Origin of the sequence: Nocardioides zeae, from assembly GCF_010686755.1 — a bacterium.
Lineage (GTDB): Bacteria > Actinomycetota > Actinomycetes > Propionibacteriales > Nocardioidaceae > Nocardioides > Nocardioides zeae.
In genome coordinates this window covers 56,629-171,971 of record NZ_JAAGXA010000011.1, presented here as the reverse complement: position 1 = coordinate 171,971, position 115,343 = coordinate 56,629, and the positions used below count along the sequence as shown (strand labels likewise).

102 protein-coding genes and 1 tRNA gene (2 of these 103 only partly in view) are annotated in these 115,343 nt (G+C 72.0%); 34 read left to right on the top strand and 69 right to left on the bottom strand.

All coding sequences use genetic code 11. The features are described from left to right. A protein-coding gene (locus G3T38_RS15955) for a DUF6318 family protein (protein ID WP_163773306.1) crosses the window boundary here: on the bottom strand, positions 1-280 show its 5' portion. It extends 254 nt beyond the left edge of the window; only the first 280 of its 534 coding nucleotides appear in the window; it begins with the start codon at positions 278-280; the stop codon falls past the left edge of the window. A 233-nt stretch (positions 281-513) separates the two neighbouring features. Between G3T38_RS15955 and G3T38_RS15950 the strand changes: the two genes are divergently transcribed. Beyond that, complete coding sequence (locus tag G3T38_RS15950; RefSeq protein WP_163773305.1) at positions 514-2,142, top strand: MXAN_6640 family putative metalloprotease; 1,629 nt, start codon at positions 514-516, stop codon at positions 2,140-2,142. 91 nt (positions 2,143-2,233) lie between these two features. On the opposite strand, the gene G3T38_RS15945 is transcribed toward G3T38_RS15950, so the two are convergent. Then, the gene (locus G3T38_RS15945; RefSeq protein ID WP_163773304.1) at positions 2,234-2,635 is read right to left on the bottom strand and encodes a DUF5709 domain-containing protein; all 402 of its coding nucleotides are present in this window, start codon (positions 2,633-2,635) and stop codon (positions 2,234-2,236) included. Between the two features lie 28 nt (positions 2,636-2,663). Beyond that, positions 2,664-3,383 (bottom strand): M50 family metallopeptidase, encoded by a 720-nt coding sequence (locus G3T38_RS15940; RefSeq protein ID WP_338037701.1) that lies wholly within the window; start codon positions 3,381-3,383, stop codon positions 2,664-2,666. Between the two features lie 119 nt (positions 3,384-3,502). Between G3T38_RS15940 and G3T38_RS15935 the strand changes: the two genes are divergently transcribed. Continuing rightward, complete coding sequence (locus G3T38_RS15935) at positions 3,503-5,635, top strand: S9 family peptidase (RefSeq protein WP_338037700.1); 2,133 nt, start codon at positions 3,503-3,505, stop codon at positions 5,633-5,635. A 15-nt stretch (positions 5,636-5,650) separates the two neighbouring features. Here G3T38_RS15935 and G3T38_RS15930 read toward each other — a convergent pair whose 3' ends face one another. Continuing rightward, positions 5,651-6,370, bottom strand: a complete 720-nt coding sequence (locus G3T38_RS15930; RefSeq protein WP_163773302.1) for a PaaX family transcriptional regulator C-terminal domain-containing protein — start codon at positions 6,368-6,370, stop codon at positions 5,651-5,653. Between the two features lie 78 nt (positions 6,371-6,448). Here G3T38_RS15930 and G3T38_RS15925 point away from each other — a divergent pair, with 78 nt between their 5' ends. The 4 genes from G3T38_RS15925 to G3T38_RS15910 are packed head-to-tail and all read left to right on the top strand — an operon-like array spanning position 6,449 to position 10,808. Further along, a complete protein-coding gene (locus tag G3T38_RS15925) occupies positions 6,449-8,077 on the top strand; it encodes an acyl-CoA dehydrogenase family protein (RefSeq protein WP_163773301.1) in 1,629 nt (542 codons plus the stop codon). Between the two features lie 49 nt (positions 8,078-8,126). Then, the gene (locus G3T38_RS15920; protein WP_163773300.1) at positions 8,127-8,975 is read left to right on the top strand and encodes a tetratricopeptide repeat protein; all 849 of its coding nucleotides are present in this window, start codon (positions 8,127-8,129) and stop codon (positions 8,973-8,975) included. A gap of 40 nt (positions 8,976-9,015) precedes the next feature. After that, positions 9,016-10,299 carry a Fic family protein gene (locus G3T38_RS15915; protein ID WP_163773299.1) on the top strand — a complete coding sequence of 428 codons (1,284 nt, stop codon included), beginning with the start codon at positions 9,016-9,018 and terminating at the stop codon, positions 10,297-10,299. A 47-nt stretch (positions 10,300-10,346) separates the two neighbouring features. Further along, the gene (locus G3T38_RS15910) at positions 10,347-10,808 is read left to right on the top strand and encodes a PPOX class F420-dependent oxidoreductase (protein ID WP_163773298.1); all 462 of its coding nucleotides are present in this window, start codon (positions 10,347-10,349) and stop codon (positions 10,806-10,808) included. A gap of 24 nt (positions 10,809-10,832) precedes the next feature. Here G3T38_RS15910 and G3T38_RS15905 read toward each other — a convergent pair whose 3' ends face one another. Then, positions 10,833-11,933 (bottom strand): alpha/beta fold hydrolase, encoded by a 1,101-nt coding sequence (locus G3T38_RS15905; RefSeq protein ID WP_163773297.1) that lies wholly within the window; start codon positions 11,931-11,933, stop codon positions 10,833-10,835. A gap of 100 nt (positions 11,934-12,033) precedes the next feature. After that, a complete protein-coding gene (locus tag G3T38_RS15900; RefSeq protein ID WP_163773296.1) occupies positions 12,034-12,873 on the bottom strand; it encodes a mycofactocin-coupled SDR family oxidoreductase in 840 nt (279 codons plus the stop codon). 290 nt (positions 12,874-13,163) lie between these two features. Between G3T38_RS15900 and G3T38_RS15895 the strand changes: the two genes are divergently transcribed. Both G3T38_RS15895 and G3T38_RS15890 read left to right on the top strand, forming a co-directional pair. Next, the gene (locus G3T38_RS15895; protein ID WP_163773295.1) at positions 13,164-14,768 is read left to right on the top strand and encodes an AMP-binding protein; all 1,605 of its coding nucleotides are present in this window, start codon (positions 13,164-13,166) and stop codon (positions 14,766-14,768) included. 102 nt (positions 14,769-14,870) lie between these two features. After that, complete coding sequence (locus tag G3T38_RS15890) at positions 14,871-15,872, top strand: LLM class F420-dependent oxidoreductase (RefSeq protein WP_163773294.1); 1,002 nt, start codon at positions 14,871-14,873, stop codon at positions 15,870-15,872. A 65-nt stretch (positions 15,873-15,937) separates the two neighbouring features. Here G3T38_RS15890 and G3T38_RS15885 read toward each other — a convergent pair whose 3' ends face one another. The 8 genes from G3T38_RS15885 to G3T38_RS15850 form a co-directional block, all read right to left on the bottom strand. Continuing rightward, on the bottom strand, positions 15,938-17,038 hold the full coding sequence (locus tag G3T38_RS15885; RefSeq protein ID WP_163773293.1) for an acyl-CoA dehydrogenase family protein: 1,101 nt from the start codon (positions 17,036-17,038) through the stop codon (positions 15,938-15,940). Between the two features lie 6 nt (positions 17,039-17,044). Then, on the bottom strand, positions 17,045-17,773 hold the full coding sequence (locus G3T38_RS15880) for a FadR/GntR family transcriptional regulator (RefSeq protein ID WP_163773292.1): 729 nt from the start codon (positions 17,771-17,773) through the stop codon (positions 17,045-17,047). A 136-nt stretch (positions 17,774-17,909) separates the two neighbouring features. Continuing rightward, entirely contained in the window at positions 17,910-18,749 is an 840-nt protein-coding gene (locus G3T38_RS15875; RefSeq protein WP_163773291.1) for an amidohydrolase family protein, read from the bottom strand. 30 nt (positions 18,750-18,779) lie between these two features. Beyond that, positions 18,780-19,916: an acyl-CoA dehydrogenase family protein gene (locus G3T38_RS15870; RefSeq protein ID WP_163773290.1), complete on the bottom strand. Its 1,137-nt coding sequence runs from the start codon at positions 19,914-19,916 to the stop codon at positions 18,780-18,782. A gap of 7 nt (positions 19,917-19,923) precedes the next feature. Then, the gene (locus G3T38_RS15865) at positions 19,924-20,652 is read right to left on the bottom strand and encodes an SDR family oxidoreductase (RefSeq protein ID WP_206675899.1); all 729 of its coding nucleotides are present in this window, start codon (positions 20,650-20,652) and stop codon (positions 19,924-19,926) included. Positions 20,653-20,665: 13 nt separating this feature from the next. Continuing rightward, positions 20,666-21,826, bottom strand: a complete 1,161-nt coding sequence (locus G3T38_RS15860) for a thiolase C-terminal domain-containing protein (RefSeq protein WP_163773289.1) — start codon at positions 21,824-21,826, stop codon at positions 20,666-20,668. Next, on the bottom strand, positions 21,823-23,025 hold the full coding sequence (locus tag G3T38_RS15855) for an OB-fold domain-containing protein (protein ID WP_163773288.1): 1,203 nt from the start codon (positions 23,023-23,025) through the stop codon (positions 21,823-21,825). The genes G3T38_RS15860 and G3T38_RS15855 overlap by 4 nt, the downstream gene beginning before the upstream one ends. After that, the gene (locus tag G3T38_RS15850; protein WP_163773287.1) at positions 23,022-24,152 is read right to left on the bottom strand and encodes an acyl-CoA dehydrogenase family protein; all 1,131 of its coding nucleotides are present in this window, start codon (positions 24,150-24,152) and stop codon (positions 23,022-23,024) included. Before G3T38_RS15850 ends, G3T38_RS15855 begins: the two co-directional genes overlap by 4 nt. 130 nt (positions 24,153-24,282) lie before the next feature. On the opposite strand from G3T38_RS15850, the gene G3T38_RS15845 reads away from it, so the two are divergent. Genes G3T38_RS15845 through G3T38_RS15835 form a run of 3 tightly spaced genes read left to right on the top strand, consistent with a single transcriptional unit; the run spans position 24,283 to position 27,310 of the window. Then, positions 24,283-25,380 (top strand): alcohol dehydrogenase catalytic domain-containing protein, encoded by a 1,098-nt coding sequence (locus G3T38_RS15845; RefSeq protein WP_338037699.1) that lies wholly within the window; start codon positions 24,283-24,285, stop codon positions 25,378-25,380. Continuing rightward, entirely contained in the window at positions 25,377-26,537 is a 1,161-nt protein-coding gene (locus G3T38_RS15840) for an acetyl-CoA hydrolase/transferase C-terminal domain-containing protein (RefSeq protein WP_163773285.1), read from the top strand. Before G3T38_RS15845 ends, G3T38_RS15840 begins: the two co-directional genes overlap by 4 nt. A 14-nt stretch (positions 26,538-26,551) precedes the next feature. After that, complete coding sequence (locus G3T38_RS15835) at positions 26,552-27,310, top strand: SDR family NAD(P)-dependent oxidoreductase (RefSeq protein WP_163773284.1); 759 nt, start codon at positions 26,552-26,554, stop codon at positions 27,308-27,310. A 93-nt stretch (positions 27,311-27,403) separates the two neighbouring features. Here G3T38_RS15835 and G3T38_RS15830 read toward each other — a convergent pair whose 3' ends face one another. After that, positions 27,404-27,871 (bottom strand): MaoC/PaaZ C-terminal domain-containing protein, encoded by a 468-nt coding sequence (locus G3T38_RS15830; protein ID WP_163773283.1) that lies wholly within the window; start codon positions 27,869-27,871, stop codon positions 27,404-27,406. Positions 27,872-27,910: 39 nt separating this feature from the next. Continuing rightward, positions 27,911-29,032 carry an acyl-CoA dehydrogenase family protein gene (locus tag G3T38_RS15825; protein ID WP_163773282.1) on the bottom strand — a complete coding sequence of 374 codons (1,122 nt, stop codon included), beginning with the start codon at positions 29,030-29,032 and terminating at the stop codon, positions 27,911-27,913. A 70-nt stretch (positions 29,033-29,102) separates the two neighbouring features. Between G3T38_RS15825 and G3T38_RS15820 the strand changes: the two genes are divergently transcribed. Continuing rightward, positions 29,103-30,290 carry an MFS transporter gene (locus G3T38_RS15820; RefSeq protein ID WP_163773281.1) on the top strand — a complete coding sequence of 396 codons (1,188 nt, stop codon included), beginning with the start codon at positions 29,103-29,105 and terminating at the stop codon, positions 30,288-30,290. A gap of 118 nt (positions 30,291-30,408) precedes the next feature. On the opposite strand, the gene G3T38_RS15815 is transcribed toward G3T38_RS15820, so the two are convergent. The 4 genes from G3T38_RS15815 to G3T38_RS15800 are packed head-to-tail and all read right to left on the bottom strand — an operon-like array spanning position 30,409 to position 33,965. After that, entirely contained in the window at positions 30,409-31,290 is an 882-nt protein-coding gene (locus G3T38_RS15815) for an enoyl-CoA hydratase/isomerase family protein (protein WP_163773280.1), read from the bottom strand. Beyond that, positions 31,220-32,038, bottom strand: a complete 819-nt coding sequence (locus tag G3T38_RS15810) for an enoyl-CoA hydratase/isomerase family protein (protein WP_163773279.1) — start codon at positions 32,036-32,038, stop codon at positions 31,220-31,222. The genes G3T38_RS15815 and G3T38_RS15810 overlap by 71 nt, the downstream gene beginning before the upstream one ends. Then, complete coding sequence (locus G3T38_RS15805) at positions 32,035-33,225, bottom strand: acyl-CoA dehydrogenase family protein (protein WP_163773278.1); 1,191 nt, start codon at positions 33,223-33,225, stop codon at positions 32,035-32,037. Before G3T38_RS15805 ends, G3T38_RS15810 begins: the two co-directional genes overlap by 4 nt. Next, positions 33,222-33,965 (bottom strand): SDR family NAD(P)-dependent oxidoreductase, encoded by a 744-nt coding sequence (locus G3T38_RS15800; protein WP_163773277.1) that lies wholly within the window; start codon positions 33,963-33,965, stop codon positions 33,222-33,224. The genes G3T38_RS15805 and G3T38_RS15800 overlap by 4 nt, the downstream gene beginning before the upstream one ends. Before the next feature lie 79 nt (positions 33,966-34,044). On the opposite strand from G3T38_RS15800, the gene G3T38_RS15795 reads away from it, so the two are divergent. Beyond that, complete coding sequence (locus tag G3T38_RS15795; protein WP_163773276.1) at positions 34,045-34,791, top strand: SDR family oxidoreductase; 747 nt, start codon at positions 34,045-34,047, stop codon at positions 34,789-34,791. 50 nt (positions 34,792-34,841) lie between these two features. Here G3T38_RS15795 and G3T38_RS15790 read toward each other — a convergent pair whose 3' ends face one another. The 4 genes from G3T38_RS15790 to G3T38_RS15775 all read right to left on the bottom strand — a co-directional run bounded on the left by G3T38_RS15790 (position 34,842) and on the right by G3T38_RS15775 (position 39,557). Beyond that, on the bottom strand, positions 34,842-35,561 hold the full coding sequence (locus G3T38_RS15790) for an ABC transporter ATP-binding protein (protein WP_163773275.1): 720 nt from the start codon (positions 35,559-35,561) through the stop codon (positions 34,842-34,844). After that, positions 35,558-37,420, bottom strand: coding sequence for a branched-chain amino acid ABC transporter ATP-binding protein/permease (locus tag G3T38_RS15785; RefSeq protein WP_163773274.1), 1,863 nt, complete (start codon positions 37,418-37,420; stop codon positions 35,558-35,560). Before G3T38_RS15785 ends, G3T38_RS15790 begins: the two co-directional genes overlap by 4 nt. Continuing rightward, entirely contained in the window at positions 37,417-38,286 is an 870-nt protein-coding gene (locus tag G3T38_RS15780; RefSeq protein WP_163773273.1) for a branched-chain amino acid ABC transporter permease, read from the bottom strand. Before G3T38_RS15780 ends, G3T38_RS15785 begins: the two co-directional genes overlap by 4 nt. 101 nt (positions 38,287-38,387) lie before the next feature. Next, positions 38,388-39,557, bottom strand: a complete 1,170-nt coding sequence (locus tag G3T38_RS15775) for an ABC transporter substrate-binding protein (protein WP_163773272.1) — start codon at positions 39,555-39,557, stop codon at positions 38,388-38,390. Positions 39,558-39,784: 227 nt separating this feature from the next. On the opposite strand from G3T38_RS15775, the gene G3T38_RS15770 reads away from it, so the two are divergent. Both G3T38_RS15770 and G3T38_RS15765 read left to right on the top strand, forming a co-directional pair. Beyond that, on the top strand, positions 39,785-41,812 hold the full coding sequence (locus G3T38_RS15770) for an FAD-dependent oxidoreductase (protein ID WP_338037698.1): 2,028 nt from the start codon (positions 39,785-39,787) through the stop codon (positions 41,810-41,812). Positions 41,813-41,925: 113 nt separating this feature from the next. Beyond that, positions 41,926-43,119 carry a CaiB/BaiF CoA transferase family protein gene (locus G3T38_RS15765; RefSeq protein WP_163773271.1) on the top strand — a complete coding sequence of 398 codons (1,194 nt, stop codon included), beginning with the start codon at positions 41,926-41,928 and terminating at the stop codon, positions 43,117-43,119. A 101-nt stretch (positions 43,120-43,220) separates the two neighbouring features. Here the strand turns inward: G3T38_RS15765 and G3T38_RS15760 are convergent, their stop codons facing one another. From G3T38_RS15760 to G3T38_RS15745, 4 genes are read right to left on the bottom strand one after another with little or no spacing between them, the layout of a single operon-like run. After that, entirely contained in the window at positions 43,221-44,021 is an 801-nt protein-coding gene (locus G3T38_RS15760) for an SDR family oxidoreductase (protein ID WP_163773270.1), read from the bottom strand. Beyond that, positions 44,018-44,545 (bottom strand): aromatic-ring-hydroxylating dioxygenase subunit beta, encoded by a 528-nt coding sequence (locus tag G3T38_RS15755; protein WP_163773269.1) that lies wholly within the window; start codon positions 44,543-44,545, stop codon positions 44,018-44,020. Before G3T38_RS15755 ends, G3T38_RS15760 begins: the two co-directional genes overlap by 4 nt. A 28-nt stretch (positions 44,546-44,573) precedes the next feature. Beyond that, positions 44,574-45,782 carry an acyl-CoA dehydrogenase family protein gene (locus G3T38_RS15750; protein WP_163773268.1) on the bottom strand — a complete coding sequence of 403 codons (1,209 nt, stop codon included), beginning with the start codon at positions 45,780-45,782 and terminating at the stop codon, positions 44,574-44,576. 21 nt (positions 45,783-45,803) lie between these two features. Then, positions 45,804-46,907 (bottom strand): acyl-CoA dehydrogenase family protein, encoded by a 1,104-nt coding sequence (locus G3T38_RS15745; protein WP_163773267.1) that lies wholly within the window; start codon positions 46,905-46,907, stop codon positions 45,804-45,806. Between the two features lie 217 nt (positions 46,908-47,124). On the opposite strand from G3T38_RS15745, the gene G3T38_RS15740 reads away from it, so the two are divergent. Further along, the gene (locus G3T38_RS15740) at positions 47,125-49,506 is read left to right on the top strand and encodes a CaiB/BaiF CoA-transferase family protein (RefSeq protein ID WP_163773266.1); all 2,382 of its coding nucleotides are present in this window, start codon (positions 47,125-47,127) and stop codon (positions 49,504-49,506) included. Positions 49,507-49,539: 33 nt separating this feature from the next. On the opposite strand, the gene G3T38_RS15735 is transcribed toward G3T38_RS15740, so the two are convergent. Together G3T38_RS15735 and G3T38_RS15730 are read right to left on the bottom strand one after the other, a co-directional pair. Further along, positions 49,540-50,751, bottom strand: a complete 1,212-nt coding sequence (locus G3T38_RS15735) for an FAD-dependent oxidoreductase (protein ID WP_163773265.1) — start codon at positions 50,749-50,751, stop codon at positions 49,540-49,542. Continuing rightward, the gene (locus G3T38_RS15730; RefSeq protein WP_163773264.1) at positions 50,748-51,806 is read right to left on the bottom strand and encodes an amidohydrolase family protein; all 1,059 of its coding nucleotides are present in this window, start codon (positions 51,804-51,806) and stop codon (positions 50,748-50,750) included. Before G3T38_RS15730 ends, G3T38_RS15735 begins: the two co-directional genes overlap by 4 nt. 174 nt (positions 51,807-51,980) lie before the next feature. Here G3T38_RS15730 and G3T38_RS15725 point away from each other — a divergent pair, with 174 nt between their 5' ends. After that, positions 51,981-52,823, top strand: a complete 843-nt coding sequence (locus G3T38_RS15725) for an IclR family transcriptional regulator (protein ID WP_163773263.1) — start codon at positions 51,981-51,983, stop codon at positions 52,821-52,823. A 73-nt stretch (positions 52,824-52,896) separates the two neighbouring features. On the opposite strand, the gene G3T38_RS15720 is transcribed toward G3T38_RS15725, so the two are convergent. The 4 genes from G3T38_RS15720 to G3T38_RS15705 all read right to left on the bottom strand — a co-directional run bounded on the left by G3T38_RS15720 (position 52,897) and on the right by G3T38_RS15705 (position 56,618). Next, a complete protein-coding gene (locus tag G3T38_RS15720) occupies positions 52,897-53,964 on the bottom strand; it encodes a DODA-type extradiol aromatic ring-opening family dioxygenase (RefSeq protein WP_163773262.1) in 1,068 nt (355 codons plus the stop codon). A gap of 53 nt (positions 53,965-54,017) precedes the next feature. Next, positions 54,018-54,989, bottom strand: a complete 972-nt coding sequence (locus G3T38_RS15715) for an alpha/beta fold hydrolase (RefSeq protein ID WP_163773261.1) — start codon at positions 54,987-54,989, stop codon at positions 54,018-54,020. Positions 54,990-55,043: 54 nt separating this feature from the next. Continuing rightward, complete coding sequence (locus tag G3T38_RS15710) at positions 55,044-56,240, bottom strand: FAD-dependent oxidoreductase (protein WP_163773260.1); 1,197 nt, start codon at positions 56,238-56,240, stop codon at positions 55,044-55,046. Positions 56,241-56,303: 63 nt separating this feature from the next. Beyond that, positions 56,304-56,618: a non-heme iron oxygenase ferredoxin subunit gene (locus G3T38_RS15705; RefSeq protein ID WP_163773259.1), complete on the bottom strand. Its 315-nt coding sequence runs from the start codon at positions 56,616-56,618 to the stop codon at positions 56,304-56,306. Between the two features lie 206 nt (positions 56,619-56,824). Between G3T38_RS15705 and G3T38_RS15700 the strand changes: the two genes are divergently transcribed. The 3 genes from G3T38_RS15700 to G3T38_RS15690 all read left to right on the top strand — a co-directional run bounded on the left by G3T38_RS15700 (position 56,825) and on the right by G3T38_RS15690 (position 60,775). Continuing rightward, positions 56,825-57,628, top strand: coding sequence for an alpha/beta hydrolase family protein (locus tag G3T38_RS15700; RefSeq protein WP_163773258.1), 804 nt, complete (start codon positions 56,825-56,827; stop codon positions 57,626-57,628). Then, complete coding sequence (locus G3T38_RS15695; RefSeq protein WP_163773257.1) at positions 57,628-58,965, top strand: aromatic ring-hydroxylating oxygenase subunit alpha; 1,338 nt, start codon at positions 57,628-57,630, stop codon at positions 58,963-58,965. The genes G3T38_RS15700 and G3T38_RS15695 overlap by 1 nt, the downstream gene beginning before the upstream one ends. A gap of 178 nt (positions 58,966-59,143) precedes the next feature. Further along, complete coding sequence (locus G3T38_RS15690) at positions 59,144-60,775, top strand: long-chain-fatty-acid--CoA ligase (protein ID WP_163773256.1); 1,632 nt, start codon at positions 59,144-59,146, stop codon at positions 60,773-60,775. Positions 60,776-61,074: 299 nt separating this feature from the next. Here G3T38_RS15690 and G3T38_RS15685 read toward each other — a convergent pair whose 3' ends face one another. The 7 genes from G3T38_RS15685 to G3T38_RS15655 all read right to left on the bottom strand — a co-directional run bounded on the left by G3T38_RS15685 (position 61,075) and on the right by G3T38_RS15655 (position 69,346). Then, the gene (locus G3T38_RS15685) at positions 61,075-62,427 is read right to left on the bottom strand and encodes an ABC transporter substrate-binding protein (RefSeq protein ID WP_163773255.1); all 1,353 of its coding nucleotides are present in this window, start codon (positions 62,425-62,427) and stop codon (positions 61,075-61,077) included. 25 nt (positions 62,428-62,452) lie between these two features. Beyond that, positions 62,453-63,622 carry a branched-chain amino acid ABC transporter permease gene (locus G3T38_RS15680; protein WP_163773254.1) on the bottom strand — a complete coding sequence of 390 codons (1,170 nt, stop codon included), beginning with the start codon at positions 63,620-63,622 and terminating at the stop codon, positions 62,453-62,455. Beyond that, the gene (locus tag G3T38_RS15675) at positions 63,619-64,515 is read right to left on the bottom strand and encodes an ABC transporter permease subunit (RefSeq protein WP_163773253.1); all 897 of its coding nucleotides are present in this window, start codon (positions 64,513-64,515) and stop codon (positions 63,619-63,621) included. Before G3T38_RS15675 ends, G3T38_RS15680 begins: the two co-directional genes overlap by 4 nt. A 10-nt stretch (positions 64,516-64,525) precedes the next feature. Next, positions 64,526-65,233, bottom strand: a complete 708-nt coding sequence (locus G3T38_RS15670) for an ABC transporter ATP-binding protein (RefSeq protein WP_163773252.1) — start codon at positions 65,231-65,233, stop codon at positions 64,526-64,528. Continuing rightward, positions 65,230-65,967: an ABC transporter ATP-binding protein gene (locus tag G3T38_RS15665; RefSeq protein WP_338037697.1), complete on the bottom strand. Its 738-nt coding sequence runs from the start codon at positions 65,965-65,967 to the stop codon at positions 65,230-65,232. Before G3T38_RS15665 ends, G3T38_RS15670 begins: the two co-directional genes overlap by 4 nt. 326 nt (positions 65,968-66,293) lie before the next feature. Beyond that, positions 66,294-67,679 (bottom strand): FAD-dependent oxidoreductase, encoded by a 1,386-nt coding sequence (locus G3T38_RS15660; RefSeq protein ID WP_163773250.1) that lies wholly within the window; start codon positions 67,677-67,679, stop codon positions 66,294-66,296. Continuing rightward, on the bottom strand, positions 67,676-69,346 hold the full coding sequence (locus G3T38_RS15655; RefSeq protein ID WP_163773249.1) for an FAD-dependent monooxygenase: 1,671 nt from the start codon (positions 69,344-69,346) through the stop codon (positions 67,676-67,678). The genes G3T38_RS15660 and G3T38_RS15655 overlap by 4 nt, the downstream gene beginning before the upstream one ends. Positions 69,347-69,535: 189 nt before the next feature. On the opposite strand from G3T38_RS15655, the gene G3T38_RS15650 reads away from it, so the two are divergent. Beyond that, a complete protein-coding gene (locus G3T38_RS15650) occupies positions 69,536-70,339 on the top strand; it encodes an SDR family NAD(P)-dependent oxidoreductase (protein WP_163773248.1) in 804 nt (267 codons plus the stop codon). A gap of 149 nt (positions 70,340-70,488) precedes the next feature. On the opposite strand, the gene G3T38_RS15645 is transcribed toward G3T38_RS15650, so the two are convergent. The 7 genes from G3T38_RS15645 to G3T38_RS15615 form a co-directional block, all read right to left on the bottom strand. After that, the gene (locus G3T38_RS15645) at positions 70,489-70,800 is read right to left on the bottom strand and encodes a hypothetical protein (protein ID WP_194247583.1); all 312 of its coding nucleotides are present in this window, start codon (positions 70,798-70,800) and stop codon (positions 70,489-70,491) included. 169 nt (positions 70,801-70,969) lie between these two features. Continuing rightward, positions 70,970-71,043, bottom strand: a tRNA-Met gene (locus G3T38_RS15640). A gap of 102 nt (positions 71,044-71,145) precedes the next feature. Continuing rightward, positions 71,146-74,181: a UPF0182 family membrane protein gene (locus G3T38_RS15635; protein ID WP_241728967.1), complete on the bottom strand. Its 3,036-nt coding sequence runs from the start codon at positions 74,179-74,181 to the stop codon at positions 71,146-71,148. Between the two features lie 5 nt (positions 74,182-74,186). Continuing rightward, complete coding sequence (locus tag G3T38_RS15630; protein ID WP_241728945.1) at positions 74,187-74,831, bottom strand: PPA1309 family protein; 645 nt, start codon at positions 74,829-74,831, stop codon at positions 74,187-74,189. Continuing rightward, positions 74,828-75,898 carry a YlbL family protein gene (locus tag G3T38_RS15625; protein ID WP_163773246.1) on the bottom strand — a complete coding sequence of 357 codons (1,071 nt, stop codon included), beginning with the start codon at positions 75,896-75,898 and terminating at the stop codon, positions 74,828-74,830. Before G3T38_RS15625 ends, G3T38_RS15630 begins: the two co-directional genes overlap by 4 nt. A gap of 47 nt (positions 75,899-75,945) precedes the next feature. Continuing rightward, positions 75,946-76,167, bottom strand: coding sequence for a hypothetical protein (locus G3T38_RS15620; protein ID WP_163773169.1), 222 nt, complete (start codon positions 76,165-76,167; stop codon positions 75,946-75,948). 72 nt (positions 76,168-76,239) lie between these two features. Continuing rightward, positions 76,240-76,695, bottom strand: a complete 456-nt coding sequence (locus G3T38_RS15615) for a molybdenum cofactor biosynthesis protein MoaE (protein WP_338037695.1) — start codon at positions 76,693-76,695, stop codon at positions 76,240-76,242. A gap of 66 nt (positions 76,696-76,761) precedes the next feature. On the opposite strand from G3T38_RS15615, the gene G3T38_RS15610 reads away from it, so the two are divergent. Both G3T38_RS15610 and G3T38_RS15605 read left to right on the top strand, forming a co-directional pair. After that, positions 76,762-78,153, top strand: coding sequence for a zinc-dependent metalloprotease (locus tag G3T38_RS15610; RefSeq protein ID WP_163773244.1), 1,392 nt, complete (start codon positions 76,762-76,764; stop codon positions 78,151-78,153). Continuing rightward, positions 78,150-78,791: an NUDIX domain-containing protein gene (locus G3T38_RS15605; protein WP_163773243.1), complete on the top strand. Its 642-nt coding sequence runs from the start codon at positions 78,150-78,152 to the stop codon at positions 78,789-78,791. Before G3T38_RS15610 ends, G3T38_RS15605 begins: the two co-directional genes overlap by 4 nt. Here G3T38_RS15605 and G3T38_RS15600 read toward each other — a convergent pair. The 3 genes from G3T38_RS15600 to G3T38_RS15590 all read right to left on the bottom strand — a co-directional run bounded on the left by G3T38_RS15600 (position 78,710) and on the right by G3T38_RS15590 (position 81,428). Further along, complete coding sequence (locus tag G3T38_RS15600; RefSeq protein WP_174268075.1) at positions 78,710-79,306, bottom strand: M48 metallopeptidase family protein; 597 nt, start codon at positions 79,304-79,306, stop codon at positions 78,710-78,712. The genes G3T38_RS15605 and G3T38_RS15600 overlap by 82 nt on opposite strands. Before the next feature lie 17 nt (positions 79,307-79,323). Beyond that, positions 79,324-80,382: a PHP domain-containing protein gene (locus tag G3T38_RS15595; RefSeq protein ID WP_163773242.1), complete on the bottom strand. Its 1,059-nt coding sequence runs from the start codon at positions 80,380-80,382 to the stop codon at positions 79,324-79,326. 239 nt (positions 80,383-80,621) lie between these two features. After that, entirely contained in the window at positions 80,622-81,428 is an 807-nt protein-coding gene (locus G3T38_RS15590) for an enoyl-CoA hydratase/isomerase family protein (protein WP_163773241.1), read from the bottom strand. Positions 81,429-81,559: 131 nt separating this feature from the next. Here G3T38_RS15590 and G3T38_RS15585 point away from each other — a divergent pair, with 131 nt between their 5' ends. Further along, positions 81,560-82,507: a hypothetical protein gene (locus tag G3T38_RS15585; RefSeq protein WP_163773240.1), complete on the top strand. Its 948-nt coding sequence runs from the start codon at positions 81,560-81,562 to the stop codon at positions 82,505-82,507. A 68-nt stretch (positions 82,508-82,575) separates the two neighbouring features. Here G3T38_RS15585 and G3T38_RS15580 read toward each other — a convergent pair whose 3' ends face one another. From G3T38_RS15580 to G3T38_RS15565, 4 genes are all read right to left on the bottom strand, one after another. Beyond that, on the bottom strand, positions 82,576-82,794 hold the full coding sequence (locus tag G3T38_RS15580; RefSeq protein WP_163773239.1) for a hypothetical protein: 219 nt from the start codon (positions 82,792-82,794) through the stop codon (positions 82,576-82,578). 178 nt (positions 82,795-82,972) lie between these two features. After that, complete coding sequence (locus G3T38_RS15575; RefSeq protein WP_163773238.1) at positions 82,973-83,287, bottom strand: WhiB family transcriptional regulator; 315 nt, start codon at positions 83,285-83,287, stop codon at positions 82,973-82,975. Positions 83,288-83,386: 99 nt separating this feature from the next. Then, positions 83,387-83,677 (bottom strand): hypothetical protein, encoded by a 291-nt coding sequence (locus tag G3T38_RS15570; protein ID WP_163773237.1) that lies wholly within the window; start codon positions 83,675-83,677, stop codon positions 83,387-83,389. Positions 83,678-83,805: 128 nt separating this feature from the next. Further along, entirely contained in the window at positions 83,806-85,902 is a 2,097-nt protein-coding gene (locus tag G3T38_RS15565) for an ATP-dependent DNA helicase UvrD2 (protein ID WP_163773236.1), read from the bottom strand. A 713-nt stretch (positions 85,903-86,615) separates the two neighbouring features. Between G3T38_RS15565 and G3T38_RS15560 the strand changes: the two genes are divergently transcribed. Further along, positions 86,616-86,867 carry a mycoredoxin gene (locus G3T38_RS15560; protein WP_163773235.1) on the top strand — a complete coding sequence of 84 codons (252 nt, stop codon included), beginning with the start codon at positions 86,616-86,618 and terminating at the stop codon, positions 86,865-86,867. Between the two features lie 55 nt (positions 86,868-86,922). Here the strand turns inward: G3T38_RS15560 and nudC are convergent, their stop codons facing one another. The 8 genes from nudC to G3T38_RS15520 all read right to left on the bottom strand — a co-directional run bounded on the left by nudC (position 86,923) and on the right by G3T38_RS15520 (position 99,516). Next, a complete protein-coding gene (gene nudC, locus G3T38_RS15555) occupies positions 86,923-87,879 on the bottom strand; it encodes an NAD(+) diphosphatase (protein WP_338037694.1) in 957 nt (318 codons plus the stop codon). A 31-nt stretch (positions 87,880-87,910) separates the two neighbouring features. Then, entirely contained in the window at positions 87,911-91,156 is a 3,246-nt protein-coding gene (locus tag G3T38_RS15550; RefSeq protein ID WP_338037693.1) for a UvrD-helicase domain-containing protein, read from the bottom strand. Further along, complete coding sequence (locus G3T38_RS15545) at positions 91,153-94,452, bottom strand: ATP-dependent helicase (protein WP_163773234.1); 3,300 nt, start codon at positions 94,450-94,452, stop codon at positions 91,153-91,155. Before G3T38_RS15545 ends, G3T38_RS15550 begins: the two co-directional genes overlap by 4 nt. Positions 94,453-94,491: 39 nt before the next feature. Continuing rightward, on the bottom strand, positions 94,492-96,000 hold the full coding sequence (locus G3T38_RS15540) for a protein adenylyltransferase SelO (protein WP_338037692.1): 1,509 nt from the start codon (positions 95,998-96,000) through the stop codon (positions 94,492-94,494). Positions 96,001-96,070: 70 nt separating this feature from the next. Further along, entirely contained in the window at positions 96,071-96,967 is an 897-nt protein-coding gene (locus G3T38_RS15535; RefSeq protein ID WP_163773233.1) for a peptidoglycan-binding protein, read from the bottom strand. Positions 96,968-97,080: 113 nt separating this feature from the next. Next, positions 97,081-97,614, bottom strand: a complete 534-nt coding sequence (locus G3T38_RS15530) for a flavin reductase (protein WP_163773232.1) — start codon at positions 97,612-97,614, stop codon at positions 97,081-97,083. After that, positions 97,611-98,780 (bottom strand): MacS family sensor histidine kinase, encoded by a 1,170-nt coding sequence (macS, locus tag G3T38_RS15525; protein ID WP_163773231.1) that lies wholly within the window; start codon positions 98,778-98,780, stop codon positions 97,611-97,613. Before macS ends, G3T38_RS15530 begins: the two co-directional genes overlap by 4 nt. Position 98,781: 1 nt before the next feature. Continuing rightward, positions 98,782-99,516, bottom strand: coding sequence for a 1-acyl-sn-glycerol-3-phosphate acyltransferase (locus G3T38_RS15520; RefSeq protein WP_163773230.1), 735 nt, complete (start codon positions 99,514-99,516; stop codon positions 98,782-98,784). 109 nt (positions 99,517-99,625) lie between these two features. On the opposite strand from G3T38_RS15520, the gene G3T38_RS15515 reads away from it, so the two are divergent. Together G3T38_RS15515 and G3T38_RS15510 are read left to right on the top strand one after the other, a co-directional pair. Next, the gene (locus G3T38_RS15515; RefSeq protein ID WP_163773229.1) at positions 99,626-100,387 is read left to right on the top strand and encodes an alpha/beta hydrolase; all 762 of its coding nucleotides are present in this window, start codon (positions 99,626-99,628) and stop codon (positions 100,385-100,387) included. Between the two features lie 33 nt (positions 100,388-100,420). After that, positions 100,421-100,909 carry a hypothetical protein gene (locus G3T38_RS15510; protein ID WP_163773228.1) on the top strand — a complete coding sequence of 163 codons (489 nt, stop codon included), beginning with the start codon at positions 100,421-100,423 and terminating at the stop codon, positions 100,907-100,909. A 27-nt stretch (positions 100,910-100,936) separates the two neighbouring features. Here G3T38_RS15510 and G3T38_RS15505 read toward each other — a convergent pair whose 3' ends face one another. The 6 genes from G3T38_RS15505 to G3T38_RS15480 form a co-directional block, all read right to left on the bottom strand. Next, positions 100,937-102,094, bottom strand: coding sequence for a GDSL-type esterase/lipase family protein (locus tag G3T38_RS15505; RefSeq protein ID WP_163773227.1), 1,158 nt, complete (start codon positions 102,092-102,094; stop codon positions 100,937-100,939). A gap of 76 nt (positions 102,095-102,170) precedes the next feature. Beyond that, a complete protein-coding gene (locus G3T38_RS15500) occupies positions 102,171-103,211 on the bottom strand; it encodes an ROK family protein (protein WP_163773226.1) in 1,041 nt (346 codons plus the stop codon). 7 nt (positions 103,212-103,218) lie between these two features. Next, entirely contained in the window at positions 103,219-104,160 is a 942-nt protein-coding gene (locus G3T38_RS15495; RefSeq protein WP_163773225.1) for an ROK family glucokinase, read from the bottom strand. Beyond that, positions 104,157-104,648 (bottom strand): hypothetical protein, encoded by a 492-nt coding sequence (locus tag G3T38_RS15490; RefSeq protein ID WP_163773224.1) that lies wholly within the window; start codon positions 104,646-104,648, stop codon positions 104,157-104,159. The genes G3T38_RS15495 and G3T38_RS15490 overlap by 4 nt, the downstream gene beginning before the upstream one ends. Further along, entirely contained in the window at positions 104,645-105,883 is a 1,239-nt protein-coding gene (locus tag G3T38_RS15485) for an ArsA family ATPase (RefSeq protein ID WP_163773223.1), read from the bottom strand. Before G3T38_RS15485 ends, G3T38_RS15490 begins: the two co-directional genes overlap by 4 nt. After that, positions 105,876-106,319, bottom strand: coding sequence for an SRPBCC family protein (locus tag G3T38_RS15480; protein WP_163773222.1), 444 nt, complete (start codon positions 106,317-106,319; stop codon positions 105,876-105,878). Before G3T38_RS15480 ends, G3T38_RS15485 begins: the two co-directional genes overlap by 8 nt. Before the next feature lie 114 nt (positions 106,320-106,433). Between G3T38_RS15480 and G3T38_RS15475 the strand changes: the two genes are divergently transcribed. The 7 genes from G3T38_RS15475 to G3T38_RS22300 form a co-directional block, all read left to right on the top strand. Continuing rightward, a complete protein-coding gene (locus G3T38_RS15475; RefSeq protein ID WP_163773221.1) occupies positions 106,434-108,224 on the top strand; it encodes an AMP-binding protein in 1,791 nt (596 codons plus the stop codon). Positions 108,225-108,482: 258 nt separating this feature from the next. After that, positions 108,483-109,223 (top strand): Flp pilus assembly protein CpaB, encoded by a 741-nt coding sequence (gene cpaB / locus G3T38_RS15470; protein WP_163773220.1) that lies wholly within the window; start codon positions 108,483-108,485, stop codon positions 109,221-109,223. A gap of 49 nt (positions 109,224-109,272) precedes the next feature. Further along, positions 109,273-110,466 (top strand): CpaE/TadZ family protein, encoded by a 1,194-nt coding sequence (locus G3T38_RS15465; RefSeq protein WP_163773219.1) that lies wholly within the window; start codon positions 109,273-109,275, stop codon positions 110,464-110,466. Positions 110,467-110,470: 4 nt separating this feature from the next. After that, a complete protein-coding gene (locus G3T38_RS15460; protein WP_206675898.1) occupies positions 110,471-112,114 on the top strand; it encodes a TadA family conjugal transfer-associated ATPase in 1,644 nt (547 codons plus the stop codon). A 20-nt stretch (positions 112,115-112,134) separates the two neighbouring features. Continuing rightward, on the top strand, positions 112,135-114,060 hold the full coding sequence (locus tag G3T38_RS15455) for a type II secretion system F family protein (protein WP_163773218.1): 1,926 nt from the start codon (positions 112,135-112,137) through the stop codon (positions 114,058-114,060). 4 nt (positions 114,061-114,064) lie between these two features. Further along, on the top strand, positions 114,065-114,994 hold the full coding sequence (locus G3T38_RS15450) for a type II secretion system F family protein (protein WP_163773217.1): 930 nt from the start codon (positions 114,065-114,067) through the stop codon (positions 114,992-114,994). Positions 114,995-115,010: 16 nt separating this feature from the next. Continuing rightward, positions 115,011-115,343: the start of a histidine kinase gene (locus G3T38_RS22300; RefSeq protein ID WP_163773216.1), read on the top strand. The gene runs 1,248 nt beyond the window's last position; only the first 333 of its 1,581 coding nucleotides appear in the window; its start codon is at positions 115,011-115,013; its stop codon lies off the right edge, out of view.

The following is a 115,343-nucleotide window of genomic DNA, read 5'->3' as shown; positions in this document are numbered from 1 at the left end:
CCGGAGCTGACTGCCGTGCAGGAGCCGTATCCCCGGTGACCAGCGCGTAGTTCACCAGCTCCACCCAGTGCTCCACGAACGCCACGGCGGCCGCGTCGTCATCACCCCGCGCCGCCTCCGGCAACACCGGCACCACCGGCGCCGACGAGCTCTCGCCACCACCCGGCCCCGAAGAAACCGACGACGAAGAAGACGGCGTCGAGGACGGCGGCCCCTCCGCCTCGCCCCCCGCGTCCGAGCACGCCACGAGCAGCGACGTACCGACGACGAGTCCGACCAACGTGCCCCCACGGCGTTGCATACGGTCCTCCACCGAGCCCGGGCCGACACGCCCGATCGCGTCGGCAACCGCGCACAATCTAGGACAGCCGCTACCTACCCGACCACCCCCGCGGGAGGGACCTGTGGAGAACCGCGACGGGTTCCGGCGGACGCCAGCGGACTGTCACCGCGGACCCCTAGGGTGTCGCCTGTCCGCACCGGGCGGACGCACGTCCCTGGGGGAGGATCCCTATGCGTTATCTCGCGCGGCCCGTCGGAGTGGCCGCTGTCGCCGTCCTGCTGGGGGCGACGCTGCTCCCCGGCGGCGCCGCCCGGGCGGAGGCCCCGTCCCCCGCCGCAGTCGTCGCTCTCGACGACCCGACCGACCCGCCGCCGCCGCTCGCGCTGCCGGCCGATCCCGCCGACATCACGCCCGAGCAGGCGCAGCAGGCCCTCGAGCGCGCGGAGATCCTCCTCGCCGGTGACGGGCCCGCGATCACGGCTGAGGGCACGCCCGAGTCGCCCACCCTGGCCCTGCGCGACCTCATGATCGCCAAGCCCAAGCTGCGCGGCGCCGACCGTGAGTCCGCGGACCGTCTGCTGGCGCGGCCGGCCGACGGCCCCAACGAGCCCGGCGGCGACGGTTACCCGGCCGGTTCCACGGTCAAGTCGGGCTGCACCGGCGGCATCTGCGTGCACTACGTCGACCGGGCGCAGAACGAGGAGATCGGTGCGACCTCCGCCTGGGCCTCGCAGACCGCGCAGGTGGCGAAGAACGCCTACGGCTACCTCGTCAACAGCCGCGGCTACCGCGCCGCGCCGTCCGACGGCACGCGCGGTGGCAACGCCAACCTCGACATCTACCTGACCGATCTCGGCAGCCAGGGGGTGTACGGGTACTGCGCCCCGGAGGCGTTCGTCCCAGGGTCGGACTACCGTGCGACGTCCTACTGCGTGCTGGACAACGACTACGCCGAGTTCGAGTCCGCGACGCCCCTCGACAACCTGCGGGTGACCGCGGTCCACGAGATCTTCCACGCGATCCAGTTCGGCTACGACGCGTTCGAGGACGCGTGGCTCTACGAGGCGACGGCCACCTGGATGGAGGAGGTCTGGGCCTCCGCCGTCAACGACAACCGGCAGTACCTGGGCGACGGCCAGCTGGCCCGCCCGCTCGTCCCCCTCGACGAGTTCGACGACGAGACCGGCAACGCCTACGGCAACTGGATCTTCTTCGAGTACCTGGAGGAGCGCTTCGGCGCCAACATCGCCCGCAGCGTGTGGGAGCGGGCCTCGGCGACGAGCAGCCCCGGCCAGCACTCGCTCTACGCGCTGCGCACCGTGCTCAACGGCCTGCGCGACGCCTCCGGCGCCCGCACGGAGTTCGGTCGTGAGCTCGCCGGCTTCGCTGCCGCCAACCAGGTCCCCGCGGCCTTCTACGACGAGGGCTCGAGCTACACCGGGGCCCCGGTGAACGCGGGCTACGCGGTCTCGAAGAGCACGACGCCGGTCAGCCGTCGCTTCAGCGTGCCCCAGCAGACGACGTACACGGTCCGCTTCCAGCCGAGCTTCTCGGCACCGGGAGAGCGTTACCGGCTGCGCCTGCGCTTCTCGACGCCCGCGGTGGCGACGTCCCCCGGCGCGTTCGTCGTGGTGCAGTACACGAACGGCACGGTCAAGCGGGGCGCGATCAGCCTCAAGACGGGCACGACGACGCAGTACCTGGCGTTCCAGCCCGGCCAGGTGCGGAACGTCTACGTCTCGTTCGCCAACGCCTCGTCGCGCCTCGTCTGCAACCAGGACACGGCGCGGGCGTGCGGTGGTGAGCCCGTCGACGACGACGTGCGGTACACGCTCGACGCGGTGGCCCAGCGCTACTGACGTCGGACGGTCGAGCGGGCGACGACGCCGCGTGCTCCCGGTGGGGGCACGCGGCGTTCGTCGTTCGGGCAGGTCCCCGACGGGACCTGCGTCAGACCTGCGGGTCGTCCTCGATGGTGTGCATGGCGGCCTCCTCGGCGCTGGCGCCCGCGCCGTCGATCCCGCCGTCCTGGGCGAAGCGGTCGTCCTCCCGCGTGTTGCCTGCACCGTCGTCGCTCGCCACGAGGCGACCGGTGCGCTCGGCTCCCACCTCGCCGCCCACGGGTCCGTCGACGACGTCGGCGTCGAGCTCCTCCTGGAGGCCGTCCCAGACGTCCGGCTCCTCCTGGGCCACGCGCTCGTCGATCGTCTCGCCCTCGAGCTCACCGGCGGCGGTGACGTCCTTCAGGTTGGATCCCCGCAGGCGCTCCGGCGGCGAGAAGCCCTCGTCGAGGATGTCGTCGACACCACGGTCGTCGAGCGTGTCCTGGGGCTGCAGCTGGTCCTCACTCATGGAGCGACGGTAGGCACGCGACTCAACCTCACGTGTCAGCCGCGGCCCACAGCAGCAGCGCGCCGACCAGCGCACCACCCGCGGTGACGGCCAGGAACACCGCCACCCAGAAGCCCCCCGGGAACGGTGTCAGCCGTCCCAGCATGTCGGCGTCGGAGTGCGGCGCACGCCCCTGGCAGCGCTGCTGCTGCAGCTCGAGCACCGGGCGTGGTGCGCCCAGGAGCAGGAACCACGTGGCGACGTACGCCGCCGCGACCTGCACGGGACCGCTCGCCCACCAGGTGACGGCGAAGATCGCGAGGCCGGCGACGAGCACCGCCCAGAGACCGAAGAAGTTGCGGATCTGGAGCAGCAGCAGGGCGAGCAGCAGGAGCGCCGTCCACAGTCCCGCCACGGCGTACCCCCGCGAGACGACGACCGCGGCCACCAGCCCCAACAAGGTCGGCGCGACGTAGCCGCCGAACGCGGTCGCGACCATCCCCGGACCACGGGGCCGCCCGCGCGACACCGTGAGGCCGGACGTGTCGGAGTGCAGCCTGATCCCCGCCAGCCGTCGACCGCTCAGGAGGGCGGCGACGCCGTGCCCGCCCTCGTGCACGATCGTGACGAGGTGCCGTGCGCGACGCCAGAGCGGGCGGTAGCCGACGAGCACCAGGGCGAGCCCCGCGGTCAGCGCCACGAGGCGGGGGTCGAGCGCCGGTTGGCGCGTGACGACGTCGCCCAGGACGCGGTCGAGGAGATCGGGCACGCCCCCAGCATGGCCCACGCCGCGCCCCGAGGCCCCGCGCAGGCCCAGGAGCAGTCGTGTCCCCATCGTGACCACCGGGCCGCTGCCGACTGTCGGTGGGCGTGGCTAACGTGCGAGGCGTGACTTTCTCGGACCACGCCCACGACTCCCACGACTCCGCCGCGCTGATTCCGGCGGGCTCGCCGTTCACCGACCTGGCCGACTACGTCGCGCTCCCCCGCGTGGAGTCGCTGACGCGCTCCGCGGACGGCGACCGCGTCGTGCTGACGGTGGCGACGCTCGACGCCGACGGCACGGGCTACGAGCGTGCGCTGTGGGAGGTGGACGCCGCGGGCGGCGGCACACCGCGACGCCTCACCCGGAGTGCAGCCGGCGAGTCGGGGGCGGCCTTCACCGGGGGCGGCACGCTCCTGTTCACGTCCTCCCGCACGGGGGGCGATGGTCCGGAGCGGGACGGCAAGCCGGTCCCCCAGCTCTGGGCGGTCGACGCGGCCGGCGGCGAGGCGCGCCCCGTCACCGCCCTCGCGGGCGGCGTGGCCGGCATCGCCGCCACGGCCCGCAACACCGAGACCGTCGTGCTCGCGGCCGACCTCCTGCCGTCGGCGGCCACCTTCGAGGATGATGCCCGCCTGCGTGAGGAGCGGGCGAAGCGGAAGGTCGCGGCGATCCTCCACGAGCACTACCCCGTGCGGGTCTGGGACCACGACCTCGGGCCCGACGAGCCGCACCTGCTCGCCCTCGACCTCGCGGCACTGGCGTCCGAGACCGCCACGACCGAACGGGGCGCACCGGACGCCGAGGACTCCCCCGCGCCGTACCCGGCCCACCTGCCCCGCCCCGCCGACCTGACGCCCCACCCGGGCCGCAGCGCCGACACGGCGGGAACGGCGCTGTCCCCCGACGGCCGCACGCTCGTCGCCGCGTTCCGGCGCCGCCAGGGACGGGGCGATCGCTTCGCCCTGGTGGCGATCGACGTGGCCACGGGCGCCCACACGACGCTGGTGGACGAGCTCTCGACGTACGTCGAGAACCCGACGGTGAGCCACGACGGCGCCTGGGTGGCCTACGTGCGCTCCGCCTTCTCGACGCCGGCCGGCCCCGCCGACCAGCACCTGTGGATCTCGCGCATCGACGGCACCGAGGCGCGCGAGGTGGCGGTCGGCTGGGACCGCTGGCCCACCGAGGTCGCCTTCGCCCCCGACGACCGCTCCCTCGTCGTCGTCGCCGACGACGACGGCCGCGGCCGGATCTTTCGCGTGCCGCTCGACGGTGGCGACGTCACGGCGCTCACCACCGACGACCACGCCTACACCCAGGCCCACGTCGGCCCCGACGGGTCCGTGGTCGCGCTCCGCTCGAGCTGGCAGGTCGCGCCCCACCCGGTCCGCGTCGAGGCCGACGGCACCGTCACCGAGCTCGCCACGCCCGCGCCGCCGCCCGCCCCCGTCGGCGCCATGACCGACGTGGAGACCGTGGCGGAGGACGGGTCCCGGGTCCGCGGGTGGCTCCTCACCCCGCCCGACGCCTCGCCGGAGTCGCCGGCGCCGCTGCTCCTGTGGATCCACGGCGGGCCGCTCAACAGCTGGAACGCGTGGAGCTGGCGGTGGTGCGCCCAGCTGCTGGTGGCGCGCGGCTACGCGGTGCTGCTCCCCGACCCGGCGCTCTCCACGGGCTACGGCCTGGAGTTCATCGCGCGCGGGTGGAACGCCTGGGGTGGTGCGCCCTACACCGACCTCATGGCGATCACCGACGCGGTCGTCGCCCGCCCGGAGATCGACGAGGGGCGCACGGCCGCGATGGGCGGGTCCTTCGGCGGCTACATGGCGAACTGGGTCGCCGGCCACACCGACCGCTTCCGCGCGATCGTCACCCACGCCAGCCTGTGGGCACTGGACCAGTTCCGCGGCACGACCGACGGGGCCTACTACTGGGACGAGATCTTCGACGACGCCGGGCTGGCCGCGAACTCGCCGCACCAGTTCGTCGACCGCATCTCGACGCCCTTGCTCGTCATCCACGGCGACCGCGACTACCGGGTGCCGATCGGCGAGGGCAACCGCCTGTGGGCCGAGCTCGCGCAGCACCACGCCGACGAGCACGGCGTCATGCCGCACCGCTACCTCTACTTCCCCGACGAGAACCACTGGGTGTTGAAGCCGCAGCACGCCGTCGTCTGGTACGAGACGGTCATCGCGTTCCTGGCCCAGCACGTCCTCGGCGAGCAGTGGGAGCGCCCCGACCACCTCGGGTAGGGCTCGGGTGACCCCTCACCCCGCGGCGCGGGCGGCGAGCTCGGCGGCGTACGCCGCGTAGACGGCCCGCAGCCGCTCCCCCGGCCAACCGGTCGGGCGGAGCGCGGGCGGCAGGAGCGGATCGGTGCCGATGTGGCGCACGAGGGCCGCCGCGCCGGCGAGGCGGTGCGCGGGGGTGGGCGCGTCGGCGACGTACGCCGCGAGCTCGTCCCCCTGCGCCGCCCAGGCCGCGAGGTCCCACAGGCGCGCGACGAGCCGGCCCGGGTCGTCGGGCCGGCTGGTCAGGGTCTCGAGCAGGTCGGGTTCGGCGACCGGCCCGGGGCGGGTCAGGTTCGCGGGGCGCATCCACACGCCCTCGCGCAGCTCGGCGAGCCGCAGCCCCTGCAGCTCGTCCCGCAGCGCGGCCCGGAGCGACCCCGGCCGGCCCCCGCCCACGACGACAGCGGTCTCCCAGGCGCCGTCCCACTCGCGCTCGCTGTCGGCCACCGCCTCGTCCTGCCGCAGGCGTCGGGCGACGTGGCGCTCGCCGAGCACGTAGGCGCCCTCCTCGCGCACGAGGTCCCCAGCGGCGACGGCCCGGGTCAGGGCGACCCGCATGGTGGCCGCCGGCACCCCCACGTGCTCGCCCGTGGCGACGAGCTGAGCGGCGGTCAGGCGCGCGGGGTGGGCACCGAGCAGCACGCTCACCGCCACCGAGCGAGCACTGAGGAGGGGGAGGTCGACCACGGGCGCCATCGTGCTGCATTACGTATCTCGACACAATCGTTGATGAATGCGTAATATCGGGTGCATCCGGCGACCCGAGGAGCAGCCATGACCACGACGCACGAGGTGCTCAACCAGGCACCGCCCCTCGAGGGCCACGACACCGCGCACGACCCCGCCCTCCTCGAGGGCGTCGAGCGCGAGGGCGCCGGCTGGGCACTCGACGAGATCCACGACCTCGGCCGTCTCGCCGGCACCGCCGAGGCCCGGGAGTGGGGTCGTCTTGCCGAGCGTGTGCCGCCGCGGCTCCACACGCACGACCGCTACGGGCACCGGGTCGACGAGGTCGAGTACGTGCCGGCGTACCACCGGCTCATGGAGACCGCCGTGACCCACGGCGTGCACGCGGCGCCGTGGGCCGACGACCGTCCGGGCGCCCACGTGGCGCGCGCCGCGAAGTTCATGGTCTGGTCGGTCGACGCCGGCCACGGCTGCCCGGTCTCGATGACGTACGCCGCGGTGCCGGCCCTCCGCCACGCCCCCGAGCTCGCCGCGCGGTTCGAGCCGCTGCTGACGAGCCGGGAGTACGACCCCGGGCTGCGCGACCCCGCCACCAAGCGCGGCCTCGTCGCCGGCATGTCGATGACGGAGAAGCAGGGCGGCTCCGACGTGCGGGCCAACACGACCACGGCGACGCCGCGGCCCGACGGCACCTACGAGGTGGTCGGGCACAAGTGGTTCACCTCGGCCCCGATGTCGGACCTGTTCCTCACCCTCGCCCAGGCGCCGGGCGGGCTCTCCTGCTTCGCGCTCCCCCGGGTGCTCCCCGGCGGCGAGCGCAACCCGATCCGCTTCATGCGCCTCAAGGACAAGCTCGGCAACCGGTCGAACGCGTCGAGCGAGATCGAGTACGACCACGCCACCGGCTGGCTCGTCGGCGAGGAGGGCGCAGGCGTGCGCACCATCGTCGAGATGGTCAACATGACCCGCCTCGACTGCGTGATCGGCTCGGCGAGCGGCATGCGCACCGCGCTCGTGCTGGCGACCAACCACGCCCGGCACCGCCGGGCGTTCGGCAAGGCGCTCCTCGACCAGCCGCTCATGCGCAACGTCCTGGCCGACCTGACGATCGAGTCCGAGGCCGCGACCACGGCGATGCTGCGGCTCGCGGGGGCGAACGACCGCGCCGTACGGGGCGACGAGGGCGAGTCCGCCCTGCGCCGGCTCGCGCTGGCGGTCACCAAGTACGCCGTGTGCAAGCGCGCGCCGATGGCCGCGGGCGAGGCGCTCGAGTGCCTGGGCGGCAACGGCTACGTCGAGGACTTCGACCTCGCGCGGATCTACCGCGAGCTGCCGTTGCTCTCCATCTGGGAGGGCTCCGGCAACGTCGCCGCGCTCGACGCCCTGCGCGCGATGGCGCGCGAGCCGCACACGGTCGATGCGTTCTTCGCGGAGGCGGAGCTGGCGGTCGGGGCCGACCGACGGTACGACGAGGCGCTGGCCCGCCTGAAGAAGGAGCTGACCTCGTTCGACGACATCGAGCTGCGGGCCCGGCGCGTCGTGGAGCAGCTCGCGCTCGTGTTCCAGGGCAGCCAGCTGGTGCGGCACGCACCCACCGCCGTCGCCGACGCGTTCTGCGCCACGCGCCTGGCCGGCGACTGGGGCCACGCCTTCGGCACGCTGCCCGCGGGCCTCGACCTGGACCCGATCCTGGAGCGCGCCGCGTCGGGCGTCTGAGACGGGGCCCGGAGGTTTCGCGCGCGCCACGAGGGTCAGGGTGACGGCCATGTCCGACCACCGCCCACAGCCCGCCCCCGACCCCGCGCGCCGGTCCGGCAGCCCGCCGTACGACGAGGCGCGCGACGCGCTCGACGACCCCGGCAGCAGCGCGGAGCGGCTGCTGGCCGCCGGCAACGGTCTCCGCGGTGCGTTCGCGCGGTCCGACCACCTCGTCGGTCTGCTCCCGTCGGACGCGTTCGACGTGATGCTCGAGGCCTACCGCCGCGCGGACGCGGCCGGCTCCCGCGAGGCGGCGGTCATCTGGCTCCAGCACGCCTACTTCGAGCGCCTCGACGGGCTCGCCGCCGAGGCCGCGACGCGGGTCGACGCGCTGGTGCAGGACGACCCCGACGGCACGGCGCACCTCCTGCGCGGGTGGATGCGGTTCAACGGCTTCGGCTTCGTCCAGGACGTCGCGGGGGCCGTCGCGGACCACGAGGCGGCAGCCGCCCGCGGGCACGCGGCCGGGGACTTCGAGCTCTCGGTGCTGTTCGGCACGGGACAGGGTGTGCCCGTCGACGAGGCGCGGTCGCTGCGCCACCTGCAGGCGGCCGCGGCGAAGGACCACCCGCGGGCGCTCTACAACCTGGCCGCCAGCCACGCCACCGGGCGCGGGGTGCCGCTCGACGCGGCGCGAGCCCTCGAGCTCTACGTGCGGGCCGCCGAGCGCGGTCACGCCGGCGCCGCCTTCACCGCCGGCGTGATGGTGCTGACCGGCGAGGGCACCGCGCCCGACCCGGCGATGGCCGGGGAGCTGTTCGCCGAGGCGCAGGACCTCGGCATGGACGTCGAGGAGCAGCTGGCCGCCTTCCCGCCGGTGCTGCGCGACCGGGCGCTGGCGGCGCTGCGGACCTGAGGGCTCCCCCGCGTCGTACCGAGGTGGGAGGATCGACCCCGTGACCCCGACCGGCGCCCCGACGGACACCGCCACCGACTGGCCGGCCCACGCCACCGAGCGCCGGCCGTGGCGCTCGTCGTCGGGGCGCGGTCCGCGCGCGGACCGCGCGGTGCGCTCGATCGACGTGCGGCTGCCGCCACGGATCGCCGAGGTCACCTACGAGCCCTCGCGCGCGCTGCGCACCCACCTCGCGCAGGCCGGCGACGGGCTCGTGCGGCTCGACCAGGTGCACGGCCGCAGCCTCGGCGCGCTCAACCAGCTGCTGCTGCGCACCGAGTCGATCGCGTCGAGCAAGATCGAGAACATCGAGGCGAGCCTGTCCGACTACGGTCGGGCACTGGCCGGTCAACGGGCGAACGCGTCCGCGGTGTCGATGGCGGCGGCGACGGAGGCGCTCGCCGGGATCATCACCACGACCGGGGCGTCGGGGCGACTGACGCTGGAGGCGATCCTCGGCGGCCACCACGCCCTGTTCCGCCAGCACCCGGATCTCGGGCCCGGCGCCGGTCAGGTGCGCACCCGGCAGAACTGGATCGGCGGCTCCGACTACTCCCCGCGCAACGCCCTCTTCGTCCCGCCTCCCCCGGAGACGGTCGAGCCCTACCTCGCCGATCTCGTGGCGTTCGCCAACCGTGACGACGTGCTGCCGCTCGCCCAGGCGGCGATCGTCCATGCGCAGTTCGAGTCGATCCACCCCTTCGTGGACGGCAACGGACGCATCGGCCGCACGCTCATCCACGCGGTGCTGCGACGGCGCGAGGTGACCCGTCGCCTCACCGTGCCGATCGCGTCGGGGCTGACGGCGCACCGCGAGCGCTACTTCGACGCGCTGGGCGACTACCGCACCGGCAACGCGGCGACCATCATCGGCCTGCTCGCCTCCGCGACCATGTGGGCGACCCACGAGGCGCGCCGCACGGTCACCAACCTGCAGCTGGTGCACGACGACTGGGCCGAGGCGCTCGGGCACCCCGAGCCCGGCACGCCCGACTCCGCCGCGCTGCGGGTGCTCATGGCCGAGCCGATCATCACCACCCCCGCCCTCGGCGGCCGCCTCGGCCTCGACGCCGCCGCGACGGACGCGCTCCTCGACCGGCTGCGCCGCGGTGACGTCGTCGCGCCCCTCACCCCGAAGCGCAGCGACCGCGTCTGGGGCGCGCACCTCGTGCTCGACGAGGTGCGCGACCTCAGCTCCCGCATCGAGGCGCTGAGCCGTCGGGACGCCGGCGACCCCGGCAACGAGGGCGGGCCGATCTGGGCGCGTCCCTGGCTGGGGCACTGACCGCCCCGCTGGCAGGATCGGGGCGACCCCACCGGCAGGAGGAGACCATGGCCCGCACCATCGCCACGTCCGACCGCGTCGAGCGCGACGAGCTGCTCGACTTCGTGCGCCCCCGGCACCGGATGGTGCTGCTGACGGAGCGCGCCGACGGTACGCCGCAGGCGTCGCCCGTCACGGGGGGCCTGGGCGACGACGGCTCGATCCTCATCGCCACCTACCCCGAGCGCGCGAAGACGACGAACGTCCGCCGCCGTGCCCGTGCCAGCGTCGTCGTGCTCTCCGACGACTGGGACGGCCCCTGGGTGCAGGTCGACGGCGACGCCGAGGTGCTGGACGTGCCCGAGGCGCTCGACGCGTTCGTCGAGTACTTCCGCAACATCGCGGGCGAGCACCCCGACTGGGACGAGTACCGCCAGGCGATGCTCGACCAGGGCAAGTCGCTCATCCGGATCACCCCGACCCGCTGGGGTCCCGTGGCGACCGGCGGCTTCCCCGCGCGCCTGGCCTGAGGCGGCCCCGGGGCGGGACCGGCGTCAGTCGTCGGCCGCCTCCAGCTGGGCGACGACGGCCGGCCACGTGTGGTGGCGTGCGGCGCTCCCCGCGACCAGGCCCAGGTGGCTGAAGCCGGACACCTCGACGTACCGCATCGTCGCCGCCGACGGGAACGAGCGCGTGCCCGCCTCGACGGCCGCGGCCGACGCGACGGCATCGGTGGTGGAGCCGACGAGCGTCACGGGCGCGACGATCCGGTCGAGCTCGACGACGACGCCGCGGCCGAGGTGCACCGTGCCGGTCGCGAGCTCCCGCCGCACGATGAGCCGGGTGTGCATCTGGTGGTAGAGCCGCCCGGGGTAGCCGGGCATGGCCGCCATGAACTGGTCGATGGCCTCGCTGCGAGCGAGGGTCTCCGTGTCGGCGAGGTTCGTCAGCAGGAACCAGGGCTTCTTCAGCTCGCGGGTCGGCGCGAGCCCGCGGTAGACGAGCTGCACCAGGGGCGCGGGCACACCGCCCAGCAGCGCGGTCGGGGCGGTCATGACGCGCGAGCCGAGACGCTCGTCCAGCCACCGGAGCGGACGGGCCGACGCGTTGAGCCCGTAGTCGATCGGCGTGCCCAGCGCCGTGATCGACGCGATCGGCAGCTCGGGCTGCGCCGCCCCGGCCAGCAGCGAGATGGTGCCGCCGAGCGACCAACCCACGAGGTGCACCGGCGCACCGCCGTGGAGCGCCGACACGCGCCGTACGGCGTCGGGGACGATGCGGCACGCGAAGTCCTCGAAGCCGAGCTGGCGGTCGGCGAAGGTGATGTCGCCGTAGTCGACGACGTACGTCGGCCGCGCGGCCCGGTCCCGCTGCCCGTCCCCCTCCGCCAGGTGCGCCGCCAGGCTCTGCCCCGGTCGGAGGTCCCAGCACGTCGCAGGCACGGCCAACGGGGGCACGAGGAGCACGGGGCGACCGGTCGTCGGGGTCGACGAGGCGAACCGGCGCAGCTGCGCGTGGGGCGCGTCGTGCACGACCTCGCTGGGATGGGGCCGAGGCTGCTCGACACCGGGCCCGAGCCACGACACGGCCCAGGCGTTGCGGGCCGCGGAGCGTACGACGCGGGAGCGGGCGAGGAGGGCGTGACCGTCGAGCATGTCAAGGATTATGACTCACCGGTAACAAGCGGGCGACGCTCGACGTCGCGCATCCCAGGATCTGGGCCCGGCGCGCACTGCACCGGGCCCAGCGAGGACGTCACGGCGTGGCGGTGCCCCCGTCGATGGACATGGCGACTCCCGTGACGTAGCGCCCCGCGGGGGACACCAGGTAGGCGATCGCCTCCGACACGTCCTCCGGGTCCACGTAGGGGTTGCGCATCGGCGACATCGTCGCGGCGCGGTCCAGGAACGTCTTCTGGTCGGGGTTCTCGGCGTCCGGGACGTAGAGGCGGCGGATGCCTTCGTTGTCGAACATCGGCGTGTTGCAGTTCCCGGGCATCACGGCGTTGACGCGGATCTGGTAGCGCCCCACCTCCTTGGCCAGCGTGCGCATGAGACCGAGCACGGCGTGCTTCGAGGCCACGTAGCCCGACAGGTTGGGGATGCCGGTGACCGACGCCGCCGACCCCGTCATGACGATCGCCCCGCCCTCGCCGCGCTCGATCATGTGGGGCACCGCAGCCTTGACGGTGTGCCAGACGCCGGTGACGTTGACATCGATGACGTTGCGGAAACCTTCTTCGTCGAGCCGCCACGTCCGCTGGTAGTCGTGCATGATGCCGGCGTTCGCGAGCACGATGTCCACCTTGCCGAAACGGTCCAGACCTGCCTGGAACGCAGCGTCGACCTCGCCCTGGTCGCGCACGTCGGCGCGCACAGCGATCATCTCGCCGCCCACGTCCTTGACGAGACGCTCGGTCTCCTCGAAGTCCTCGCCGGTGGTCATGTCGAACGGAACCGTGTCGATCTGCTGACACAGATCGAACCCGATGATCTTGACCCCCGCCCGGGCGAGTCGGACCGCGTGGGATCGTCCCTGACCCCGTGCTGCACCCGAGATGAAGGCCACCTGACCTGCGAGTTCCTGCGTTGACATCGAACACCTCTCGTCGGACCAGCTGCTGTGGTCTCTGCCGGATCAGCGCCACCGCCAGTTCTGGGGTAGCGCTCGAAATCATGATTACAGTAACGTTTGATTGTTGTGCATGTCACCACCCGGCTGCGACTTCGCCGGCCCGGTCTCCCACGTCTCGACGAGCCTGCGGCAACGCGGCCTCGCCCGGGAGACCCAGTGCCGATCCTCGGAACAGGCACTCGACGCGGGTCGTGACGCCCTGTGCACACTCATGACCGATCCCGCCGACCACACATCCAGGAGCAGAACCCATGCGTGCAGCCCCGGTCGTCGCCCAGGACTTCTTGGAGAGGTCGGCAGCCGCCGGTCTCGCCGAACCTCTGACCCTCTGGGACCTCGCCACCGCCGCCCCGCCCGAGCGGGTGGCGGTCGTGTGCCCGAGAAACGGCGAGGTGACCTACGAGACCCTCGTGAAGGAGGCCGGGGCCCTCGCAGCTGCGTGGCAGGCCAAGGGCCTCGCGGCCGCCGACGCCGTGATCGTGCAGCTCCCCAACTGCTACGAGTTCGTGCTGACGCACCTGGCGCTCACACGCCTCGGCGCCATCACGCTCGCCGTACCCGCGAACTACCGCAACGCCGAGCTGCAGAACATCGCCACCACGAGCCGGGCCGCCGCCATCGTGTGCAGCCCCAGCCACCCGTCCTGCCCGGACGCGGACGTCTTCGAGGCGGTGCAGGCAGCCGTCGACACCCTGGTCCACGTGTGGCCGATCGAGTCCGGCGAGTTCCGCACGGCATCGGACCACCACTCCGCAGAGACCCTCGGCGCATTGCCGGATCCTGACGACGTCACCATCTTCATGGCGACCTCCGGCACGACCGGCACCCCCAAGCTCGTGGTGCACACGCACCGCAACACCGTCGGAGGCACGCTCCAGGCGATCGCGAAGGAGATGGACCTCGACGGCACCGACGTGCTCTTCGCCCCCTCTCCACTCGCGCACGCATCCGGGCTGCAGTACGGCGTGCGGCTCGCCATCGCGCTCGGCACGACGCTCCTGCTCCTGGACAAGTGGGACCCGCAGCGAGCCGCAGACCTGATCGAGCGCTACCGCGCAACCTGGGCGCTCGGCGCGACACCGTTCCTCTACGACCTCAGCAAGCTGCCGGAGGAGGAGCGTCAACGGCTGAGCACCCTTCGGGCCTTCGCCTGCGGAGGAGCCCCCATCCCGCCCAGCATCGCCAGCGCCGCCCGTGACGCGCTCCCCGGCCTCGCGATCTGCCCGGTGTGGGGCATGAGCGAGACGGGCATGGTGACCCTCGTGCGCCCCGGCGACCCGGCATCGAAGGTCGTGAGCTCGGACGGTCGCGCCCTCCCCGGCTGGGAGGTGCGCATCCGCACTCTCGACGGGGAGAACGCCGAGCCGGGAGTCGTCGGCGAGATCCAGGTGCGGGGCGCCGCGCTCTTCCGTGGCTACTTCGAGCGTCCTGACCTCACCGCCGCGGCCGTGCCCGACGGATGGCTGTGCACCGGCGACCTGGGCTATCTCGACGAGGACGGCTTCCTCCGGTGCGAGGGCCGCGTGAAGGACCTCATCATCCGTGGAGGGGTCAACATCTCCGCCGGCGAGGTCGAGGACGAGGTGCGCAGCCACCCGTCCGTGGAGGACGTTGCGGTCATCGGAGTTCCGGACCCGAGGCTGGGTGAGCGCGTGGGCGCAGTCGTCGTGCCCTCCGGCAGCCCGGCCGACGTACCGAGCGTCGAGGAGCTCGATGCCTACCTCACCGAACGCGGGCTGGCGCGCAACAAGCACCCCGAGCACATCACGGTCGTGGACAGCCTGCCGCGGACCCCCGCGGGCAAGGTCCAGAAGTTCGTCCTGCGACAGAACCTCGCTCCGGCGCCCACCGCTTGAGTCGTCTCCCCGGCGGGCTCCGCCACGACACCGGAGCCCGCCCCGGCGCACCCTGAGTGGATGGTGCGCATCCGATCCCCACGAACCACGAGCGGAGCTGCCGTGTCCCTGTCCAACGCTTCCATGCTGCTGTCCAACCTGAACGACGCCGATGAGCTGCTGGGACTCGCCGACGTCGCGGTCGACTGCGGTTTCGAACGGGTCTGGCTCGCAGAGACGGGTGGTCTCGACGTGGATGCCCTCGGCGCGGTCATCGCACGAACGACACCGCTCGAGGTGGGCACGTCGATCATCCCCGTCTACAGTCGCACCCCGGCCCTCCTGTCGATGATGGCGTCGACGATCAGCCATCTCGGCGGTGGACGGCCCGTCCACCTCGGGATCGGAGCGGGAGGCCAGGTCATCGTGGAGCGGTGGCACGGCGTCCCCTTCTCCAAGCCGGCGACGGTCACCCGCGAGACCATCCAGGTGTTGAGGCAGGCTCTTGCCGGCGGTCGCACCGATGTGGACGGGAAGACGCGACGCTCGCACGGATTCCAGCTCACGACCGGCCCCGCGCCGGAGGTGCGCGTCTACATCGGCGGCATGGGACCGGTCATGGTCGACCTGGCCGCCGAGGTGGCTGATGGGCTGATCGTGACGTGGCTCTCCCCCCGCGTGCTCACCGGTTTCCGCGCCCAGTTCTCGTCGGCAGTCGCGGCGCACGGGCGCGACGAGCGCGACGTCAAGCTCGTCGCACGCGTCTACGCCTCCGTGTCCGACACCCCGGAGGTGGCACGCGAAGAGGTGCGCAAGGAGCTCGTCGAGTACGTCGTCTCCCCCGGGTACGGGCGCTACTTCGCCTCGGTCGGCTTCGAGAAGGAGGTCGAGGAGGTCAACGCCGCCTTCGAGGCTCGACAGCGCGAGGCGGCGGTAGCGGCGGTGAGCGACGCCTTGCTGGACGAGGTGCTCGTCGTCGGGCGCGACGCCGCTGAGGTCCGCGACGCGCTGCGGGCCTATGCCGAGGCGGGCGCAGACGACGTCATGGTGCAACCGGTCCCGACGTATCGAGGCGGCAACCCCGAGGCCACCATCCGCGCTGTGGCCGAGGCGATGCGCAACTGAACTGACCACCGACGACGACGCCCCGCTTTCGACCTCCCAGGTCGAAAGCGGGGCGTCGTCGTCGGTCAGGCGAGCGCTGCGGCTTGGTCGTACATCGTCTCCAACCGGGTGGCGTCGGTCCCGAGCAGGCAGCGGTTCGTCTCCGACCAGCTCACGAACCAGTGGCAGGCACTCTCCCAGGTGAAACCCATGCCGCCGTGCAGCTGGACGGCAGCCGCCGAGGCGTCGCGCAGAGCGTCCGACGCCGTGTGGAGCGCGAGCGGCGCCGACACCGCGGCAGCGACGTCGTCGGCCGCGACGTGGCAGGCCGCGAGGTAGACCGCGGAGGTCGCGAGCTCGACCTGCTTCAGCACGTCGGCCAGTCGGTGGCGCACGGCTTGGAAGGCGCCGATCGGCCGTCCGAACTGCTGCCGGGTCGTGGCGTGGCCGACGGTCAACGCGAGCGCTCCGCGAGCGGCGCCCACCGACTCGGCAGCGAGGGCTGTCGATGCGCGCAGACCTGCGCGTCGCAGTCGGTCCTCAGCAGAGCGGACGAGAAGCATGGCGCTGCAGGAATCGAGAACCACGGCGCAGAGCGAGCGCGAGCTGTCCAACGACGGCTCCACCACGATCTGCGCCGCGGCCTGCTCGACCGCGAACACGGCGACGTCTCCGCCCTCCGTGCGAGCGGCGACGACGAGGACCTCGGCGATGTCGGCACCGAGGACGCCCGTGGCCGCACCGGACAGGCGCCACGTTCCGTCGACGAGTCGAGCCGAGGTCGTCACGGCCGCCGCGTCCCACGCCTGTGGCGACGCGGTCACGACTGCCGCCATGGGCGATCCGGACACCAACCGTCGCACCATCCGGCCCGACGGCTCGTCGTCGCCGAGGAGGAGCCCGGCCGCCAGTCCGGAGGTGCTCATGAGCGGACCCGGGTAGAGCTCGGAGCCGGCCACCTCCATCGTGACGGCGAGCTCGACCGTGCTGAGCCCCGTCCCACCGAGCTCCTCGGGGAGATCGACGGCAGCGAGACCCATGTCGACCATGTCCCGCCACACCTGCGGGTCCTGCGGGTCCCCTGCATCCGTGAGGGCTCGGGTCGTCGCGAGCGGAGCACGCTCGCGCACGAGCTCCAGCGCCGCATGACGGAGGTCGTCCTGGTCGGTGGTGAGGGCGAATCGCATGTGGTCTCAGTGCACCCATCTCATGTCGCGCGAGCTCAGCTCGGGATACTTGCGTTTCCAGAAGTCGCCGGCCTCGCCGACGTGATCGCGCATGGCGACCTCCGCCGCCAGCGGGTCGCGGCTGCGCAGTGCCTCGACGATCTTCTCGTGGGCCGCGGCGACGGCGACCCGCCGCCGCGGCGTGTACTCCACGCCGACGACAGCGCCGTCGGCGATGGACTTGAGGGTCTCGTTGAAGACCCAGAGCACGCTACTGCCCGTGGCCTCGGCGATGATCGAGTGGAACCGGGCGTTCTCCGCCAGGAACACCTCGTGCTCGTCGCTGCGGTCGCGCATCTCCACGACGCTCGCCTGCAGCTCGTCGAGCTGTTCGTCCGTGAGCCGGTCCGCCGCGAGGCGCGCGATCATCGGCTCCAGCGTCGCACGCGCCTCGAACACGTCGGTGAGGGAGGCGCCGGTGAACTGCAGGATGAGCGTCAGGCTCTCCCGCAGGTCGTCGGGCCGCGGCCGCCTGACCACGGGACCGCCGCCGGGTCCCGGACGGATGGTGATGACCCCGCGGGTCTCGAGGAGGCGCAACGCCTCGCGCAGCGTCGTGCGGCCCACGTCGAAGACCTCCACCAGCTGCTTCTCGTTCGGCAGCTTGGTCCCCTCGACCAGGTCGTTCTCCACGATGTGGTTGACCAGCTCGCGCGCCACGCGCTCCGAGGTCTTCGGGGCTCGGGTGGTGCGCATGGACCCTGGACTCAGACCGGGTCCCGGTCGAGCGATGCTTGCCATGATGGCCTCTCGTGGACGACGCGCGGCCGACTCGTGTCGGCCTTGTCTCGACATATGGTAGTCACCGATGGCCCGAGGGTCGACGACGACCTCAGTCGAGGGCGAACACGCGGCGCGCGGCCCCACTCACGACGAGGTCCCGGGCGTCGTCGCGCAGCGGTAGATCCGCGATCGCAGCAAGAGCATCGCGATAGTCCATCACCGGGTAGTCGGACCCGAAGAGCACCTTGCCCTTGCCGCGGGAGTTGGCGAAGCGCACCAGGCTGGGGTCCCAGTACTTGGGGTGGTGGGCCGAGGTACCGATGTAGACGTTGCGGTGCTTCCACGCGAGAGCGACCAGCTCCTCGACCCACGGCCAACCCGTGTGGGCACCGACGATGGTCAGCTCGGGGAAGTCCAGGGCGATGTCGTCGATGTGGATCGGCCGCCCCATCTCCGACGGCATGCGCTCAGCGGAGTGACCCACCTGCATCACAACAGGAACGCCGAGCTCGGCGCACTTGGCGTAGAAGGGGTAGAGCCGGCGGTGGTTGACGGGGATCCCGAAGCCGTAGGCGTGCAGGTGCGCTCCGACGAAGTGGCCCGTCTCGACAGCCTCCTGCAGACGCCGGACTCCCGTCATGCCGGACCGCGGGTCGATGCCGACCAGACCCTTGACACGTCCCGGCAGCGCCTCGGCGACCTCGATGACCTGCTCCTCGGAGATGTCCCAGATGAGCTGCGCCGTCTCGTAGGACGCCATCTTCGCCGACGGGATCAGCACGACGTCCACGTCGGCCTCGTCGAGGTGGGTCTCGAACTCGGGCACGCTCATGCCCGTGAACGACAGCCCCCACCACTTGACGACGTCCGCCACCTCACGCGGGTCCTCGAACGTCTGCTTGATCCCCTCGGGGGTGAACAGGTTGCACCAGTAGTCGACGGCTCCCACAGCCGCTCCTCCTTCGTTCGTCAGCCGGTCTCAGCGCGGCAGCGCGAGGACCCGGTCGGCCAGGATGTTGCGTTGGATCTCCGACGTTCCACCGGCGATGGTGGCGCCGTGGCTCGCGAGGAACAGGTGCCGCCAGCGCTCCGCACCGGGTCCGAGGACGAAGTCCGCGCCCAGCGTGTCCGCGGCAAGGCGCGCCACCTGCTGCTGGGCTTCGGACGAGACCAGCTTCAACACGGACATGCGCGGGTCGGTCGCTGTGTCACCCCGGTCGGACAGCAGCCGGAACCACGTCCACCGCAGCAGCTGCACCTGGCCCCACTGGCGGGCCCAGGCGGCTCGGAACACCGCGTCCGCCGTACCTCGCTGCTCGGCCAGCTGCCGGATCTCGGCGAGGGCGGCACCGAGCCCGATGGCCACGGCTCCGAGCATCCGGCGCTCGCGTCCGAGCACGGACAGCGCGACCTGCCACCCACCGCCGACCTCGCCCAGCACGTCGTCCGCGTGGACCTCGACGTCGTCGAGGAACACCTCGTTGAACTTGGACTCCCCGTCCATCTGCCGGATGGGGGCCACCGTGATGCCCGCACGGTCCATCGGTACCGCAAAGCAGGTGATGCCGCGGTGGCGGGAGTCCCGGTCGGTGCGGGCCAGGAGGAGTCCGTGGTCCGAGTAGTGCGCACCGCTCGTCCACACCTTCTGCCCGGTCACCCGCCACCCACCGTCGGAGGGCAGCGCTCGGGTCGTCAGTGCTGCCAGGTCCGAGCCCGCGCCAGGTTCGGAGAACAGCTGGCACCACAGCTCGTCGCCACGCCGGATCGGCTCGAGGAAGCGCTTCTGCTGCTCGGGCGTCCCGAAGGCGATGATGATCGGACCAGCAAGCTCCATGCTGACGAAGCTGAGCTGCCGCGGCAGTCTGGCGCGGGCCATCGCCTCGGCGTAGATCGCCTGCTCCGAGGGCGAGGCGCCCGCTCCGTGGGGCGTCGGCCAGGACAGAGCCGCCCAGCCGCCGTCGACGAGGAGCCGCTGCCAGCGTCGTCCCGCCGCTATGTCGTCCGCGGTCGGCGTCGAGCCGTAGTCGCGCAGGCCCTCCGGCACGGTCACCGAGGCCAACCAGGCCTCCAGGCGGTCCCGGAACGCCTGCTCCTCGGGCGTCAGTTCCAGATCCATCAGCCGCTCAGCTCGCCATGTAGAGGCCGCCGTCGACGCACAGCACCTGCCCGGTGACGTACGACGAAACGGGGTCCCCCAGGTAGGTGAACGCACTGGTCACCTCGTCCGGCTCACCGAAGCGGCGGAGCGGGATCTGGTCGAGGAACTTCGCGCTCAGCTTCTCATCGGTGCGGAGCTTCGCGGTCATCGGCGTCGCCGCCACCGGGGCCACGGCGTTGACACGGATCTGGTAGCGGGCGAGCTCCTTGGCCGCCGACTTCGTCATCGCGACGACGGCGCCCTTGGCTGCGGCGTAGTTGATCTGGCCGATCGTGCCCTGCAAACCCGCCGACGACGTGACGTTGACGATCGAACCCCCACTGCCAGCCCCGATCATGGACTGGGCGGCAGCCCGGATCCCGAGGAAGGTGCCGCGCGTGTGGACCCGGAGCACCAGGTCGAAGTCGTCCACCGCCATCTTGTGGAGCATGGCGGCCCGGCTGATCCCGGCGTTGTTCACCCACACCGCAGGCGGCCCGAGCTCACCGGTGGCCCGTTCCAACAGCTCGGCGACCGACGCCTCGTCGGCGACGTCCCCGGAGATCGCGAGCGCGGTGCCGCCGTTCTCCTCGATGGAGGCCGCGACGCCCTCGGCACTCTCCGCCGACAGGTCCGCGACGACGACCGCGTCACCTCGCGCCGCGAACGCCTCGGCGACCATCCGGCCCAGGCCCTGCCCTGCACCGGTGACCACCACACAACGTCGATCAACCACGGGGAGCCTCCAGGATCGTCACGGCCGAGACCGCCGTAGGACCGCCGATGTTGTGCGCGAGTCCCCATCGGGGCGAGTCCAGCTGGTTGCAGGCCTCGCCGCGGAGCTGCTCGAAGAGCTCGACGCACTGCGCGACACCCGTCGCGCCCGGCGGGTGCCCCTTGGCCTTGAGACCGCCGGACGGATTGACGGGCAGACTGCCGCCGATCTTGGTCGCGCCGGACTCGATCAGCTTCTTGGCATCGCCGCGTTCACAGAAGCCGAGATCCTCGTAGTCCATCAGCTCGACCCCGGAGAAGCAGTCGTGCACCTCGGCGACATCGATGTCGGACGGTCCGATCCCGGCCATGCTGTAGGCAGCCTTCGCCGCCTTCGTGGTGGCGGGGAAGGTGGTCATGTCTGCCTTGTGCGCGTGCATGACACGGTCCAGGCCGAGCCCCACACCCCGGACCCACACGGGGTGGTCGGTGTAGCGGTCGGCCACCTCCGCGCTCGCGAGCAGGAGGGCGGCCGCACCGTCGCTCTGGGGGGTGCAGTCGAGCACACCGAAGGGGCCCACCACCCGGGGCGCGGCGAGCACCTGCTCGACCGTGACCTCCATGCGCAGGTGAGCGATCGGGTTGGTCACCGCATTGTGATGGTTCTTGACCGCCACCATCGCGAGATGCTCGGGCCGCACGTCGTACTCGTGCATGTAGCGCGCCACGTGGAGCGCGAAGTTCGCCGGAGCGATCAGACCCAGCGGGTAGTCCCACCCGCGGTCGCGTGCCAGGCCCATCCAGTCCCAGAAGGTCGACACCGACGGAGTCTCACGGGTCTTGTCCGCCCCGATCACCAGCGCCACGTCGATCGCACCGCTCGCGATCGCGAGGGTGGCGTTGCGCACGGCATCGTTGCCGGTCGCGCACTGGTTCTCGATCCGCGTGACCGGGATGTCCAACAGGCCGCACGAATCGGCGAGGACCCCGGCCGGGTGTCCGTCGGAGGTCTGGAGCTGGCCGAACCATGCAGCCTGGATCTCCGAGCGCTCCATGCCCTTGTCCACCGAGGCGAGCGCATTCGCCAGCGTGACCGGCAGCAGCTCCTTCATCCCCTGGTCGAAGCGTTCGCCGAACGGCACCATGCCGGCGCCGACGACAGCGACATCCCTCATGCTGACTTCCTCTCCTCGACTGCGTCGACGTCGCTGCGGAACGCGTAGCCGTAGTCCGGCACGCCCTCGCGGACAGCGACCCGGCGCAGCACCAGCTGACCCCGCTCCCCGATCCGCGCCTCACGGGCACCGACATCAGCCACCTGCGCGAGCACGCGCACCGTCGTGTCGTCGACCGAGACGATCGCCAGCCCGTAGGGTCCGGCGATGCCCGGGATGGGCACGTGCACCTTGACGTACGTGTACACCTCGCCGGTGCGGGCCAGCGGCGTCGGTGTCGTCCGCTCCGTCTCGCCGCACTCCAGGCAGAGCTGTCGGGGCGGGAAGCTCGTCGCGCCGCACTCGCAGGTGGCGGCGATCAGGCCGATCTTGGCCTCGAAAGCCCGCGCGTAGGCCGGCATGGAGAACGGGATCTCCACCGGCTGCGTGATGCTCGGCCTCTCCGCCACGGGTACACCGGGCCGCTCGTCTCGCAGGACCTCCACGGAGGTTGTGCTGACGTCCGCCGCGCGACCGCTCGCCGCGTCGAGCGCGACCAGACGAGCGGCGCCCTCCGCGGCGTCACCCGACCCGAGAGCCGCGAGTGCGAAGAACACGCCGGCCGGTCCTCGTGTCGGGACGGGCAGTGGCGCGGCACCGAGCCGTTTGGCCTCGGACGGAGAGGCACCGACGACGTACGTCGTGCCCTCGCCCCGCAGACGCTCGACGAGCGGCGCGGTGGCCAGCTCCCGCTCGACGCGACCGTCGCCGTACACAGCCGCCAGCTGCGCACCGGCGTGGCGCACCCGCATCGGCAGCGAGCCGTGGACGCTGCCCGCCTCCGAGAGGAGGATGCCGCCCCCGTCGGCCATCAGCGCCGCACCTGCGGCCGCCGAGCCGGGCGCGAGGTCGACGCCCACCACGAGCGTCCCAGCAGCGGCTTCGAGCAGCACGCCCAGCGCAGCGTCCGCGCCCCCGATGCGCAGCTCCACCGGGGCGGCGTCGCCGAGCCCGAGGGCACGCGCGACGACGCCGGTGCCGAACCCCTCGAGGACGTCGGGTGCGGACGTCAGCAGCACGACGCGCGCAACGGGGTGCTGCTCGGCCAAGGGCCGCGCCGCGGCGACGGCGAGCGTCAGGACGTCCTCGTCGGGTCCGGCGACACGCTGGCCGCGCGACTCCCAGACCGGGCGGTACAACGACAGGGCCGCAACGCTCACGAGCGACCGCCCTTGGACGTGAGGCCCGTGAGCTCGCGGGCGATCACCTTGCGGTGGATCTCGTTGGTCCCCTCGACGATCTGGAAGACCTTCGAGTCGCGGTAGGCGCGGGCGACCGGGAACTCGTCCGACACCCCGTACGCCCCGTGGATCTGCACGGCCTCCGTGGCCGCACGCTGGAAGACGTCGGAGGCGTACATCTTCGCCATGCTCGTCTCCACGCGGCCGCGCTCCCCCGCGTCGAGGGTGCGTGCGCAGTGCTCATTGAGGAGCCGCGCCGCCTGGATCTCGGTCGCCATGTCCGAGATCTTCTTCTGGATCTGCTGGTAGGTGCCGATCGGGGCCCCGCCCACGACCCGCTCACGGGCGTAGCGCAGGCTCGCGTCGAGACACATCTGCGCGGCGCCGACCGCACGGGAGGCGACGGCAAGACGTCCCTTCTCGACGGCGGTCATCGCCACCTCGAAGCCCTTGCCCTCCTCGCCCAGCAGGGCATCGGCGCCCACACGAACGTTGTCGAGGACGAGCTCGCCGGTGCTGATCGGACGGAACCCCAGCTTGTTCTTGAAGGGGTGGACCGACAGTCCGGGCGTGTCACGCGGGATGATGAAGGCCGAGACTCCGGCGTGGCGCTGCGATCGGTCGCGCGTTGCGAAGGTGACGAAGAAGGAGGCGACGTCGAGGTTCGAGATCCAGGTCTTCGCCCCGTTGATGACGAACTCGTCACCGTCGCGCACATAGGTGGTCTCCATGCCCGCGACATCGCTGCCCGACTGCGGCTCGGTGACGCCCGCTCCGCCGAAGATCTCACCCCGCGCGAGCGGAGCGAGCCACTGCTTGCGCTGCTCGTCCGTGCCGTACTTCAGCAGGCCCGCGCCCACGAGGGCCGACGGCATGCTCATGACCACGCCGAGGCAGTGGTCCACGCGCGAGATCTCCTCGATGCACGCACTGAAGGTCACATGGTCGAGACCACTGCCACCCCACTCCTCGGGAACCATGCCACCGAAGAGGTCCAGGCGGGCCATGCCGTCGAGGATGTCGCGCGGCATCCGCTCCTCGTTGTCGTAGTCACGGACACGAGGTGCGACCTCACGCTCCGCGAAGCTCCGAACCAGCTGCCGCATCGCGTCAACGTCGGAATCCGTCACACCGCACCACCTTCCAGGCGAAACATGCACATGGTAAACACAGGGGACCGCGCCGTCGCCGAGCCTTGCCCGGCCGGTCGGTTCATGACTACGATACATACTTATTATGATCATGGATAGAGGTCGCGGCCCACGGATGGCCAGTCGCTACGTCGAGGTGGCCCCCGGCGAGCTGTCGGTGCGGACCGAGGAGTTCTCGCATCGGCCCCTGGCCGCCGGCGAGGCCCGGGTGCAGGTGCTGGCCTGCGGAATCTGTGGCACCGATCTCCATCTCTGGCACGGCATGCCGCTGCCTCCCGGCTCGTCCTATCCCGTGCGCCCCGGTCACGAGGTGTGCGGCCGTGTCGTCGAAATGGCCACAGCGCCGTCCAGCAGCACCGGCCCAGCAGGTCACGAACCAGCCGTCGGAGACATGGTCGTGCTCCACCCGGTGGCCCCGTGCGGCGCGTGCGACTCCTGCGCGCTCGGGCTCGACCAGCTGTGTCCCCGCGGCCGCGTCCTCGGTATCCACGAGCCCGGCGGCCTGTCGGACGAGGTCGTGTGGCCGGCCGACCGGATGGTGCCGGTGACCGGGATCGAGCCGACCCAGGCCGCAGTCCTGGCTGACGCGGTGGCCACGGCGTACCGTGCGGTGAAGGTCGCGGGTCTGGCCGGCAACCCACACGTCTGCGTCATCGGCGCGGGGGGCGTGGGGACTCACGTGCTCGAGCTCGTGCGCGCGCTGCATCCAGGCGCGCGGCTCGTGGGCGTGACCGGCACCGAGCGGAGCGCCGCGCGCCTGCGGGAGGCGGGATACGAGGCGGAGGTCAACGGCCCCGACCTCGTGTCGCGGTTGCGACGGGAGTACGGCAGCTTCGACCACGTGTTCGAGTTCTCGGGTTCGGCGGACGCGCCTGCACAGGCCGTGCGCCTGCTCCGCGCGGGAGGTGGCCTGGTGTTCGGCTCCGTGCTGGAGGGCCACCTGGACCTGGGACCGGCACAGGCGGTCCAGACCCGCGAGCTGAGCGTCAAGGGCGTGTTCAGCGCGAGCATCGAAGATCTCCGCGAGGTGGTGGCCCTGGCCACGAACGGAGTGATCGACCTCGGAGGCTCCGTCTCCCACACCGCGGACCTGAGCGATGCAGCCGCGGCCTTCGCCACCTTGGACGCCCGCCCGGCCGGCTTGGTGCGCATGGTGCTCACGACCTCGGGCGGTGACGCATGACCGGATCGCCCGAGGAGGTGCTCGCCGCCGTTGTCCGGCCGGGGATGCGCGTCGTCGTCGGGGACGGCGCCGGCGCTCCGACCCATCTCCTCGGACCGCTGACGAGGGTCGCACGGGACGTCGGCAACATCTCGCTCCTGCTGGGATGGTGCCTCGACCTCCCGGACGACTTCGATCCGAGTGCCTTCGCGGATGTCCGGACCGTCATGAGCGGCTTCGCTCTGCGGGGAATGGTCGCCGACGGGTCCGTGCGCTACGTGCCCGAGCGATGGACGGCGGTCCCTGCCCTTCTCCACGGTCCCCTCCGACCCGACGTGGCGATCCTGGCCCTCCGCCCCGTCGTCGGCGGCTGGAGCTGGGGAAGCGAGGTCTCCTGGATGCGCTCGCTCCTGGACCTGCCGGACATCGTCGTGCTGGTGGACGAGAACGAGGGACTCCCCCGCGCTTCACTGGCCGAATCCGTGCCCCGGGAGCGCGGCACCGTCATCGCGCGTTCCGCACGTCCGCCGATCGACAACCCCCGCCGCCCCCCTGAGGACCTGCACCTGCGGATCGCGGCTCACGTGGCGCCGTACGTGCCCGTGGGCGCCCGCCTGCAGTACGGTCCCGGTCCCATCGCGGACGCACTCGCCGCGCTGATCGAGGTGCCGGTCTCCGTGCGATCGGGGATGCTCACGGACGCCGTGCTCACCCTCGAGCAACGTGGCCTGCTGCTGGGCGACCCGTTCGGCGCCTACCTGTGGGGCACCGAGGCGCTCTACGACTGGGCGGACGGGCGTGACGTGGTGGGACGGGTCGAGCGGACCCACGTGACTGCGCTCGACGACCCGGCGCCCGTCGTCACGCTCAACGCCGCGCTCGAGGTCGACCACACCGGCGGGGTCAACGTCGAGGCCCTCGGACCACGCGCGGTCTCCGGTCTCGGCGGTCACCCCGACTTCGCCCTCACCGGCCACCTCTCGCGCCGCGGCGTGAGCATCATCGCCACATCCACCCGCCGAGGCAGCACCTCGACGCTCGTCGAACGCCTCTCGGCCCCTGCGTCGACGGCGCGCAGCGATGTCGACATCGTCGTCACCGAGCTCGGTGCCGCCGACCTGCGCGGCCGCAGCGACGGCGAGCGCCGCGAGGCACTCCTCGCCATCTGGACCCCCTGAACCAGGAGAACAACGTGCAGCTGGAGAACACCACAGCGATCGTCACCGGCGGCGCCTCGGGGCTGGGGGCCGCGACCGCCACCGCCCTGCAGGGTGCCGGCGCGGAGGTCCACGTCTTCGACCTCCCCTCGAGCGCCCCCGACCCCCTCCCCGAGGACGGGATCGTCCGTCATGACGTCGATGTCACCGATCCTCGCGCGGTGGAGCGGGCGGTCGCGGAGGTGGCCGGCGGCGATCTCCCACTCCGCACGACCGTCAACTGCGCAGGCATCGGCCCGTCGGCGCGCCTCGTCGGCAAGTCAGGACCGCACGACCCCGCGTTGCTGGCCAAGATCGTCGCGGTCAACCTGCTGGGCACCTTCCACGTGCTCACCTACGCAGCAGCCGCGATGGCGCAGACCGACCCCGACATGGGCGGACAGCGGGGCGTGGTGATCAACACGGCCTCGGCAGCCGCGTTCGACGGTCAAGTCGGACAGGCCGCCTACGCGGCCAGCAAGGGTGCCGTGGCCGCGCTCACGCTTCCTGCCGCCCGTGACCTGGCGCAGCACGGTGTCCGCGTCATGACGATCGCCCCGGGCATCCTGCTCACACCGATGCTCCTCACGGTGTCGGAGGAGTTCCGTGGTCGGCTTGCTGCGGGCGTGCCCTTCCCCGCACGTCTGGGCGAGGCCGCGGAGTTCGCGGATCTCGTCCTCGCCATCGTGGCCAACGACTACCTCAACGGAGACGTCATCCGTCTGGACGGGGCGCTCAGGATGGCACCGCGCTGACCGGGCTCCCGCCCGACGACACAGGGCGGCGGGATGTCCCCGCCGCCCTGTGTCGTTGTCATCAGGAGGCCCCGTGACCACCTGGCACACCCCTCACGCGTCGGGCAGGACGATCAGCGTGACCATGTCGGCGACGCACGCCGGCTTCGCCTCGCCCTCGATCTCGAGGGTGTAACGCACCGTCAGCTGACGCCCGGTAGCAACCCGCGTCAGCCGCACCACCTCGGCCCGGGCCCGAAGGCGCGCTCCCGTCGGCACCGGTCGCGGGAATCGCACCTTGTCCAGCCCGTAGTTCAGCCGGACGGCGTCGATGTCGTCGAGGCTGAACAGCTGGTGCCCGAACGCCGGCACCAGCGCCAACGTGAGGTAACCGTGAGCGATGGTGCCTCCGAACGGGCCACGCGCCGCGCGCTCACGGTCCACGTGGATCCAGTTCTCGTCCCCCGTGAGCGCGGCGAACGCGTCGACCTCTTCCTGGGTCAACATCCGCCAGGGGGTCGGACCCAGCTGCCGACCGACGGAGGCCTCGAGATCCGCGATCGAGGTGAAGGACTCCGGCACTTCGCACTCCCTTACGTTGTCGGTCTGGGTCGGGACGACTCAGCTGTCGAGCACGTGGCGAGCGACGACCAGCTGCTGGATCTCGGCGGTGCCCTCCTCGAACCAGAAACCACGCGCGTCGCGGTAGATGCGCTCGATCGCCGCGTCCGTGGTGTAGCCGTACCCGCCGTGCACGCGGAGCGAGAGATCGGTCACGCGACCCACCATGTTCAGGCAAAACAGCTTCGCCGTGGATGCTGCGGCGGTGTAGTTCTCGCCGGCATCAGCCAGGGCGGCCGCGTGGCGGACCAGGCCGCGGCCGGCACTCACGTCGGCGTACATGTCGGCGAGGTGGGTCTGGATGGCCTGGCGCGTGGCGATGGGCTGACCGAACGTCGTGCGCTCCTTGGCGAATGCCGCGGCCTCGTCGAGAGCGCGCTGTGCGAGCCCGACCATGCAGTTCGAGAGCGACACCCGGCTGTAGTCGAGGAAGCTGAGCGCGACCTCGAGGCCCTGCCCTACCTCGCCGAGACGGTCCGCGTCCGCGACGTAGATGTCGTTGTACCGCAACCACGCGTGGCCGGTGCCGTGGAGTCCCATCGTGCGCTGCGTGGCGTCGATCTCGAAGCCGTCGGTGTGCCGCGGCACGAGGAACGCGGTGAGGCTGTCCTTGCCCCGCTCGTCATCGGTGGCCACCACGATGATGAAGTGGTCGGCGCGGTCCGCGAAGGTGATGAGGTGCTTCTCGCCGGTGAGACGCCAGCCATCACCATCCCGACGGGCGACGGACTTCAGGTCGCGACCAGTGCCGCCCGACTGCTCGGTCAGGCAGAAGGCCACGACGACGTCGCCGGAGGCCATGCCGGCCACGAGAGCGCGCTGCGACTCGTTGCCGAACCGTGCCAGTGGGCGCCAGACGCCATTGGTGAGGTGCACCAGCATCCGCCCCGACCCATGACCCCGGGCAGCACCCTCGAGGTACGGGAGGTAGTCGCCGATCGTGAGGTTCCACCCACCGAACTCAGTGGGAGTCGTGAGCCGGTAGGCGCCGGCGTCGGCTGCCCGCTTCAGGAGGTCGGGCGGGATGACATCCGTTTCCTCGATCGGCCCCGATGCCGGCTCGTAGTCCTCGAGGAAGAAGCGGGTGAACTCCTCGACACTGGGCTTCTGCAGGGTCTCCATACCGACCTCCGGTGGCTAGATGTGTGATATCTGTGTTTACCATGACCATCATTGACTTGGCCAGTCACGAGTGACCCTCGCCACACGTCGGGCGCGCGTCATCGCGACCGCCTTCTGCGGCATGGCGGTGACCATCTCCTTCGGACGATTCAGCATCGGGCTGCTGGTGCCGGGCATCAGGGAGTCGCTGGACGAGACCTACGCAGCGGTCGGTCTCCTGGCCAGCATCAACCTCGCCGGCTACGTGGCCGGGCTCCTCGCCATCCCCCGACTGGCACGACGGACCTCGCACGTGCGTCTCGTGGCCTGGGGGCTTCTCATCGCCACCCTCGGAATGCTGATCGCCGCCGCCGCCCAGGAGCTCGCCGTCCTCGCTGCTGGCGTCGCCCTGACCGGCGTGGCCAGTGCCTTCGGATGGATCTCCGGGGCGGCCGCCACCATCGAGGTGAGCAGCGAGGACAACCGGGGACGCACCCTCGGGATCATCGGCACCGCCAACGGAGCAGGCATCATCGTCGCGGCCGTGCTCGCCGAGGTCGCTGTCCGTTCCGGGGTCACCGGCGGCTGGCGCGCAGTCTGGGTGTGCCAGGCCGCGCTGGGCGCGGCCAGCTGCGTCCTCGCCTTCCGCACGCCGTCTCCACGCCCCGCAGGGGTCACCACACCCCGCGCGCCGCTCCGAGGTCTCATGCTCATGACGCTCGGCTACGCGCTCTTCGGCCTGGGCGTGGCGTGGTTCACCACGTGGTACATCGCCGGAGCCACCAGCCGCGCGAGCATGAACGGGTCTCTGGCATGGCTCGCACTCGGAATGGGCGCGCTCGCCGGCGGCCTCGTCCTGGGTCGTGCCGGTGACCGCTGGGGACACGGCCTGGTGCTCGGGGGAAATCAGCTCGTCGCCTGCCTGGCCGCTCTGGTGATGGCCGCGAGCGGGACGCACCCGACCCTCGTGGTCGTAGCCGGCTTCCTCTTCGGCTCGGTCATGAGTGGCGCGGGCTCCCTCGTGCCGACGATACTGGCGACGACCATCGCAGCCCCGCGCGTAGGGGAGGCCTTCACCGGGCTGACACTGGTGTTCGCTGCCGCCCAGGTGCTCGCTCCTCCCGCCGGCGGGGCGGTGCTCGATCACGTGCCCCACGGCTTCGCGGTGCTCTTCACCGCCTGCGCGGTGGTCTTCCTGCTGTCGGGTGCGGCGTTCCTCGCTCACTCGTCCCCCCACCCCGGGGAGCGCACCGCCCGCACCACGTCCGGTCTCTCGTAGCTCCATGGGCCGTGGCTCCCGGCGTCGGGTGGCCCCAGTCCCTGGATGTCACGCCGACCGGCGGAGCGCTCGCGTGGCGGGGCGACGTGCATGCCCCGCCACGCTGCGGAGCGATCTGTCAGTCGTCGGCCGCCGCCTGGAAGCGGGGTGATCGCTTCTCGCGGAAAGCGGCGAGGCCCTCACGAGCATCAGGTCCGACGACGAGGTGCGCAGCGCCCTCGATCTCTAGCTCGATGCCCTGGGCGGTGATGGACGGCCGGCTCAGCCGCTTCATGAAGGCGAGCCCGGGCTGGCTCCGCGCCGACATCGTGGCGCCCTTCTCCCAACACACCTCGAGGAAGTCGTCCGCCGGGACGACCTCCTGGACCAGTCCCAGGGCGAGTGCCCGGTCGGCCGACACCATCTCGCCTGAGAACATCAGCCACCGTGCGGCACGCGCGCCGACCGCGTCGGTCAGACGCTGACTGCCGCCTCCACCGGGCACGAGCCCGAAGTTGGCATGGACGTCGCCGATGCGAGCGGCACTGGACGCCACCATGTAGTCGCAGGCCAGCGCGAGCTCGAGGCCCCCAGCGAGGGTGAGTCCGTTGAGCAGGGCGACGACCGGCTTCGGGCACGCGTCGATCGAGTCGAACACACGGCGCCATCGCCGGAGGAGACCCCGGAAGGCGGCGCTGTCAGCCGTGACGACCTCGGACTCGATGAGGTCGGCCCCCGCGCAGAAAGCCCTGCCGGCGCCCGTCACATGGACCACCCGGACCGCCGGATCCGCGCCGGCCCGAGCCAGCTCCTCCCCCAGCGCCCCCACGAGAGCAGCGCTGAGCGCGTTCATCTGATCAGGACGGTTCAGGGTCAGCAGCCTGACACCCTCGCGATCCTCGACCAGGACAAGCCCATCAGCGGCGGACTGGCGGGACGTGCCCTCGACGTCAGGCACGGTCACGAGCGCTTCGGGACCGGTCACGAACGGCCTGGATGCGGGCACGTCGGTCGGCGTCATCACTGTTGTTGGCCGTGCCGAAGTCGTTGTGCAGCAGCTCGAGGCGGCGGCCGACACCCAGGTCGGCTTGCGTGCCGAGATTGATGAGCTGCTTGAGGATGGCCACCACGCGAGGCGAGTTGGCCACCACCTGCTCGGCGACTGCGAGCGCGGCCGCCTCCAGCTCCTCGACGGGCACCACCTGGGAGACGAAACCGATCCGGTGGGCGTCCTCGGCAGTCAGGGCACGACTGGTCAGCATCAGGTCACGAGCCACGAACGGCCCGAGACGGCGCGGCATCCGCTGGCTCTCCCCTCCCGTCGGGATGAGGCCGAGCGCAGCGTGGGTGTCCCGGAACTTGGTGTCGCTGGCCGCGACCAGGATGTCGCAGCAGTAGGTCAGCAGGAAGCCACCGGTCATGACCCAACCCTGGACAGCGGCGATGACGGGGACTCTCAAGGTCTCGATCCGCTCCCACAGGTCGGTGCGACCGATGTCGAACCCGTCCTCTTGGAAGTGCTCGTCGAAGTCGGCACCCGCACAGAACGACGGACCGTTGGCGGCCAGGAGGACGACACGCACGGAGTCATCGGCCTGCACGCGCTCGAGCTCCTCGATGAGTCGATTGGCCAGGCCCCGTGTCAAGGCGTTGAGGCGCTCCGGACGGTTGAGGGTGAGGCGCCGCACCCCGGGAGAGGGTTCGTCCACGAGCAGCACGTCTGCCGCGTCGCTGCTCGTTGCGGGGTTCTCGTCGCGCGTTGAGGTCATGGTGTTCGGTGTCCTGTCTGGTAGGGAACGAAGTCGCGCCCGAAGAGCTCTCGGGCGATGACGATTTTCTGGATCTGCGCGGTGCCGTCGGCGATCTCGACGGCGAGCACGTCGCGCAGCCGCTGCTCGAGCGGGTACTCCGAGGAGTAGCCGTAGTGGCCGAACTGGAGCAGGCAGTCGTGAATGGCGCGGCTCGACACCAGCGGTCCGACCCACTTGCACATCGCGGCATCTGCGGTGTGGTCGAGGCCGCGACCACGCTTCTCGAGCGTGCGGTAACAGATCATCCGAGCGAGCTCGAGCCAGGTCGCATGCTCCGCGAGGGGGAAGGAGATGCCCTCGAACCTGCTCAGGGTGCTCCCGAAGGCCGGCCGCGTGCGAACGTGGCCCACCGTCTCGTCGAGACTCGCCTGTGCAGCACCGATCGCTGTCAGTGCGAGCAGGGGGCGGGTGAAGTCGAAGTTGTTCATCACGGTGCGGAATCCCGCACCCTCCTCCCCCACCAATGCCGACAGCGGAACGCGCACGTCATCGAAGGAGATCGTGCCGCGTCCGACCGGCAGCCACCCGGGATCGGCGATGGATCCCGTCGTCACGCCGTCGAGGTCGAGCGGGACGAGGAACGCCGAGACCTGTGAGCCCGCGGGCCCACCGGCGGTGCGGGCGAAGACGATCGCGGCCTCGGCGTACGGGATGGCCGTGATCGAGGTCTTCTCGCCCCGGAGGACCCAGCCCTCGGCCGTGCGCTCCGCGACCGTGCGCATGGCTGCGGCGTCGGAGCCCGAGCCGGGCTCGGTCAGCGCGAGCGCGACGAGAGCGTCCCCAGCGACGAGTGCCGGCATCCACTTCTCCCGCTGCTGCTTGCTGCCGTGCTCCCGCAGGATCGCGGTGATGATGAGGGTGGGCAGCACGCAGTTCGCGACATTGAAGTCCGCGTAGGCCAGCTCTTCCATGACGACGCCGCACGCGACGTAGTCCAGCCCCTCCCCGGCACCCCACTCCGGTCCGGCCAGCAGCCCGAGGAATCCCAGGTCGCCGAGCTGCCGCTGCACCTCCCAGGGAAAGGCGGCAGTCCTCGCCCGCTGCAGGTAGGTCGAGGCGAGCTTCTCGCGCGCGTAGGACCGCGCGACGGACTGCAGCGCGCGCTGTTCCTCGTCCAGGTCCAGCAACGAGGTAGCTCCCGTCACGCCGTCCAGCCCCCATCCACTCCGACCACCTGGCCGTTCACGAACCCGGCACCCTCGGACACCAGGAAGGCGACCGCTTCGGCCAGCTCGTGGGGCTCCCCCCACCGACGAGTGGGCGACTGGGCGAGCGACCAGGCCTCCGCCTTCTCCGAGGAACGGAAGACGTCGGTCATGTCGGTGCGGAACATCCCGGGCGCGACGGCGTTCACCGTGACGCCCCGCCGGGCGACCTCGACGGCCAAGCACTTGGTCAACGCGACGACGGCGCCCTTCGTCATCGCGTAGGCAACCGCACCGGGGATCCCGATCACACCCGTCGTCGACGCCACGTTGACGATGCGTCCGTAACCGCGCGCCTTCATCGGGCCGATCACCTCGCGACAGGCGAGAAGACAGGACGTGGCGTTGACCGCGACGAGCCTCTGCCAATCGTCGAGCTCCACCTGCTCGATCGGCCCGGAGACGTACGCCCCCGCGTTGTTGACCAGACCCGTCACCGGACCCATCCGTTCGGCCCTGCCGAGCAGGTCCACGACGGCCCCGGGGTCACCCACATCGGTCACGATCCCCTCCACGGACACTCCGCTCTCGCGGCAGGCGCCCACCACGTCATCGAGGGTGTCCGCGTCGCGCGCCGCCAGCACCAGGTCGTGGCCGCGTTCGGCAAGCAGGAGCGAGATCGCTCTCCCCAGACCACGACTTGCGCCGGTCACGACGGTCAACTGGCGTTGTGGGGGCATCGTCGCCTCCCTTTCCGGAAGAGATAATCAGTGATAATGATTATGTCTTATGAGCCCATCTCCTGACAACGTCGTCCTCGTGACCGGAGCTGCCAGCGGCCTCGGTGCCGCCACCGTTGCGCTGTTGCGCGCTCGGGGCGCGACGGTCGTCGCGACCGATCGCGTCCCTCGCCCCGACGACGCCGGCTCCGTGGTCGCTGACGTCACGGACCTCGCCTCGGTCAGGAGCGCCGTCGAGGAGACCCTGGACCGCCACGGCCGGCTCGATGCAGTCGCGCACTGCGCCGGCGTGTTCCGCAACGCGTTGCAGCCCCTGCACCTCCTCGACGACGAGATCTGGCACGAGACCATCGCCGTCAACCTGACCGGCGGATACCACGTCGCGAAGGCGGCCCTGCCTGCCCTCATGGCGTCGCACGGTGCGTTGACCCTCGTGTCGAGCATCAGCGCCACGTTCACCCAGCCCGGCGGATCGGCTTACGCCGCGTCGAAGGCCGGCATCGTCGGCATGGCGGATGCGATCGCCGTGGAGTACGGCCCGCGAGGCGTCCGCTGCAACAGCGTCCTCCCCGGTTACATGGCCACTCCGATGACGGGCCCGCTGCTCGACCGTCCGCACCTGCGCGAGCAGATAGAGCGGGAGGTCCCCCTCGCGCGCGTCGCTGATCCGGCAGAGGTGGCCGAGGTCGTGGCCTTCACCCTCTCGCCTGCGGCGTCCTACGTGAGCGGACATGCTCTCGTCGTCGACGGCGCGGCACACCTGACGGCGATGACGTCACGCCGCGACAACGACCGCATGTGGTCGCGCACCTCCCCCGACGCCTGACACCGCCAGGTGCCGCGCGGCTGCGGGGGCACCGCGCGGCACCTGATCGGTCAACCGCCGAAGTACGCTGCCTTGAGTGACTCCTCGCTCAAGGGTGCGCCAGCCGCCGCGGACTCGGCGACGACCTCCCCGAGACGTACCACGTAGACCCTGTCGCAGAAGTCGGTCGCCCTGCCGCTGCTCTGCTCGACCAGGACCATGGCCAGGCCCTTCTCCCTGCGGAGCCGGTCGAGGCGCTCGTAGATCTCCTCGACCACGATCGGAGCCAGGCCCAGCGAGGGCTCGTCCAGCAGGAGCAGCTGGGGTCGAGCCATCAGTGCGCGTCCGATGGCCAGCATCTGTTGCTGGCCACCCGACAGGAGCGAGGCCAGCTGGTGGCGCCGGTCCGCCAAGATGGGGAACAGGTCGAAGACCTCCTCGAGCAGCTCGTCACCCGCCGGGTCCTTGCCTGGCCAGAACCGGAACGCTCCCAAGCGCAGGTTCTCGAGCACGGTGAGGGTGCCGACCACCTCGTGCCCCTCCGCGACCAGGACAACTCCGCTACGCACCATTCTCGATGGGCTGGCACGCCGCAGCGCCCGACCGCCGAGGCTCACCGTGCCCTCCCGCGGCGAGAGCTGCCCCGAGACAACGCGCATCAGGGTCGTCTTGCCCGCACCGTTCGCACCGAGGATGCCGACAGCCTCGCCCTCCCCCACACGGAAGGACACCCCGTGGAGCACGTCGGTGCCGCCGTAGCCGGCGCGCACGCCGTTCACGTCCAGGATCATCTGCTCGCTCCTCCCAGGTATGCCTCGATGACGGAGCTCTGCGCCAAGACCTCGGCCGATGCACCCTCCGCGATCACCCTGCCCTGCGCGAAGACCACCAGGCGCGCGCACAGGGCGCTCACGAACTCGACGTTGTGGTCGATGAGAAGACACCCGACCCCCCGCGAGACCGCCGCCCGGATCGCCTCAGCGATCTCCTCACGCTCGTAGTTGCTCAACCCCGCGCCCGGTTCGTCGAGCAGGAGGAACGCGGGATCCCCCGCGAGCGCACGTGCGATCTCAGCGCGCCGTACGACGCCGTACGGGAGGTCGCCTGCGGTCTGGTGGGCGTGCTCGCGGACGCCGACGAGCTCGAGGAGTCCGAGGCCGTGGTAGTAGGCCTCTTCCTCATCCCGACGACTGCGTGGCAGGTCGAGCATCTGCTCGACGAGCGTGGAGCGGGCCGCCTGTCCTCGCCCGAGGACGACGTTGGTGATGAGGTCGAACTCGGGAATCATGCGAGCACTCTGGAAGGTGCGAACCACACCGCGCCGAGCGACCGCGTGAGGAGCGAGCCCCACGAGCTCGTCGCCGTCGAGGCGGACAGAACCAGCCTGCGGCCGCACCATTCCGGAGACGACGTTCACCATCGAGGTCTTGCCGGCCCCGTTCGGCCCGATCAACCCGAGGACCTCGCCGCTCTCGACGGCGAGCCCGACCCCCTGCAGCGCTGTGACGCCCGCGAAGGACAGGTCGACACCTGCCACCTCGAGCCGGCGGGACGCCGCACCGACCTCCGACTCCGGAAGCGCAGCCACCTCGAAGGGGACCGGCCTGGCCCCGATCCTGCGTGGCCAGGAGTCGGATGGCAGCCGCTGCGCGATGCTGCGGCCGACGCCCACGAGACCCCGGGGAGCGAACGCGAAGATCAGGATGATTGCCGCTCCGAAGATGAGGTTGCTCATGTCGCCGAGCTGCTCGCCCGCCTCCTGGATGGCGACCAGGGCGACGACGCCGATGACCGGGCCCAACCGCGTTCCGCCCCCACCGATGAGCACCACGATCAGCACATTGATCATGATGTGGAGCGAGAACGACTCGGGGCTGATGAACAGCATCTGGTGAGCCACCAGAGCGCCCGCCAGCCCGGCGAACGTGCCCGAGATGGTGAAAGCGAGCATGCGCCGGCGCCACGGATCGATCCCCACGGTCTGCGCCGCGACGACGCTCTCCCGGACCGCCACCAGCTCCCGGGCGACCCGGGACTCCCCGAAACGGTAGAAGATCTCGAAACACACGACGGCGACGGCGGCCACCAGCCAGTAGAAGGACAGCTCGCCCGCGAACAGCACCGTGTCGCCGATGATCGGCGGCGCGATGCCGAGGTAGCCGTTGGCTCCGCCGGTCACCTCGTCCCAGCCGGTCGTGACCTCGGTCGCCGCAATCGCGAACGCCAGCGTCCCGAGCGCGAAGAAGGCTCCGCCCAGGCGGGACGTCGGGAGCGCGACCACGAGCGAGGCGACGAGGGCCACCCCCATCGCCATCGGCACCGAGACCCAGAACGAGACCCCCAGCTCGGTCTCGATCACCACGCTCGCATAGCCACCCACGCCGTAGATCGCCACGTGTGCGAGGTTGAAGAGGCCGGCGTACCCGAAGATGACGTTGTAGGCGGCGACGAGCACGTAGAGGATCGCCGACGACGTGATGACGGTGAGCCAGAACCCGTCGTTGGCGAACACGAGGCCGAGTGCCACGGCGAACGCCCCAGCAGCCGAGGGGCGCGCCAGGTCGGCGACCCAGCGCCGCCGCTTGCGGCGCCCGCTGGTCCCGGCCGCGCCTGGAGGTGCCGGGGTCGGCACGACATCGATGTCGGTCATGTGCGGACCACCTCTCGGCCGGCGCCCATGATTCCCTGCGGCCGCACGGCGATGACGACGAACAGCAGGAGGAATGCGAAGAGACTCGCGAACTCCGAGCTGACGTAGCGGACGAACAGGGCATCCGCGAAGGCGACGACGACGGCGCCGATGGCGGCGCCCTGGATGCTGCCGAGGCCGCCGAGCACCGCAGCGGCGAACCCCTGGATGGCGAGCGGGAGCGCCAGGCCCAGCGAGACCGCGGACGTCGGCGTGCGCAGCACCCCCGCCAACCCGGCGATGGCGCCAGCGAGCAGCCACACCCCAGCGAGCACCACGACGGGGTTGATCCCGTAGATCGCCGCTGTCGAGGGCCGGAAGGCGACCGCCTCCATCGCCCAGCCCGGCATCGTGCGGTCGATGAGCACGCGCAGGAGCACGAACACCACCACTGCGAGCACGACCGTGAGGATGCGCTGGTTGCTGATCATCACTCCGCCGACCTCATGGCCGCCCGAGACGAGCGGCGCCGAGCTGAAGCCTTGCTTGGCCCAGAACTCGCCACCCAGGAAGTCGAGGATGAGGCCGAAGCCGAGCGTGCCGATCGCGAGCGCGGCGTGCGTCGAACCCGCCCTCTCCGCGAGCCGGACGGCGAGGACGTACATCGCCAACCCCAGCGCCGCGGTCACGCCCAGCGCCAGGAGCAGCGCGAGCCAACCGGAGCCGGCCGTGTTGGCGAAGAAGATCCCGCCGAAGACGGCCAGGTACCCGACTCCGAAGTTGACCACTCGACTGCCGCGGTACACGAGCACGAGCGAGAACGCGATCAAGGCGTAGATCGCTGCGTTCGTGCTCGCGCCGACCAGCAGCACCAGCCAGTCATTCATGGGTCCTCCTTCGTCGGGGCGCGGGCGTCTGCCACGCCTGGGGAACGTCTCGGGGGTCGCCCCCCGGCCGCATCACCGGTGTGCTCCCGCTCCGTCGAGCGTCAGTCGACATCGAGGTCGGCCTGGGCGAGCCCGCCGTCGACGACCTGGTACGGGACCAGGTAGCCCTCGCCGTACGCGTCGTGGTCCTCCGTCGTGAACTGCTGCCGCGCACCGGTCCGTCCTCCCACCGACTCGACGGCGGGCAGCGACGTGAGGGCGCCCACCAGCTCGTCGCTTCCCTCCCCCTGGGTCTCGCCGAGGCCAGCGACGATCCAGTTCAGTGCGTCCACCGCCTGCAGCGCCTGCTCGGGCAGCACCTCGACCGGTGTGAACTCCTCGTTGTAGTCCTCGAGGAGCTCCGAGTACGCCGGCTTGGTCTCGTCCACGCACCCGACCGTGTAGACACCGGGCAGGGCGGCGTACGCGCCCTCCCCGATCCGCAGGGCATCGGGCGAGACGATCGGGCTGAGGCCGATGATCGGCACCGCGAGCCCCTGCTCCTGCATGGCCTTGGCGATCAGCCCGTAGTCGGCGCCCGCCGCACCGGCGATGATGACGACTCCCGGGTCCTTCTCGACGACCGACGCCACCTGGGCCGAGACATCGCTCGCACCGATCGGGTACTCCACCGACGTGACGAGGTCGAGCCCCTCGTCCTCCGCCGCGGCCTCGATCGGGTCCTTGGCGCCGAGGCCGAAGCTGGACCCGTCGTAGAGCAGCGCACCGTTCGCCGCCCCCGTGCCCGTGCCGACCTGCGCGATCGCGACGGCCAGGTCCGGCGTCCGCGGGCTCGTCCGGAAGACGTACTCCTTGTCCTCGGTGATCGCAGGCGCCGATGCGCTGTTGTTGATGGTCACGACACCCGCGCGTTCGACCACCTCACCGACCGCCAGCGCCTCGGTGCTGGTCCACGGCCCGATGAGCGCGGCGACGCGGTCCTGACTGATGGCGCGTTGGGCCTGCTGCGTGGCGGTGGCCGGGTCGAGCTTGGTGTCGTAGACCTTCAGCTCGACATCCCTGCCGTCGACGCCACCCTCGGCGTTGATCTGGTCGAGCCGCAGCTCCAGGGCGTTCTCTGCCTGCTCGGCTCCCTGCGCCGAGGCGCCCGTGAGGGGCAGGAGCACCCCGACGGTGACGGGCCCGGACCCGCCGCCGTCCGACGAGCCGCCGCAGGCGGCGAGAGGAACCGCCAACATCATGCTGGCGGTCAGGGAGAGGGCTCGACGCATTGTTCCTCCGATGTTCGTGGCGGATCCGATGAGGACCACGGGGGTCGTTCGCTGTCCTGGCACCCGAGCCGCGCGAGGGGGAGTGACACCGATGTGACGTCACCCACATACGAAACTGTGGCTACTATTACACTGTTCGAAGACCGTCGGCAACGGTCAGCGCAGACGCTGTGGACCGCCGCGGTCCCGACGACGACCACACTCCGATCCGACGACGAGGCGGCCCCGTGACCACCAGCGCCAGCCCGAGCACCGCTCAGCCCTCCCTCTTCGCGCCCGTGGAGATCGGCCGCCTGACGCTCCCCAACCGGATCGTCATGGGCTCCATGCACACGGGCCTCGAGGATGCCGACGACCCCTCCCGCCTGATCGCGTTCTACCGCGAGCGCGTCCTCGGAGGCGTCGGTCTGATCATCACGGGCGGCTACGCGCCCAACCTCGCCGGACGACTGGATGCACACGGGGTCGTGCTCGGCGCCGGCTCCGACCTCGACCGCCACCGCGCCATCACGACCGCAGTCCACGCCGACGGCGGTCTGATCGCGGCCCAGGTCCTGCATGCGGGCCGCTACGGCAGCCACGACCTCGCAGTCGCCCCGACAGATGACGTCAGCCCCTTGACCCGCCGGGCGCCCCACGCCCTGTCCTCGGCCGAGGTGGACGCGACCGTCGACGACATCGTCGCCGCGGTGCGCGCCGCCGAGGTGGCCGGGTACGACGCCGTCGAGATCATGGGCTCCGAGGGCTACCTCATCAACCAGTTCCTCGCCCCGCGCACCAACGCCCGCACCGACGAGTGGGGCGGCGACGCTGCCCGCCGACGGCGCTTCGCCGTCGAGGTCGTCCGGCGTTCCCGCGCGACGTCCCCCGGCTTCCCCCTGATCTTCCGCATCTCCTTGGCCGACCTGGTGGACGAGGGACAGACCTGGTCCGAGGTGCTCGATCTCGCCGCGGAGCTGGAGGATGCAGGAGCGTCCGCCTTCAACACCGGGATCGGGTGGCACGAGTCCCGCGTACCGACCGTCCCGACACAGGTCCCGCGCGGCGCATGGCTCTCGTGGACGGCAGCGCTGCGCGCTGCCGTGAGCATCCCGGTCTGCGCGTCGAACCGCATCAACACCCCCGAGGCCGCCGAGCAGGTGGTGCGGGACGGTGTCGCCGACCTGGTCAGCATGGCACGGCCGCTGCTCGCCGACCCCGACTTCGCCCGCAAGACGCGGTCAGGACGCCCCGACCTGGTCAACGTCTGCATCGCCTGCAATCAGGCGTGTCTCGACCACGCGTTCGTCGGCGCCCCCGTCTCGTGCCTCGTGAACCCGCGTGCCGGCCACGAGACCGACCTGGTCCTCGGGCCCACCTCGCGGAGTCGAACAGTTGCGGTCGTCGGCGCCGGCCCAGCCGGCCTGTCAGCGGCCGTCACCGCCGCAAGCCGCGGGCACCGCGTCACGCTGTTCGAACGCGCGCCCCATCTCGGGGGGCAGTTCCGGCTCGCCATGACCATTCCCGGCAAGTCGGACTTCCGCGACTCCTTGGCCTACTTCGAGGCACAGCTGAGCGAGCACGGGGTCGAGGTCGCCGTGGGAACCGAGGCGACGGCCGCGCTGCTGGCGGACTTCGACCACGTCGTGCTCGCCACAGGGGTGCGTCCACGTGTCCCGGACATCGAGGGCGTGCACCTCGCGGGCGTCATGACGTACGCCGACCTTCTCTCGGGTGCATCCCAGGCAGGGCGGCGGGTCGCGGTCATCGGCGCGGGCGGGGTCGGGGTCGACGTCTGCCACTGGCTGACGCACCGGGAGGAGCCGACAGGTGACTGGCTCGCCCGCTGGGGTGTTGCGGCGCGCTCGGGGCGCCGAGGAGACCTCGCCCCCTCTATCCTGCCGCCGACCGCGGCGCGCGAGGTCACGTTGTTCCAACGCAGGACGACACCCATCGGATCGGGCTTGGGCAAGACGACCGGCTGGGCGCACCGCAGCGTCCTGGCCCAGTACGGCGTGACCCAGGTCACCGGCGCCGCCTACCGCGCCATCGAGCGCAGCGACGACGACATGGTCCTCCGCTACGTCACAGAGGGACACGAGCGGGAGCTCGTCGTCGACTCGGTCGTCCTGTGCACGGGGCAAGAATCCGTGCGCGACCTCCGACCGGGCGACCCGTCCCAGGGGTGGCACGTCATCGGCGGCGCAGACGTGGCCGCAGAACTGGACGCGGAACGGGCCATCGCCCAGGGCACGCGCCTGGCTGCCGTGCTCTGAGGCGTCGCCACGCCCTCCCGGGTGGTTGACCGACCGCGCGGGGCGCGGTACGAACGACCTGTCCAGTATTTGTGCACACAGTGTGCATAGTCCAATGCAATGGAGAGTGCATCATGACCCAACCCCTGACCGGAGTCCGCGTGCTCGACCTGACCCGCCTCATGCCGGGAAACTACGCCGCGTGGACGCTCGCCAGCTTCGGCGCGGACGTGGTCAAGGTCGAGGACACCGGCGCCGGTGACTACATGCGGGACTTCGGGGTGCAGGTCAACGGCCAGGGCGCACTCCACCAGCTCGTGAACCGCGGCAAGCGCTCCGTCGTGATCGACCTCAAGTCCGACGAGGGCCGCGAGGCCTTCCTCCGGCTCGTCGACACCGCCGACGTGGTCATCGAGTCGTTCCGGCCGGGCGTGCTCGACCGGCTCGGAGTGGGGTGGGACGTGCTCCGCGCACGCCGCCCGTCCCTGGTCCTCGCCTCGACGAGCGGATACGGGAGTCGCAGCCCACTGGCGAACCGAGCTGGGCACGACATCAACTTCGCGGCCACCTCTGGGATGCTCGACCAGCTGGGCAGGAAGGGCGAGCCACCGGTCGTGCCCGCCATACCCGTCTCGGACTTCATCGGGGGCGGACTGAACACGGCCATCGCGACGCTGGCGCTGCTGTCCCGTGCGCGGGCCACCGGAGTCGGCGGCCGTGTCGAGACCTCGATCGCCGAGGGCGCCACCCTCATCCCGTCCAACCTCGTGGCCGACCTGCTGGCCGGGGGGGCGCAGCCTGAGCGCGGGACCGCGGACTGGGGCGGGGGCAGCGGCGCCTACAACGTCTACGCGCTCAGCGACGGCCACGTCGCGGTGGGAGCCGTGGAGCCGCAGTTCTGGAACCGGATGAGCGAGCTGCTGCAGGCCCCCGACCTCGTCACCCGTCGCGCCGACGATGCCTTCGTGCGCGCGACACTGACCCAGAAGTTCAGCGAGATGACGCGTGCGGAGGCGCGCGAGCTCTTCGCGGAGGACGGTTCGTGCGTCGACGTCATCGCGACCTTCGAGGAGACGTTCTCCTCGCCCCACGCCGCGTCGATGGAGTACCTCCGCAGGGTCCCCGGACTCGACATGCCCGTGCTCGCGCCGCCCTACCGCATCGACGGTGAGCGGCTGGCGGAAACGGTCCCCGCGCCGTTCCAGGGCGAGCACACCGCCGAGATCATGGCGGAAGTCGGGTACGACGCCGAGCAGGTCGCCGACCTGCAGCGTCGCAGCATCCTGGCACCGCGTGATGGGCGAGCCCCCGTGCTCACCCGCGACTGACGATCGGGCGAGCTCGTGCTCCCCTGACGCACGACGGCGCCGGCCGCGCGATCGCGCGGCCGGCGCCGTAGTCACGCTGAGGGATCAGCGATCGCGCCACGTCATCGTCGCGGGATCCAGGGCCAGTACTTGGCCGTGGCACCGGCATCGACGGTGATGTTGCTGCCCGTGATCATCCGGGAGTCGTCCGACGCCAGGAACACGACCGCCGGCACGTAGTCGTCGGTGGTGGGCAGTGACGACAGGGGCATCAGGCCGTAGAAGTCGTTGGGGTAAGCATTCTCCTTCGAGGCCACACCCCGGAGGAGGACCTCCACTGCTGGATCACTCGGTTGAGTGACCGTCGGCGTGAAACCGTTCACCCGGATACCGTGCTCGGCGAGCTCCATGGCCGCCGAGCGGGTGAAGTTCACCAGGCCGCTCTTGGCCGTCGAGTACCCGATGTTGCCCGGCTGGCCCTGCCACGCCGCGGTCGAGAGAACGTTGATGATGCTGCCGGGGCGTCCAGCGGCGATCATGCTCTCGGCGACGGCGCGAGTGAAGACGAGCGCACCCGTCAGGCAGACGTCGAGCTGCTGGCGGTACTCGTCGATGGGCATGGTGAGCAGACCCTTGTGGTTGAACACCATCGCGTTGTTGACGAGCACGTCGATGCCGCCCCACCTCTCGGTGGCGAGATCCACGACCTCGGTCGCGTGTGCGGGGTCCGTGACGTCCCCCGCCACGGACAACGCCTCTCCCCCCTCCCGTCGAATCGCTGCAGCCGTCGCCTCGGCGACCTCAGCCACCAGGTCCGTGCAGATGACACGCGCGCCGGCAGCGGCCAGGCCCCGGGCGAGGGCGCCGCCGATGTTGGCGCTGGCTCCGGTGACGACGGCGGTCCGTTCTTGGAGACGCGTCACAGGAGGATGCTGACCTTCCCGTGCGGTCGCAGCACGTCGTTGGCGAGCACGCACCTCCGTCGCAGGTAGACGAACCCGCCGTCGACATCTCGCTCGATCACGTGACGGTACTGGCCGACATAGGTGTCGGCCACCCCGGACCGGAACCGGTGGACGGCGAAGTTCGCACGGACGTGGAGCTGGCGCTCCGCACCCTCGCGGACCTGCACGTTCGTGATCAGTCGCCTGGTCACCGAGTGCGGGTATTCGGCGTGTGCAGCGCGTGTCAGCAGGGAGTTCACCCGCTGCTCGAGGAGGAACCGATCGTCGTGCACCAGGAACAGGTCCTTGGACGGATCGCCATCGGGCAGGTCAGTGGTCGGGACCTCGTAGTGGGCATCAGTAGAGAACAGCTCGAGCCACTCGTGGAGCCGCCACTGGTCGAGCAGCTCACCCTCGTCGAAGAGGAACTGCTCCACCTCGTGGTGGGTCTCGAGCGAGGCGCGGGGTCCGACGACGTCGGGATTCGAAGCGGTGAGTGTCATGGAAGGACCTCCGGGAAGAGAACCGCGGTCAGCCAGCGATCCGGCCGACGACCTCGCGGGCGACGATGATGCGCTGGACCTGGCTGGACCCCTCGAAGATGTCCGCGATCTTGCAGTCGCGGTACCACTTCTCCAGGAGGAGGTCCTTCGACGCGCCCTCGGCACCGAGGAGCTGCATGCAGCGACGAATGATGCGATCGCAGGTCTGCGGCGCGAAGGCCTTGGCGATGGCCGGGCTGTACCTGTTCTTGGCGCCGTGGTCGATGACGAAACCAGCCTTGAAGTTGATCCGTCGCGAGCGGTCGAGCGCCGCATTCATCCGCGCGATGTCGTTCGACGCCGCGTCCCAGCGACGCGTCGACATGTCGCTCCGTCGCTCCGCGAGCAGGTCGGAGGTGAGGTCCAGCGCGGCTTGGGCGATGCCGATCACCATGGCGGACATGTTCGGGCGGTTGTTGGACAGTGCCGCGAGCGCACCGTGCTGGCCCGACATCTGGCTCGTGTCCGCCGGGCCTGTTGCGTCCCAGCCGAGCCTGTTGCCGAGCGGCACTCGGCAGTCGTCGAACAGCAGCTCCGACGTCATCCAGTTGCGGATGCCGAGCTTCGACTCGTTGGGCTTGGGCACCGAGAAGCCGGGCGTGTCGGTGGGCACGACGAAGCAGGCGATGCCCTTTCCACCCAGGGTCTTGTCGGTGGTCGCGAACGCCGTCACCCAGTCGGCCCGGGCCCCGTTGGTGCAGTAGATCTTCGAGCCGTTCAGCACCCACTCGTCGCCGTCGCGGACAGCCGTGGTGGCGACCTGGGAGGTGTCGGACCCGAAGTGGGGCTCCGTCAACGCGAACCCGGACACCGACTCGCCACGCATGGCCGAGGCATACCAGGTCTCCATCTGCGCCGCGGTCCCCATCTCGGCGACCACCAGGTGCCCGATGCCCGGGCTCAGCAGCGGCAGTGCCCAGAGGTCGCCGTAGCAGACGTTCTCGTAGAACACGAGCTGGGAGACCCAGTAGCCGTCCTCGAACTTCGGACGTTCGTCGTCGTCCCGATCCGGGCGACCCAGGGGAACCGGACACGTGTTGAGGATCGCATCCCAGTCGTCGGGGTTCTTCTTCTCCGTGTCGGCCGTGCGTGCTCGCGGACGCAGCTCGGCGACAGACCACTCACGCAGTTGTCGTCCGTACTTCTCCAGCTCGGGGCTGAGCTCGAACGTTGCCGTGCTGTCGGCGGTGGTGCTCATCGGTGCTCCTCGGGGTCGGGCTCAGAAGGCGGGCTGGAAGGCGGAGGCGAGCGGGTCGAAGTCGACCGTCGAGAGGAAGGCCGCGATGCGGTACCAGTTCTCGACCGGGTACTCGGTCATGAAGCCGTGACCGCCGAGGACCTGGACCGCGTTACGCGTCGTCTCGGCGGCGTTCTCGCTGGCGTAGCTGACGGCGGCGTCGACCGCGGCGGTGACCTGGTCCTCCGGGGCACCGTCGTCGACGAGCGACGCGGCGTCGAGGATCTCGAGACGCGCCTGCTCCGTCCGAGCGAACGCCTCAGCGATGAGGAAGGAGATGCCCTGGAACGAGGCGATCGGCTTGCCGAAGGCGATCCGCTGGGATGCGTAGTCACCCGCGTACTCGAGTGCTCGCTGAGCCATGCCCGTCTGCACGGCGGCGAGGATGAGGCGGTGGCGCGCCACCGTCAACCCGAGCCCCTCGTGGGCGAGCAGGTGCTCGACGGGCAGCTCGAGGTCGAAGTCGACCACCGCCTGCTCCGTGGCGTCGAGACCCAGCGAGCCCGCACGCGGTCGCACGGTCATCCCTTCCTGGCCGGGTGGGACCACGACGGCGCGGAGCTCGTGGTTCGAGGGGTCGCGCCCGAGGACGATCATCGTGTCGGCCCGCTCCGCGAACGGGACCGCCACCTTGCGTCCACGTACCCGGACCCGTGCACCGTCGGTCTCGACGGTGGTTGCGATCTCGTGGCTGCCGGCGGACTCGTAGAGCGCTACCGCACCCCTGTGGCTCGGACCCGTCACCGCGGCATCGCGCAGAGCGGCACGCTGCATCGCCGATCCGTGCTCGGACACGAAGAGAGCAGCAGACCCACTCCAGGCGGCGGCGATGGTTGCCTGCGGGTCGCCGTGGGCGAGCTGTTCGAGCGCTGTCATCTGCGTGACCGTGCTCGGGATGCCGTCGCCCCCCAGGTCCTCCGACAGCAGGACGGTCAGCCCACTGCCGCACAGGGCCTGCCAGGCGGCCGGGTCCACTGCGCCACCGCGCTCCGTCGCGGCGGCCGCGGGCGAGAGCACAGCTGCGCCGAGGTCGCGCGTCATCTCCACGACGTCCTGCTGGTCGCCGTCCAGGGCAAGATTGAGCATGTGGTGGGGTCTCCTTCGTGCCTGAGAGGCCTGCACGGCCTGGCTCACGGAATCTCGGACGTCAGTCCGGGAGCCCGACCGTGCTCCGAGCCCGCCCGGCGCCACAAGCAAGCGTTCCGGTTGCCGGGAAAGACGCGATCCTCCCGGCTCGTCCTGGCTCCCCGCTGTCGGTTCCGGTCGTCGGAACCTGGTGTGGGGGCGGCGGGAGGACCGGGCGATGCTCCAGGCCCCCGAGGTGAGGAGAGCCGTGCTCGACGACGTTGTGATTCTGGAGATCGGTACCGGTGCGGCGGTCGGTTACGCCGGCAAGCTGCTGCGGGACGCCGGGGCGACCGTGGTGCTCGTCGAGCACGACGGTGCCTCGGAGGTCTCCGAGGCTGCCGCGCGCGACCTCGACGCGTACATGCACGGGGGCAAGCGGTCGGTCACCACCCGCACCTGGGACCTCGCCGCCGAGCACCCGGCCCTGGTGGCGCGGGCCGACGCAGTCGTGTGCGACGACCCGCGGCTGCTCGAGGTGGCTCGGTCGCTCCGGAACGCCTGTCCTGACCTGGTCGTCGTCTCGATCTCCGACTACGGGTCGACCGCCCCCCCGACGCCGGCCAACGAGTTCACGCTGCAGGCCGAGGCGGGCCTGACGGCACTCCACCCGACCGGAGACCTCCCTCCTGTCGTCACAGGTGTGCCCCTCGGGGACCTCGCGTCAGCGATCCACGCGGCCATCGGGGTCGTGGCCGGGATGATGTCGCGCGAGGCGGGCGGCGGCGCGGAGGCGGCCACGGCGCCGGTCGACGCCGATGTCTCCCGCTACGAGTCCCTGGTCTCCTCGCTCCAGTTCCCCTGGGTCTTCGCCCAGCACGAGCAGCACACTCCGTACGCCATCCCCGTGGCCCCCGTACCGGGTATCGAGGAGGCGGCCGACGGCTGGGTGTGCGTCGTGTGCGTGACGCCGCAGCAGTGGATCGACTTCCGCACGATGGCGGGAGTGCCAGAGCTCGCGTCCCCGCGCTACGACCAGCTCATCGACCGCCAGGACCTCATCGACGAGCTGACGCCACTGATCAGGAGCTACACACGACAGCACACCGTCGACGAGCTGGTCCGAGCCGGCGCCGCCGCGCGTGTGCCGATCGTTCCGGTCAGCACGTCGACGAGCGTCCGGGACCTGCCGCCCTACGCCGAGCGCGGCTCCTTCGTGACTCACCCGGACGGTTTCGTCCAGCCGCGGCCCGCCCACCGCGTCGACGGCGTCGTCTGGGAACCGATGCCGCGCCCGCACCGCGGCGAGGCCGACGCTGCGGACTGGGGACCACGGCCTGCTCGGCAGCGACGATCGCCCGGCGACCCGCAGCGGCCGCTGCGGGGCACGCGCGTCGTCGAGATGGGCAGCTTCCAGGCAGGCCCCCTCGTGACCCGCGCGCTCGCAGAGCTCGGCGCCGACGTCGTCAAGCTCGAGTCGGTGATGCGACCCGACCTGCTGCGCTTCGGCGGCCCCCTGGCGGGCACGCCCGAGGCATGGGAGCTCGGCGCGTCGTTCACCGGGACGAACTGGGGCAAGCGTTCCCTCACCGCGGACCTCAAGGACGCCGACGGCTCGGAGATCGTCCGTCGGCTCATCGCCAGCAGCGACATCGTCGTCGAGAACTTCTCGCCGCGCGTGCTGGACTCCATCGGCTTGGACGCGGCGGGCATCGAGGAGCTGCGCCCGGGCGCCGTGGTGCTGCGACTGCCCGCGTGGGGGTCGGAGGGTTCCTGGCGGGACGTGCCCGGGTTCACCTACTCCGCAGACGCAGCCTGCGGCATGTCCGACCTCACGGGCTACGCCGACGGTCCGCCGACGGTGACGGGCACGACGATCGATCCGATCGCTGCCGCGAGCTCCACGCTGGTCGCGCTCGCCGCCGTGCGCCGCCAGGTGCTCTCGGGCCACGGTGCACATGTCGAGATCCCGCTGTGCGACGTCGCCATCCAGCTGACGGCAGCACCGGTCATCGCCTCGAGCCGCACCGCAGTTCCCATCAGCCGCCGCGGCAACGACTCCGTGTCGGCGGTGCCGCAAGGTGTCTACCGCTCGAAGGACCAGCGCTGGGTCGCACTGTCGGTCACCGACGAGCAGCAGTGGTCGTCCTTGTCCGCTCTCCTGTCGCAGGACCTGCGGAGCGCCTCGCCGGTCGACGCCCCTGGGGGCACGCTCGCATGGCGGACGGACCACCGGGACCTGGTGGACCAGGCCGTTCGCGCTCTCGTCGCATCGTCCTCGGCTGAGGACGTCCTCGAGACTCTCCGGGCTGTCGGCATCCCCGCCACCGAGCTGGGAACCGGCCTCGATGTGCACCAGGACCCGAGGCTCATCGCTCGCGGTCGGACGATGACGCTCCCCCACGTGCTCAACGGCGACGTGGTGCACCTGCGAGCTCCCGTTCGTCTTTCCTTCGACAGCGGCGACCTCCCACGCCACTCGCCGCTGTTCGGCGAGCACAACCACGAGGTCCTGGGCGAGCTCGGCTACTCGGCCGACGAGATCGCACGGCTCGAAGACGCAGGCAAGATCGGCGTCTCCCCCTTCGGCCTCCCGACCCGACGCGTGGCCGGCACCTGAGAACGGCGTGGTCGAGTCCTGGGCCCCAGGGCCTCAGGTCTCGACCACGCCGAACAGGTCGGCGTGCGCAGATGCGAGGAGCAGGTCGCGGCGCCGATCCCGATCCCGGACCGCCTCGCGGTAGGGCGCGAGCTCACGCTCGACGCTCCTCTGGTCCTCGAGGTCGAAGATGACCTTCTTCTGCTCGGCGGACGCTGGCGAGAGATGGTCCACGAAGATGGAGCGCCGCACCCGGGACCAGGAGTCCAGGATCCTGTCGCCACGAGTGCTGCCGGGCGGCTCGGCAGCCACCTCCACGAGGGCTGCGGTCGCAGACAGCGCGTCGCCCACACCGGACAGCACGCCCATGGACGTGGACGGATTGGTCACGTGGGCCGAGTCGCCGACGAGCAACACCCGCCCCACACGGAAGGTGGGCGCCGACCGTTCGTGGATGCGGTGCGCGGCATGGCTCACCACTGCCTCCACCAGGTCGGGTCCGAGGCCGGCCGCGATCCGCGTGGGCATCCGCTGGTCGAGCAGCTCTTCGGGGAGCGCGCGGTCCTCGGCATAGACGTAGCGCCACGCATCGGTGGCACCGACGCGAGCGACGATCGCACCGAGGCGGGGGTCCGCGACCGCTCCGGCACCGGCGAGGCCGAGCTCGGCGATGGGGGCCTCCAGCTCGACGGTCACGAGCCGCTGCGGCCAGGTGATACCGGGGAACCCGAGTCCGAGCCGACGTCTCACGACGCTGTGCGCGCCGTCGGCCGCAACCAACCAGGCCGCGTCGACGTCGAAGCCGTCTCCGTCGTCGTCGCAGCTCACCCGAACGCGTTCGGCATCCTGATCGACGTCGATGACCGTGGCGCCGAGCCGGAGACGGACCTCCGGCTCCTTCTGCAGGTGGCGCAGGAGCACGTCCGTCAGCTCTGCGTGACCTACCTGCAGGTTGTAGGGCCACGGCGTGTGCGAGGCCAACACGTCGAGGTCGAGGCTGAGCAGGTCGCCCCGGGCACCGACCCGGAAGAAGATGGACGGACTAACGCTGCCGACGGCGAGGATCTCGCCAAGAACTCCCAGACGGTCGAGGAGCGGGAGCGTGACCCAGTGGTGGTGAACGTCACCGGGCGACGATCCACCGACCGCAGGGCGTGCCTCGAGGACCGTCACACGAAAGCCGGCCCGAGCGAGGCTGAGCGCCTGGATCAGGCCGACCGGGCCTGCACCGACGACGACGACGCTGTCCTCGGATCCGCCGCTCATGACGTCTCGGCCGGCTGCGTGGTCGACGGGCTGCCCAGCCCCAGCAGCTCCGCGGCGTTCCTGTGCAGCACCCCCTCCCCCTGCGCCCGCGTGAGAGCTCCGGAGGCGACAGCGTCGCCGACGAAGTCGCGGGCGCCCGCGGTCACCGCGGGGAAGAAGGGATGGTCCGTACCGAGGACCACCTTGTCCGGACCGAATCGGTGGACCAGGATCCGGAGGTGCTCGGGATCGAGGACGAGGGTGTCCACCCACAGCGACCGCGCGCGATCGTCGGACATCGCCGGGTCTCCCCCGTTCCAGACCTGGTCGCCGAGCCGCAGACGCGGGTAGCTCCAGGCGAAGCTGCCGCAGCCATGAGCGAGGACGACCTTGAGCGCGGGAAAGCGCGCCAGCACGCCGCCGAAGACCAGTCCGCCGGCGGCGATCGCCGTGTCGGTCAGCATGCCGAGGCCGAAGTCGTACGGCTGTCCCGCGCGCCTGACCACGCCGCCGCCGCCGTCCATGGGGTGCACGAAGACCACGGCACCCAGGTCCTCGGCCGCAGCCCAGAACGGGTGCAGGCGGGGGTCGTCGAGGTCGACGCCCTCGACCGATGTGCCGATCTCGACGCCGAGCAGTCCGAGGGTGGCGACGGCGTGGTGCAGCTCGACGACCGCCCGCTCGACGTCCTGCAGCGGCACAGCGCCCAGACCGCGCAGGCGGCTCGGGGCGGTCGCCACGTCTTCTGCCAACGCGACGTTGACGGCACGGCAGTACGCCGCGGCGTCGGCTGCGTCCGCCCACGTGCACAGCATCACGGGGACCGGCGAGACGACCTGGACACCGATGCCGGCACGGTCGAGTGCCAGCAGCTTGGTCTCGACGTCCCACAGGTCCGCGGTCACGTGCCGGAACACCGCATCGCCGACCATGATCTGTCCACGGCCATCGGTGCCGGGACGGAGGTGCGGCCAGCGCGGCCCTGTCGGAGTGGTCGAGCTCTCGGTGAGCGCGCGGGGGAAGTGGTGGGCGTGGAGGTCGATCATCGGACTCACCACGGCGTCGTCGAGGGTCAAGCTGCACCTTCCAGGTCAGGACTGCGTCCACCGTAGGAACTCGACACAGGAGGGCAACGACGAGTTCTAGCCACCGAAACGCTGCCGCGCAGAGCGGAGCCACAGATCCCTTGATCCAAGGTGACTATCGTCATAGATTGCGCTTCACATCAACGATGATGGGAGCGCCACTCGATGAACGCACGATCGAACGAGACAGGCGGCGAGGTCGCCTCGATCTTGAACAAGGCCTTCGAGTTGCTGTACTCGTTCAACGACAGCAACCGGGTGATGACCCTCAGCCAGCTGAGCCGCGCCTCGGGGCTGCCGAAGTCGACGGTGCACCGCCTCCTCGCCCGGCTGGTCGACCTGGGCGCGCTGGAGCACCACCGCTCCGGCTACAAGCTGGGGCTGGGTCTCCTGCAGCTGGGGGCAACCACCCCCGCTGCCAACATGCGTGAGCTGGCGATCCCCTTCCTCGTCGCTCTCCAGCGGTGGTCCGGACTCACCGTCAGCTTCGCCGTGCTCCGCCAGTTCGACATCGTCGTCATCGAGCGGCTCTCACCCCTGGGCGAGACCTTCAACCTCGGCCGCGTCGGCGCACGTCTGCCGGCCAACTGCACGGCTGCCGGCAAGGCGCTGCTCGCCGAGGAAGATCTGGACGATCTCCTGGCGTTCATGCCGGAGCGTCTGCCTCTGCTCACTCCCCAATCGATCACCGACTCGAGCGAGTTCGTCGAACACCTGCGGATCGTCCGGAAGTCCGGTGTCGCACGGGAGTACGGAGAGGCCCAGGTAGGTCACGAGAGCACGGCGATGGCGGTGGTCGTCAACGGTGTCGCCGTCGGTGCCCTGACCCTGTCCGGGCCGTCGGGCAAGGCCGGTGGGACGGTCTGCGGTCGCACCGAGGAAGCACTGCGGCGCACGGTTCGGCAGCTCGAGACGCGCTGCACGGAGTTCATCGGTGACGACGACGAGCGCGCACGTCTGCTGCCGCGCACCATCACCGATCCTGCTCCGTGGGACTCGACCGGCTGACTCCCACGCCGCGCAGGTCGAGACGAGGTGGGCCCGACACAGGACGGTCGGGCCCACCTCGTCTCGTCGGGCGTCAGCGGAAGGTCGCGAACGCCTTGTTCGAGTTGAAGACCTCGGTCTCGACGAACTCGCTGCTCTCGAGCTCCAACCCGAGCTCTGAGACCGCGCCCAGCAGGCAGAACCAGTTGAGCATCTCGTGCTGGCCGGCATCGACGATGTCCCGCACCGTCCGCGACGTCCACACGTCGTGGTCGCCACGGACCATGGCGTCGTAGAGCTCGCGGTCTGCCGCAGTGTCAGGACGCAGGTGCCAGTCCTTGTCGTTCAGGAAGGCGTGCGACCAGCTCGCGGAGGCCACCAGCGCGACCCGCTTGTCGCTCTTGCGCACCGAGCGACCGACCGCGCGACCGAACTCGTAGCACCGCTGCGGCGAGGGACCGGGCGGGTCGAGGTCTTCCCCTCCCAGGATCTCGGCGAAAGGAGCGATCCCGCCACGGCGGGCGATCACGTGCTCGCCGTAGCAGTTCACGGCGACGGACACGATCGGGTACGGGAAGGTCTTGCCCACGTTCTCGTAGTCCAGGAAGACCTGGGTGTTCGCGAAGGCGTGCGGGAAGTGGTGGATGTCCCGCCGCGGCTCGTAGGAGTACGCCACGTCCACCCCGTCCGCCAGCACGTCCTGGGCCAGCTTCTTGGCATAGGGCTGGTTGCCCCGCATCACCATCCGCTGACCACTGGGGAGACCCCACGCGTTCGGAAGCGACATCACGTCCAGCACCGCGAGCTGGTCCACCTCGGTGTCGGGGTACGCCAGGATGCAGAACGAAGGAATGACCTCCTCACGGAAGTTCTCGTACTGGTCGTCACCCCAGACGATCAGCAGGTCCGGCTCGAACTCGTCCAACGTCTGCCTCGCTGCGGCCAGGTTGGTCAGCAAGGACTTGCGGTGCCCGGCCGCCGCGGCCGCACCGCGGTCGTCGGACCACTCCTGCTGCGCGAGATCCGACCAGTTGGCCGGGTCCTTCCGATCGTCGGGGATGTCGGGATCAGTGAGCACCTGCGACATGAGCGCCGCCATGTACTCGTCCGTCGCGGCCAGCAACGGGTAGTGGGTGATTCCCAGGCCGATTGCTTCTCCCATGATCAAGCCTCCTCGTGGTCACGCGTGATGTGGGTGGTGTGCGTTTCTGGAGCTCACGCGGGGGCGACGTACGCGCTGATCTCGGGACGTCGATCGGACACGCCGGCAGCGTCGGCAGTCGCGCGCGACACCTGGCCGTCGCGGAAGAACTCGACGAACACCGGGTTGAACAGGTCGGGCCGGTCCGTCTGCCCCTGGTGCCCGCAGTCGTCCGGGTAGAAGAACTGGACGTTGGGCAGGCGGTCCTCCTGCACGTAGCCCCACTCGACCGGCGTGAGGATGTCCTGACGACCGTAGAGATACAGACCCGGGATCGTCATCTGGTCGAACCGACCCTTGGTCGACATCCGGGCCTTGAGGTTGGGGTCGCTCCACTCGGCGAAGTTGGCGAAGGCGTGGATGTTGGGGAGGAGGATCTTGTAGCCCTCTGCGTGACGGGACGCCGCCTGGTAGCGCATCTCGACCAGGTCTTCGCTGACCGTCTCGGGACGGTGGAGGATTGCCGCCATCATCTTGCGCATGCCCTCGCGCGACCCGTCGTAGAAGGAGAGGTCGAGCCGGCCGCGCGGCTTCTCCTGGTCGTCGACGATGTCACCGATGTCACCAGCGATGAGGATGTAGCTGCGCACGCGCTCCGGGTGCGCCGTCACGTACGACACGGTGTTCATGCACCCCATCGAGTTGCCGGCGATGTGGAACGTGTCCAAGCCGACCGCGTCGACGAAGTCCTGGATGAAGTCGACGTGGTCGTGGAGGCCGCGCGGACGGTACTGCTCCGCCGGGTCGGACAGGCCGAATCCCGGCATGTCGGGGCAGTAGACGCGGAAGCCCGCCTCGGCCAGCGCAGTGGCGGTGAAGCGCCAGCCGGCTGCACCCGAGCTGCCGGGCAGTCCCCCGTGCAGCAGGACCACTGCCGGACCGTCCTCGCCAGCGAACATGTAGTGAGCCTTCGCCCCGTTGCCGAGCCGCGCCCAGAGGCTCGACATACCGGGGACCTCGATGATGCCCTCAGCGGTCAGTGCCATGAATCGTTCTCCTTCGAGGTTGTCGCGAGCCGCGGATGCGACTCGTCGGGTGTGTCACGCGCGGACGGCAGCCGGGACACCGAGCTGGAGCTCGCAGACAGGCGTCCGAGCGGCGACCGCCTTGCGGCAGCGCATCAGGGTGCGGGCGTCGTCGAGCACGAGCGCCCCGACGGTGCGTCCGTCGTCGTCGGCGAAGATCGCGACGAACGCAGCCTCCGTGACCGAACCGACGAGCCTCGCGGCTCGGCCTGCCCGCGGTGTTCCGACGATCTGGATGCGCCGCCCGTACTGGTCGGACCAGACGTACGGCGGTTGCGGTCGGGGCGGCGCACCTCCGGTGATCGTGGCGGCCACGAGCGCCGCGTGCTCGTTCGCGTTCGTCCAGTGCTCGACGCGAACCGGGCGTTCACCGAAGGGCATCGGCCAGCGCGCCACGTCTCCCGCGGCGTACACGTCCGGGAAACCGATGACCCGCAGCTGCTCGTCGCAGAGAACCCCGTCGTCAACAGGCAGTCCCGAACCGAGCAGCCAGTCGGTCGCCGGAGCGGCGCCGATACCGACGACGACGAGATCCGCGTCGAGCCGGCGACCGTCGGTGAGCCGGACCCCGGTCACCCCACCGTCACCCTCCAGCCCCGCAACCCCCACACCGGCGTGCACCACCGTGCCGTTGAGCTCGTGCAGCCTGGAGATCTCCGTCGCCACCTCGACGCCGAAGAGATGGGTCATGGGGACGTCTTGGGGCTCTACGAGGTCGACCGGGAGACCCTGCGCGCGAGCCGCTGACGCCACCTCGGCGCCGATGAACCCGCCGCCGACGACCACGACCCGCCGGCCGGCCGCGAGGGAAGCGCGCACCGCCGCGGCGTCGTCGTACGTGCGTACGGTGTGGACACCGGCCAGGTGTTGCGCACCCGGCAACGAGCGGGGTGTCACCCCGGTCGCGATGACCAGCCGGTCGTAGTCGAACGACTCCCCCGTGGACGTCCTGACCACGCGTCGCTCCGCATCGAGCGACGTGGCCCGCACACCGAGCCGGAGCTCGACGTCGAGTGCGACGAGATCGTCGTTGCTGAGGAGCGGCACGGGCTCGCCCGGCTCGGCGAGGCACTCCTTCGACAACGGCGGCTTGTCGTACGGCTGGTGGAGCTCCTCGCCGATCAGCGTGATGGCGTCGCGGTGCCCGACCATGCGGAGGGCCTGCGCGGTGCGGATGCCCGCGACCGAGGCCCCGACGATCAAAGTGGTCACGCTGCGAAGGTCGCAGTGGACACTCCCCTGCCTCAACGCCCTGTGCCGGTGGCCGGAACCGGGTCAGACCACGACGTAGACGCGGCCGTCCGCGGCTACCTCCACCTCGAACGTGGCCAGTGCGACGGTCGCGGGGAAGCAGAGCGGCTTGCCCGTACGGATGTCGAAGCGCGCCATGTGGAGGGGACAGGTCACCTCCTCGTCGTCGAGGTCGCTGTCGGTCCCGAGTGACCAGTCTTCGTGCGTGCACGTGTCCGCGGTGGCAAAGAAGTCGCCGGCCTCGTTGCGGAACACCGCGACGGGGGGATCGCCGGGCACGGTCATCGACGTGCCCGGCTCCAGCTCGTCGCTGGCACAGGCGAATCGCCGCTCCTGCATCGTGGTGGACCTTCTTCTCGCTCGGGGGCGCGCGCCCGGAGCCGCAGCGCCCGTGGGGGCCTCACCCTCCGGGACGCTGGCGCCGCGCACGAGCGAACGTCCCGTTCGCTGGAACGGGCGCCAGTTCCGGTGCCTGGGACGTCGGCTTCCCCGCGGAACGAGTCGTGTCGATCATCGGCGGTTCCGACGCACTGGAGGACCGACGCTTGCAGACTGCTGTGACCATCACCCCACGACGGGAGCGCTGGGCCCACGCCGGCACGCCCCTGGACGTGGCTGAGCTGTACTTGGGAGGCATCCCCCGCGGCGCCGTCTTGGTGCTCTGTGCCGAGGACCAGTGCGACGGGGACGATGCGGTCGTGCTCAACGCCCTCGCAGAGCACGGGTACGAGGGCCTCGCGGCAACCCCGCACGGCGACGTCAGCGCAGACGCGCTGGTCGCCGCCGCAGCGTCGCTCTCCGGTCGCCTCGCCGCACGGGGATGGGAGGCCGCGCAGATCGGTGTACTGGCATTCCGGATCCCCGTGGCGAGCGCCATGCGGCTCAGCGCTGCGACCGGGGCGGGTGCGCTGGTCACGGTCTCGCCCGTGGGTCTCACCGCCGACGCGCGCGGCGAGCTCGATGCCGCGCTCCCCCCTCTCGTCAGCGCGACCCGCTCCCCCTGGCTGGTCCTGTCGGGGGAGGAGGACCCGGCCGCACCCGCGTCGGCCCTCACCGACCTCTCCACCCTGCTGGCGGCGCGCGGGCCGCGCCACTCGCAGGTGGTGAGGTATCCGGGCGTAGGAGCGGACCTGTACCTGCGCTCGACCGAGCCGCTCGAGCTCGCCGCCTCGTTCGACCACCGTCAGCGGATCATCGAGTGGTTCAACGCCCAGGTCGAGCCTCGTCCCACGCCCCTCGCCGTCGCATGGCGCGAGCGTCGCGGGGCGAGCTCATCGCACGGTCCGCTGCCCGCGGCCCCGATCCACCACGCCGACGCCCACGACCCGAGAGAAGAAGGTGCTGACTGATGTCCGAGTACGTGATCGACGATCGAGACACGCCGAAGTTCAAGATCAACCGCTCCACGATGGTCGACTCGGCTGTGCTCACGATGGAACGTAGCCGCGTCTTCGACAAGAGCTGGCTCTACGTGGGGCACGAGTCCGAGCTGCCCAAGCCGAACAGCTTCAAGACCCGGACCCTGTCCGGCCGCCCGATCATCTTCACGCGCGACCACAAGGGCGAGATCCGCGTCTGGCTCAACTCCTGCCCGCACCGCGGAGCGATGTTGTGCCGCGACAGGTCCGGCAACGCACGGTTCATGACGTGCTTCTACCACGGGTGGTCGTTCAACACCGCTGGCGAGCAGGTCTCGATGCCGGGCGACCACGCGTACGGCGCGGACTTCGAGCGGCCCGGGCTCGCGGCGCCGCCGCGGGTGGAGTCCTACCGCGGTTTCGTGTTCGCGAGCTTCGACCCCGACATCGTCCCGCTGGTGGACTACCTCGCGGGTGCTCGGGAGTACCTCGACCTCATCGTCGACCAGTCCGAGGTCGGCATGGAGATCATCGAGGGCACCCACGAGTACTCCTGCCGCGCCAACTGGAAGCTGTTGGTCGAGAACAGCGTGGACGGGTACCACGCCATGTCGACGCACCAGCGTTACTTCGAGATGGTCATCGCGGCACGCGGCAACTCGGTCGACACCTCGTTGGTGGGCAAGGAACGCAGCATCGACCTCGGCAACGGGCACGCGGTCTTCGCCGCTCCCCCCGGCGGCGAGGACCTGATGGGCCGTCCGTTGTCCGAAGCCGGCAGGGCCGAGCGCGCCGAGCGCTACGCGGACGTCGCGGAGCGTCACGGCGAGGGCTGGGCCGACCGCCTCCGAGGCACCCGCAACCTCGTGATCTTCCCCAACCTCATCGTCATCGACCTCGTGATGGGCGTGCTCATCCGCAAGATCGACCCCGTGACGCCGGACTTCATGGAGGTCACCGCCTGGCACATCGTCCCGAAGGACGAGGGGCCCGACCTGCGGGCCCAGCGACTCGACAACTTCCTCACGTTCTGGGGCCCGGGCGGCCTCGCCTCCCCCGACGACGTCGAGGCACTCGAAAGCGCGCAGAAGGGTTTCGCGACCCACAAGGAGCTTCCTTGGTCGGACATCTCGCGCGGCATGAACACGGACATCACGACGGGGCAGGACGAGCTGCAGATGCGCTGTTGGTGGCGCCGGTGGAACAACCTCATGACCGGCGAGACCCACGCGCCCGAGCCCAAGGCTCCTCTGACGTTGCCGTGGTCGGCAGAACGCCTGGACCTCAAGGGAAACCAGGCGGGCACTCCGGCGATCCCCGCCGGCTGACACCCACCACCACCGATCAGCAGCGGGCGAGGTCGCCGCGGCCAGGGACTCCCTGCGCCCCGGAGGCCTCGCCCGTTCGTTTCCGGTCAACGAGACACCTGCTTGCCCTGGCTCGTGTGACCGCTTTCACTTTGCCTGTCCTGGTTGCCGAACAGCTGCGCCCCGGAGGAGTCCCTTCATGTCGTCCCGCCCGCCCCTCGTCCCTCCAGCGACGCAGGGAGGGGGGACCGCAAGTGCGGCACCGACCCGCACCTTCCTGGGATCCCTCGAGCTGACGGCCCTCGAGCGACCCGACGAGCGTGCCCTGGTGGGCACGGACGCATCCCGGACGTGGCATGAACTGCGGGAGCGCAGCGTCCGCGTGGCCAACGGGCTCCGCGCTGCGGGGGTGGGCCCGGGTGATCGGGTCGCCTTCCTCGGACGCAACTCGCTCGAGTACTTCGACGTCCTGTACGGGGTCGCACGCGCCGGAGCCGTTCTGACGGCCCTGAACTGGCGACTGTCGCCGCGGGAGGTCGACACCTTGGTCGAGCACAGCGACGCCAAGGTCGTCGTCGTCGACCAGGGTCTGCTCGACCTGCTCCTCGCCGCGCGTCCCGGCCTACGGGGGATCCCCACCACCCTGGTGTACGGGCCGAGCGCGAGCACCGGCCAGGGCCGTCCTGCTGATCCTGACCGTGACCTGCCCGGCGCCGCACCCTTCGACGTGTGGCTCGACGAGCAATCGTCCGAGGACGTCCTGCCTGTCGTACGGCCGGACGACCTCGCCACGCACACCTACACCTCGGGAACGACCGGACGACCCAAGGGAGTGGTCCACTCCTTCGCGAGCCTCCACGCGTCACTCGAACGCGCGTCACTGCTCGAGATCTCCGCCGACACGGTGTTCCTCGTCGCCACCCCCCTCTTCCACGCCAATGCCGCCTCGGGCGCGTTGACCGTGCTGCACGCCGGAGGCACGTGCGTCGTCGCCCCCGAGGCGCACCCGGCCGTACTGCTCGATCTCATCGAGCGCCACCGGGTGACGCACTCGGCCCTCGTCCCGACGGTCATCGACAACCTGGTCCGGTCCCCCGAGCTCGCGGCGAGGGACACATCCTCGCTGCGAACACTTGTGTACGCCGGGTCGCCGATGCCGCCCGGGCTGCTGGACAGGACCCGTGAGGCGCTTCCGGCGGTTCGGCTCATCCAGGTGTACGGGGCGACCGAGACCATCGGGATGACCGTGCTGACGCACGAGGACCACGAGCACCACGCCCACACCGCCGGTCGGCCGATGCCGGGTGTCACGCTGCGGCTCGTCGATCCGGTGACCGGCGTGGACATCACGGACGCTGGTCTCCCGGGCGAGGTGCAGGTCCAGTCCCCGACCGCCATGGCGGGCTACTGGCAGCGGCCCGATGCCACCGCGAGCACCATCACCCAGGACGGCTACATCCGCACCGGTGACATCGGCGTGCTCGACGGGGGCTACCTCACGCTCGTCGACCGGCTCGACGACATGATCATCACGGGTGGGGAGAACGTCTACCCGGCCGAGGTGGAGAACGTCCTCATCGACCACCCGGACGTGGCCGAGGTCGCGGTGGTCGGGGTGCCGTCCGAGAAGTGGGGAGAGTCGGTGCTCGCGACGGTCGTCCTGGTCCCCGGACGCACCGGCGCGGTGACGGCCGCCGAGCTGATCGCGTTCGCCCGCGCCCGGCTGGCGGCCTACAAGTGCCCCACATCGGTGCGCTTCGCCGACGAACTGCCGCGCAACGCCACCGGGAAGGTGCTGCGCAGCGCCCTACGGGCATCGGCGCGGTCGTAGGGGCCGCACCCAGGGCCGTCGTCATCAGACGGAGTTCCGAGGGTCAGGGACCTCTCCCGCCGCACCTGCCCCGGGTTGCGGCGTCGAGCACGTGAGCCGCACATGGACCACCCGGCTCGGCACACTGCCCGCCCGGGCTGCGCTCTCAGATCGCTGCCGCGGACCGACCCTCTCGGGCCACGCCGCTGGTCGCCTGCGCGGCACGAACCCGCCCCCGATGCCGAGTTCGGGGGCGCCGTGACGTGAAGCGCCCCGGGAGCCTGGGGCTCCCGGGGCGCTGCTGCTCGCATGAACGGGTATCAGTCGCCGATGCTCGCCTTGCCGGTGGTCTCGCCGTTGAAGTCGAAGACCTGGACCTTCTCCCACTGACCGTCGCTGAACTGGCTCAGCTGCGCCGACTCCATGGCGACCTGGTCCTGCGGGTAGTTCAGGCTGTAGGTCACCCCGGGCAGCATCGCCTTCGACTGGAACGTCATGTGGGTCGCGGCGTACAGGATCCCCAGCGGACTCGCACCCAGTGGCGACCCGTCTGCCTGCTCGATCGCGCGCACGAGCACCTCGATCTCGCTGAACCCACTCATCGTCGATCCGACGATCGGCTTGCCCGGCTGGTACTGCTCCACCGCGGCGACGTACTCCTGCACGCCCTCGTCGTCCTGCGCGGAGTCGAGCGCGGGGTCGTTGATGTACGTGCTGGCGAACACCCCGTCGGCAGCCGCGCCGGCCGGTTCCATCAGCTGGAGCACGGTGCACTGCGTCGTCAGCATGAACGCGTCCAGGTCCCAGCCCTGGTTGGCGACCTCCGTCATCAGGGACGAGCACTGACCGGTCGGGCTGGGGGCGGCGAAGAGCACGTTGGCACCGCTGGCCTTCATCGTGGTGACCTGTGCAGCCGGCGGAGCGGAGTCGGCGGCCTCGATCGTGGTCTCGGACACGACCTCGAGGTTGGTCCCCTCCGTCAGCTCCTCGATGGCCTCCAGGTAGTCCTCGCCGCTCTCCGTGTTCGCCGTGTACACGGCGACCTTGGCGCCATCGGGGAAGTCCTCCTCGAGGTGCGCGACCCAGGCGCTGACGTCGACGTACGACGGCAGCGACCACGGCACGGTGAATGGATAGTTCGTCGGGTCGTTCGCCGACCGGCCACCGCTGGTGGCAGCGATGAGCGGCACGCAGTACTGCTGAGCCACCTCGCGTGCAGCGGCCACGTTGGCGGTCCCGACCACGCCGTTGAGCACACCGACCTCGTCCGACTGCACCAGCTCCTGCGCCACCGCCAAGGTCTTGTCGGGGGCGAACTGGTCGTCCTTGACGATGAGCTCGAGCTCGACGGGAAGGTCGGCAGTCTCGTTGAAGTAGTCGACGGCCGCCTGCTGCGCGACACCGAGGGGCGCGACCGCAGGCGCAGCCGGACCGGTGAGCGCGAGCGGAGTGCCGATCTTCAGGGTCCCCGTCAGGGGCTGGGTGATGTCGGTCGGACACTTCGACAGGTCGATACCGAGCTCCTCGGCCGCCTCCTGAGCGGCGTTGCCGCCGCCTCCGCCGCCACCGGACCCGCCCGAGGAGCCGTTGCCGTCACCCGACGGCGATGCGCAGGCGGAGACGAGCGCGAGGAGCGCCACCCCCGACGCGGCTGTGATCAGTCTGGTCTTCACTTCTCTCCTTAGGGCTGGTACTCGATCAGTGGTTGCGAGCAGCGTCGGTGGACCCGACTCCGCTGCGATCGAGCTCGGGACGGTCGTCGGCCGGGGCCGACAGGTGGTGCCGCTCGGTGAGGCGCGGCTCCGATAGGGATGCGCGCGCGGCGCTGGGCACCGCCACGGGCATACGGGGCTCGACCCTGACGACCAGGCCGAGCAGAGTGCGCACGAGCCCCGCGAGCCCCGAGCGCAAGAAGAACGTGATCAGGATGATGATCACGCCGAACACGACACCGGCGAGATTCTGGCTGCCGTTGATGCTCGACAGCTCGGCCGACCACACGGGAACGAAGTAGATGAGGAACCCGCCCAGGACCGGGCCCCAGAAGGACGAGGCGCCGCCGATGATCATGCCGGCCAGGAAGTAGAGCGTGAGGAGGAGCGAGAAGCTCAACGGGGTGAGCAATCCGCTCGAGACGGCGAAGAGACTGCCCGCGAGACCGGCGATGCTGGCCGACGTCCCGAACACGACGACGCGCGTCCCCGTGCGGTTCACCCCCATGATCACCGCCGCGGTCTCGTTGTCACGCAGGGCGATGACGCTCCGACCGAACCGCCCGTTCATCAGGTTCCGGACGACCAGGCACGCCAGGGCGAGACCGGCCACGGCCAACCAGTAGTTCCAGTACACGCGCCCGTTGAATCCGGAGAAGTACGCGAGGTCCGGAGGCTGGTAGGTGACGCCGAACAACCCGGTGGATCCACCGGTGAGGTCGGCGAAACGAATCACCAGCGTGGGGAAGATCAGGCCGACCGCCAGGGTGACCAGCGCGACGTAGATCCCGCGCAGCCGCAGGGCCGGGAACGCGACGATCACACCGACCGCGAAGCACACCACGATCCCGACGAGGAACGACAACGCCGGATCGACTCCGTACCCCGTGGTGAGAACCCCTGTGGTGTAGGCGCCGAGGCCGAAGAATGCGGCGTGCCCCAGGGAGATCTGACCACCGAATCCCGCCAGCAGGTTGAGGCCGACGACCGCCATGGCGTACACGCAGGCACCGGCGATCTGGCTGAGCCGGAACGGCTCCAGCACGTAGGGCAGTGCGAACGCTGTCGCGATGATGGCGAGTGCACCCGCGATCCGGAGGCCGAGGTGGAGGGCGCTGCCCTCCACGATGACCAGACGTTGCTTGGCCGACGTCATACCCGCTCCACCTCTCGTGTGCCGAGCAGGCCGCTCGGCTTGACCATGAGGACGACCAGCAAGATGACGAGGGCGACCGTCAGCTTGAGGCTGTCTCCGATGAATCCGACGTAGCTCGCGACGAGGTTCTCCGTCACGCCGATGAACAGGCCGCCGATGACGGCACCGATGGGACTGTCGAACCCGCCGACGGTCGCCGCCGCGCAGGCGTAGATGATGAAGGTGAAGAACATGCTCGTCGAGAGCGTGGTGCTCGGCGCGATCAAGGGCCCCAGAAGGGCTCCGACGGCGCCGGCCAGCACCCAGCCCCACGCATTGACGCGGTTGACCCTGACGCCCACGAGCGACGCCGAGTCCGGATTGCTCGCGGCCGCCCGCATGGAGAGTCCGAAGCGGGTGTACCGGAAGACCGCGTAGAGCGCCGCGACCAGCACGAGGAGCACCACGAGGATGACCAGCTGCTGGTAGCGCAGTCGCACCCCCATGACCGGCACGAAGTCGTCGGGCGCATCGGGCACCACGGCGGGGAAGGACTGGGGGTCGCCACCCCAGATGAAGCCAGCGAGGGCATTGATCGCCAGGAAGAGACCGACACAGACGAGCAGGACGGAGTAATGAGCGTCCCGGCCGAGGGGCCTGATGAGGGTGCGTTCGATCGCTGCGCCCGAGAGGCCTCCGACGACGACGCCACCGAGGATCGCGAGCGGCAGCGGCACCCCGTTCGCGGCCAGGCTCCACGACACGAAGGTGCAGATCATGGCCAGCTCGCCCTGAGCGAGGTTGAGGGCCTTGCTGCCGCGGTAGGTGCAGACGAGTGCAAGGGCGAGGAAGGCGTAGATGGCGCCGTTGTTGATGCCCTGGACGAGGCGCGTGAGGAAGAGCTCGAACTCCACGGTGACCTCCTCAGTAACCCAGGTAGGCGGCGCGCACGGCGTCGCTGTCGCTGAGCTCGTCGGCGCTACCCGCCCGAGCGATGGTGCCCACCTCGAGGAGGTAGCCGCGCGTGGCGATCCCCAGGGCGATGGCGGCGTTCTGCTCGACGATGAGCATGCTCATGTCCCACTCCTCGTTGATGGACCGCAGGGAGGCGAACAGTTCCTGCGTCAGGCGCGGCGACAGGCCGAGGCTCGGCTCGTCGCACAAGAGCAGCCGCGGGCGGCTCATCATGGCCCGCGAGACCGCGAGCATCTGCTGCTCGCCCCCGGACAGCAGACCGGCCTTCTGACGACGGCGCTCCGCAAGACGGGGGTAGGTGGTGTACCAGCGGTCGAGGTCCTCGTTCACCCTCGCGCTGTCCCGGCGCGAGAGCGCACCCGTGCGGAGGTTCTCCTCGACCGTGAGGTCCACGAAGGTGCCGCGGCCCTGCGGTACCTGCGCCAGGCCCAACCGCACAATCTGCTCTGGCCCCGTGCGCGAGATGTCCTTCCCCTCGAAGAGGATCCGGCCGCGCCGCGGGATGACACCGGACACCGCACGCATCAGCGTCGTCTTGCCGGCACCGTTGGCGCCCAGGATGACGACGACCTCACCGGGACGGACGTCGAGGCTGATCTCGTGGAGCACGTCGCCGGCACCGTAGCCAGCGCTCACGCCCTGCAGCTCGAGGCTCATGCCGGCGTCCCCAGGTAGGCGGTGACGACTTCGGGATGCACCTGGATCTCGGCAGGTGTGCCCTCCGCGATCAGCTTGCCGAACGACATCGCGACCACCTTGTCCGAGATTCCCATCACCATGCCCATGTGGTGCTCGACGAGCACCACGGTGAGGCCGAGCTCGTCGCGCAGCTCGCGGATCAGCTCGCCCAGCTCGTGGACCTCGCCGTGCGTCAGCCCGCCAGCGGGCTCGTCGAGCATCAGGAGCTTCGGGGATCCGGCGAGGGCGCGGGCCAGCTCCAGCCGCTTCAGCGTGCCGTACGGCTGGTCCGCCGCCTTCTCGAAGGCCAGCTCGGCGAGCCCCAGACGCTCCAGCAGTGCGAACGCCTGCGCCCGCATCTCACGATCCTCGCGCGCCACCCCGAGTCGCAGGAGCGAGCGCAGGAATCCCGCGCGACCGTGCGGGTGCGCACCGGCCATCGTGTTCTCGAGGAAGGTCATCGTGGGGAAGAGACCCAGGTTCTGGAACGTGCGGGCGACCCCCAGTCGCGCAACCTGGTGGGCCGGGCTGTCCAGCAGGTTCCGACCGTCGAGCAGCACCTCGCCGGAGGTCGGCTGGTAGACCCGGCTGATGCAGTTGAAGAGCGACGTCTTGCCCGCGCCGTTCGGGCCGATGAGACCGCAGATCTCCCCCGACTCGGCCCGAAAGCTCAGGCTCTCCAGCGCGGTGATGCCGCCGAATCTCAGCGTCACCTCTCGTACGTCCAGGACTGCCACCGTCGTTACCGCCTGTCTCGTTGGTCTGGAAAGCGTTGACATCTGTGCTCGGCGCGGGCGCCGAGGGCTGGGGCACTCCGATCGGCCCGACACCGGACGGGCACTCCGCCCACCTGTCGCCGCGGCCTCGAGCGGGTGGTCGAGGCGATGAGCGGCATCGTGTTCCGTCTGCGGGTGTTGCCCCAATCACAAGTTCCGGACGTCGGAACGAGTGGCGGGCATCGGCCAGAGCCAGGCCCGCAGTGCGACTCCCCCAGCCCCGACGAACACCGCGTAGGGCCCGTAGGGCCGCCGTGCGCCGCCTAATCGCCGACGACGGCACGACCGGCGATCCGTCCGAAGACGGCAGCCTTGCCCAGCGCCGTCCCGCTGTAGTAGCCGGAGCCGTGGAAACCACCCACGACCTCGCCTGCGGCGTGCAGACCGGGTATGGGTGCGCCGTAGACGTCAAGCACCCGCATGGCTGCGTCCACGGTGAGCCCGGCGAAGGTCGAGGTGAGTCCCGGTCTCGTGCGGTAGCCGTAGAACGGCGGAGTCTCGATCGGGGCGGCTCCGGGTTTGCCGTCTGCCGCGATCGGGCGACCGAACGCGGTGTCCTCACCGGCCCGCACGTCTTGGTTGTAACGCTCGATCGTCCGCGTCAGCGCGACGGGATCGAGCCCGAGGGCGTCCGCCAGCTCATCCAGGGTGTCGGCCTGCTCGAAGTAGCCGTTGCGCAGCGCGGCCTTGAGGTCCAGCGGCGCCGCCAGCTCTTCTGAGCGTTCCAGGACCGGCTGGTCGAACACCTCGAACGCGACTGCTCCAGGTTGGTCGATGCAGAGACGACCCATCTCCTTGTAACGCATCTCCTCGTTGGCGAACCGCTCCGCGTCGCGGTTGACGATCACCGCCCCCTTGTAGTTCGGGTACAGCAGCATGGGTTCGCGACCTTCGCCCGTCCCGTCGCCGCACGTCGCACCGAACGTCGCCGCGACGTAGGGCATGTCGGCCACACCAGCGCCCAGCGACCATCCCATGGTGATGCCGTCACCGGTGTTGTGCGCCCCGCCCATCTGCACGGTGTCGGTCCACTGGGGTGTGAAGGTGCGAACCAGCTCCAGGCCCCGCGAGAACCCACCTGATGTCAGCACGACCCCTCGCGTGGCCGACCACCAGCGGACCTCCCCGTCGACCAGGACAGCCACACGAGTGACCCGACCATCGTCGTCGCGTCCCAGCGCGACAGCCGGCGTGGCCGCCCTGTACTCGACCTGGGCATGCTCCTCGACCAACTGGTGGAGGCGGTGCGTGGCCACCCCGGTTCCTGTGAAGTGGACCCGGGTGAAGGGCTCCGTCGTGGCGGACTCGTCCATCGAGAAGGCGATCCCCTGCGCCGACAACCACTCGTAGGTCTCGAGCTGGCCATCGACGTAGGCGCCGATGAGCTCCTCCCGCGCCACGCCTCCTCCGCTGGTCACGAGCGTGTCGCGCAGCTTCTCGGGGGAGTCGTCGATCCCGTTCGCCTTCTGGAGGTCGGTGCCGACGAAGATGAGGCCGCCACCGGCGATCACGGACGAGCCGCCGTAGTCGTCGCCCTTCTCGAGGAGGAGCACACGCATCCCGGCTTCCGCGGCGGTCAGCGCCGCGACGTGGCCGGCCAGACCCGCTCCGACGACGACGACGTCAGTCGTATCGGCGCCCACGGTCATCGCCCTCCGGCCAGGGCGTCGATCGAGCCCGCGGACACCGCCTGGCGGTCGCGACCCGTGGCCCTCGGCGCCAGGTCCGCGACTCCCCCCAGGTCGTCACCGCGCCAGACGATGTGGAGGTCGGGCCGCACGAGGACGAACGAGGCCCCGTAGACCTTGCGGGCGTCAGGCTCGTCGGAGCGAAGCACGTCCAGAGGTGCTCCCAACCGGGCGAAGGCGGCCTCGACCACGGCCGTGTCGGCCTCGCCGGTGAGGTCGAGCAGCGCGTAGTCGGCCCCGAGGGCGTCCTGCACCGCACGACCGTCGCTCAGCCAGACGTGCGGGAGCCGGGTGCCGGGGCGCCCGGTCGGGGTGTAGGTGATCGTGTCCCATGCCCTCGGGTCATCGTCCTCGGTGACGACGAGAGGCGAACCGGCGTAGGAGTAGCCCAGCTCCACCCCGACCATCTCGTACACCCTCCGGTGATGCTCCTGCGCAGCAGCGGCCAGCTTCCGACGCACCTCGGCACCTTCCGGCGTGTCCTCCGAGATCTCGGGGCGCCACTCGGACTGCCACAGGAACATGCCCTCCGCCGCCCACCCCGACGCCTCGACGTTCCGCACACCGACGGCTCGGCGCTCGATCTCGTAGCTGTCGAGCAGCTCCGGACCGCCCCACCCATGGATGGTTCCGGCGAGCTTCCACGCCAGGTCGTTGGCGTCACCGACACCGGTGTTCATGCCCAGCCCCCCGGTCGGGATGACGAGGTGCGCAGCGTCGCCGGCGATGAACACGCGGCCGTCGCGGTAGCGGTCGGCCAGGAGGAGGTGCATCTTCCACCGTCGACTGTTGACGACCCGCAGGTCGACGTCGAAGCCCACGCGGCTCCGGATCTCCGTCTCGAGGTCGAGGTCGGGCTCGTCCGGCTTCGTGCGGAGGTTCAGCGAGAACTGTCGGCGGCTCCCTTGGACGACGAAGCCGGCACCGCGCTCATCAGCGAAGTAGTAGTGACGCCCCTTGCCGATCGGGATGCGCTCGTAGAGCTCCTCGGAGTTGAAGGTGACCTGAACGAGCTCACCGATGCCGCCGCGCCCGGACAGCGGGATCCCCAGCTTCTTGCGGACCGTGCTGACGCCGCCGTCACACCCCACCAGGTAGCCGGCCCTGACCGCACCGCCCCCGGCGCCGCCGAGCGACACCGTGACGCCGTCCTCGTCCTGGGAGAAGTCCAGAACCTCGCAGCCGAAACGGACGTCGACCCCGGGCGTCGTCTCGGCGACACTACGCAGCAGCGGCTCCAGGTCGTTCTGGGACACGAGCTGGTAGGGCTCGAGAGGCTCGGAGCCGTCCCGCGACGCGGCGATCGCCGTGCGATGCTCCGCCACCGTCGCGTACTCGAGCACGGTCAGGGGCTGCTCGGCGAGGGAGGAGACGACGAGCACATCCATCGAAGCCTCCGCCGGGTAGCCGAGCCCTCTCACCTCGTCCGCCAACCCCAGGCGGCGGAAGATCTCCATCGTGCGGGCGTTGGAGCGGTCCATCTTGGGCCACTCCTTGGTCGTCGGGTCCTTCTCGACCAGGAGGGTCCGCACCCCGCGGCGCCCCAGGTCGATCGCCAGCACGAGCCCGGTCGGACCGGCTCCCGCCACGACGACGTCGTACTCGTGCGCTGCTGCGTTCTGACTCATGGGCGGAAGGGCACCACCCGTCACCCGTCGCCTCCACGGACCGTTCCGTGCAGCGGGACGACACGTGTCGCGGGTAGCCGAGATCGGATGAAGGTGCGTCGACCCGTGAGCAGGACGTCCTCCCCTCGGCTGGTCGAGCGCGCACCGACGGACGAGCTGCGCCACGGAACCCAGAGGAACGGAGCAGACATGAGCGGAGTTCTCGCGAACCGGCGGGCGATCGTCACGGGAGGCGCGGGCGGCATGGGCCGTGCGCACGCACTGAGGCTGGCATCACTCGGAGCCGACGTAGCCATCATCGACATCGACCTCGACGTCGCACAGAGGTGGCAGGAAGAGCTCACCGCACCCACGGTGGCCGACGAGATCCGGGCTCTCGGGGTGCGCAGCATCGCGATCCAGGCTGACATCACCGACGCCGCAGCGGCCGACGCCGCGGTCGCCCAGGTCGTCCGGGAGTGGTCCGGCCTCGACATCCTCGTCAACAACGCGGGAGGAGCCGTGACACCCTACGACCGCAGCACGGCGACCACGACGACCGACGAGGACGTGCGGCGAGTGGTCGACCTCAACCTCATCGGGACCGTCAACATGTGCCGCGCTGCGGCGCCCCACCTGACCAGGCCCGGTGGATCCGTCGTCAACATCGCCACCATCGGCGTCGACGTCGAGGCAGGCACGGGGCAGCTCGCGCTGTACGCCGCGGCGAAGGCCGCCGTCGTGCGCTACACCCGATCGTTGGCCGTCGAGCTCGGCCCCGAGGGCATCCGCGCCAACGCACTGTCACCGGGCCTCATCCAGACAGCCCGGATCCGCGCGCTGGCGGCGAGCCGCCCGGGGGCGGGCGGCGGCGACCCGGCGGCCGGCATCCCTCTCCGTCGGGTCGGAGATCCCGACGACGTGAGCAAGGCAGTGGCCTTCCTCGCTGGCGACGACGCGGCGTACGTGACAGGCGAGAACCTGCGCGTCGGCGGAGGCATCCACCTCGTGTGACCGCGTCGACCACGGCCGTCGAGCGATGCGACGGCGGTCCCGGCCGGACGAGCGAACGGCCCCCGATCCGGAGATCGGGGGCCGTTCCTCCGTAGTGGGGGCAGGACGTGGACCTGCGACCTCTGAACGGGTTCAGGTCTCCGTCGACGTCAGCTCCCGTCCACCCGAGCCGATCCCCACCGAACGAACAGTTGATCCAGCAGCTCCGGGGGCACCGGCTCGTCCGGCATCCCGAAGTGCTCGTCCAGCTCGTGTCTCAGGTACGCGGCGACGTCCTCGCGAGTGCTGCCGCGGCGCAACCTGCGGAGGATCCCGTCGCGGATGCAGTCGTACTCGTCGTCGGCGTCCGGCCTACAGTCCTCAGGACCGCTCACCACGAACACGCCGATGGGGTCCCACTCGTTCAGCAGGAGACGCAGATCGCGTCGAGCCCGTCGTGCCCCTCCCCGGTCGCGACCCATGCGCGAAGGCTATCGGCGGTGCGGACCAACGGCGCCCGCTGACCGCCGCGGGTCACGTTCGCACCGCGTCGATCCGCGTCGATCCGCGCTCATCCACGGGGTTCCGCCGGGGTACCGGGCCGGAGATGACGAAAGGCCCCTGATCCGTAGATCAGGGGCCTTTCCCTTGTAGCGGGGGCAGGATTTGAACCTGCGACCTCTGGGTTATGAGCCCAGCGAGCTACCGAGCTGCTCCACCCCGCGTCGGTGAACAGAACATTACGCGGAACGCCTCCAGACGCCAAATCGGGGCCGGGTGAACCAGGTCACCCGGCCCCAATCGGGGCATCACCGCAGGTCAGCGACCTACTCGGTCGGCTCAGCAGTCGGCTCGTCCGTCGCTCCGTCGCCAGCGTCGCCGGTGTCGCCGGTGTCCGCTCCGCCGCCGGGCAGACCCTGGGCCAGCTCGAGCGCGGTCTCGACGAGCTCCTGCCCCTCGGCGACCTTGTCGCCGTACGTGCCGAGGTCACCCTCGGCGAGAGCGGCATCGGCCTCCGTGAACGCGGCGTCGGCGGCGCTGAGCGCGTCGCGGATCTGCTCCTCGAGCGTGCCCGTCGGCTCGGTGGGCTGCTCGCCCTCCCCGCCGTCGCCGTCGCCCTCACCCTCCGGCGTCTCGACCGGCTCGTCGATGGGCCCGACGTTGAGCACGTCGGCCAACGCCTGGGCCAGCGTCTGGCCGATGCCGACCCGGTCGTCACCGAAGGAGACGGCGACGAAGCGCAGCACGGGGTAGTTTCCGCTGCCCTCGGTGCGGATCGAGTAGAGCGGCTGCACGTAGAGGAGGCTCTCCCCCACGGGCAGCGTGATCAGGTTGCCGTAGATGGTGCTGATGTCGCCGCGCGAGTAGGGCAGCAGGGCATCCGTGACGTCCTGGTCGGACTGGATCTGGTTGGCGATCTGGCCTGGACCCGAGACCTGGTTGGTCGAGCTCAGTCGACGCACCCGGAACTCGCCGTACCCCTCCGACGCCGCGTCGCCGTTGACCTGCACGAACGCGGCGAGGTTCTGGCGGTTCGCCGGCGTGTAGACGCTGGTGAGCGAGAAGGTGTCGGGCACCAGGCTGTCGCCGGACGGGACGGAGAGGCGGTAGGCCGGCTGCAGGCTCGATGCGTCGTTCGGGTCGGCCGGCACCTCCCAGCGGTCGTTGCCCTCGTAGAAGTCGTTCGCGTCGTCCACGTGGTAGGAGGCCAGCTGGTAGCGCTGCACCTTGAACATGTCCTCGGGGTACCGCATGTGGTCGAGCAGGGCCTCGGGGATCTCGCTGCGGTCCTCGACCGTGCCGGGGAAGGCACCCATCCACGCCTTCAGCATGGGGTCCTCCTCGTCCCAGGCGTAGAGCGTCACCGTGCCGTCGTAGGCGTCGACCGTGGCCTTGACCGCGTTGCGGATGTAGTTGATCTCGTCGGTCGGCACCGTCTGGAACGGGTTGTTCTCCGCCAGCGAGTCGTCGGTCATCTCGTCGAACGACTCGCTGTTGGACAGCGGGAACTGGTCCGTCGTCGTGTAGCCGTCGATGATCCAGACGACGCGGCCGTCCACCACGGCCGGCAGCGCGTCGTTGTCCACCGTGAGCCACGGCGCGGCCTTCTCGACCCGGCGCTGCGGCTCGCGGTCGTAGAGGATCTTCGAGTTCTCGTTGACGCGGCCCGACAGCACGATGTTGGGCTCGCCGAACTTCACGGCGTACAGGAGCTTGTTGAAGAGCCCGCCCACCGGCACGCCGTCCGCGCCGTCGTAGGTCGTGGTGGTCCCACCGTCGTTGCCGCGGGGCAGGTCGAGCTCCACGTCGTTGGCGCCCTCGCTGGACTTGCCGACGATCGAGTACGAGGGGCTGTTCTCGCCGAAGTAGATCCGACCCTCGTAGCCGCCCTCGCCCGACAGGTTCGTGAGGTCGCCCTGCGGCGGGAGGTTCGTCTCCGCCCAGGCCGGGTCCTGCGACACGATGGTCTCGTTGTCCGCGCGCTTCTGGTTGCCGTACGCCGCGATGACGCCGTAACCGTGGGTGTAGACGGTGTGGAGGTTGGCCCAGTTCTGGCTGCTCTCCGAGATGCCCTGCTGGTTGAGCTCGCGTACACCGAGCACGACGTCGCGCTCGACCCCGTCGATCTCGTAGGTGTCGACGTCGAGGACGTCCGGCACCGTGTAGTAGCCGCGCACCTGCTGGAGCTGCTGGAACGTCTGGGGCACGACCGCCGGGTCGACGAGGCGCACGCCGCCGGAGTTGGCGACCGTCTGCGCGAGAGCCGTGCGGGTCTCCGCGGTGGAGTCGGTCAGGTTCGTCTGGGCGTCGAAGTCGTCGATCTCCACGTCCGCGATCCCGAACGCGTCCTTCGTCGCCGCGAGGTGCTTCTCGATGTAGGGCGCCTCCTTGTCCGCCTGCGTCGGCAGCACCTGGAAGCGCTCCATGATCGCCGGCCAGATCATGCCGAGCAGGATCGAGGAGAGCACGAGCAGGCCGAGGCCGACCGTCGGCAGCATCCACGTGCGGCGCCAGACGTTGAGGAAGAACAGCACCGCGCAGATGACCGCGATGCCCATGAGGATGTTCTTCGCCGGGAGCACCGCGTTCTCGTCGGTGTAGCCCATGCCGTCGATGTAGCCACCGGTCGCCGACAGCAGGTCGTACCGGTCGAGGAAGTAGTCGACGCCCTTCACCAGCACGAGCAGGCCGACGAGGATCGAGAGCTGGACCTGTGCGGGGCTCGACAGCTTGTCGCGCGCCGCCTGCAGGCGGATCCCGCCGTACAGGTAGTGCACGACGACCGCACCCATGACGGCCACGACGAGCGCGGCCATGGTGAAGTCCACGAGGAAGTGGAGCCACGGGAGCTCGAAGACGTAGAAGCCGAGGTCCTTGCCGAAGAACGGGTCGTCCTTGCCGAAGCTCTGCGCGTTGCGCCAGAGCTGGTAGTCACGCCACTGACCCGACGCCGAGGTGCCGGCGAACACGCCCATGAGCGCACCGATGATGGCGAGCAGCCAGCGGCGGACCGGCGTCACGGCCTCGCGGTAACGGTCGAGGCTGGTCTGCTCCCCCGTCGGCGCACGGAACGTCGGCCGGAACCGGTAGGCCAGGTACATGTTGAGGGACACGATGGCGGCCATGAGCACGCCGAACAGCGCGAAGAGCCCGATCCGTGTCCACACCAGCGTCGAGAAGACCGACGAGTAGCCGATCGAGTCGTACCAGAGCCGCTCGGTCCAGAACGTCGAGAAGCCGGCGAGGAGCACCAGCAGCGCGACGATCACGATGGCCGTGATGAGGAGGGCCCGGGAGCGGCCCGACGGGGCGGGCCGACCACCGGACCCGCGTCCTGGTCGTCGGGGTCCCGGGTCGAACATCTCGCTCACGTGTGGTGCTCCTCGTCGTCGAAGGTGGTGTCGTCGAAGGTGGTGGACAGCAGCTGGACGAGGCCGGGCACCAGGTCGGTGCCTCCGACCACGGAGTGCTCGTCGTCGTGCGACCGCATGCGCAGGGCGCAGTACGCCGCGCCGGCGCGCGTGACGCCGACGACCATGCGGACCTCCTGGCGGAGCGGGTGCGAGCGCGCGAACTCCGCGGCCGCGGCCGGGTCGGCGGGGATCTCGGGGTCGACCTCGGGAGGCAGGACGAGCCGCTCGAGCGTGGCTGCGCAGCCGGCGACCTGCGGCGGCCAGGCGATCTCGGCGACGGCCGACTCGAAGGACACGTCGCCCGGCAGCTCGTCCTGCTCGACCGGGGTCAGCGAGCCCGCCGCGTCGTCCTCGTCGAGACCCATCGCCGCCGCGAGACCGGGGGCCTGCGCGGCGAGCAGTGCCGTGTCGACGAGCGCGTAGAGCCGGGCGGGCTGACCCCAGCCCTCGGTCGCCGCGTGGGTCTCGAGCTCCAGCACGGCAGCGGCGAGCGCCGGGTCGGTGTCGAGACCGGCGTCGAGGTCAGCGCTCCGCTTGCTGCCCACGACGCCGTCGAACGCGCGCGGGTCCACCGGGTCGTTCGGGTCGAAGCTGGTCATCCCACCACGTCCTCGCAGGTCAGCACATCGGCGTCGGGGTCCTGGGCGAGCGCCTCGACGGTGGAGACCGCCCGGTCGAAGGTGTCGATCGCGACGATGCGCATCGAGCCCCGGGCGGCTTGGAGCGCCTCGCCGCAGTTGGCGGAGGGCACGAGGAAGACGTCGGCCCCTGCGTCCCGGGCGCCGGGGATCTTCTGCTGGATGCCACCGATCTGACCGACGTCGCCCTCGACGGAGATGGTGCCGGTGCCGGCGATGTCCAGCCCGCCCGTCAGGTTGCCGGGCGTCAGGTAGTCGTAGACCGCGAGCGCGAACATCGTGCCGGCGCTCGAGCCCCCGATGCCGGGCGGCGGCGTCAGCGTGACCGGGAACGGGAACTCGAAGCCCTGGAGGGGCGTGATCCCGATGCGGGCCACCGTCTCGCCGGTGCGGTCGTCCTCGTCGGCGACCGACGAGATCTGCACCTCGCGCTCGGTGCCGTCCCGCTCGACGGTCACGTCGAACTGCGCACCGACGCCGGCACGCCGCACGATGTCGCCGAGCTGCGCCGGATCGGTCAGCTCCTCGCCGTCGACGGCGCGGATGAGGTCACCGGGCTGCAGCACCCCGGCAGCGGGGAACCCGTCCTCGACGGCTCCGACCTGCACCGTGGAGGTCACGTCGATGTCGAGCGCCTCGAGCGCCACCGCGACGGAGACGTCGACCGAGCTCGTCATCTGCAGCGCGGACTCCTGGGCCGAGGTCTCGTCGTCCTCGTCCTCGGTGTAGACCGTGTCGTAGGGACGCACGGACGCGTCCGGGTCCCGCCAGGCGAGGAGCGCCTCCGCCAGGGTCAGCTTGGTCTCCGGGCGGGTGATGCTCGCCGTCGTCATCCGCAGCTCCCCCGCGGTGGGCGGGTAGACCTCGTGGTCCTCCACCGTGATGCTCGCGCCGTCCTCGTCGCCGATGAGGTCGGCGGTCTGGCCCGGGTAGTAGGTCACGAACGGGGCGGGCAGGAAGAAGGCCGCGGCCCAGAGCGCGACCACCAGCGGCACGGCGACGATTCCCGCCAGGGTCCGCTGGGTCATGGCCCTAGCCTCTCAAATGACCGCAAGGGTCCGGGCGGCCGGTCCGCTCAGTCCGCCCCCGGACGACGGACGGCGACGCCCGTGCTGCGATCACGACGTGACGGCGGCACGGCGTAACCAGCGCGGGGCGGCTGCTCGAGGGCGCTGCCGATGCGGCGTACCTGCTCGTGACGATCGGGCGCCGAGCGCTCCCGACCGAGCCACGACACCCACACCATGGCGACGACCGTCACCACGGCCGGCGGCACGAGCCAGAGCAGGATCTCCACGCCGGGAGCGTACGCCGCGGCCCACGCCCCGCGGCGGACCCGCGCCGTACCGGTGGGAGCACCGGGCGACGGTCAGGGGGTGCCGACCCAGGAGTCGGAGCCGTCGGCGTAGCGCTGGTGCTTCCAGATCGGCACCCGGGCCTTGAGGCGGTCGATGAGCGCGCGCGTGGCGTCGAAGGCGACCCCGCGGTGCGCCGCCGCGGTGCCGAGCACGACGGCCAGGTCGCCCACCTCGAGCGCGCCCGTGCGGTGGACGACGGCGAGCGCCTCCACGTCGAACTCGGCGGCCACCTCGGCGGCGACCTCGTGGAGCGCTGCGAGGGCGCCGGGGTGGGCCGTGTACTCCAGCGCGCCGACCTCCTGCCCGCCGTCGTGGTCGCGGACCCGGCCGATGAAGAGGTCGACCCCGCCGGCCGCCGGGTGGTCGAGGGCGGCGACCACCTCGTCGATCGAGAGGGCCGTGTCCTGCACGGCGACGAGGCGGACGACGTCGCCCGGGGACGCGCTGGGCGCGGCAGGAGTGGTCACCACCCGATGCTAGCGATCCGGGATCGACGGGGCGGCGGCTGTGCGACGACGAGTACCGTGGGACCCATGGACGACAAGCCCGGAGATCCCCACGGCGAGCAGCCCGGCGACGACCAGAACCCCTTCCGCGGCACGCCGTTCGAGCAGATCTTCTCCGCCGGCGGGCTCGGGGGGCTCCTGGGCGGCGCCGGTGGCGCCGGTGGGATGCCCGACCTGTCCGCGATCATGCAGCAGATGCAGGCCTTCATGCAGCCGCACGACGGGCCGCTGAACTGGAACCTCGCCACCGACATCGCGCGCAAGCAGGTCGCCGCGTCCCCGGACCCGTCGACCACCACGGCCCAGCAGGCCGCGGTCGACGACGCCGTGCGGCTCGCGGACCTGTGGCTCGACGCGACCACGGACTTCTCCAGCGGGGTCACCTCGACCGCGGCGTGGAGCCGCGCCGAGTGGGTCGTCGGCACCACCGACGTCTGGAAGGTCCTGGTCGAGCCGATGGCGGCGCAGGCCGTCGGATCCATCGGCGACGCCCTCCCGGAGCAGGCCAAGGCCATGGGCGGTCCCCTCGTCGAGATGATGGGCCGTGCGACCGGCGCGATGCTCGCGTCGCAGATCGGGCAGGGCGTCGGCGCCCTCGCCGGCGAGGTGCTGAGCGCCTCCGACATCGGTCTTCCCCTGGGCCCGACCGGCAAGGCCGCGCTCGTGCCGGCCAACATCGCCGCCTTCGCCGAGGGGCTCGACGTGCCCGCCGGCGACGTGCTCCTCTACCTCGCGCTGCGCGAGGCCGCCCACCAGCGCCTCTTCGCGCACGTGCCGTGGCTCCGGGACCACCTCGTCGGCGCCGTGGCCGACTACGCCCGCGGCATCGACATCGACATGGGCGCCATCCAGGAGCGCCTGCAGGGCCAGCTCGGCAACATCGACCCGTCCAACCTCGCCGACCTCCAGCAGGCCATGGAGGGCGGGCTCTTCGAGATCGAGGCCTCCCCCGCCCAGAAAGCGGCGCTCGAGCGCCTCGAGGTGACCCTCGCCCTGGTCGAGGGCTGGGTCGACGAGGTGGTCGGCCAGGCGACCGCCGACCGCATGCCGTCGGCGACGAAGCTCGCCGAGGCCGTGCGCCGCCGCCGCGCCAGCGGCGGTCCGGCTGAGCAGACCTTCGCGACCCTCGTCGGACTCGAGCTGCGCCCGCGCCGCCTGCGCGACGCGTCCACCCTGTGGGGCTCGTTGCGCCAGCGCCAGGGAGCCGAGGGACGCGACGGCGTCTGGATGCACCCTCACCTGCTCCCCACCGCCGCCGACCTCGACGACCCGCTGGGCTTCCGCGAGGACGCGCTCACCACCGACGAGCTCGGCACGAGCAGCGACGAGGACTTCGACGCCGCCCTCCGCGACCTCCTCGACGGGGGCGAGAAGGGCGACGGCGAGGACTCCCCCGGTTCACCCGACGACCGGGCGTGAGCCTCCACGCCGACGCGCGCGCGGCCCTCGCCGGCTGGCGTGCGCCCGACGCCGACCAGGAGCGGCTGCGCCGCCGGTACGTCGCGCACCTCGACGCCCGTGCGGACGGGGTGCTGCGGCGGAGCGTGCCCGACCACCTGACCGCGAGTGCCGTCGTGCTCGACGCGTCCGGTGACCACGTGCTGCTGACGCTGCACGCCAAGGCGGGCCTGTGGTTCCAGCTGGGCGGACACTGCGAGGAGTCCGACGCGACGCTCGCGGGGGCGGCGTACCGCGAGGCCGTGGAGGAGTCCGGCATCGCAGCCGACCGCCTCCGCATCGACCCGTCACCCGTGCAGCTCTCCCCCCACCCGGTGCCGTTCTGCCGGCCCGCGGGCCTCGACGAGGGTCAGGTCGTGCACCACCTCGACGTGCGCTACCTCGTAGTGGCCGACGCCCGCGTCGACCCCGCGGTCAGCGAGGAGTCGCTCGACGTGCGCTGGTGGCCGGTCGACGCGCTCCCCGAGCCCGAGCCCGAGCTGGTCGCGGCCGTCGCGCTGGCCCGCGCCCGCCTCGATCAGAGGTCGTCGGGGTCCTCGGGGTCCTCGGGGTCTTCCGGGGGCTCCACGTTGCTCGCCGCCGACCAGCCGAGCAGGTAACCCCGGGCACGCTCGGCCTGCGGGTAGTGGGCCACCCAGGCCCAGAAGTCGGCGTCGTGGCCGGGCACCAGCAGGTGGGCGAGCTCGTGCACCAGCACGTAGTCCACCACCCACGCGGGCATCCCCCGCAGGCGCGTCGAGAGCCTGATGGTGCCGTCGCCGGGCGTGCACGAGCCCCAGCGCGAGTTCTGGTTGTCGACCCACCGCACCGACGTCGGCCGGGCGAGGCCGCCCAGGTAGCGGTCGCTCAACCGCGTGGCTCGCGCCATCAGCGCGTCTTCCGTCGGGCGTCGACGCTCGTCGGCCCGGTCGAGCCGCCCGACCATCTCGACGACCCAGCGGTCGACCTCCCGCGCCGAGAGCGACGCGGGCACGAGCACGATCACGCGGCCGTCCTGCCGGTACGCCGAGACGGTGCGCCGGCGGCGACGCGAGCGTCGCACCTCGACCTCGGGGGCAGGGCCGTCCGCGGTGGCCGGTCCCTCGGCCTCCCCGTCACCCGCCCCACGCGCCATGGGCCGACGCTAGCGCCTCACCGGGGCCGCGCCCAGGAGATCAGCCGATCGCGCGACCACGTGTTGACGATGCGGTCCGGGTCGATGCCCGCCGCCTCGGCGCGCTCGCACCCGTGCACCTGGAGGTCGAGCTGGCCGGGAGCGTGTGCGTCGGAGTCGATCGAGAAGAGACAGCCCAGGTCCCGCGCGAGCTCGAGCAGCGCGGTCGGCGGGTCACGTCGCTCGGGCCGGGCGTTGATCTCGACGGCGACGTCGTGCTCGACGCACGCGGCGAACACCTCCTCGGCATCGAACGTCGACGGCGGCCGGGTGCCCCGGCCGCCGGTGACCAGCCGACCCGTGCAGTGCCCCAGCACGTTCACGAACGGGTTGCGCACCGCGGCGACCATGCGGCGCGTCATCGGCCGACTGTCCATCCGGAGCTTCGAGTGCACGCTCGCGACCCGCAGGTCGAGCTGCTCCAGCATCTCGTCGGACTGGTCGAGGCCCCCGTCGTCGAGGATGTCCACCTCGATGCCCTTGAGCAGGCGGAACCCCTCCGGGGCCGCCGAGGTGGCGCCGCCGAGGTGCTCGTTGACCGCGTCGACGACCTCGAGCTGCCGAGCGAGCCGGGAGGCGCTCAGCCCCCGCGCGACCTTGAGGCGCGGCGAGTGGTCGGTGAGCACCAGGTAGTCGTGGCCGAGCTCCATCGCGGTCATCGCCATCTCCTCGATCGGCGACCCGCCGTCCGACCAGTCGGAGTGGGAGTGCAGGTCGCCGCGGAGCGCCGCGCGCAGGGCGTGGCCGCCCGCCGTCTGGGGACCGCCGAGCCGATGCTCCAAGTCACCCAGGCGTCGCGGCAGGCGCCCGCGCGCCGCCTCGGTCACCACCGCCGCGGTGCTGGCGCCGATCCCCGGGAGCTCGGTGAGCGTGCCGTCGCCGACGCGTCGGCCCAGCTCGTCGTCGCCCAGCTGCAGCACCGCGGCCGCAGCCGCGCGGTAGGCCTTCACCTTGTAGGTGTCCTCCCGCGCCCGCTCCAGCAGGAAGGCGATGCGGCGCAGCGCTGCGACCGGACCCGCGTCGTACGCCTCCGTCATGACCGCTCCTCCCCAGCTCGTCCACCGATCCTGACGGATCTCCACACACCGTTCCACACGTCGTCCACAGGTTCATCCACAGCGGTGGAGAAGACCGGCGGCACCTCCGGTGGACGGGGCGTTGACCCCGGCCGTCGGAGCCCCTAGCGTTGACGGGGACGAGGCCCCCGGGCGCTCGTGCCACAGGCAAGGGGAAGGCCGGTGGCGCGGGCACCGGGGGTCTCGCTCGTCCCCGGGCCTCAACGGTCCCGGAACTGGGGGACCCGCCGCTCGCGTGCGGCCGCGATGCCCTCCTGGAGGTCCTCCGTCGCCAGCGTGATCGGCTGCGCCATCGCCTCCCACTGCAGGGCCGCCTCGAGGTCGTGGTGACGCGAGCGGAGCGCCAACGTCGCCAGTCGGCTCGGCTGGGGCGCGGTCGCCGCGATGCCGTGGGCCGCGGCGCGCACCTCGTCGAGGAACACCTCCGGGTCGATCACCCGGGACGCGAGCCCGAGGGCCACCGCCTCCTCGTCCCGCACGAGCCGACCGGTGAGGACCAGGTCGCGGGCGTGGGCCGGGCCGACGACGTCGGGCAGCAGGTAGCTCGTCGCCATCCCGGGGTGCATGCCGAGGCCGACGAACGGCACGCCGAGCTTGGCGCCACGCGCGGCGTACCTGATGTCGCAGGCGAGCGCGATGCACAGCCCCGCACCGATCGCCGGGCCGTTGAGCGCCGCGATCGTCGGCACCTCGAGCCTCCGCACCGAGAGCCACGTGCGGTAGAACGGCAGCATCCGCGCTCGCAGCCGGTCCACCGACGCGTCGGGCTCCGAGGCGATCCACGAGGTGTCGCCGCCCGAGCAGAACGCCGACCCCTCGCCGCGCACCACGACGACCCGCACGGAGCGGTCGCCCACCAGGCCGTCGATCGCGCTGCCCCACGACGCCGTCATCTCGGCCGACATGGCGTTGCGCTGGTCGGGGTTGTCGAGCACCAGCTCGACCACCCCGTCGTCGTGGCGCTCGATGCGGAGGTGGGGAAGCCGTTCGGTGGTGAGGTTGGTCATGGACGCAGGCTAGCGACGCCCACCGACGATCCCCGCCCGGGCCACACCGCCCACCACGGGCCTGTGGACGAGGGCCGGGCCTGTGGACGAGCGGCGACGGCCGGAGCGGCGATCGTGCCAGGGTGCCGCGCATGCACTCCTCGCGACCGATGCTCCTGCGGCCCGGGGCCCACGTCGCGCGCCGCACCGACGGCCTCCTGCAGGTGGGGTTCCCGGGCGCGGCAGCGACGACCGTGCCGGACGCCGGAGACGTACGACGCCTGCTCGCCGCTCGACGCAACGGCACCGACCCGGAGGACCTGCTCGGGCCGGCGACGTCCTGGTCGGCCCGGGTCCGACTGGCCGACGAACGGCTGCGGCGCGGCGCCCTCGTGGTCGACGCGACGAGCGCCCTGGCCGCAGCCCAGGCGGCCGACCGGACCGTCGCCGGTGGAGCCGCCGGCGTCGCGGCCGTGCTCGCCGCCGACCCCGACCAGGGTGCGGCTCGCGCCGAGGCGCGGCGACGGCACGGCGTGGCGGTCGAGGTGGCGGTGGACGGCGAGGTGGACGTGGGACCGCTCGTCGGCCTGCTGCGCCGGGCCCTGGTGACGTGCACGACCGACGGCGCGGCGCTGTCCCCGACGGACGGCGCGGCAGGAGCCGTGGCGGTGGTCGTGACGGTCGGGGAGCCCGACCGCGCCGCGTCGGACGCGCTCGTGCGTGCGGGCCGTGACCACCTGTGGCTCGCGGTGCTGCCCGACCGGGTGCGGGTCGGGCCGTTCGTGGCGGCCGGGACCACCGCGTGCCTCCGCTGCATCGACGCGGCGCTCCGGGAGGAGGATCCCCAGCACCCGGTGGTGCTGGCCCAGTCGACGGGATCACCGCCCGGCGTGCTGCCACCGCCGGTGGACCCGGTCGGGCTGGCGCTCGGGGCTGCGGTGGCGGCCCGGGACGTGGTGCGGTACGTCGACGGCGGCGTCCCGCTGACCTGGTCGGCGACGGTGGAGGTCTTCCCCGACGATCCCGACGAGGTGCGGGCGTGGCCACGCCATCCGTGGTGCGGGTGTTCCTGGCAGGACGGGACGGACCCGCCGGGCTGATGCCCGACGGGTCCGTCGTGGTGATCGGGTGCTCGGGCGCACGGCCCCCTCGGTCCGGGGCCGACGCGTCAGAGCGAGCGCGCGAGCTTCAGGCGCACCTGCTGCGCGGCGGCCTCGGCCCGGAGGCTGAGGCGACGCGCGGCGAGGAGTCGCTGCACCTGGTGGCGCTGCTCCGCCTCGCGGAGCAGCTCGGCTGACTGTGCCCGGGCCAATTCTTCGTTGAGAAGTTGCATCTCGGCGTTCCTGTTCTGGCTGGTGGTGACGGAGGTGGGGGTCGGGGTGGTCACGCGGTCACTGCTCCGAAGGCGGTGGCCACGGCGCGGGGCCGGTCGATCAGCGGTCGGATGAGCTCCATCGGGTCCTCCTGGGACGTCTGGTCGGGTCGTGCGGGACGGGGTGGTGCGGTAGGTGCTGCGGTGGGTGCTGCTCGGTCGTGCGGACGGGTCCGGACTCCTCCTGGCGGGCTCACGCGGCCACCGGGTTCTTCCGGGGCCGTCCTCGGGGCCTCTTCCGGGGGATCACCACCCCCTGGGCGAAGAGCTCTCCTCCCCAGACGCCCCACGGCTCGCGGCGCTCCAGGGCGCCGTCGAGGCAGAGCGCCCGCACGGGGCAGTCCTGGCACAGGGCCTTGGCGGCCTCGACGTCGGTCGGGGACTCGGCGAACCAGAGCTCGGCGTCGCCGTTGCGGCACGGCAGCAAGCGCGGGTCCACCTGGTCCGCCGCGTCGTGGAGCGCGGTCAGCGCCACGTCCGGGTGCGGCATCAGCTCGTGGACGGTCATGTCGTCACCTCCTTCGTCGACCTTCGTGGGTGGGCGGGAAACAGAAAGGCCACGGTTCCCTGTGGGGGACCGTGGCCTGGAGGCGCCGACTGAGCTAGCTCAGACCGGTGGTCTCCAGGCGTGGGTCCGCGTGGCGGGGGCGGCGAACGCGTCGAACCCTCCGAACGCGTAGGTCGCGTCGAACGCCTCGGGCGCGTCGAAGGCACGGGCCTTCGCGCCCATCGGCTCCGCCGCGGCAGCGATCGCCGCGATGCCGCGGTCGCCCGCACGCAGACGCACGTCACCCGCGGACGCCACGACGGCGCCGAGGGCAACCGGGGCACGGTGGCCTCCGAGGACGCACGCAGCGTCGTTCGACTGCTGCCACGTGGTGCTGGTGTAGATCTCCATGGATGCCACCTCCTCAGGTTGCTTCTCGTGCGCGGGCCGTGCCAGGGCCGGGATGCGCGGTGCGGTCAGGACTGCGGGTGACGCTACCCCGGCAGTTCTGTCATGGGCAATTCATTTTCTGACTCATTTCACGACGGGTCGTCCGCCAGCCCCGGCGGAGCCTCCCCCGCGACGACCGCGAGCACGTCGTCGCCGTACTTCTCGAGCTTGGAACGCCCCACTCCGTTGACCTTGAGGAGCGACTCGGGCGTGCGCGGCAGGTATTCCGCCACCAGCTGCAGCGAGGCGTCGGTGAACAGGACGTAGGCCGGGACGCTCTCCGCAGCCGCCCGCTGCCGGCGCCAGTCGCGCAGGCGCTCGAAGACCTCCTCGTCGTAGGACGACGGGCAGTCGCTGCAGCGGCCGATCTTCTTCTCGGCGGCCGTGTCGAGGGGCTTGCCGCACTCGCGGCAGTGGACGGCCTTGCGGGACGTCTTCTTGCTCCGCCCCCCGCCGCCGGGACCGGCCTGCTCGTCGAAGGCGCTCGGCGCGATCGGCCGGAGGAACCGCGACGGCTTGCGGGACCCGCGCCCGCCCGGCTGCCGGGCGCTCGCCCAGGAGATCAACAGCTCCCGTCGAGCCCGGGTGATGCCCACGTAGAGCAGGCGGCGTTCCTCCTCGATGGCGGCGGGACCCTCGGCGTACGTGATCGGGAGCGCGCCGTCGTGGATGCCGCAGAGCAGCACGACGTCCCACTCGAGGCCCTTGGCGGCGTGGAGGGTCGCGAGGGTGACGCCGTCGGCCACGGGGGCGTGCTGCTCCGCAGCGCGCCGCTCGAGGTCCTCGACGAACGCAGCCAGCGTGGTCGAGGTGTCGGCCGCCCGCACCGACTCCGCGAGGTCCACCAGCGCCTGGAGGGACTCCCAGCGGTCGCGCGTCTGGCCGCGCGCCTCGGGAGGCGTGGGCGCCCAGCCCATGCTGGCGAGCGCCCCGCGAACGCCCTCGACCAGGCCGTCCTCGGCACCCGAGCGCGCCGTGCCGCGGAGCAGCGTCACGGCCTGGCGGACCTCCGGGCGGTCGAAGAAGCGAGCCGCGCCGCGGATGACGTAGGGCACCTGGCGAGCCGCCAGGGCCTCCTCGAAGACCTCCGACTGCGCGTTGATGCGGAAGAGGATCGCGATCTCGGCGAGCGAGGTGCCGGCGTCGCGCAGCCGCACCACCTCGGCGGCCGCGGCCTCCGCCTCGGCGACCTCGTCGGGGAGGAGACGCGTGCTGATCTCAGGCCCGGCCTCGCGCTGGGCGCGGAGCCGCACCCCGGCGCTCGACGTGCCCGCGAGCAGGCTGTTGGCGGCCCCCACGATCTGGGGCGTCGACCGGTAGTTGCGCACCAGCTCGACCGACGTCACGCCGTCGCGGTTCTTGTGGAAGTCACGCAGGTACGTCGCGTCCGCGCCCGCGAAGCTGTAGATCGTCTGCGCGGGATCGCCCACCACGCACACCTCGTCGCGGCCACCGAGCCACAGCTCGAGCAACGCGTGCTGCAGCGGCGAGACGTCCTGGAACTCGTCGACGACGAACCACCGGTACTGCCGGCGCACCTGCGCGGCGACCCGCTCGTCCTCCGCCAGGAGCCCGGCGGTCCAGAGCAGGACGTCCTCCATGTCCATGCGACCCTGCGCGCGCTTCGTCTCCTCGTAGGAATCGAGGAGACGGGCGACCGACGCGGCGTCGAGCCCGTTGACGGACCGGCCACGCGCCGGGGCGATCCGCTCGTAGCTCTCCGGCGACACGTTGCTGACCTTGGCCCACTCGACCTCGCCGGCGAGGTCGCGCAACAGGGCCGCATCGGTGCCGATCCGCAGGCGGCGGGCCGCCGGACCGATGATGCCGAGCTTCGACTGCACCAGCTCGGGCAGCTCGGTGCCGTGGACGCGGGGCCAGAAGTAGCGCAGCTGCCGCAGCGCCGCCGAGTGGAAGGTGCGCGCCTGGACCCCCGGCGCCCCGAGGTCGCGCAGACGGGTGCGCATCTCCCCCGCAGCCCGGGTCGTGAAGGTCACGGCCAGCACCTCGGTCGGCGCGTAGACCCCCGACGCCACGCCGTACGCGATCCGATGGGTGATCGCGCGCGTCTTGCCGGTGCCGGCCCCCGCGAGCACCCGCACGGGACCGCGGAGCGCCTCGGCGACGGCACGCTGCTCCGGGTCGAGCGCGGCGAGCAGCGCCTCGGGCGACGGCGTGGCAGGCATGGTGGGTGGTCCTCCGAGGTCAACGACGTGCAGGCGTCGCCGACCTTAGACGCCGCCGGTGACAGTCCTGCGTGCGCGGTGCCCGGGCGCCGGACGTCATGCGTCCCGGCGGCCGGGGGCACCGCACCGCATGACCTCCGCGGCGGGGGTCGGGGACGCCGCCCCGCCGGGCGCGAGCACTGTGCGGTTGGTGCACCCGGCGTCGCCCGGGACCGACCCCAGCTGCACATTTCGTGGTCCAGCGGCCGTCCGGCCCCACCCGGCCACGCCCGGCCACGCCCGGCCACGCCCGGCCACCCCCGGCGGACCCACCCGCCACGCGACGACCCACCCGCCACCCGACGACCCACACCCCGACCCACTCACACCCCGGCCCCTCACCCGGACGTCATGCATCCCGGTGGCCGGGGGCACCGCACCGCATGACGTCCGCGAGGGGGGCACGGACGCCGCACCGCATGACGTCCGCGGCGGGGGTCGGGGACGCCGCCCCGCCGGGGGCGAGCACTGTGCGGTTGGTGCACCCGGCGTGGCCCGGGACCGACCCCGGCTGCACATTTCATGGCCCAGCGGCCGTCCGACGACCGCCCCGCGCACCAGCGCACCCGCGGCGAGGGGCGTCACCGGCCTCAGGGTCGGTGCGGGATGATCGGCGTGGCGCTGATTGTTGACGCCTGCACGACCATCCACCACCGATCCGAGGGGCAAGTCTCATGAGCGCGACCTTCACGATGTACAGCACGCCGTGGTGTGGCTACTGCCACCGCCTGCGCGGGCAGCTCGACCGCGAGGGCATCACCTACGACGTGGTCGACATCGAGCAGCAGCCCGACGCGGCCGAGCTCGTCGAGAAGGTCAACAACGGCAACCAGACCGTGCCGACGCTCGTCTACTCCGACGGCTCCGCCCAGACGAACCCGAGCCTGGCCCAGGTCAAGGAGAAGCTCGCCGCCCTCGCCGGCTGAGCGCGCAGGTCCCCCCGGGCACGACCCGAGCCGACCCGAGCCGACCCGCCCCTCGTCACCAGCTGGTGGCGAGGGGCGCGCCGTACCAGCCCTGGATGAGCGCGTGGGAGATGGACACCGGGCCCGGCAGCAGGAGCGAGCCGTCGGCGAGCCCGCGCGCGATGTCGTCGCGGGTGAACCACGCCGCGTGGGCGATCTCGGCCCCGTCGACGTCGATCGCCGTCGTGGCGGCCCGTGCCCGGAAGCCGATCATCAGGCTGGCGGGCAGCGGCCACGGCTGGTTGCCGACGTAGGTCACCGCGCCGACCCCGACGCCGGTCTCCTCCTGCACCTCGCGCCGCACGGCGTCCTCGAACGTCTCGCCGGGCTCGACGAAGCCCGCCAGCGTGGAGTACCGCCCCTCGGGCCACACCTGGGCGTGCCCCAGCAGGCAGCGTTCCTCGGGGCTGCCCGGCTCCCCGTCGGTGACGAGCATGATGACGGCCGGGTCGGTGCGGGGGAAGTGCTGCCGCCCGCACCCCTTCTTCGACGAGCAGACGAGCACGTGACCGGCGTGCGAGGCCGTCAGCGGGCCGCCGCAGCGCACGCAGAACCGGGTGGCCCAGTGCCACTCCGCCATCCCCATCGCGTGGAGCAGCAGCGGTCCCCGCTCGGACTCCAGCACCGCCTCCAGCACGTCGCGCGTGCCCTGCCACTGCTCGGCGGGGTGCGGCGCGCGGGCGGGGTCGACCACGGCGGCGAAGTACGTCGCCCCCTCGTGCTCCCCGACGAGGAGGCGCAGCGCGCCCTCCTCCTGCGCGACGGCCGGGAGCTCGGCGACCGGGAGCCACGCCGGGGCGCCGTCGCGCACCAGCATGCGGTTGCCGGCGATCGCGAGAACGCGCGTCGTCGGGTCCGACCACGCCCGCGCCAGCCAGTCGGCGTCGGTGCGCTCGAGGCCGTGGCGGTCGTGCGCGAAGGAGGAGAGGGCCACCTGCGGGAGCGGACGGGAGTCGTCGACGCGGTCATTCACCCCGCGAGCCTACGGCGGTGGGCCCGAGCGCCTACAGGTCGGTGACCAGTCGTTCCAGCGCCGCTCGGTCGGGCAGCGAGCGCGGCTCGACGAGCTGGCCCGTGCGTACCCAGCAGAACGCGGCCCGCACCCGTTCGGGGGGCAGTCCGTGGAGCTCCGCCCAGGCGAGGCGGTAGACCGCCAGCTGCATCGGGTCGGCGCGACCCGACCGACCGGTCTTCCAGTCGACCACGAGGAAGTCCGCGTCGGAGCCCGCCGGCTCCGCGTAGACCGCGTCGATGCGACCGCGCACGACCTGGCCCGCGAGCACGAGCGCGAACGGCGCCTCCGTCGCGTGCGGCGGCCGGTCCGCGAACGGCCCCGCCTCGAAGGCGGCGACCACCTCCGCCAGGTCCTCGTCGCCGTCGATGTCGGCGTCGCCCTGGCCCCAGACCTCCTCCTCCGCGAAGAGGTCCTGCTGGCCGAAGCGCGCCTCGACCCAGCCGTGGAAGCGCGTGCCGAACCGGGCGGTCGTCGAGGGCGGACGCGGCATCGGCCGCGCCAGCTCGCCGGCCATCACCTCGGGGTCGTCGCGGAGCCGGGCGAGCGAGGTCGCCGACAGGCTCGACGGCACGGGGACCTCGAGGACCGGGCGGCTGTCACGACGCGCCTCGGCGAGCAGGCGATCGATCTCGTCGTCCCACTCGGCGGCCTCGGCGATGCCGACCAGGTCGAGGTCCGCGTCGTCCTCCGGGCCGGTCTCGCCGTCGGCGAGGCGACGCTGCTCCGCCAGCACCACTGCCGCCGTCGCGATGCGGCGCTCCGCCTCGGTGGTGTGCTCGGTGACGGGCCACGGCACGGGCGGGCGTTCGGCCTTGAGGGGGTTCGGCGTCCCCTTCTCGGGCCGCTCGACCCAACGCTCCGGCTCCCGGCCCGCGTCCTGGAGCACCGCCACCAGGGGCTGCAGGTAGGGCGACGGTCCGACCGGGGAGGCCCGGGTCTCCGTCCACAGGTAGGCCGAGGCGACCAGCTCGTGGCGCGCACGGGTGAACGCGACGTAGCCCAGCCGCAGCTCCTCCATCGCCTCGTGCGCCCGGGCGGCCTCGCGCAAACCCTCGAGGTCGGGCTTCTCGTAGCCGGCGAGCTGCGGCACGTCCCGCGCGTCGCCCCGCAGCGGTGACGGCAGCACGGAAGGGCCGGTGATCCACTGGGTGCGGGTCTGCTTCGTGGGGAACTTGTCCTCCCCCACGCCGACGAGGAACACGACGTCCCACTCGAGGCCCTTCGCCCGGTGGACGGTCAGCAGCTTCACCGAGTCCGCCTCGGTCGGCGTCGCCACGTCGAGACCGGTGCCCATCTCGTCCTCCGCGCTGAGGTAGGCCAGCAACGCCCCCAGGCTGACGTCACCGTCGATCGCCTGGAAGTCGGCCACCGCCCGCACGAAGATGTCCAGGTTGTCCCGCCGCGCCGCCGCGGACGGCGACGTCGCGCTCGCCAGCTCGACGTCGATCCCGCAGGTGTCGATGATGCGCCGCACGAGGTCGAGGAGCGGCTCCCCCACGTGGGTGCGCAGCATCCGCAGCTCCCCGGCGAGGAGGCCGATGCGGGTGCGGGCCGCCGCCGAGTAGGCGTAGTCCGGCGCCTCCCCCGGCGACTCCAGGGCGTCGCAGAGGGACGACAGCTCGGTCGGGTCGGCCCCCTCGACCGCCGCGGCCAACGAGTCGGCCACCGCGGCGCGCGGCCCCGTGTCGTCGCCCGCCGCCAGGTCGTGGGCACGGCGCCCGAGGATCGCGAGGTCGCGGGGCCCGATCGCCCAGCGGGGACCCATCAGCAGGGTGAGGGCAGCGGCGTTGGCGGTGAGGTCGTGGAGGAGGGTCAGCGTCGCCACCACCTCGGCCACCTCGGGCAGCCGCAGCAGGCCGGCGAGGCCGACGATCTCGACCGGGACCTCGCGCGCCGTGAGGGCGTCGAAGACGTCCGCGGCGTGCTTGTTGTCGCGCGTCAGCACGCCGATCTCCGCCCACGCGGTGCCCCGGCCGTGCACGGCGAGCACCTCGTCGGCGAGCCAGGCGAGCTCGTCGTCGTACGTGTCGTGGACGGCGACCCGCACCGTCCCGTCCGCCGCCTCGGGCGGCGGCCGCAGGGGACGCACCCCGGCGTACGCCGCGTAGAGCGGCCCGGCGAGGTGGTTGGCGGACGCGAGGATGCGCCGGTCGGAGCGCCGGTTGACCGTCAAGGTGTACGTCGCCACGTCGCTGCGGCCGTCGGCGGTCGGGAAGTCGGACCCGAAGCCCAGGATGTTGGAGACGGAGGCCCCGCGCCAGCCGTAGATGGCCTGGTTGGGGTCGCCGACCGCGGTCACCGCGTGCCCACGGCCGCGAGCCGCGTCCGGCCCCGAGAAGAGCCGGCTCAGCAGGAGGGCCTGCGCGACCGAGGTGTCCTGGTACTCGTCCAGCAGCACGACGGCGAACTTGTCCCGCTCGACCTGTCCCACGTCCGCGTGCTCGTCGGCGAGGCGCGCGGTCAGGGCGATCTGGTCGGAGAAGTCCATGAGCCCCAGGCGGGCCTTCAGCGCCTGGTACTCCTCCACGAGGTCGAGCAGCTCCTCGCGCCGGCGGATCGCGTGGAGCACCTCCTCGATCGGCTTCTTCGCCCGCGACGTCGCGAGGCTCGCCTCGAAGCGCGGCACCTCGCGGGCGTGGAAGGCCCGCACGTCGGCCGGCGTCACGAGGTGCTCCGACAACGCGCCCTCCAGGGCCACGATGTTGCCGACCACGGTCGCGGGGTGGTCGCTCAGCAGCTCGACGGGACGCCGGTGGCGCAGCACCACCCGCTCCGCGAGCTGGTAGCGCGAGGCGTCCGCCATCACGCGCGTGTCGGGCTCGTGCCCGATCCGCAGCCCGTGCTCCGTGAGCAGCGAAGCGGCGTAGGCGTTGTAGGTGGCGACCGTGGGCTCGAGCAACTCCGCCTCGTCGTCGGACGCGGGACCGGGGTCGCCCGCGCCGTACCCCGCCACCTCGAGCGCGTCGCGCACCCGCACCGACAGCTCGCGCGCCGCCTTGGTGGTGAAGGTGAGGCCGAGCACCTGCTCGGGGCGCACCTGGCCGGTGGCGACGAGGTAGACCACCCGCGCCGCCATCAGCGTCGTCTTGCCCGACCCCGCTCCGGCGACGACGACCGCCGGCTCCAGCGGGGCGCTGACCGCCTCCCACTGCTCGTCGCTGACCGGGAAGTCGGCCTTCATCACCCGCTGCAGCGTGCGCGGGTCGGGGATCGCGATCGGCTCGCGCGCGGTCACGAGAGCACCGTCCCCGCTCCGCGGGCCGGGCAGACGGCGACGAACGCGCACGTGTCGCAGTGGCCGCCGGGCCGTGCCCCGAACTGCTCCGAGCGCATCACCGTCGCCGCGTGCAGCAGCTGGGCCTCGACCAGCCGCACGCCCGTCTCGTCCGGCTCCTGCGGCGGCTGCGCCTGCACCTTGACGCTGCCCCTCGTCTCCTTGCGCAGCTGGACGAGCTCGGCGCCCCCTGCGCGCAGCGGCCGGCGCTCGGGCGGCACCAGGCCATCGGCGGCGCCGGTGTCGACCGCCAGCTGGTAGAGGCCCAGCTGCGGGTGCTCGGCGACCTCGGCAGCGGTCGGCGGGTACTTCCCCGTCTTCAGGTCCACGACGACCACCCGGTGCTGGTCGTCGAGCTCGAGGCGGTCGGCGAAGCCGTGCACCACGATGCGCTCGCCGCCGAGCACCACCTCGGCCCGCAGCGCCTGCTCCACGCCGATCAGGGCGCGCGCGTCGGGCCGCGTGTGCCAGCGCAGGAAGCGCAGCAGTGCCGCCCGCGCCTCCGTGCGCTCGCGGGCACCCGACCACGGCGTGCGGAAGGAGAGCTGCGGCCACACCTCGTCGACGTGGGCCATGAGCTCGTCGACGCGCTCGGGGGACGCCGGCAGCTCGCCGCGGGCCACCTTCTCGGCGAGGGCGTGGAGCACCAGGCCGAAGCCCTGCGAGGCGCTGCTGACCTGGCTCCCGCCCGCCTCGCGCTCGAGGAACCACCGGAGCGGGCACGTCAGCACCGACCCGAGCGTGCTCGCCGAGATGCGGAGCGGCTCGTCCGCCGGGCGCACGGGCGTCTCGGCGTGGGTGAGGCCGCGGGTGCCCCACCAGGTGCCGGGGTCGGCACCCCGGGCCAGGGGACGGCCCTGCTCGTCCTGCGCCGCCGCGAGCCGCGCGAGCCGTCGGGCGGCGGCACGCCGCACGGCGTCCGGCCGGTCGGGGTCGGCCGCGGTGCGCCGCAGGTGGGCGACCATGCCGGCCATCGAGAGCGGGCGGCCCGGCCGCCCCGCTCGGTGGAGCACCGGCATGCCGGTCTCGGCCAGGAACCGCGAGGGCTGCTCGCCGTCGTCGTCCCCGGAGCGCACCGCCGTCACGACGAGGCGCTCCTTGGCGCGCGTGCACGCCACGTAGAACAACCGGCGCTCCTCCATGAGCGCCTCCCGGACGCCCGGGGGTGGCAGCAGGCCGTCCTCGCGGCGCCCGATGCGGTCCGGGCCCAGCAGCGAGGCCCGGCGCCGCAGGTCGGGCCAGCCCTCCTCCTGCACGTGCGCCACCACGACCACGCGCCACTCGAGACCCTTGGAGCGGTGGGCGGTCAGCAGCCGCACCGCCTCGCCCCGCACCCCTCGGTCGGCGAGCGAGTCGCCGGGGATCTCCTGGGCGGACAGGGTCGCGACGAATCCCGCGACCCCGCTGTGGCCACGCTGCTCCTCCAGCTTCGCCGCGGCGTCGAAGAGGGCGCACAACGCGTCGAGGTCGCGGTGCGCCCGCCGTGCCGCCGGACCGCCCCGCAGCGCGGAGCGCCGGAGCCGCTCGGGCCACGACGTGCCGTCCCACAGCTCCCACAGCACCTCCTCCGCCGTGCCCCCGTCGTCGAGCCGTGCGCGGGCGCGACGCAGCAGGGCACCCAGCACCGCGGCCTTGGCCGCACCGGGAACGTCGGGATCCGTGAGGGCCCCGTCGACGAGGACCGCCTCGCGGAGCAGGTCCGTCGACGCACGCGGAGCGCCTCCGGCCTCCGCCACGCGACGCTTCTCCACGGCCCGGACGTGGCGGGCCAGCCCGCGCACCTCGACCGCGTCGAGGCCGGCGAGCGGCGACATGAGGAGCTGCTCGACCGACGCCCCGTCGACGTGCCCGGGCTCGCCCGGCGGCGTCTCGAGGTGCACCACCGCGTCGACCGCGGCGAGCAGCGCGGCCACGGCCGGCTCGCGCACGAGGGGCAGCTCGTCGGCGGCCACCTCCACGGGCACGCCCGCCGCCGCCAGCGAGCGCCGCAGCGCCGGCAGCGTGGCGCGCCCCGAACGGGCCAGCACGGCCATCTCGCTCCACGGCACCCCGTCCTCCAGGTGCGCGCGCCGCAGCAGGTCGGCGACGTGCTCCGCCTCCGCCCGCTCGGTGTCGAAGGTCAGCACGTCGACCTGGCCGCGCGGCGTGCCCGTGGCGGCCACCGGCGCGGCGAACGCCCGCCGGGCGTCGGGGTCGATGCTGCCGGCGAGGCTGAGCCGGGAGGCGACGGAGCTCGCCGCGCGGAGCACCCGGGGGCCGAACCGGCGCGTCGTGGACAGCACGGCGACCGGCGCCGGGGACCCGTCGGCCTGCGGGAAGGCACGCGGGAAGTCGAGGATCCCGCGCACGTCGGCGCCACGGAAGGCGTAGATCGACTGGTGGGGGTCACCGACCGCGACCAGGTCCCGCCCGTCGCCCGCGAGCGCGCGCAGCAGGTCGACCTGCCCCGGGTCGGTGTCCTGGTACTCGTCCACGAACACGCAGGAGAACCGCGCGCGCAGCTCGTCGCGGTGCACCTCGGCCTCGATGACCGCGCGGCGGACGAGGTCGGCGTAGTCGATCGCCCCGTGGGCGTCGAGCACGTTCAGGTACTCCTCCAGGAAGTGCCCCGCCGCGGTCAGCTCGCCGAGCCCGTGCGCCGCGCCGAGCGCGACGAGGTCCTCGGGTTCCAGGCCCTTCTCCCGCGCTCGTGACAGCACCGCTTGCACCTCGCGCGTGAACCCGCGGGTGCCGACCGCCCGGTTGAGCCCGTCGGGCCAGCGCACCGCCTCGGGCGCGTCGTGGAGCAGCTCGGCCAGCACCACGTCCTGCTCCGGCGCGGAGAGCAGGCGCAGCGGCGCGGCGTACAGCTCCGGCGGCGAGTACCGCCGCACGAGGCCGTAGGCGAACGAGTGCACGGTCGAGCAGATCGCGGCGCCCGTCGTGCGTCCCAGCCGCGCGGTCACCCGGTCCCGCAGCTGCTCGGCCGCCTTGCGGGAGAAGGTCAGCGCGAGCACCTCGGACGGGTCCACGCCCCGGTTCTCGACGCGGTCGACGATCGCCTCGACGAGCGTGGTGGTCTTGCCCGTGCCCGGGCCGGCCAGCACGAGCAGCGGGCCCCCCGGGTGGTCGACGACCCGCTGCTGGTGCTCGTCGAGCCGGGGCACCGTGACGGACCCCTCGAGGCGCACCAACCGGCGAGGCGCCTCGGCACCGGCACCGCCCCGGGCCCGTCTCGTCGCGTTCCCCACGTCCACCACGTCCACCACGTCAGGCATCCCAGCACGGGGCACCGACACTCCTGGCGCCGGGGCGCGTCACGTCCCGCAGAACGTCCGGTACCCCTCGAGACCGTCCGGCGACGGCGCGGCGTGGCGCTCCAGCCCCGGCCGCTCCTCGTACGGCGCGGCGAGCGCCTCCAGCAGTCGCGCGGTCGGCTCGAGGTCCCCCTCGCGGGCCGCGGCGAGCGCCTCCTCGACGAGGTGGTTCCGCGGGATGTAGACGGGGTTCACCCGGTCCATCGCAGCGGGGTCCGGCCCGAGCGCGCGCCACCGCTCCAGCCAGGCGTCCAGCTCGGGCAGGTCCAGCACCATCCCCCGCAGCCGCTCCGGGTTGCCGCGGGCCGCGTCGGCCAGGGCGCGGAACGACGACGTCCAGTCGACCCGCCCCGACGCGAGCACGCCCTGCCAGCCCTCCGCCAGCTCGAGCGTCTCCTCGTCCGTCGGGCCACCCTCCTCCGGCCCGACCAGCCCGAGCTTCGCCCTCATCCCGGAGGCCCAGGCCGCGACGTACTCCCCCGGGAAGGTCCCGAGCAGCTCCGTCGCCCGGGCGATCGCCACGTCCTGGTCGTCGTCGAGGAGCGGCAGCAGCGCCTCCGCGAACCGGGCGAGGTTCCACTGGGCGACCGCCGGCTGGTTGCCGAGGGCGTAGCGCCCGCCGGTGTCGATCGAGCTGAAGACGGCGCCGGGGTCGTAGGCGTCCACGAACGCGCACGGCCCGTAGTCGATCGTCTCCCCCGAGATCGTCATGTTGTCGGTGTTCATCACGCCGTGCACGAAGCCCAGCAGCACCCACTGCGCGACCAGCCGCGCCTGGGCGGCGACCACCGCGCCGTACAGGCCCGCGTAGGGCTCGTCGGTGCCGGCCAGGTGGGGGTGGTGCCGCGCGATCGCGTGGTCGGCGAGGCGACGCAGGAGGGTGGGGTCGTCGCTGGTGCGGGCGTACTGGAAGCTCCCCACCCGCAGGTGGCTGGCCGCGACGCGCGCCAGCACGGCACCCGGCTCCACCGCGTCGCGCTGGACGTGACGACCGGTGGCGACGACCGCGAGCGAGCGGGTCGTCGGCACGCCGAGCGCGTGCATGCCGGCGCTCACGAGGTGCTCCCGCAGCATCGGTCCGAGCGCGGCGAGACCGTCGCCGCCGCGGGCGAAGGGGGTGCGGCCCGATCCCTTGAGGTGGAGGTCGCGGACCTCGCCGGCGGGCGTGGTCAGCTCGCCGAGCAGCAGGGCGCGGCCGTCGCCGAGACGCGGCGAGAACCCACCGAACTGGTGGCCGGCGTAGCCCTGCGCGACCGGGTGAGCGCTCTCCGGCACGGCCGCGCCGACGAGCAGGCGCACCCCGTCCGGCGAGCGCAGCTCCTCGGGGTCGAGGCCCAGGTCGCGGGCGAGGTCGTCGTCGAGGACGACGAGCCGGGGGTCGGGGGCCTCGGCCGCCCGCCAGGGCAGCGCGAGCTCCGGCACCGCGGTGGCGAAGTCGTGGTCGAGGGTGAGGTGCACCGCGCCGGCGGGCAGGACCGGGGTCGCGGGCGCGGTCGGTGTCTCGGTCACCTGCTCGAGCGTACGCCGCGGCCGGCCCCCACCGGCCGCGGCGCCACCCGTGCGGGTGCCGGACGTGCGGTCAGCCGATGGGCGCCGTGCCCGACTCGTTGGCGACGATGTCGCGCGCGAGCGGCTCCCACTTCGCGTAGGCGTCGGGGTAGGCCGAGCGCTGCACCGCCTGAGCGGCCTCGGTGACCGACAGGGACTCCCAGCCGGCGATGTCGAGCAGGCCGGCGTTGGGCGTGTGCGACGCGACGCCGTAGAAGGCCTTCGACGCGAGCACCGGGTCCTGCACCTGGGCCTCGGTGCCCCAGCCCTGCGAGGGCCGCTGCTGGAAGAGGCCGAGCGAGTCGCGGTCGCCGTAGGTGACGTTGACGAGCGTCGATTCCTGCATGGCCGTCGCGAGCGCCACCACCCAGCCCTGCTCGGGCACACCGGCACCCTTGCCGACGCCGATGATCGTGCGCGCGTTGGCCTTCTGCTCCTCGCTCAGCGACGCGTAGGTGTCACCGGGCGGCTGCGTCGAGCCGGAGCCGAACAGGGCCGACCAGCTCTGCGGCCCGGCGATGCCGTCGGACGCGAGGCCCTGCGCGGACTGGAACGAGCGGAGCGCGGCGTCGGTCGCCGGCCCGAACGCGCCGTCGGCGGTGAGGCCGGCGCCGCGGGCGTTGAGCAGCACCTGGAGCGCCTGGACCGCCGGGCCGGAGTCGCCCTGGCGCACCGTCACGACGAGCGCTCCCAGCGTCGCCGGACCGGCCACGCCGTCGGCGGCGAGACCGTTCGCGGACTGGAAGTCGGTGACGGCGGCGGCGGTGCCCGAGCCGTACTGCCCGTCCGCCGCGGTCGAGCGACCGTGGTGGGTGAGCAGGTGCTGCACCGCGGTCACGTCGGGGCCGCTGGAGCCGACGGACAGGGTGGGGTACGCCGCGTGGGCGGCCGGCGCGGCGCCCAGGAGGCCCAGCGCGAGGAGGGGCACCAGCAGGGCCCCGAGGAGGAGACGGACAGGACGTGGTCGAGTTTCCCGAGATCGGACCATGCGTCCCAGTCGAGCACGGACCGCTCCCGTTGTGAACCCGGAAGTTGCCGGTCTCACGCCCTCCCGTAGCGACCGCGGCGGTGCACGAGCAGGGCGTCAGCACTGTCGGTCGAGCCGTCGGACGCGCCCTCGTCCACGAGGTCGACGACCTCCACGACGCACGTGGCGAGCCGCGACCAGCCCACGTCGACGGCGCTCTCGAGCCGCACCTCCGCCCACCCCGCGGCGTCCGTGAGCCGGGGGCCCGCCGGGCCGTCGGCGAAGTCGCCGTGGCGGAAGGCGCCGCCGGGCGCCGGCGCGACCCCGGCGAACATCTCCGCCAGGTCGCGGTGCCGCCACCGCAGGAGCTGCACCACGCCGTGTCCGGTCTCCTCGAGCGCGAGCGTCAGGTCGGCGTCGGGGTCGAGCAGGCCGAGCACGCGGCCGGGCTCACCGTTGGCGACCATGAGGGAGGTGACCGTCAGACCCGCCCGGTCCGTCCCGCCACCCGCGGTCCACAGCGTCACGACCCCGCCCAGACGTCCCCGCAGCGCGCGGAACGGGTCCCGGTGGGGATCGGCGAACGGATGGGTGCTGTGGATGGTCACGGGGCGGCCTCCTCGGGGGCGCGGGGGACGGTCAGCTCCCACTCGGTGCCGAACCCGCCGGTGGCGAGCTCGGCGGTGCCGCCCAGGTCGGCCAGACGGCCGCGGATCGACCCGCTGACGCCGAGGCGCCCGGCGTCGGCGGCCTCCTCGAGGCGACCCGGTGGGATGCCCGGACCCTCGTCGCGCACCGTGACCACGACCCGGTCCTCGAGGTCCTCGAGCAGCACCCAGGCCGGGGCGTCGTCGCCGACGTGCGCCGCGACGTTGTCGAGGCAGGCCCCGGCCGCGGCCACGAGCTCGGCGACCTGCGCGGCGGGGAGCCGCACCGGCACCCCGGGCGTCACCACGGAGACGCGGGGCCGGGTGCGCCGGCCGAGCTCCTCGACGGCGCTCGCCAGGTCCACGTCACCCCCCGCGGTGGCCGGGGCGAGGGTGTCCTGCTGCCGGATGAGGGCCCGCAGCGCGCCCTCCTGCTCCCCCGCGAGGCGGGCCAGCTCCACACCCCCCGGTCCCAGCTCGGCGCTGCGGCGCTGGGTCAGCGCCAGCACCTGCAGCACGCCGTCGTGGACCGCCCGCGCGAGCCGGGCGCGCTCGCCCGCGGCCGCGGCCTCCCGCTCCGCGCGGTCGCGCTCGGCGGCCATCCGTTGCAGCGACTCGCAGAGGTAGCCGACGACGGGCGCGCCGACCCCGATGAGGAACAGGTGGCCGTAGTTCGTCTGCGTGAGCTCCTGGCGCATCGACACGTCGGTCACGATGAGCACGACAGCGGCCACCGCGCCCCCGCGCCAGCGCCAGTGCACGGCCCAGGCGAGCAGCGCCCCCATGATCCAGAACCCGGGGATGCTCGCCCGGAAGCCGTCGCCCTTGATGGGCACCGTCAGCAGCATCAGCGCGACCGCGACGGCCAGGTCGAGCAGGAGCAGCAGGGCCCGGCGGCGCCGGGGGGCCGCGTACCCCCACAGGGCCACGCCGGTCCACACGACCATCGCGACGACGCAGAGCCACAGCGCCCACGGCACCTGGGCGTTGTCACGCCGCACCACGTTGAGCGCGACCGCGTTGACCAGCAGCACGACGCGCAGCAGCGCGAGCGCCCGGAACATGCGGTTCTCCACCGCCACGGCGGCGGCGTCCCGCCAGCCCGGCGGGAGGATGCGCAGCGCCACGTCAGGAGGCCTTGCGGTCGCCTTCCCGCGGGGCCTCGTCGTCACCGGCACGCGCGGCCTTCTTGGCGTCGGCCTTCGCGCGGGAGGCGTAGACGTCGACGTACTCCTGCTCGGAGAGCTTCATGATCGCGTACATGATCTCGTCGGTCACCGAGCGCAGGATGTAGCGGTCGCCCGCCATGCCCTCGTAGCGCGAGAAGTCGAGCGGCTCGCCGAACCGCACCGTCGGCCGCACGAGCCGGCCGAACTTCTTGCCGGGGGGCGCGACGGTGTCGGTGCCGATGACGGCGACCGGTACGACGGGGACCCCGGTCTCGAGGGCCAGTCGCGCCACGCCCGTCTTGCCACGGTAGAGCCGGCCGTCGTGGGAGCGGGTGCCCTCCGGGAAGATGCCGAACAGCTCGCCCCGGTCGAGCACGCCCTTCGCCGAGATGAGCGCACCCTCGGCCGCGTTGGCGCCCGACCGGTCGATGGGGATCTGGCCCGAGCCGGAGAAGAACGTGCGCTGGAGGCGGCCCTTCACCCCCGTGCCCGTGAAGTACTCCGCCTTGGCCACGTAGCTGACCCGGCGCGACAGCACGAGCGGCATGAAGAGCCAGTCGGCGTAGGACAGGTGGTTGCTCGCGAGGATCGCCGCGCCCTGCGACGGCACGTTGTCGAGCCCGTCGGCCCGCGGGCGGAACACGACCCGGAGCAGCGGGCCCAGGGCGACGAACTTGAGGAACCAGTAGAACACCGCGCCACCTCTCTGTCGGCCGGCCCGAGCGGGCCCGTCGGGCACCTCGGAGCGCCCTGTCCTGCGAACGCACCCTAGACCCTGCACCTGCTGCGGCAGAATGCCCGCCATGACCGTTCACCCGTTGGCCCACCCCTACTCGGCCGAGGGTCGCCCCGAGGAGACCGGGGGTCGGCGCATCGGCGTCCTGCTGAGCCACGGCTTCACCGGCTCGCCCGCGTCGATGCGCCCGTGGGGCGAGGGGTTGGCGGACGCCGGCTACGCGGTCGAGGTGCCCCGCCTCCCCGGCCACGGCACGTCGTGGCAGGAGATGAACACGACGACGTGGGCGGACTGGTCGGCCCACCTCGACCGGGTGCTCGCCGACCTCGCGGACCGCTGCGACGCCGTCGTGGTCGGGGGGCTCTCGATGGGCGGCGGCCTCGCGCTCTCCCTGGCCGCTCGCCACCCCGGGCTCGTGCGCGGCGTGCTGCTGGTCAACCCCGCCGTGACGAGCACCAACAAGCAGCTGCTGGCCGCGCCCCTGCTCCAGCGCGTGGTCGCCTCCGTCCCCGCCATCGGCAACGACATCAAGAAGCCCGGCGTCGACGAGCACGCCTACCCCCGCACGCCCCTGCGGGCGCTGGTCTCGATGACCCGGGGGTGGGCCCAGGTCCGCCGGCAGCTGCCCGCCGTCCAGGCGCCGGTGCTGCTGTTCCGCTCCGCCGAGGACCACGTCGTGGACCCCTCGTCCGCCGCGCTCATCCGCGACCGGGTGCCCGACGTGATGGAGCGGATCCTCACCGACAGCTACCACGTCGCCACGCTCGACAACGACGCCGACCGGATCCTCGAGGAGTCGCTCGACTTCGTCGCGCGGGTCACGGCCTGACCCGGGTCGCGACACCGACCTAGACTCGTCGGCGTGAACCGCGGCGCCGACGACGAGGCCTGGCGCGCGATCGTCGAGAACTACGGCGACCGCGCCGAGCTGGACGACACGTGGAACGCCGCCGAGTCCCCAGGTTCCGCCACCACCGCGGGCTCGACGGGCGACGCCGACCGGGCGGGCACCGACGACGAGCCGCCGAGCGGCTCGCCGGCCGAGCTCCGCGACCTCGACCCGCTCGCGGAGCCGCCCGATGCCGCGCACGCGCGGGTGCCCGCGTCGGAGGAGCGCTACGCACCCCCGCCCCCGCCGCCGCTGCCCCGGCCGGCTCCCCCGCGCCTCGCGGCGTGGGCGGGCGTGCTGGGCATGCCGGTGCTCGTCCTGGTGCTGATCGTGCTGCAGGTCGCCGTCCCGCCGTGGGCGACGACCGGGATGGTGCTCTGGTTCCTCAGCGGGTTCGCCTACCTCGTGGCCTCCATGCCGACCCAGCGGCCCGATGACGGCGACGACGGCGCGCGGGTCTGAACCCCCGCCGTACCGGCCGCGGTGCGGTCAGCTCGTCGGCGTGCGACCCGTGATCTCGACGCTCCAGCGTTCGTCGCTGAGCGCGGTGCCGCGCGACGGCCGCAGCCGCAGCTCGTAGGCGTGCCCCGGGGCGAAGCCCTCGAGCAGCTGTTCCTCCGCGCCCCACGCCGACGTGGCCAGCGGCGTCCACCGTCCCCCGGTGGTGAGGTCGCGACCCTCGATGTGGACCTTGGTGACGCCGCGCGGCGACGACCACGCGAGCCGCAGGCTCGTGGGGGTCCGCGCGACGAAGCGCGCTCCCTCGACCGACCGGTCCGGCCCCGGTGCCGGCAGGTCCCGCACCGTCGCCGGCTTGTCCGCGTACCCCAGCTCCGACAGCGCCGCCACCACCTCGTGGGCGATCGCGATCTCGCCGACGGCGTTGGGGTGGATGCCGTCCCAGGTGTCGTCGTCCGCGTCGTAGCCGTCCGGGACCTGCGCCAGCGCGACCCGCGAGCGCTCCGTGTCCAGCTCGTCGACGAGCCCCCGGATCCGCTCGTTGACGGCGGGGACGCCCGGCAGCCACGTCGTGGTCTGCTCGGCGAGCACGACGTCGGCGTACGGCGCGACCGACCGCACGTCGTCGACGATGGCGCGCAGCCCCGCGGCGACGTCGTCCGGGTCGTGGCCCTGGAGGGCGTCGTTGACCCCGAGCGACACGACCACGAGGTCGGGCCGGGTCGCGGCGGTCAGCCCCGCGACGTCGTACTGCGGGTCGGTGGCGGTCATGCCGGCGACACCCGCGTGGTCGCGGTCGAAGTCGGGATCGGCGTAGTCCTCGACCCGCTCCTTGGTGACCGGGTCGACGGTGTCGGTGCGGTAGCCCACGAAGTCGGGGACGACACCCTGCTCGACCAGCAGCTCGTAGGCGCGGTAGCGCCACGTGTGGTCGCCCGTCATCCCCTGCGTGATGGAGTCGCCGACGAGCAGGATCCGCGGCTGGCGGGCCACCGCGTCGACGCTGGTCGTGCCGGCCCCGCCCGAGGCGTCGGTGCGCGGGGCCTCGGCGGTGCGGTGCAGGGCCGCGTCGACCGCGCCCGCGGCACCGTCCTCGGCCGACGCGTGGGCGATCCCGACGGCGGCCACCAGGGCGGCGACGGACGCGACGACGAGGACGCGGAACCCGCGCTCGTGCCACATCGCCATGCTCGCCCCGTCCCCGTCCGGCTCGTGTCGCCCCCCTGGTCGACGCCGGTCGACGCCGGGTGGGCGTCGGTGGAGTCTAACGAGCCGCGGGAGGGCCGCCGAATCGCGCGGCGGCGAGAGCGGCCGCACCCACGATCGCCGCCTCGGGGCCCAGCTCGGCGGGCCGCAGCAGGGGTACGACGCGGTGCGGCGCCCCCACCAACGAGCGCGCGAGGGCGGCGCGCGCCGGGTCGAGCAGGAGGTCGCCGACCGCGCTGACACCGCCGCCGACCACCACGACCTCGGGATCGAGCGAGGCGACGAGGTTGGCGATGCCGACCCCCAGCCAGTCGCCGACGTGGCCGAAGGCCTGCAGCGCGACGAGGTCGCCGGCCGCGGCGGCGTCGGTGACCATCGGCCCCGTCAGCCGGTCGGGCACGCCGCCGCACCAGTCGTCGAGGACCGTCGGCTCGCGCCCCACGCGGGCGCGGGCGAACGCGACGAGGGCGTTGCCCGAGGCGTACTGCTCCCAGCACCCGCGGCCGCCGCACTCGCAGGCCACGCCGTCGGGGACGACCTGCTGGTGCCCGAACTCGCCCGCCATGCCGTTGCGGCCCCGGAGCAGCCGGGGCTCGCCCCCCTCGGAGCCGCCGTCGGAGCCGCCACCGGAGCCGCCACCGGGGCCCAGCACGACCGCGCCGCCGATGCCCGTCCCGACGGTCACGGTGAGGGACAGGGACGCACCGCGGGCCGCGCCGTACCGGTGCTCGGCCCAGCCCGCCGCGTTCGCGTCGTTGTCGAGCAGCACCGGGGCGCCGAGGGTGGTCGCGAGCCGGCGTCGTACCGCCTCGCCGCGCCACGGCAGGTGGGGGGCGAACATGACCCGCTCCCCCGCGCCGTCGACGAACCCCGCGGCAGCCAGCCCGACGGCCTCCACCGCGCGTCCGTCGACGACCTCCTCGACGGCCTCCGCCACGGTGCTCTCGAGGAGCAGCACCGAGCTGGTGCGGCCGGGGGTGCGGCGCACGGCCACGTCCTGCACGACCCCGGCGTCGTCGACCACCCCGGCCAGGATCTTCGTGCCACCGACGTCGACGCCGACGCGGACGGGCCGCGGCCCGGTGGCGGGAGCCGTCACGGGCCGGTCACCGTCGGGCCAGGTCCGCGGCACCGATCATCCCGGCGTCGTTGCCCAGCTCGGCGAGCCGGATCTCCGGCGCCGGGCGGTGGCCACGGCCGCTGAGGGTGCGGAGGAAGGTCTCGCGCAGGCTGCCCATGAGCAGGTCGCCGGCCGCGGAGACGCCGCCGCCGACCACCACGACACCCGGGTCGAGCACCGCCACCAGGGACGAGATGCCCTCGCCCAGCCACCGGCCGAGGTCGGAGAGCTGCTCGACGCAGAACGGGTCGCCCGCGGCGGCGAGCTCCGTGATCATCGGGCCCGTGATCGCGTCCACGTCGCCGCCGGCGCGGTCGACGAGGGCCCGCGCGAGCAGCGAGCCGCGGGCCTCCTCGCGGGCGCAGCGGACGAGGGCGGAGCCGCTCGCGTACTGCTCCCAGCAGCCGTGGTTGCCGCACCCGCAGAGCCGCCCGCCGTGGACGACGCGCAGGTGCCCGATCTCGGCCGCGATGCCGAAGGCGCCGCGGCGCAACGCGCCGTCGGCGACGATCCCGCCACCCACCCCCGTCCCGACGGTGACGAGCAGCAGGTCGGAGGCGTGGTGACGACCGGCACCGAAGGCGAACTCGCCCCAGGCGGCCGCGTTGGCGTCGTTCTCGATGACCACCGGCAGACCCAGCCGGGTCGACAGCTCCGCACCGAGCGGCTCGTCGCGCCAGGCCAGGTTGGGCGCGAACAGCACGGTCGAGCGACCGGCGTCGATGAAGCCCGCCGCACCGACCCCGACCCGGTCGACGGGGTGCTCCCGGGACAGCTCGCGCACGAGCCCCACCACCGTGTCGGCGATGGCGGCGCTGCTCGTCGCCGGCGACTCCGCACGGAGGCGCGCCAGGACGTTGCCGTCGTCGTCGACGACGCCCCCGGCGATCTTCGTGCCGCCGATGTCGATGCCGCACGCGAAGCTCATGAGGGGCTCTCCTGCCGGAACCCGAAGGGCTCACCGTCGTCGTCGAGGTCGTCCGTGGTGTCGAGGTCGTCGAGGTCGATCCGCTCGACCCCGTCCGAGCGTGGCGGCGCAGGCGCCCGCTCCCCGCGGGGCGGCGCGCTGGCGGCGGCGAGCAGACCGGCGGCGGCCTGCATGAGCGAGGCGGCCGCCGAAGCGAGGTGGTCGCGCACCTCGGGAGCGCACTCGCGGAGCAGGTGCACACCGCGGCAGATCGGGCAGTAGGTGCACTCGGGGGCACCGGTCGCGAGGTGCTCGTCCATCGCCGCGGCCGCACCGGCCGCACCGGCGGCGGCAGCCGACGCCGCGCCCGACGCCGCACCGGCGACGCCGTGTCCCAGGTCCCCGCCGTGCTCCTTCGCCCAGTCCGCGAGCGCGCCGATCAGCTTGGCGGCCTCCTCGCCCACCGAGCCCACCTGCTCCTGCTCGCCCGTGCCGTCCGCACCGCTCACGTGACTCTCTCTCCCGACCGTTCCGCCGACCGTTCTCCGGGCCGCTCCACCGGCCGCTCCACCGGCCGCTCCTCGAAGCGGACACGCAACCGGCCGTCCTCCACCCGGGCGCCCGCGATCCGCATGCGGGCCAGGCCCGCCGGCAGCGTCAGGAGGCGACGATACGACCCGACGGTCACGACGAGCTCGTCGCCGTTGCGCGCGAGCGCGACGTCCTTACGCGCGACCAACGGCAGGGCGAGGCCCACCTCCGCCCGGCGCTCCCCGAGCTCGACCGTGTAGGGGCCGGAGCCGCTCGGCGGCGCGAGGGGGTCGTCCGCGCCGTACACCTCCGCCGCGAGCGCGGCCAGCGCGTGCGGACCGACAGGCTCGGCGGTGCGGTACTCCGAGCGCCACAGCGGCAGGCCCTCGAACGACGCAGCCGCCTCGGCGAGCACCTCGCGCTGCGCCTCGACCCACCCGGCGCGCCAGGGGTCGGCGCCGGCGGCCGGGAAGACGCGGTTGGCCACGGCCCCGTCCACGCGGTAGCCGAACAGCGACAACATCGTGTAGGACCGCCGGGCCTCCGCGAGCACCACCCGCTCGGGGGTGAGCACCACCCGCACGGAGGCCGTCGGGCCGGTCAGCAGGTCCCGCACGTCCCGCAGGTCGGCGTGGAGCCGCTCGATCGCGTCGAGCACCGACTCCCCCGGCATCGGTACGCCGGCGGCACGGCCCAGCACGGGCTTGAACGCCCGCAGGAGGGTGCGCTGGGTCGGGAAGATGCGCTGCATGTACCACCCGAGCGCCTCCGGCAGGGCGAGCAGGCGCAGGGTCTCCGCGGTGGGGGCGCAGTCGACGACGAGCAGGTCCCAGCGACCCGATCGGGCCTGGTGGTGGAGCTCGAGGAGGGCGAGCACCTCCTCCGCGCCGGGCAGCACGGTGAGCTCCTCGGCGGCCACGCGGTCGACGCCGACGACGTCGAGCACCGAGAGCAGGTAGCGCTGCACCTCGGCCCACGACTGCTCGAAGCGCAGCTGGGCGTCGACCTGCTGCACCCACAGGCCGTCGGCCACCGCGGTGGGCTCGGCCGTGACGGGCACGCCGTACGCGTCGGCCAGCGAGTGGGCGGCGTCCGTGGAGAGCACGAGCGTGCGCAGGCCGCGCTGCGCGGCCAGGGCGGCCGTGCCCGCCGCCAGGGTCGACTTGCCCACGCCCCCCTTCCCCGTGAGGAGGAGGACGCGAGGGTCAGGCAAGACCCTCGACGCGCTTCTTGAGGCCCTTCAGGGCCGTGTCGATGAGGATCTTCTCGCCGCGCCGGCGCAGCATCCCGATGAGCGGGATGGTGACCTCGAGCGCGAGGCGGTAGGTGACCTCGGTGGAGCCGCCGCCCAGGTCGCGGAGCGTGTAGGCGCCGTCGAGCGCCCGCAGGATCCCGCCCTGGTCCAGCACCCAGGTGACCTCGGTGTCGCCGTGCCACGTGTAGGCCAGCGTGTACTCGTCCTTGATGGGGGCCACGTCGAGGACGAACCGCACCTTGCGCGGCCGCTCCCCCGCGGCACCGGGCTCGACGACCTCGACGCTCTTCATGCCGGTCGCCCACTCCGGGTAGGCCGGGAAGTCCGCGATCACGGCCATGACCTCGGCGGGCGGCGCGTCGATCACGATCGTGGACGACGTCTGCTCTGCCACTGCGACCTCCGCGCGCTCGGGGACTGCCCCTGGGTGTCTCGACCGGGCCGGCCGACGCCCGGCGAGCGTACCGGATCGTCCTCCGGGCGCCGGCGGGCCGGTAACGTGCCGCTCGTGCGCGAGTACTCCACCCCGTTGACCATCGAGATCCCGAGCACGGGCAACCTGACGGACGACGTCGTCCGCAACGCCGCCGAGGCGCCGGACACGCCCGTCCTGAGCCGCCCCGACGGGCGCGGCGGGTGGGTCGACACCACCGCCAGCGAGTTCCTCGCCGAGGTGCGGGCCGCCGCGAAGGGGCTCGTCGCCGCGGGCGTGGGGCCCGGCGACCGGGTCGTCCTGCTGTCGAAGACGCGCTACGAGTGGACCCTGCTCGACTACGCCATCTGGTTCGCCGGTGCCGTCGGCGTGCCGGTCTACGAGACCTCGTCGGCGGAGCAGATCTCCTGGATCCTCGCGGACTCCGGGGCGGTCGCGGTGCTCGCCGAGACCGCGGAGCACCTCGAGCGCGTGGCCGAGGCCCGGTCCGGCGCGACCGCGCTGCAGCACGTCTGGGGCATCGACGACGGTGCCGTCGCCGCACTGGAGGCGCTGGGGGCCGAGGTCTCCGACGCCGACCTGGAGGCGCGCCGTACTGCGGCGTCCCCGGGCGACCTCGCGACGCTGATCTACACGTCGGGCACCACCGGCCGACCGAAGGGCTGCGAGCTCACCCACGGCAACTTCATGTTCGAGCTGGGCGTGGCCGTCGACGAGCTCGACGAGCTGTTCGCGGAGGGCGCCTCCACCCTGCTCTTCCTGCCCCTGGCCCACGTGTTCGCCCGCATCATCCAGGTGGGCGCCATCAAGGCGCGGGCGCGGATGGGCCACTCGGCCGACATCAAGAACCTCGTGCGCGACTTCGGCGTCTTCAAGCCGACCTTCATCCTCGCGGTGCCGCGGGTGTTCGAGAAGGTCTACAACACCGCCTCGCAGAACGCGGCCGCCGACGGCAAGGGGCGGATCTTCGACCGCGCCGTGGACGTCGCGATCGCCTACTCGCGGGGCCTCGACCAGGGGCGTCCGTCGTTGGCGGTGCGGCTCCAGCACGCCGTGTTCGACAAGCTGGTCTACGCGAAGCTGCGTGCCGCGCTCGGCGGCCGCTGCGGGTACGCCGTGTCGGGCGGCGCCCCCCTCGGCGACCGCCTGGGCCACTTCTACCGCGGGATCGGGCTCGTCGTGCTCGAGGGGTACGGCCTCACCGAGACGACCGGTGCGGTCACCGTGAACCTCTCCGACGCGGTCAAGATCGGCACCGTCGGGCGGCCCCTGCCGGGCACGGGCGTGCGGGTGGCGGACGACGGCGAGCTGCACTTCCGCGGCGGCCAGGTGTTCCGCGGCTACTGGGGCAACCCGGACGCCACGGCCGAGGCGCTCGACGCCGACGGGTGGTTCCGCACGGGCGACGTCGGCGAGGTCGACGACGAGGGCTTCGTGCGCATCACGGGACGCAAGAAGGAGATCATCGTGACGGCGGGCGGCAAGAACGTCGCCCCGGCCGTGCTCGAGGACCGCCTGCGCGCCCACCACCTCGTCTCCCAGTGCATGGTGGTCGGCGACGGGCAGCCCTTCATCGGCGCGCTCGTCACCATCGACCCCGAGTCGTTCCCCGCCTGGGCCGCGGCCCACGGCAAGACCGGCGCCATCGCGGACCTCGTCGACGACCCCGACCTGGTGGCGACCATCGAGTCCGCCGTCGACGACGCCAACCAGGCGGTGTCGAAGGCCGAGTCGATCCGCAAGTTCACGATCCTGCCGGTGGACTGGACGGAGGAGGCCGGCCAGCTCACCCCCAGCCTCAAGCTGAAGCGGAACGTCGTCATGCGCGAGTTCCGGGCGGAGGTCGAGGCCCTGTACGGCGCGTGACACCCACCGCCGCAACCTCAAGGGCGATGCAAGATCGTCCGGAGACTGCCGCAAAGCCCTCAGGATCCCCCCAGGTCAGCGGACTGGTCTAGACCGGTAGGCGCCACTTGCAGCGAATCCGTCCGGATCGACCGCTCCGGACGCGTGGATCGTGCATGGTGCTTCCTCGGGAGGGACGGTCGACGGCGTGCGGGCTGCGCCGGCACCGGAGGCTCGTCGTTCCCCGACGGACGTCACGCCTGAAAGGTGCTCCAAGCGATGGATCGACGCAGGGTCCTCCTCATCGTCGCGGCCGTGGTGGCCGCGCTCGGCCTCGTGCTGGTCTTCCTGTGGGCGCGCGGGGCCGACGCCCGCGCGGACGCCCGCTACGACACGGTGGAGGTCTACAAGGCCACCGAGCCCATCCAGCTCGGCGAGAGCTTCGACGACGCGCTCACCACCGGCAAGATCGAGCGCGCGAAGGTGCCGGAGGGGCAGCTCCTCGAGGGCTACGTGACCGTGAAGACCGCGGACCGGCTCGACGGCCAGCTCGCGGCCATGGACATCGCGCCCGGCGAGCAGATCACCACGGCGAAGTTCGCCGAGGAGGTGCGCACCGGCGTGGTGCTGCCGGTGCCGGAGGGCATGGTGGCCCAGGCCGTCGAGCTGTCGGACGCCGGACGGGTCGCCGGCTTCGCCAGCCCGGGCGACTCGGTGGCCGTCCTGAAGCCGATCGCGAACGTCACCCAGGCAGTGGTCGTGGTGCCGGAGGCCACGATCCTCGGAGTCGGTTCGTCGTCACCGATCGAGTCCGCCGACGCCGAGGGCGAGGGCGCCGACGAGACGGTCGAGAACACGATCGTCACCCTGGCCCTGACGCCGGCCCAGGCGCTCGACCTCACCAGCGTGGCCAGCATGACGCAGGAGAGCGAGGTCACGCTCGTCATCCGCGGTGACGGCGTCGAGCTGACGCGTGGGCAGACGATCGAGCTCGAGACGTTCGCCGGCATCACGCCCTGACAGCCCACACACCCGGCCCGAACCCCACCGATCCCCGCGAGGAGAGACCATGCCCGTCGTCGTCGACCCCGACAGCGCGGTCCTCGGTGACCTGCTGACCGCGCTGCCCCCGGGCGGCCACGGGATGGACACCACCGAGAAGCTGGCCGCCTGGCTGGACAACCGCCCCGACGAGTACGTCGCCGTCATCGGCCCCGGCGTCGACTTCGCCGTCGCGCTCGAGGTGTGCGAGACCCTCCGCTTCACCCGTCCCACCGTGAGCGTCGTCGTCGTGCGGGACCAGGTCGACACGGACGTGCTGACGAAGGCGATGCACGCCGGCGTCCGCGACGTCGTGCCGACCCGCGACCTCGCGGCGGTCAGCGGCGCCGTCGAGCGCGCGTACCAGCTGTGGATCGCCCTCCGCGGCCCGGGCGGCGTCGCGCGCCAGGGACGCATCGTCGCGTGCTTCTCCCCCAAGGGCGGGGTCGGCAAGACGACGGCGGCCGTGAACCTGGCGCTGGCGCTCGCCGACCGGGGCGCGCGCCAGGTCTGCCTCGTCGACCTCGACCTGGCGTTCGGCGACGTCGCGATCACGCTGCAGCTCTTCCCGTCGCACTCGATCGAGCACGCGATCGGCAGCGAGGACGTGCTCGACTTCCACCTGCTCGAGCCGATCCTGACGCGCCACGAGGACTCGCTCATGGTGCTGGCGGCGCCCAGCACGCCGGACGCCCGGGACCGGATCACGCCGACGCTCGTCGCCCGGACGCTCCGCGTGCTGGCCGAGAACTTCGACTTCGTGGTCATCGACACCGCGCCGGCCTTCGACGAGCTGACCCTGACGGCGCTCGACGAGGTCGACGAGTGCGTGATGGTCGCGACCCTCGACGTACCGACCCTGAAGAACGTCAAGGTCGCCCTCGAGACCATGGACGCCCTCGGGATCGCCCAGGGCCACCGCCACCTGCTGCTCAACCGCGCGGACGACGAGGTCGGGATCGGCGCGGAGAAGGTCGAGGCGATCCTCGGCCTGCGCATCGCGGCGCAGGTGGCCACGTCGGTGGAGATCGCCGCGGCCACCAACGCCGGTCGCCCGATCGTCGCCGTGAAGCCCGACCACGCCTCGAGCGCCCAGTTCCAGCAGCTCGCCTCCCGGTTGTCCGGGACCCCGGCGGCACCCACCCCGGTGTCGACGATGAAAGCAACGACCCCGCAGAACCCGCGCGAGGAGCGTGGGGGCTTCTTCCGTCGCCGGAGGTGACCTGATGAGCACGCTCGCCGAACGTCTCGCCGCCGCTGCCGCCCGCCGTCAGGCGGAGGAGGCCGCGGCCGCTCCGCCGCCGGCCCCCGAGCCGGCCGCCGAGCCCGCTCCGGTGCCCACCTCGGCGCCGACCCCCGAGCCGACCCCGGAACCGACCCCGGATCCGGCGGCCCCCGCGGCCACCCTCGACGCCACGATCGCCCGCTCGATCGGCACCCTGGGGGCGACGCCCGAGCCGCCTGCCCCGTCGGCCGCGAAGCCCGTGCCCTCCGCGGGTCGCGCCGGCGAGAGCCCCGGGCGGCACCGGCCGGTGCCCGCGAAGTCGGAGGTGCCGACGTCCGTGGGCCCCCGCAAGGTGCTCGCCGCGCAGCAGGCCGACCGCATCGAGGAGATCAAGGCCAGCGTGCACGGCCAGCTCCTGCAGCAGCTCGGCCCGCAGCTCTACGACGCGAAGATGGACCAGGCCGACCTCGAGGGTCGCGTCAAGGTGGTGCTCCAGGAGGTCCTGTCGGCCCAGGAGCGCCCGCTGAGCAGCGCCGACCGTCTCCGGGTGACCCAGGAGATCAGCGACGAGATCCTGGGGTACGGCCCGATCGAGGCCTACCTGCGCGACCCGGACGTCTCCGAGGTCATGGTCAACGGTCCCCACCAGGTGTGGGTCGAGCGGAGCGGCCGGTTGGAGTCGGTCGACACCGTCTTCACCGACGAGGCGCACCTGCGGCGGATCATCGACAAGATCGTCTCCCGCATCGGCCGACGCGTCGACGAGTCGAGCCCGATGGTCGACGCACGCCTGCCCGACGGCAGCCGCGTCAACGCGGTCGTGCCGCCCCTGGCGATCGACGGCTCCGCCCTGACGATCCGGAAGTTCGCGGCGGACCCGTTCACGGTCGACGACCTCATCTCGTTCGGCTCGCTGACGCCCCGCACGGCGGACTTCCTCGAGGCCTGCGTGCGCGGCCGGCTCAACATCATCGTCTCCGGCTCGACCGGCGCCGGGAAGACGACGACGCTCAACGTGCTCTCGTCGTTCATCCCCGCCGACGAGCGGATCGTGACGATCGAGGACGCCGCCGAGCTCCAGCTCAAGCAGGACCACGTCGTGCGCCTGGAGTCCCGGCCGCCCAACATCGAGGGCAAGGGCGAGGTGCAGATCCGCGACCTCGTGAAGAACAGCCTGCGCATGCGGCCCGACCGCATCATCGTCGGCGAGGTGCGCGACGCGTCGGCGCTCGACATGCTGCAGGCGATGAGCACGGGCCACGACGGCTCGATCGCGACGGCGCACTCCAACGGCCCGCGCGACACCCTCTCGCGCATCGAGACGATGGTGCTCATGGCGGGCATGGACCTGCCCATCCGCGCCATCCGGGAGCAGATGGCGTCGGCGATCGACCTCATCGTGCACCAGACGCGCTTCAAGGACGGCTCCCGCCACATCACCCACATCACCGAGGTGGAGCGGATGGAGGGCGAGGTCGTCACGCTGCAGGACGTGTTCGTCTACGACCACGGCGCGGGCTTCGACGCGGCAGGGCGCTCGTTGGGCCGGCTGCGCTCGACGGGGCTGCGCCCCAAGTTCCTCGAGAAGATGGCCTACCACAACGTCACCGTCGACCCGATGGTGTTCGCGCTGGACCGGCCGTGACGCGCCGGCCCACGTCCCGCGTGACACGCACGGTCGGGCGTGCGGGTGCGCTGCTCGGCGCGCTCCTCCTGAGCGGGTACGCCGCTGCCCCGGCCCTCGCCGCCGAGCCGGGCGAGGTGTCGATCGACCTCATGGAGCCCGGCGAGTCGTCGCTCCGCGTGCTCGTGTCCCTGCCGAGCGGGGTGCAGGCCGACCTCGACGACGTCGGCGTCACGCTCGACGGCCGGGACGCGCCGACGACCGCGGCGGTCGCCGGGGACCAGGTGCGGCGTACCGCCGTCCTCGCCATCGACACCAGCCTCTCCATGGAGGAGGACGACCGGATCGGCGCCGCGGAGACCGCCGCGCTGGCGTTCCTCGCCACCGTCCCCGACGACGTGTTCGTCGGCGTCGTGACGTTCGACGACGACGCCCAGACGGTGCTCGAGCCCACCCAGGACCGCGCCGCCGCCGAGGCCGCCGTGAGCGACCTCGAGATGAACGCGGACACGGCCCTCTACGGCGGGGTCCAGGCCGCGGTCGCCCTCACCGGTACCGAGGGCGCACGCCAGGTGCTCCTGCTCTCCGACGGCGAGGACAGCGTCGGCGGCGACCTGGCCGCCACCGTCCAGGACTTGCAGGAGGCGGGCGTGCGGCTCGACGCCGTCGCCCTCGACGAGGACTCCCCCGCCACGGCCCTCGGCCAGCTCGCCACGGCGGGCGGCGGCGAGGTCGTGGCGGCCGATCCCGAGAGCCTGACCGCCGTGTTCGCGGAGCAGGCGCAGGCGATCGCAGCCCAGCTCGTGCTCGACGTGGAGGTCCCCGACGGCGTCGACGGCGCCACGGCCCCGATCGCGGTGACGGTGGGGTCGGACGCCGGCTCCCTGACGGCGTCCGCCGAGGCCCCCCTGGGCGACCTGGGCAGCACGGCGACCGCGGACGCCGCACCGCTCGAGGCGGCCCCCAGCGCCGCCTCCTTCGCGATCCCCGCCTGGGGTCTCTACGTCGGCATCGCCGTCTGCGCCCTCGGCCTCGTCGCGGTGCTGGTGCTGGCGCTCCCCCGCCGCCAGGCCGTGATGTCCCCCGCGGACCGCGTCACGACGTACGCCGAGACCGTGGCCGCCACCCGACCGTCGCGCCCCGCCGCGACGAAGGGCAACGAGGACCCCTTCGCCACGACGAAGGCGGCCGCGACCAGCGTCCTGCAACGCAACCGGGGCCTCGAGGCGCGCATCGCGGCGCGCCTCGAGGGTGCCGGGAGCGCGCTGAAGCCCGCCGAGTGGCTGCTCGTGCACCTCGGCGTCTTCTTCGTGGTGGGGCTGCTCGGGCTGCTGCTCGGTGGCGGGAACGTGCTCGTCGGACTGCTGTTCCTCGTGCTCGGCGCCGTCGTGCCGTGGGTGTACCTGGGGGTCCGGCGGACCCGACGGCGCAAGGCGTTCAACGCAGCGCTGCCCGACACGCTGCAGCTGCTGTCGAGCTCGCTGGCTGCGGGGCTCTCCCTCGCGCAGGGCTGCGACACGGTCTCGCGGGAGGGACGCGACCCCGTCGCCGGTGAGTTCAAGCGCGTGCTCGTCGAGACGCGGCTGGGCGTCGACCTCGACACGGCGCTGGCCGACGTCGCTGAGCGCTACGAGAGCAAGGACTTCCGCTGGGTGGTCATGGCGATCCGCATCCAGCGCGAGGTGGGCGGCAACCTGGCCGAGCTGCTCGACACGGTCGCGGCGACGATGCGGGAGCGGGAGTACCTCCGGCGTCAGGTCGACTCGCTGGCGGCCGAGGGGAAGCTCTCCGCCTGGATCATCGGCGGGCTGCCCCCCGCCTTCATGCTCTACCTCGTGGTCGTCCAGCGGGACTACGTGATGCCCATGTTCACGGACCCCCGCGGCTGGGTGATGCTCGGGCTCGCCGGCATCTTGCTCGGGTCCGGGATCTTCTGGATGAGCCGTCTCGTCAAGGTGGAGGTGTGACGTCGTGGTCGTGATCGCCGTGTTCGGAGCGCTGCTGCTCGTCGGTGCGTTCGTCATCGCGTGGATGGCGCTGAGCCGCACGGAGGCGACGGGCGGCCTGAACCGGTCTCTCGCCTACCTGGAAGCGCTCGGCAACGCACCGGAGGAGCTCCGCCAGGACGCCGACCGGTCCTTCGAGGAACGGGTCGTGACCCCGCTCCTCAACCGGTTCTCGCGCCTCGGGCGCCGGCTGACGGGTGGCGACTCGGCGCAGCGCTGGCAGCGCAAGCTGGAGCAGGCCGGCAGTCCGGCCGGGTGGACCGTCGACCGCGTGGCCTCGGCGAAGGTGGTCGGCGGCATCATCGGTTTCGTCGTCGCCTTCCTCCTCGTGCTGCTCGCGACGCCCGGTCTGCCGGTCCTGGTGCTGCTGCTCGTCGGCCTGACGGCCGCCGGTTTCTTCGCACCCAACATGTGGCTCTACCAGCGCGCCTACGACCGCGCCGAGTCGACCCGGCGAGACCTGGCCGACGCCATCGACCTGCTCACCATCAGCGTCGAGTCGGGCCTCGGCTTCGACGCCGCCGTGCAGCAGGTGGCGCGCAACACGACCGGTCCGGTCGCGGAGGAGTTCTCCCGGGTGCTGCGGGAGATGCAGCTGGGCTTCAGCCGGTCCGAGGCGCTGCGTGCCATGGCGAACCGCAGCAAGGTGGAGGACCTGCAGTCGTTCGTCGGCGCGCTCGTGCAGGCGGACTCGTTCGGCGTGCCCATCGGCCAGGTGTTGCGCACCCAGTCCAAGGAGATGCGCGTCAAGCGGCGGCAGCACGCCGAGAAGCGCGCGCAGCAGGTGCCCGTCAAGATCACCGTGCCGCTGATCCTGCTCATCCTGCCGTGCCTCTTCATCGCGGTGATGGGGCCGGCGGTCATCGGGATCATGGACTCCGGCTTCGGGGGCTGACGCCCTGAGGCTCCAGGTGGTCCGACCCTTCGAGATCGGGGCAGTCGCCCGGATCCTCGGCCTGTGCGCCGTCGCCGGACCTGCCCTGTGGCTGCGCGACTCCACCAGCCTGGTGGTCGTGCTCCTCTTCGCCATCGTGTGGCTCGTGGCGACGACGCTGTCGGCGTTCCGGTGGATGCCGCCCCGCGTCCTCGCGGTCGCCGAGGCCGTTGCCTCGGCGGCGATCTGCGGCTTCGCGGTGGTCCAGGCCGACGCGGTCCCGGTGCTGGCGCTCGCGATCCCCCCGTTCCTCGGCGGTCTCGGCCGCGGCATCCGCGGCGCCGCCGGCCTCATCCTCGTCGAGATCGCC

Bases quoted from the DNA above. Each gene is read 5' to 3' on its own strand.
- G3T38_RS15590 (WP_163773241.1), bottom strand. From the start codon at position 81,428: ATGACCAACCTCACCACCGAACGGCTTCCCCACCTCCGCATCGAGCGC.
- G3T38_RS15515 (WP_163773229.1), top strand. From the start codon at position 99,626: ATGACCGTTCACCCGTTGGCCCACCCCTACTCGGCCGAGGGTCGCCCC.
- G3T38_RS15800 (WP_163773277.1), bottom strand. From the start codon at position 33,965: ATGCCCCCACAACGCCAGTTGACCGTCGTGACCGGCGCAAGTCGTGGT.
- G3T38_RS15565 (WP_163773236.1), bottom strand. From the start codon at position 85,902: ATGCCTGCCACGCCGTCGCCCGAGGCGCTGCTCGCCGCGCTCGACCCG.
- G3T38_RS15895 (WP_163773295.1), top strand. From the start codon at position 13,164: ATGCGTGCAGCCCCGGTCGTCGCCCAGGACTTCTTGGAGAGGTCGGCA.
- G3T38_RS15600 (WP_174268075.1), bottom strand. From the start codon at position 79,306: ATGGCGCGTGGGGCGGGTGACGGGGAGGCCGAGGGACCGGCCACCGCG.
- G3T38_RS15575 (WP_163773238.1), bottom strand. From the start codon at position 83,287: ATGACCGTCCACGAGCTGATGCCGCACCCGGACGTGGCGCTGACCGCG.
- G3T38_RS15635 (WP_241728967.1), bottom strand. From the start codon at position 74,181: ATGTTCGACCCGGGACCCCGACGACCAGGACGCGGGTCCGGTGGTCGG.
- G3T38_RS15900 (WP_163773296.1), bottom strand. From the start codon at position 12,873: ATGTCAACGCAGGAACTCGCAGGTCAGGTGGCCTTCATCTCGGGTGCA.
- G3T38_RS15945 (WP_163773304.1), bottom strand. From the start codon at position 2,635: ATGAGTGAGGACCAGCTGCAGCCCCAGGACACGCTCGACGACCGTGGT.
- G3T38_RS15815 (WP_163773280.1), bottom strand. From the start codon at position 31,290: ATGACGCCGACCGACGTGCCCGCATCCAGGCCGTTCGTGACCGGTCCC.
- G3T38_RS15750 (WP_163773268.1), bottom strand. From the start codon at position 45,782: ATGAGCACCACCGCCGACAGCACGGCAACGTTCGAGCTCAGCCCCGAG.
- G3T38_RS15460 (WP_206675898.1), top strand. From the start codon at position 110,471: ATGAGCACGCTCGCCGAACGTCTCGCCGCCGCTGCCGCCCGCCGTCAG.
- G3T38_RS15845 (WP_338037699.1), top strand. From the start codon at position 24,283: ATGATCATGGATAGAGGTCGCGGCCCACGGATGGCCAGTCGCTACGTC.
- G3T38_RS15870 (WP_163773290.1), bottom strand. From the start codon at position 19,916: ATGGATCTGGAACTGACGCCCGAGGAGCAGGCGTTCCGGGACCGCCTG.
- G3T38_RS15715 (WP_163773261.1), bottom strand. From the start codon at position 54,989: ATGGCACTGACCGCTGAGGGCATCATCGAGGTCCCCGGTATGTCGAGC.
- G3T38_RS15810 (WP_163773279.1), bottom strand. From the start codon at position 32,038: ATGACCTCAACGCGCGACGAGAACCCCGCAACGAGCAGCGACGCGGCA.
- G3T38_RS15745 (WP_163773267.1), bottom strand. From the start codon at position 46,907: ATGCTCAATCTTGCCCTGGACGGCGACCAGCAGGACGTCGTGGAGATG.
- G3T38_RS15765 (WP_163773271.1), top strand. From the start codon at position 41,926: ATGACCCAACCCCTGACCGGAGTCCGCGTGCTCGACCTGACCCGCCTC.
- G3T38_RS15910 (WP_163773298.1), top strand. From the start codon at position 10,347: ATGGCCCGCACCATCGCCACGTCCGACCGCGTCGAGCGCGACGAGCTG.
- G3T38_RS15645 (WP_194247583.1), bottom strand. From the start codon at position 70,800: ATGGGTCGCGACCGGGGAGGGGCACGACGGGCTCGACGCGATCTGCGT.
- G3T38_RS15650 (WP_163773248.1), top strand. From the start codon at position 69,536: ATGAGCGGAGTTCTCGCGAACCGGCGGGCGATCGTCACGGGAGGCGCG.
- G3T38_RS15885 (WP_163773293.1), bottom strand. From the start codon at position 17,038: ATGCGATTCGCCCTCACCACCGACCAGGACGACCTCCGTCATGCGGCG.
- G3T38_RS15840 (WP_163773285.1), top strand. From the start codon at position 25,377: ATGACCGGATCGCCCGAGGAGGTGCTCGCCGCCGTTGTCCGGCCGGGG.
- G3T38_RS15625 (WP_163773246.1), bottom strand. From the start codon at position 75,898: ATGACCCAGCGGACCCTGGCGGGAATCGTCGCCGTGCCGCTGGTGGTC.
- G3T38_RS15720 (WP_163773262.1), bottom strand. From the start codon at position 53,964: ATGGGAGAAGCAATCGGCCTGGGAATCACCCACTACCCGTTGCTGGCC.
- G3T38_RS15850 (WP_163773287.1), bottom strand. From the start codon at position 24,152: ATGCGGCAGCTGGTTCGGAGCTTCGCGGAGCGTGAGGTCGCACCTCGT.
- G3T38_RS15860 (WP_163773289.1), bottom strand. From the start codon at position 21,826: ATGAGGGATGTCGCTGTCGTCGGCGCCGGCATGGTGCCGTTCGGCGAA.
- G3T38_RS15585 (WP_163773240.1), top strand. From the start codon at position 81,560: ATGCACTCCTCGCGACCGATGCTCCTGCGGCCCGGGGCCCACGTCGCG.
- G3T38_RS15780 (WP_163773273.1), bottom strand. From the start codon at position 38,286: ATGAATGACTGGCTGGTGCTGCTGGTCGGCGCGAGCACGAACGCAGCG.
- G3T38_RS15735 (WP_163773265.1), bottom strand. From the start codon at position 50,751: ATGAGCGGCGGATCCGAGGACAGCGTCGTCGTCGTCGGTGCAGGCCCG.
- G3T38_RS15950 (WP_163773305.1), top strand. From the start codon at position 514: ATGCGTTATCTCGCGCGGCCCGTCGGAGTGGCCGCTGTCGCCGTCCTG.
- G3T38_RS15925 (WP_163773301.1), top strand. From the start codon at position 6,449: ATGACCACGACGCACGAGGTGCTCAACCAGGCACCGCCCCTCGAGGGC.
- G3T38_RS15930 (WP_163773302.1), bottom strand. From the start codon at position 6,370: ATGGCGCCCGTGGTCGACCTCCCCCTCCTCAGTGCTCGCTCGGTGGCG.
- G3T38_RS15630 (WP_241728945.1), bottom strand. From the start codon at position 74,831: ATGACCAGCTTCGACCCGAACGACCCGGTGGACCCGCGCGCGTTCGAC.
- G3T38_RS15705 (WP_163773259.1), bottom strand. From the start codon at position 56,618: ATGCAGGAGCGGCGATTCGCCTGTGCCAGCGACGAGCTGGAGCCGGGC.
- G3T38_RS15725 (WP_163773263.1), top strand. From the start codon at position 51,981: ATGAACGCACGATCGAACGAGACAGGCGGCGAGGTCGCCTCGATCTTG.
- G3T38_RS15825 (WP_163773282.1), bottom strand. From the start codon at position 29,032: ATGGAGACCCTGCAGAAGCCCAGTGTCGAGGAGTTCACCCGCTTCTTC.
- G3T38_RS15790 (WP_163773275.1), bottom strand. From the start codon at position 35,561: ATGATCCTGGACGTGAACGGCGTGCGCGCCGGCTACGGCGGCACCGAC.
- G3T38_RS15695 (WP_163773257.1), top strand. From the start codon at position 57,628: ATGTCCGAGTACGTGATCGACGATCGAGACACGCCGAAGTTCAAGATC.
- G3T38_RS15545 (WP_163773234.1), bottom strand. From the start codon at position 94,452: ATGCCTGACGTGGTGGACGTGGTGGACGTGGGGAACGCGACGAGACGG.
- G3T38_RS15610 (WP_163773244.1), top strand. From the start codon at position 76,762: ATGGACGACAAGCCCGGAGATCCCCACGGCGAGCAGCCCGGCGACGAC.
- G3T38_RS15905 (WP_163773297.1), bottom strand. From the start codon at position 11,933: ATGCTCGACGGTCACGCCCTCCTCGCCCGCTCCCGCGTCGTACGCTCC.
- G3T38_RS15740 (WP_163773266.1), top strand. From the start codon at position 47,125: ATGCTCCAGGCCCCCGAGGTGAGGAGAGCCGTGCTCGACGACGTTGTG.
- cpaB (WP_163773220.1), top strand. From the start codon at position 108,483: ATGGATCGACGCAGGGTCCTCCTCATCGTCGCGGCCGTGGTGGCCGCG.
- G3T38_RS15775 (WP_163773272.1), bottom strand. From the start codon at position 39,557: ATGCGTCGAGCCCTCTCCCTGACCGCCAGCATGATGTTGGCGGTTCCT.
- G3T38_RS15920 (WP_163773300.1), top strand. From the start codon at position 8,127: ATGTCCGACCACCGCCCACAGCCCGCCCCCGACCCCGCGCGCCGGTCC.
- G3T38_RS15690 (WP_163773256.1), top strand. From the start codon at position 59,144: ATGTCGTCCCGCCCGCCCCTCGTCCCTCCAGCGACGCAGGGAGGGGGG.
- G3T38_RS15570 (WP_163773237.1), bottom strand. From the start codon at position 83,677: ATGGAGATCTACACCAGCACCACGTGGCAGCAGTCGAACGACGCTGCG.
- G3T38_RS15680 (WP_163773254.1), bottom strand. From the start codon at position 63,622: ATGACGTCGGCCAAGCAACGTCTGGTCATCGTGGAGGGCAGCGCCCTC.
- G3T38_RS15670 (WP_163773252.1), bottom strand. From the start codon at position 65,233: ATGAGCCTCGAGCTGCAGGGCGTGAGCGCTGGCTACGGTGCCGGCGAC.
- G3T38_RS15495 (WP_163773225.1), bottom strand. From the start codon at position 104,160: ATGAGCTTCGCGTGCGGCATCGACATCGGCGGCACGAAGATCGCCGGG.
- G3T38_RS15595 (WP_163773242.1), bottom strand. From the start codon at position 80,382: ATGACGGAGGCGTACGACGCGGGTCCGGTCGCAGCGCTGCGCCGCATC.
- G3T38_RS15505 (WP_163773227.1), bottom strand. From the start codon at position 102,094: ATGGCGATGTGGCACGAGCGCGGGTTCCGCGTCCTCGTCGTCGCGTCC.
- G3T38_RS15560 (WP_163773235.1), top strand. From the start codon at position 86,616: ATGAGCGCGACCTTCACGATGTACAGCACGCCGTGGTGTGGCTACTGC.
- G3T38_RS15655 (WP_163773249.1), bottom strand. From the start codon at position 69,346: ATGAGTCAGAACGCAGCAGCGCACGAGTACGACGTCGTCGTGGCGGGA.
- G3T38_RS15465 (WP_163773219.1), top strand. From the start codon at position 109,273: ATGCCCGTCGTCGTCGACCCCGACAGCGCGGTCCTCGGTGACCTGCTG.
- G3T38_RS15755 (WP_163773269.1), bottom strand. From the start codon at position 44,545: ATGACACTCACCGCTTCGAATCCCGACGTCGTCGGACCCCGCGCCTCG.
- G3T38_RS15880 (WP_163773292.1), bottom strand. From the start codon at position 17,773: ATGCGCACCACCCGAGCCCCGAAGACCTCGGAGCGCGTGGCGCGCGAG.
- G3T38_RS15660 (WP_163773250.1), bottom strand. From the start codon at position 67,679: ATGACCGTGGGCGCCGATACGACTGACGTCGTCGTCGTCGGAGCGGGT.
- G3T38_RS15785 (WP_163773274.1), bottom strand. From the start codon at position 37,420: ATGACCGACATCGATGTCGTGCCGACCCCGGCACCTCCAGGCGCGGCC.